Source organism: Aurantimonas sp. A2-1-M11, from assembly GCF_036549475.1.
Lineage (GTDB): Bacteria > Pseudomonadota > Alphaproteobacteria > Rhizobiales > Rhizobiaceae > Aurantimonas.
In genome coordinates, this window is sequence record NZ_JAZHLI010000003.1 from 1 (window position 1) to 114,415 (window position 114,415).

100 protein-coding genes and 2 pseudogenes (1 of these 102 cut by a window edge) are annotated in these 114,415 nt (G+C 66.2%); 40 read left to right on the plus strand and 62 right to left on the minus strand.

Translation table 11 applies throughout. The features are described from left to right. Positions 1 to 205 precede the first annotated feature (205 nt). From VQ042_RS01865 to VQ042_RS01875, 3 genes are all read left to right on the plus strand, one after another. Positions 206 to 862 (plus strand): phosphoribosyltransferase, encoded by a 657-nt coding sequence (locus VQ042_RS01865; RefSeq protein ID WP_331814853.1) that lies wholly within the window; start codon positions 206 to 208, stop codon positions 860 to 862. A 211-nt stretch (positions 863 to 1,073) separates the two neighbouring features. Then, on the plus strand, positions 1,074 to 1,910 hold the full coding sequence (locus VQ042_RS01870; protein ID WP_331814855.1) for a universal stress protein: 837 nt from the start codon (positions 1,074 to 1,076) through the stop codon (positions 1,908 to 1,910). Between the two features lie 86 nt (positions 1,911 to 1,996). Beyond that, complete coding sequence (locus VQ042_RS01875; RefSeq protein WP_331814857.1) at positions 1,997 to 3,400, plus strand: MgtC/SapB family protein; 1,404 nt, start codon at positions 1,997 to 1,999, stop codon at positions 3,398 to 3,400. A gap of 220 nt (positions 3,401 to 3,620) precedes the next feature. Here the strand turns inward: VQ042_RS01875 and VQ042_RS01880 are convergent, their stop codons facing one another. The 3 genes from VQ042_RS01880 to VQ042_RS01890 form a co-directional block, all read right to left on the minus strand. Beyond that, complete coding sequence (locus tag VQ042_RS01880; RefSeq protein WP_331814859.1) at positions 3,621 to 5,258, minus strand: MBL fold metallo-hydrolase; 1,638 nt, start codon at positions 5,256 to 5,258, stop codon at positions 3,621 to 3,623. Between the two features lie 14 nt (positions 5,259 to 5,272). Then, positions 5,273 to 7,228, minus strand: coding sequence for an ATP-dependent zinc metalloprotease FtsH (ftsH, locus tag VQ042_RS01885; protein ID WP_331814862.1), 1,956 nt, complete (start codon positions 7,226 to 7,228; stop codon positions 5,273 to 5,275). A gap of 157 nt (positions 7,229 to 7,385) precedes the next feature. Then, the gene (locus VQ042_RS01890) at positions 7,386 to 7,925 is read right to left on the minus strand and encodes an Hsp20/alpha crystallin family protein (RefSeq protein ID WP_331814864.1); all 540 of its coding nucleotides are present in this window, start codon (positions 7,923 to 7,925) and stop codon (positions 7,386 to 7,388) included. A gap of 381 nt (positions 7,926 to 8,306) precedes the next feature. On the opposite strand from VQ042_RS01890, the gene VQ042_RS01895 reads away from it, so the two are divergent. Then, a complete protein-coding gene (locus VQ042_RS01895; protein ID WP_442880007.1) occupies positions 8,307 to 9,287 on the plus strand; it encodes a zinc-dependent alcohol dehydrogenase family protein in 981 nt (326 codons plus the stop codon). Positions 9,288 to 9,315: 28 nt separating this feature from the next. Here VQ042_RS01895 and VQ042_RS01900 read toward each other — a convergent pair whose 3' ends face one another. From VQ042_RS01900 to VQ042_RS01920, 5 genes are all read right to left on the minus strand, one after another. Next, positions 9,316 to 9,990, minus strand: a complete 675-nt coding sequence (locus VQ042_RS01900) for a hypothetical protein (protein WP_331814867.1) — start codon at positions 9,988 to 9,990, stop codon at positions 9,316 to 9,318. Positions 9,991 to 10,120: 130 nt separating this feature from the next. After that, entirely contained in the window at positions 10,121 to 10,696 is a 576-nt protein-coding gene (locus VQ042_RS01905) for a Spy/CpxP family protein refolding chaperone (RefSeq protein ID WP_331814869.1), read from the minus strand. Positions 10,697 to 10,926: 230 nt separating this feature from the next. Continuing rightward, the gene (locus VQ042_RS01910; protein ID WP_331814871.1) at positions 10,927 to 12,633 is read right to left on the minus strand and encodes an HAD-IIB family hydrolase; all 1,707 of its coding nucleotides are present in this window, start codon (positions 12,631 to 12,633) and stop codon (positions 10,927 to 10,929) included. Between the two features lie 92 nt (positions 12,634 to 12,725). Further along, positions 12,726 to 13,433 carry a helix-turn-helix domain-containing protein gene (locus tag VQ042_RS01915; protein ID WP_331814873.1) on the minus strand — a complete coding sequence of 236 codons (708 nt, stop codon included), beginning with the start codon at positions 13,431 to 13,433 and terminating at the stop codon, positions 12,726 to 12,728. A gap of 125 nt (positions 13,434 to 13,558) precedes the next feature. Next, positions 13,559 to 15,055, minus strand: a complete 1,497-nt coding sequence (locus VQ042_RS01920) for a PAS domain S-box protein (RefSeq protein WP_331814875.1) — start codon at positions 15,053 to 15,055, stop codon at positions 13,559 to 13,561. 389 nt (positions 15,056 to 15,444) lie between these two features. Between VQ042_RS01920 and VQ042_RS01925 the strand changes: the two genes are divergently transcribed. The 5 genes from VQ042_RS01925 (at position 15,445) to VQ042_RS01945 (ending at position 18,476) form a co-directional block, all read left to right on the plus strand. Further along, entirely contained in the window at positions 15,445 to 15,675 is a 231-nt protein-coding gene (locus VQ042_RS01925) for a YgaP family membrane protein (RefSeq protein WP_331814877.1), read from the plus strand. Between the two features lie 96 nt (positions 15,676 to 15,771). After that, positions 15,772 to 16,482: an ABC transporter ATP-binding protein gene (locus VQ042_RS01930; protein ID WP_331814879.1), complete on the plus strand. Its 711-nt coding sequence runs from the start codon at positions 15,772 to 15,774 to the stop codon at positions 16,480 to 16,482. Beyond that, positions 16,479 to 17,483 carry an ABC transporter permease gene (locus VQ042_RS01935; protein ID WP_331814881.1) on the plus strand — a complete coding sequence of 335 codons (1,005 nt, stop codon included), beginning with the start codon at positions 16,479 to 16,481 and terminating at the stop codon, positions 17,481 to 17,483. Before VQ042_RS01930 ends, VQ042_RS01935 begins: the two co-directional genes overlap by 4 nt. A 12-nt stretch (positions 17,484 to 17,495) precedes the next feature. Next, on the plus strand, positions 17,496 to 18,257 hold the full coding sequence (locus VQ042_RS01940; protein WP_331814884.1) for an ABC transporter permease: 762 nt from the start codon (positions 17,496 to 17,498) through the stop codon (positions 18,255 to 18,257). A gap of 72 nt (positions 18,258 to 18,329) precedes the next feature. Further along, on the plus strand, positions 18,330 to 18,476 hold the full coding sequence (locus tag VQ042_RS01945) for a hypothetical protein (protein WP_331814886.1): 147 nt from the start codon (positions 18,330 to 18,332) through the stop codon (positions 18,474 to 18,476). 173 nt (positions 18,477 to 18,649) lie between these two features. Here the strand turns inward: VQ042_RS01945 and VQ042_RS01950 are convergent, their stop codons facing one another. The 3 genes from VQ042_RS01950 to VQ042_RS01960 all read right to left on the minus strand — a co-directional run bounded on the left by VQ042_RS01950 (position 18,650) and on the right by VQ042_RS01960 (position 22,691). Beyond that, a complete protein-coding gene (locus VQ042_RS01950) occupies positions 18,650 to 19,891 on the minus strand; it encodes a cyclopropane-fatty-acyl-phospholipid synthase family protein (protein WP_331815170.1) in 1,242 nt (413 codons plus the stop codon). Between the two features lie 145 nt (positions 19,892 to 20,036). After that, complete coding sequence (gene fabF / locus VQ042_RS01955) at positions 20,037 to 21,317, minus strand: beta-ketoacyl-ACP synthase II (RefSeq protein ID WP_331815174.1); 1,281 nt, start codon at positions 21,315 to 21,317, stop codon at positions 20,037 to 20,039. A 510-nt stretch (positions 21,318 to 21,827) separates the two neighbouring features. Beyond that, the gene (locus VQ042_RS01960; RefSeq protein WP_331814888.1) at positions 21,828 to 22,691 is read right to left on the minus strand and encodes a universal stress protein; all 864 of its coding nucleotides are present in this window, start codon (positions 22,689 to 22,691) and stop codon (positions 21,828 to 21,830) included. Between the two features lie 153 nt (positions 22,692 to 22,844). On the opposite strand from VQ042_RS01960, the gene VQ042_RS01965 reads away from it, so the two are divergent. The 4 genes from VQ042_RS01965 to VQ042_RS01980 all read left to right on the plus strand — a co-directional run bounded on the left by VQ042_RS01965 (position 22,845) and on the right by VQ042_RS01980 (position 27,908). Continuing rightward, positions 22,845 to 23,078: a helix-turn-helix domain-containing protein gene (locus VQ042_RS01965; protein WP_331814890.1), complete on the plus strand. Its 234-nt coding sequence runs from the start codon at positions 22,845 to 22,847 to the stop codon at positions 23,076 to 23,078. Beyond that, complete coding sequence (locus VQ042_RS01970) at positions 23,075 to 24,805, plus strand: cation:proton antiporter (RefSeq protein ID WP_331814892.1); 1,731 nt, start codon at positions 23,075 to 23,077, stop codon at positions 24,803 to 24,805. The genes VQ042_RS01965 and VQ042_RS01970 overlap by 4 nt, the downstream gene beginning before the upstream one ends. A 46-nt stretch (positions 24,806 to 24,851) precedes the next feature. Next, positions 24,852 to 27,584: an HAD-IC family P-type ATPase gene (locus tag VQ042_RS01975; protein WP_331814894.1), complete on the plus strand. Its 2,733-nt coding sequence runs from the start codon at positions 24,852 to 24,854 to the stop codon at positions 27,582 to 27,584. 69 nt (positions 27,585 to 27,653) lie between these two features. Further along, on the plus strand, positions 27,654 to 27,908 hold the full coding sequence (locus VQ042_RS01980) for a hypothetical protein (protein ID WP_331814896.1): 255 nt from the start codon (positions 27,654 to 27,656) through the stop codon (positions 27,906 to 27,908). Positions 27,909 to 27,952: 44 nt separating this feature from the next. Here VQ042_RS01980 and VQ042_RS01985 read toward each other — a convergent pair whose 3' ends face one another. Then, positions 27,953 to 29,353, minus strand: a complete 1,401-nt coding sequence (locus VQ042_RS01985) for a TrkH family potassium uptake protein (RefSeq protein ID WP_331814898.1) — start codon at positions 29,351 to 29,353, stop codon at positions 27,953 to 27,955. A gap of 298 nt (positions 29,354 to 29,651) precedes the next feature. Here VQ042_RS01985 and VQ042_RS01990 point away from each other — a divergent pair, with 298 nt between their 5' ends. The 3 genes from VQ042_RS01990 to VQ042_RS02000 all read left to right on the plus strand — a co-directional run bounded on the left by VQ042_RS01990 (position 29,652) and on the right by VQ042_RS02000 (position 30,729). Beyond that, a complete protein-coding gene (locus tag VQ042_RS01990; protein ID WP_331814900.1) occupies positions 29,652 to 29,834 on the plus strand; it encodes a hypothetical protein in 183 nt (60 codons plus the stop codon). 138 nt (positions 29,835 to 29,972) lie between these two features. Beyond that, positions 29,973 to 30,191: a hypothetical protein gene (locus VQ042_RS01995; RefSeq protein WP_331814902.1), complete on the plus strand. Its 219-nt coding sequence runs from the start codon at positions 29,973 to 29,975 to the stop codon at positions 30,189 to 30,191. Positions 30,192 to 30,306: 115 nt separating this feature from the next. After that, entirely contained in the window at positions 30,307 to 30,729 is a 423-nt protein-coding gene (locus VQ042_RS02000) for a DUF4864 domain-containing protein (RefSeq protein ID WP_331814904.1), read from the plus strand. A 27-nt stretch (positions 30,730 to 30,756) separates the two neighbouring features. Here VQ042_RS02000 and tgt read toward each other — a convergent pair whose 3' ends face one another. From tgt to coaD, 5 genes are all read right to left on the minus strand, one after another. After that, a complete protein-coding gene (tgt, locus tag VQ042_RS02005; RefSeq protein WP_331814906.1) occupies positions 30,757 to 31,890 on the minus strand; it encodes a tRNA guanosine(34) transglycosylase Tgt in 1,134 nt (377 codons plus the stop codon). Next, positions 31,887 to 32,978, minus strand: coding sequence for a tRNA preQ1(34) S-adenosylmethionine ribosyltransferase-isomerase QueA (gene queA / locus VQ042_RS02010; protein ID WP_331814907.1), 1,092 nt, complete (start codon positions 32,976 to 32,978; stop codon positions 31,887 to 31,889). The genes tgt and queA overlap by 4 nt, the downstream gene beginning before the upstream one ends. A gap of 110 nt (positions 32,979 to 33,088) precedes the next feature. Next, complete coding sequence (locus tag VQ042_RS02015; RefSeq protein WP_331814908.1) at positions 33,089 to 33,559, minus strand: peptidylprolyl isomerase; 471 nt, start codon at positions 33,557 to 33,559, stop codon at positions 33,089 to 33,091. 123 nt (positions 33,560 to 33,682) lie between these two features. Then, positions 33,683 to 34,240 (minus strand): peptidylprolyl isomerase, encoded by a 558-nt coding sequence (locus tag VQ042_RS02020; protein ID WP_331814909.1) that lies wholly within the window; start codon positions 34,238 to 34,240, stop codon positions 33,683 to 33,685. Between the two features lie 37 nt (positions 34,241 to 34,277). Beyond that, positions 34,278 to 34,760, minus strand: coding sequence for a pantetheine-phosphate adenylyltransferase (gene coaD, locus VQ042_RS02025; RefSeq protein ID WP_331815177.1), 483 nt, complete (start codon positions 34,758 to 34,760; stop codon positions 34,278 to 34,280). Between the two features lie 161 nt (positions 34,761 to 34,921). On the opposite strand from coaD, the gene VQ042_RS02030 reads away from it, so the two are divergent. Next, positions 34,922 to 35,050, plus strand: coding sequence for a hypothetical protein (locus VQ042_RS02030; protein ID WP_331814910.1), 129 nt, complete (start codon positions 34,922 to 34,924; stop codon positions 35,048 to 35,050). A gap of 125 nt (positions 35,051 to 35,175) precedes the next feature. Here VQ042_RS02030 and gyrA read toward each other — a convergent pair whose 3' ends face one another. Further along, a complete protein-coding gene (gyrA, locus tag VQ042_RS02035) occupies positions 35,176 to 37,935 on the minus strand; it encodes a DNA gyrase subunit A (RefSeq protein ID WP_442880009.1) in 2,760 nt (919 codons plus the stop codon). Between the two features lie 348 nt (positions 37,936 to 38,283). On the opposite strand from gyrA, the gene VQ042_RS02040 reads away from it, so the two are divergent. Continuing rightward, complete coding sequence (locus tag VQ042_RS02040) at positions 38,284 to 38,931, plus strand: MarC family protein (RefSeq protein WP_331814913.1); 648 nt, start codon at positions 38,284 to 38,286, stop codon at positions 38,929 to 38,931. A 159-nt stretch (positions 38,932 to 39,090) separates the two neighbouring features. Here VQ042_RS02040 and ssb read toward each other — a convergent pair whose 3' ends face one another. Next, on the minus strand, positions 39,091 to 39,609 hold the full coding sequence (gene ssb / locus VQ042_RS02045; RefSeq protein WP_331814914.1) for a single-stranded DNA-binding protein: 519 nt from the start codon (positions 39,607 to 39,609) through the stop codon (positions 39,091 to 39,093). A 291-nt stretch (positions 39,610 to 39,900) separates the two neighbouring features. Here ssb and uvrA point away from each other — a divergent pair, with 291 nt between their 5' ends. Together uvrA and VQ042_RS02055 are read left to right on the plus strand one after the other, a co-directional pair. After that, positions 39,901 to 42,783 carry an excinuclease ABC subunit UvrA gene (gene uvrA, locus VQ042_RS02050; RefSeq protein WP_331814915.1) on the plus strand — a complete coding sequence of 961 codons (2,883 nt, stop codon included), beginning with the start codon at positions 39,901 to 39,903 and terminating at the stop codon, positions 42,781 to 42,783. 29 nt (positions 42,784 to 42,812) lie between these two features. Next, entirely contained in the window at positions 42,813 to 43,619 is an 807-nt protein-coding gene (locus tag VQ042_RS02055; protein WP_331814916.1) for a DUF72 domain-containing protein, read from the plus strand. A 23-nt stretch (positions 43,620 to 43,642) separates the two neighbouring features. Here the strand turns inward: VQ042_RS02055 and VQ042_RS02060 are convergent, their stop codons facing one another. Continuing rightward, positions 43,643 to 45,178 carry an NAD(P)H-hydrate dehydratase gene (locus VQ042_RS02060; protein ID WP_331814918.1) on the minus strand — a complete coding sequence of 512 codons (1,536 nt, stop codon included), beginning with the start codon at positions 45,176 to 45,178 and terminating at the stop codon, positions 43,643 to 43,645. 288 nt (positions 45,179 to 45,466) lie between these two features. Here VQ042_RS02060 and VQ042_RS02065 point away from each other — a divergent pair, with 288 nt between their 5' ends. From VQ042_RS02065 to VQ042_RS02080, 4 genes are all read left to right on the plus strand, one after another. Further along, complete coding sequence (locus tag VQ042_RS02065) at positions 45,467 to 45,805, plus strand: P-II family nitrogen regulator (RefSeq protein ID WP_024350649.1); 339 nt, start codon at positions 45,467 to 45,469, stop codon at positions 45,803 to 45,805. 52 nt (positions 45,806 to 45,857) lie between these two features. Continuing rightward, entirely contained in the window at positions 45,858 to 47,267 is a 1,410-nt protein-coding gene (gene glnA, locus VQ042_RS02070; RefSeq protein WP_331814927.1) for a type I glutamate--ammonia ligase, read from the plus strand. 332 nt (positions 47,268 to 47,599) lie between these two features. Next, complete coding sequence (gene parE / locus VQ042_RS02075; RefSeq protein WP_331814929.1) at positions 47,600 to 49,624, plus strand: DNA topoisomerase IV subunit B; 2,025 nt, start codon at positions 47,600 to 47,602, stop codon at positions 49,622 to 49,624. Between the two features lie 50 nt (positions 49,625 to 49,674). After that, the gene (locus VQ042_RS02080) at positions 49,675 to 50,238 is read left to right on the plus strand and encodes a hypothetical protein (RefSeq protein ID WP_331814931.1); all 564 of its coding nucleotides are present in this window, start codon (positions 49,675 to 49,677) and stop codon (positions 50,236 to 50,238) included. Positions 50,239 to 50,247: 9 nt separating this feature from the next. On the opposite strand, the gene VQ042_RS02085 is transcribed toward VQ042_RS02080, so the two are convergent. Continuing rightward, positions 50,248 to 50,952: an alpha/beta fold hydrolase gene (locus VQ042_RS02085; RefSeq protein ID WP_331814934.1), complete on the minus strand. Its 705-nt coding sequence runs from the start codon at positions 50,950 to 50,952 to the stop codon at positions 50,248 to 50,250. Between the two features lie 88 nt (positions 50,953 to 51,040). Here VQ042_RS02085 and VQ042_RS02090 point away from each other — a divergent pair, with 88 nt between their 5' ends. After that, positions 51,041 to 52,651, plus strand: a complete 1,611-nt coding sequence (locus tag VQ042_RS02090; protein ID WP_442880008.1) for a DEAD/DEAH box helicase — start codon at positions 51,041 to 51,043, stop codon at positions 52,649 to 52,651. Between the two features lie 21 nt (positions 52,652 to 52,672). Here VQ042_RS02090 and hflX read toward each other — a convergent pair whose 3' ends face one another. From hflX to dusB, 8 genes are all read right to left on the minus strand, one after another. Then, complete coding sequence (gene hflX, locus VQ042_RS02095) at positions 52,673 to 54,061, minus strand: GTPase HflX (protein WP_331814939.1); 1,389 nt, start codon at positions 54,059 to 54,061, stop codon at positions 52,673 to 52,675. Further along, entirely contained in the window at positions 54,062 to 54,310 is a 249-nt protein-coding gene (hfq, locus tag VQ042_RS02100; RefSeq protein WP_024350643.1) for an RNA chaperone Hfq, read from the minus strand. It lies immediately after the preceding gene. A 298-nt stretch (positions 54,311 to 54,608) separates the two neighbouring features. After that, entirely contained in the window at positions 54,609 to 55,985 is a 1,377-nt protein-coding gene (trkA, locus tag VQ042_RS02105; protein WP_331814942.1) for a Trk system potassium transporter TrkA, read from the minus strand. A gap of 143 nt (positions 55,986 to 56,128) precedes the next feature. After that, the gene (ntrX, locus tag VQ042_RS02110) at positions 56,129 to 57,493 is read right to left on the minus strand and encodes a nitrogen assimilation response regulator NtrX (protein WP_331814944.1); all 1,365 of its coding nucleotides are present in this window, start codon (positions 57,491 to 57,493) and stop codon (positions 56,129 to 56,131) included. A 19-nt stretch (positions 57,494 to 57,512) separates the two neighbouring features. Then, a complete protein-coding gene (locus VQ042_RS02115; protein ID WP_331814946.1) occupies positions 57,513 to 59,732 on the minus strand; it encodes a sensor histidine kinase NtrY-like in 2,220 nt (739 codons plus the stop codon). 79 nt (positions 59,733 to 59,811) lie between these two features. Continuing rightward, positions 59,812 to 61,257, minus strand: a complete 1,446-nt coding sequence (gene ntrC / locus VQ042_RS02120; RefSeq protein ID WP_331814948.1) for a nitrogen regulation protein NR(I) — start codon at positions 61,255 to 61,257, stop codon at positions 59,812 to 59,814. A gap of 9 nt (positions 61,258 to 61,266) precedes the next feature. Further along, positions 61,267 to 62,409 carry a two-component system sensor histidine kinase NtrB gene (locus VQ042_RS02125; RefSeq protein ID WP_331814950.1) on the minus strand — a complete coding sequence of 381 codons (1,143 nt, stop codon included), beginning with the start codon at positions 62,407 to 62,409 and terminating at the stop codon, positions 61,267 to 61,269. A 3-nt stretch (positions 62,410 to 62,412) separates the two neighbouring features. Then, positions 62,413 to 63,426 (minus strand): tRNA dihydrouridine synthase DusB, encoded by a 1,014-nt coding sequence (dusB, locus tag VQ042_RS02130; protein WP_331814952.1) that lies wholly within the window; start codon positions 63,424 to 63,426, stop codon positions 62,413 to 62,415. Positions 63,427 to 63,618: 192 nt separating this feature from the next. Here dusB and VQ042_RS02135 point away from each other — a divergent pair, with 192 nt between their 5' ends. Together VQ042_RS02135 and VQ042_RS02140 are read left to right on the plus strand one after the other, a co-directional pair. Then, positions 63,619 to 64,809, plus strand: coding sequence for a bifunctional 2-C-methyl-D-erythritol 4-phosphate cytidylyltransferase/2-C-methyl-D-erythritol 2,4-cyclodiphosphate synthase (locus tag VQ042_RS02135; RefSeq protein ID WP_331814954.1), 1,191 nt, complete (start codon positions 63,619 to 63,621; stop codon positions 64,807 to 64,809). Next, positions 64,806 to 65,315 carry a CinA family protein gene (locus VQ042_RS02140; RefSeq protein ID WP_331814956.1) on the plus strand — a complete coding sequence of 170 codons (510 nt, stop codon included), beginning with the start codon at positions 64,806 to 64,808 and terminating at the stop codon, positions 65,313 to 65,315. The genes VQ042_RS02135 and VQ042_RS02140 overlap by 4 nt, the downstream gene beginning before the upstream one ends. Here the strand turns inward: VQ042_RS02140 and VQ042_RS02145 are convergent. The 10 genes from VQ042_RS02145 to VQ042_RS02190 form a co-directional block, all read right to left on the minus strand. Next, on the minus strand, positions 65,300 to 65,776 hold the full coding sequence (locus VQ042_RS02145) for a type II toxin-antitoxin system RatA family toxin (protein WP_331814958.1): 477 nt from the start codon (positions 65,774 to 65,776) through the stop codon (positions 65,300 to 65,302). The two genes, VQ042_RS02140 and VQ042_RS02145, sit on opposite strands and share 16 nt — an antisense overlap. 11 nt (positions 65,777 to 65,787) lie before the next feature. Continuing rightward, positions 65,788 to 66,762, minus strand: a complete 975-nt coding sequence (gene lipA, locus VQ042_RS02150) for a lipoyl synthase (RefSeq protein WP_331814960.1) — start codon at positions 66,760 to 66,762, stop codon at positions 65,788 to 65,790. Positions 66,763 to 66,831: 69 nt separating this feature from the next. Beyond that, entirely contained in the window at positions 66,832 to 67,086 is a 255-nt protein-coding gene (locus VQ042_RS02155) for a GlsB/YeaQ/YmgE family stress response membrane protein (protein ID WP_331814962.1), read from the minus strand. Positions 67,087 to 67,170: 84 nt separating this feature from the next. Continuing rightward, on the minus strand, positions 67,171 to 68,625 hold the full coding sequence (gene lpdA, locus VQ042_RS02160; protein ID WP_331814964.1) for a dihydrolipoyl dehydrogenase: 1,455 nt from the start codon (positions 68,623 to 68,625) through the stop codon (positions 67,171 to 67,173). A gap of 132 nt (positions 68,626 to 68,757) precedes the next feature. Beyond that, positions 68,758 to 69,405: an SGNH/GDSL hydrolase family protein gene (locus VQ042_RS02165; RefSeq protein ID WP_331814966.1), complete on the minus strand. Its 648-nt coding sequence runs from the start codon at positions 69,403 to 69,405 to the stop codon at positions 68,758 to 68,760. 4 nt (positions 69,406 to 69,409) lie between these two features. Beyond that, complete coding sequence (locus VQ042_RS02170; protein WP_331814968.1) at positions 69,410 to 70,816, minus strand: pyruvate dehydrogenase complex dihydrolipoamide acetyltransferase; 1,407 nt, start codon at positions 70,814 to 70,816, stop codon at positions 69,410 to 69,412. Positions 70,817 to 70,829: 13 nt separating this feature from the next. Beyond that, a complete protein-coding gene (locus tag VQ042_RS02175) occupies positions 70,830 to 71,306 on the minus strand; it encodes an SRPBCC family protein (protein ID WP_331814970.1) in 477 nt (158 codons plus the stop codon). A gap of 4 nt (positions 71,307 to 71,310) precedes the next feature. Next, on the minus strand, positions 71,311 to 72,765 hold the full coding sequence (locus VQ042_RS02180) for a pyruvate dehydrogenase complex E1 component subunit beta (RefSeq protein WP_331814972.1): 1,455 nt from the start codon (positions 72,763 to 72,765) through the stop codon (positions 71,311 to 71,313). 11 nt (positions 72,766 to 72,776) lie between these two features. Further along, complete coding sequence (gene pdhA / locus VQ042_RS02185) at positions 72,777 to 73,739, minus strand: pyruvate dehydrogenase (acetyl-transferring) E1 component subunit alpha (RefSeq protein ID WP_442880010.1); 963 nt, start codon at positions 73,737 to 73,739, stop codon at positions 72,777 to 72,779. A gap of 450 nt (positions 73,740 to 74,189) precedes the next feature. Further along, complete coding sequence (locus VQ042_RS02190; protein WP_331814976.1) at positions 74,190 to 74,498, minus strand: FtsB family cell division protein; 309 nt, start codon at positions 74,496 to 74,498, stop codon at positions 74,190 to 74,192. Positions 74,499 to 74,685: 187 nt separating this feature from the next. Here VQ042_RS02190 and VQ042_RS02195 point away from each other — a divergent pair, with 187 nt between their 5' ends. Continuing rightward, positions 74,686 to 75,663, plus strand: coding sequence for a formate/nitrite transporter family protein (locus VQ042_RS02195; RefSeq protein WP_331814979.1), 978 nt, complete (start codon positions 74,686 to 74,688; stop codon positions 75,661 to 75,663). Positions 75,664 to 75,898: 235 nt separating this feature from the next. Here the strand turns inward: VQ042_RS02195 and eno are convergent, their stop codons facing one another. From eno to tpiA, 6 genes and pseudogenes are all read right to left on the minus strand, one after another. Then, entirely contained in the window at positions 75,899 to 77,179 is a 1,281-nt protein-coding gene (eno, locus tag VQ042_RS02200) for a phosphopyruvate hydratase (RefSeq protein WP_331814981.1), read from the minus strand. 125 nt (positions 77,180 to 77,304) lie between these two features. After that, entirely contained in the window at positions 77,305 to 78,141 is an 837-nt protein-coding gene (kdsA, locus tag VQ042_RS02205) for a 3-deoxy-8-phosphooctulonate synthase (protein ID WP_331814983.1), read from the minus strand. After that, entirely contained in the window at positions 78,138 to 79,004 is an 867-nt protein-coding gene (locus tag VQ042_RS02210; protein WP_331815181.1) for a VOC family protein, read from the minus strand. Before VQ042_RS02210 ends, kdsA begins: the two co-directional genes overlap by 4 nt. Positions 79,005 to 79,084: 80 nt before the next feature. Beyond that, a complete protein-coding gene (locus VQ042_RS02215; protein ID WP_331814986.1) occupies positions 79,085 to 80,713 on the minus strand; it encodes a CTP synthase in 1,629 nt (542 codons plus the stop codon). Between the two features lie 326 nt (positions 80,714 to 81,039). Continuing rightward, positions 81,040 to 81,516 (minus strand): annotated as a pseudogene (gene secG / locus VQ042_RS02220) (preprotein translocase subunit SecG); the annotation flags it as partial. A 116-nt stretch (positions 81,517 to 81,632) separates the two neighbouring features. Beyond that, positions 81,633 to 82,388, minus strand: coding sequence for a triose-phosphate isomerase (gene tpiA / locus VQ042_RS02225; protein WP_331814990.1), 756 nt, complete (start codon positions 82,386 to 82,388; stop codon positions 81,633 to 81,635). Positions 82,389 to 82,564: 176 nt separating this feature from the next. On the opposite strand from tpiA, the gene VQ042_RS02230 reads away from it, so the two are divergent. Genes VQ042_RS02230 through lexA form a run of 6 tightly spaced genes read left to right on the plus strand, consistent with a single transcriptional unit; the run spans position 82,565 to position 88,795 of the window. Beyond that, positions 82,565 to 84,454, plus strand: coding sequence for a peptidyl-prolyl cis-trans isomerase (locus VQ042_RS02230; RefSeq protein ID WP_331814992.1), 1,890 nt, complete (start codon positions 82,565 to 82,567; stop codon positions 84,452 to 84,454). Further along, positions 84,451 to 85,482 (plus strand): anthranilate phosphoribosyltransferase, encoded by a 1,032-nt coding sequence (gene trpD, locus VQ042_RS02235; protein ID WP_331814995.1) that lies wholly within the window; start codon positions 84,451 to 84,453, stop codon positions 85,480 to 85,482. Before VQ042_RS02230 ends, trpD begins: the two co-directional genes overlap by 4 nt. Next, positions 85,479 to 86,294, plus strand: coding sequence for an indole-3-glycerol phosphate synthase TrpC (trpC, locus tag VQ042_RS02240; protein WP_331814997.1), 816 nt, complete (start codon positions 85,479 to 85,481; stop codon positions 86,292 to 86,294). Before trpD ends, trpC begins: the two co-directional genes overlap by 4 nt. Then, positions 86,291 to 86,791 (plus strand): cyclic pyranopterin monophosphate synthase MoaC, encoded by a 501-nt coding sequence (moaC, locus tag VQ042_RS02245; RefSeq protein ID WP_331814999.1) that lies wholly within the window; start codon positions 86,291 to 86,293, stop codon positions 86,789 to 86,791. The genes trpC and moaC overlap by 4 nt, the downstream gene beginning before the upstream one ends. After that, entirely contained in the window at positions 86,788 to 88,032 is a 1,245-nt protein-coding gene (locus VQ042_RS02250; RefSeq protein WP_331815001.1) for a molybdopterin molybdotransferase MoeA, read from the plus strand. Before moaC ends, VQ042_RS02250 begins: the two co-directional genes overlap by 4 nt. 43 nt (positions 88,033 to 88,075) lie before the next feature. Continuing rightward, the gene (gene lexA, locus VQ042_RS02255; RefSeq protein ID WP_331815004.1) at positions 88,076 to 88,795 is read left to right on the plus strand and encodes a transcriptional repressor LexA; all 720 of its coding nucleotides are present in this window, start codon (positions 88,076 to 88,078) and stop codon (positions 88,793 to 88,795) included. 96 nt (positions 88,796 to 88,891) lie between these two features. On the opposite strand, the gene VQ042_RS02260 is transcribed toward lexA, so the two are convergent. Both VQ042_RS02260 and VQ042_RS25905 read right to left on the minus strand, forming a co-directional pair. Then, entirely contained in the window at positions 88,892 to 90,736 is a 1,845-nt protein-coding gene (locus VQ042_RS02260) for a ComEC/Rec2 family competence protein (RefSeq protein WP_331815006.1), read from the minus strand. Between the two features lies 1 nt (position 90,737). Then, a pseudogene (locus tag VQ042_RS25905) lies at positions 90,738 to 91,310 on the minus strand (hypothetical protein); the annotation flags it as partial. 113 nt (positions 91,311 to 91,423) lie between these two features. On the opposite strand from VQ042_RS25905, the gene gltX reads away from it, so the two are divergent. Both gltX and gltA read left to right on the plus strand, forming a co-directional pair. Next, positions 91,424 to 92,845, plus strand: coding sequence for a glutamate--tRNA ligase (gltX, locus tag VQ042_RS02270; protein WP_331815012.1), 1,422 nt, complete (start codon positions 91,424 to 91,426; stop codon positions 92,843 to 92,845). Positions 92,846 to 92,990: 145 nt separating this feature from the next. Further along, positions 92,991 to 94,283 (plus strand): citrate synthase, encoded by a 1,293-nt coding sequence (gltA, locus tag VQ042_RS02275; protein WP_331815015.1) that lies wholly within the window; start codon positions 92,991 to 92,993, stop codon positions 94,281 to 94,283. 54 nt (positions 94,284 to 94,337) lie between these two features. Here the strand turns inward: gltA and lpxB are convergent, their stop codons facing one another. From lpxB to VQ042_RS02345, 14 genes are all read right to left on the minus strand, one after another. Next, positions 94,338 to 95,513, minus strand: coding sequence for a lipid-A-disaccharide synthase (lpxB, locus tag VQ042_RS02280; protein WP_331815018.1), 1,176 nt, complete (start codon positions 95,511 to 95,513; stop codon positions 94,338 to 94,340). Next, on the minus strand, positions 95,510 to 96,412 hold the full coding sequence (locus VQ042_RS02285; protein WP_331815020.1) for an LpxI family protein: 903 nt from the start codon (positions 96,410 to 96,412) through the stop codon (positions 95,510 to 95,512). Before VQ042_RS02285 ends, lpxB begins: the two co-directional genes overlap by 4 nt. Positions 96,413 to 96,414: 2 nt before the next feature. Continuing rightward, entirely contained in the window at positions 96,415 to 97,221 is an 807-nt protein-coding gene (gene lpxA / locus VQ042_RS02290; protein ID WP_331815023.1) for an acyl-ACP--UDP-N-acetylglucosamine O-acyltransferase, read from the minus strand. Positions 97,222 to 97,223: 2 nt separating this feature from the next. Beyond that, positions 97,224 to 97,694 carry a 3-hydroxyacyl-ACP dehydratase FabZ gene (fabZ, locus tag VQ042_RS02295; RefSeq protein ID WP_331815026.1) on the minus strand — a complete coding sequence of 157 codons (471 nt, stop codon included), beginning with the start codon at positions 97,692 to 97,694 and terminating at the stop codon, positions 97,224 to 97,226. Then, on the minus strand, positions 97,687 to 98,745 hold the full coding sequence (gene lpxD / locus VQ042_RS02300) for a UDP-3-O-(3-hydroxymyristoyl)glucosamine N-acyltransferase (RefSeq protein WP_331815029.1): 1,059 nt from the start codon (positions 98,743 to 98,745) through the stop codon (positions 97,687 to 97,689). The genes fabZ and lpxD overlap by 8 nt, the downstream gene beginning before the upstream one ends. 42 nt (positions 98,746 to 98,787) lie before the next feature. Next, on the minus strand, positions 98,788 to 101,256 hold the full coding sequence (bamA, locus tag VQ042_RS02305) for an outer membrane protein assembly factor BamA (protein WP_331815033.1): 2,469 nt from the start codon (positions 101,254 to 101,256) through the stop codon (positions 98,788 to 98,790). Positions 101,257 to 101,460: 204 nt separating this feature from the next. Continuing rightward, entirely contained in the window at positions 101,461 to 102,600 is a 1,140-nt protein-coding gene (gene rseP / locus VQ042_RS02310) for an RIP metalloprotease RseP (protein WP_331815036.1), read from the minus strand. Positions 102,601 to 102,796: 196 nt separating this feature from the next. Continuing rightward, complete coding sequence (locus VQ042_RS02315) at positions 102,797 to 103,648, minus strand: phosphatidate cytidylyltransferase (protein WP_331815039.1); 852 nt, start codon at positions 103,646 to 103,648, stop codon at positions 102,797 to 102,799. Positions 103,649 to 103,652: 4 nt separating this feature from the next. Continuing rightward, a complete protein-coding gene (locus tag VQ042_RS02320) occupies positions 103,653 to 104,339 on the minus strand; it encodes an isoprenyl transferase (protein WP_442880011.1) in 687 nt (228 codons plus the stop codon). Positions 104,340 to 104,427: 88 nt separating this feature from the next. Next, positions 104,428 to 104,985 (minus strand): ribosome recycling factor, encoded by a 558-nt coding sequence (frr, locus tag VQ042_RS02325; RefSeq protein ID WP_331815044.1) that lies wholly within the window; start codon positions 104,983 to 104,985, stop codon positions 104,428 to 104,430. Between the two features lie 37 nt (positions 104,986 to 105,022). Beyond that, positions 105,023 to 105,742 (minus strand): UMP kinase, encoded by a 720-nt coding sequence (gene pyrH / locus VQ042_RS02330; protein WP_331815046.1) that lies wholly within the window; start codon positions 105,740 to 105,742, stop codon positions 105,023 to 105,025. Positions 105,743 to 105,994: 252 nt separating this feature from the next. After that, entirely contained in the window at positions 105,995 to 106,921 is a 927-nt protein-coding gene (tsf, locus tag VQ042_RS02335) for a translation elongation factor Ts (protein ID WP_331815048.1), read from the minus strand. Between the two features lie 142 nt (positions 106,922 to 107,063). Then, entirely contained in the window at positions 107,064 to 107,948 is an 885-nt protein-coding gene (gene rpsB / locus VQ042_RS02340; RefSeq protein ID WP_331815050.1) for a 30S ribosomal protein S2, read from the minus strand. Positions 107,949 to 108,159: 211 nt separating this feature from the next. Then, on the minus strand, positions 108,160 to 109,092 hold the full coding sequence (locus VQ042_RS02345) for an EipB family protein (protein ID WP_331815052.1): 933 nt from the start codon (positions 109,090 to 109,092) through the stop codon (positions 108,160 to 108,162). A gap of 134 nt (positions 109,093 to 109,226) precedes the next feature. On the opposite strand from VQ042_RS02345, the gene VQ042_RS02350 reads away from it, so the two are divergent. The 4 genes from VQ042_RS02350 (at position 109,227) to VQ042_RS02365 (ending at position 112,254) form a co-directional block, all read left to right on the plus strand. Further along, positions 109,227 to 109,694, plus strand: coding sequence for a RidA family protein (locus VQ042_RS02350; RefSeq protein WP_331815054.1), 468 nt, complete (start codon positions 109,227 to 109,229; stop codon positions 109,692 to 109,694). 1 nt (position 109,695) lies between these two features. Beyond that, positions 109,696 to 110,424, plus strand: coding sequence for a glycerophosphodiester phosphodiesterase family protein (locus tag VQ042_RS02355; protein ID WP_331815056.1), 729 nt, complete (start codon positions 109,696 to 109,698; stop codon positions 110,422 to 110,424). A 38-nt stretch (positions 110,425 to 110,462) separates the two neighbouring features. Then, positions 110,463 to 111,692: a GNAT family N-acetyltransferase gene (locus VQ042_RS02360; protein ID WP_331815058.1), complete on the plus strand. Its 1,230-nt coding sequence runs from the start codon at positions 110,463 to 110,465 to the stop codon at positions 111,690 to 111,692. Between the two features lie 139 nt (positions 111,693 to 111,831). Then, complete coding sequence (locus tag VQ042_RS02365) at positions 111,832 to 112,254, plus strand: HIT family protein (RefSeq protein ID WP_331815060.1); 423 nt, start codon at positions 111,832 to 111,834, stop codon at positions 112,252 to 112,254. A gap of 145 nt (positions 112,255 to 112,399) precedes the next feature. Here VQ042_RS02365 and clpA read toward each other — a convergent pair whose 3' ends face one another. Next, positions 112,400 to 114,415, minus strand: partial view of an ATP-dependent Clp protease ATP-binding subunit ClpA gene (clpA, locus tag VQ042_RS02370; protein ID WP_331815063.1) — the 3' portion only. The gene runs 444 nt beyond the window's last position; only the last 2,016 of its 2,460 coding nucleotides appear in the window; its start codon lies beyond the right edge, outside the window — the gene reads right to left on this strand; its stop codon occupies positions 112,400 to 112,402.

Here is a 114,415-nt window from a genome sequence, read left to right on the forward strand (position 1 = left end):
TCATGCAGAAGGACGGCTCAAAGGAATCCTTGAAGGGGAAATTCCAAAGGGCAGGCTGGGACAACGCATTCCTCTCTCGCCTGCTCAGCCTGTTCTGAAATGCGATTGCCCTGTCCGCCGGTGCGATCCCTCTTGACAAGGCTCAATGCGCACCGGGGCCCGTTCGGTGATGGTCGACCCAACCTAACGCCTCGGAAGCAACAGGATGCCGTTTCGCGATCGCACCGAAGCCGGGAGAAGTCTGGCGAATGCATTGGCAGCGTATCGCCATCAGGACACGATCGTGCTGGCGATGCCACGCGGTGGCGTTCCGGTGGGGCGGGAGATCGCGCTCGCATTGCAGGCGCCGCTCGACCTGATCATGGTCCGCAAGATCGGTGTCCCCTTCCAGCCGGAGCTCGCCATGGGTGCTGTGGCCGAAGGGGAAGAAGCGCTGGTGGAGCGTAATGACAGTGTCATTCGCGCGGCGCGGATCGGGCCGGCCGAGTTCGATCGGGTTCTCAAGATGGAGATCCGCGAACTCGAAAGACGACGACGGACGTATCGCGGCGACCGGCCTCGTGCAGCGATTGCAAACAAGGTCGCGATCGTTGTCGATGACGGCCTGGCGACGGGTGCGAGTGCACGCGTGGCGCTCGAGGCGGTGCGGCGCTCCAATCCCGCCCGTCTCGTTCTCGCCGTCCCGGTCGCAGCGGCCGACCCATTGCAGGAGATCCGCTCCTATGCGGACGAGGTGGTCTGCCTGGAGCAGCACGAACCCTTCCATGCCATCGGCGCCTATTACGACGACTTCCGGCAAGTCTCCGACCAGCACGTGATGGAGGTGTTGGCCGAGACTGCCGCCCCCCAACATCGGACGTAGCCGGAGATTGCGGCAGCGGCGGAGCGACAGGGACGAACCGGCAAACCATGTGACAGCGCCACCTGCAACAGCAGGAGCGTCGAGCGGCGCTCACCCGTCGACGACTGCCGTTGTATTGATCCAGCGCAAGACACTTCCACCCCAACGCTCGTAGATTGCGTCGAAAAGCGGGGCAGACCGGCTGCTCCCGCGTCATTTGCGGGGTATGGAGATGCGCTTCAGGACGGTGCTAAGCGTCATCAGCGCAGACAGCTCGGATCGCGATATCCAGGCCGCGCTTCGGGTATGCGAACAGAATAACTCCCACCTTTCGGTTCTTCTCCTCGGTACCGAACCGCCGCCGCCGATCGAGGAGTTCGCTGTCATCGCGCACGGCTGGGTGGAGGAGCGTGAGGCAGCGGCGACCGCACTTCGCGAACGCGCGCATGCTGTACGGAGCATCCTCGCAGGGCGCGACCTGTCCTCCGATCTCGACAGTCGCCTCGTCGAACAGGCTGCGAATGTGGCGGAGATCGGACGTCACGCCCTGTATGCCGACCTCGTTTTCATCGGTCCCGAGCTCTCGCAATCGAGCTTGCCTCTGAAGTCCGCAGTGCTGAAGGGCGCCTTGTTCGAAGCCGAGCGACCGGTGCTCATCGCGGCAAACAAGGGCGAAGCGACACTGCAACCCAAGCGGATACTTCTGGCTTGGTCCTCACATCCAGAGGCGGCACGGGCGGTGCGAGAGGGTATCGAGATACTCGCCGCAGCCGAGGCCGTCCACGTCACGCTTGTCGACCCGCAGGCAACCGAATGGGCGAACGGCCCGGAGCCCGGCGCAGAGATCGGCACCTATCTCGCCCGCCACGGCGCCAGGGTGACCGTCGACAGGCTTCCGAGCGGCGGAAATCCGGTGGCCGACGTCCTGCGTCAGCACGCGACGGATATCGATGCGGACATGATCATGATGGGCGCTTACGGCCACTCCAGGCTGGTCGAATGGGCGTTCGGCGGAGTGACCCGCTCCATGATCGACAAACCCGCAATCTCCCTGTTCCTAGGGCGATAGGTCCGACGTGGCGCCACCCTCTGCGGTGGCGCGCGTCTTGTTCCCCGGATCCCGACCGGCGTGCGAAACGAGAGTCCGGATCAACAATGGCGTCCCTCTCCGGCCGCCGATGGGAAAGGAAGCCTGATCGGCGCAATGCCGACCCGCCGCCGCAAACCTTTCCGCGTCGGGTGCGATGGTGCGCCCGTGAAGAGAACACTCGGGGTCCGAATACGGAGCGATCTGCGACCTGGAACATGAACGATATTGACCTCCTCAGCCGGCTCGGCGTCGCGCTCTCCATCGGTCTGCTGGTCGGGCTGGAGCGCGGTTGGCAGACGCGAGATGAAACCAGCCACCGGCGCGCTGCCGGCCTGCGGACCTTCGCTCTCTCCGGGCTGCTCGGCGGAGTCTGCGGCGCCATCGCGGCCGCCACCACCGCACCACTTCTGATCGGTTTCGCATTCCTCGGCTACACGGCGGCCTTCACCGCCTTTCACTGGCTCGAAGCTCGGGCAACCGGCAACCTCTCGGTCACCACCCTTGTCTCCGGCCTTCTGACATTTCTCCTCGGCGCTTTTGTCATCGAGGGCTCGGTGTCGGCGGCGGTCGCGGCAGCCGTCGCCATGACGCTTTTGCTTGCGCTCCGTGACCCGCTGCACCGCTGGGTGGGAATGTTGAGCTGGATCGAGATCCGCGCAGTCCTCACGCTTCTGGCGATGACGTTTCTGCTGCTGCCCGTCCTGCCGGACCAGCCAATCGATCCATGGAATACGATAAACCCGTCCCGGATTTGGATGATCGCGATCTTCGTCGCGATGCTCTCTTTCGGCGGTTATGTGGCTGTCCGCGCCTTCGGAGACAGAATTGGAGTTCTCGTGGCCGCGGTCGCCGGTGGTATGGCCTCATCAACCGCGACCACCGTCACCCTCGCCCGACTGGGTCGCGAGCGACCGCAGGCGGCATTCCTCCTGTCGGCGGGAATCCTTGCGTCGGGAACCGTCATGATCGTGCGCGTCGGTATCCTGGCTACGGTTCTCTATCAGCCGCTCGCCCTTGCGTTGATGCCGACGCTCACAGCAATGGGGCTGGTTCTAGCTTCGTGCAGCACGCTGTTGTTCGTCCGAACAGGCACGACCGCCAATCCCACCCTCTCGCTCACGAACCCGCTGCAGCTCGCGTCCGCGATCAAGATGGCGGCGTTCATCGCGATGGTCATGACGGCAAGTGTCTTGCTGCGGCGGTTCTTCGGCGATACGGGCCTGCTGTCGCTCGCCGCGGTTTCCGGTCTGGCGGACGTGGATGCGATCACCGTCTCCATGGCCGAACTCGCCCGGAACTCGGAGGCCCGCGACACGGCGGCGCTGGCGATCACGCTTGCGGTCTGCGTCAATACCGCGGTCAAGGCCCTGCTCGCCGCATGGTTCGGACGCCGACCGGTCGGCATTCCCGTTCTGGCAGCAACCGTTCTCACCATCTGTGCGGGAGCCCTCGCCTTCATCGCCCTCTAGGTGTCGGGGCACGTCGCCCGCAACGGAAGCAGGCATGGCCAGAACACGACCGAATGGATGCGCACCTCGGCGATCGTTTCATCGGCGCCGGCGGCTCCGGCAGACGGCCCAGCCTTCCCCGGTCGAGAATGCATTGCATGCCGCAAACCGAACGCGAGGAAGCGAGACAGATGGTTGAATCATTTGCAACATCTGCCGCCAAGGTAACGTCCGCTACGGCCTACCCGTCGCCGTCCCGCAATGCGCGGCGAAGCTTGCGGATCAACACGTCCCGTGCCTTGTCGCCGGCCGCGGCCTCCAGGCGCTCGTTGATGTCGAGGAGGAGTCCGGACACGTCGTTGTGCCAGTCGCGGTGCCCCGGCTGTGCCGGATCGATGCGGGCGTCTGGCGCCGATGAAACCGGAAGGGCAGCCCGCTCCGTCAGCCTGAACGCCGCGTCCAGTTGCGGAATGACGATCCGCTCCGCCGGGATCACGCCCTTCAACCGCTCCCTCATCCCGTCGATTGCCTCGACTTCCCCATGGACGAGAAAGACACCCGCGGCCACGGGGCAGCGCTCCGAGACCCATTCCCGGAGCTCCGGCCCGTCGGCATGGCCCGAATAGAGGTCGATCGCCTGGATCTTCGCACGCACGATGATCTCGTCGCCCTGGATGCGGACCGTCGGCGCGCCATCGCGCAGGATGCGCCCCAGAGTCCCCTGGGCCTGGAAGCCCACGAACAGCACCGTTGCCTGCGGACGCCAGAGCCAGTTTCTCAGGCGATGACGTATCCGGCCCGCCTCGCACATGCCGCTCGCGGCGATGACGATGTGGAAGCCCTTCAGATTGTCGAGCGCCTTGCTCTCTTCCGCGGACTCGGTGAAGCGGATGTTCGGCGAGCCCAGAGCCCGGGAGAGGACCTCTCCGTTATCCAGTGCCTTCGCGTGACGGGCGAAGACGTTCGTGGCACGGCTTGCAAGCGGCGAATCGATGATGACCGGGATTGGCGGAAGCTCGCCGCTCTCGATCAGGATCTGCAGATCGACGAGCAGTTCCTGGGTTCGTTCCACCGCGAAGGACGGGATCAGCAGCGCGCCGGCGGGATCCATCGCCGCGTCCACAGCCTCCCGCAGCATGCGGCGACGATCGGCTTCCGTCGCGCCCTCCCGGTCACGGTCGCCATAGGTGCTTTCGCAGATGACGTAGTCGAAGCCGGCGGGGGCCGAGGGATCGGCCTGCAGCAGCTTGTGTTCCGGGCCGATGTCGCCAGAAAACAGGAGACGCAGCGGCCGATCGCCCGGTGCGGGACACTCGATTTCGATGGAGGCAGATCCGAGCAGGTGTCCGGCGTTCCAGTAGCGCGCACGGATCCCACCGGTGACGGTGAACCAGTCGCCGAGCGCGATCGTAAGAAAGCGACCCAGACAGTGCGCGACATCGGCCCCGTCGTAGATCGGCACGACCGTGCGGCGGCCACGACGCTTGTTGCGCCGGTTCAGATGGGCGACCTCCGTGCTCTGGATGTAGGCGGAATCTGGGAGCATCACGCTGCACAGATCCTGCGTCGCGCGGGTTGCGAAGATCGAACCGGCGAAGCCCTCCTTCGTCAGCTTGGGAAGCAGTCCGGAATGGTCGATATGGGCATGCGTCAGAAGAACCGCGTCGATGCCGTTTGGATCGAAGGGAAACGCCCGGTAGTTCAATTCCTTCTCGGCCTTCGAGCCCTGGAACAGACCGCAGTCGATTAGGATCCGCGTGCCGTCCGCCTCGAGTTCGTAGCACGAACCGGTAACGGCTCGCGCCGCGCCGTGGAAGCGCAGAACAGGCTCCGCCGGCGTTGCACGACCCCGACTGCCCGAGGCTGGATGGTCTTCCATGGGGCGAACCTCCTTCAGGATTGCGGGTCGGGGATGGAGGTCGTGTCGGGCGGCATCGAGCGCCGTTTCATCGCATCCGTCGCAGGGTCCATGCGGACGGGGGTGGCACCTGTCGCCGGACCGGCAGTGCGTTGAGCGCCGGGGCTCCTCGCAACAGCCGGCCGCAATGGTGCGAAGTCGTCCGCCAGTAGCGTCTCGCGGTCCAGAAGCAGGTGCGCACCCTCTTCGAGATCCGAGCGGTGTGCAATCAGGATGCTCCTGGCGCGAGCATCGGCCTGCTCGATCCAGTCGCGCACGGCAATGTCGATCTCGCGCCCGGTCGCGTCAGACGCCTCGAACGACTTGTCGGTCGGACTGGCGAGAAACGTCTGCACTGTGCGGGTGTAGGTGCGCTGGCCGAGTCCTTCGTGCATGCCGTATTTGATCGCCATTTCCGTGGCCATGTCGGTCGCCCGCTGCAGGTCGTCCGCGGCCCCCGTGGAAATGTCGCCGTCGAAGATCAGGTGCTCGGCGGCGCGGCCGCCCATCAGAACGGCCAGGCGGTTCTTCAGTTCGCTCGCGGCCAGCACGAAGCGGTCTTCCGTCGGCCGCTGCATCGTGAAACCGAGGGCGCCGACGCCACGCGGGATGATCGAGACCTTCTGGACCGGGTCGACCCCGGAGAGATTGGCCGCGACCAGTGCGTGTCCCATTTCGTGATAGGCGACGCGGCGTCGTTCGGCCGGACTCAGGATGCGGCTCTTCTTCTCCGAGCCCGCGACGATGCGCTCGATCGCGGCGGTGAAATCGCGAAACTCCACCGCGTCCGCATCGCGCCGGGTCGCGGCAATGGCCGCCTCGTTGACCAGATTGGCCAGGTCGGCGCCGGTAAATCCCGTTGTCAACGCGGCGATGGCCTGCAGATCGAGATTGCTGGCGAGGGTGATCTTGCGGACATGGACCTGGAGTATGGCCAGCCGCCCTGACTGGTCAGGCCTGTCGACGACCACCTGCCGGTCGAAGCGCCCTGCCCGCAGCAGCGCGGGGTCGAGGATTTCCGGCCGGTTGGTGGCGGCAAGCAGGATGATGCCGACGCTTGGATCGAAGCCGTCGAGCTCGGCGAGAAGCTGGTTGAGGGTCTGCTCCTTCTCGTCGACGCCGCCGATGTTCCCGCTGGCGCGGCTGCGGCCGAGCGCATCGAGTTCGTCGATGAAGATGATCGACGGCGCGGCCTTGCGCGCCTGTTCGAACAGGTCCCTGACCCGCGCGGCGCCGACGCCGACGAACATTTCGACGAATTCCGAGCCGGAGATCGAGAAGAACGGCACCCCGGCCTCGCCGGCCACGGCGCGCGCCAGCAGCGTCTTGCCGGTGCCCGGTGGTCCGACGAGCAGGATGCCCTTGGGCACGTGGGCGCCAAGGCGGCCATATGTGTCCGCGTCCTTCAGAAAGGAAACGACCTCCTGCAGTTCCGCCTTCGCTTCGTCGACGCCGGCGACATTGGCGAAGGTGACCTTGGTGTCCTTTTCCACATAGACCTTGGCCCGCGACTTGCCGATCGACATCAGCCCGCCTCCGAAGCCCTGGCCACCGGCCATCCGTCGGAACAGGTAGACCCAGATCGCATAGAAGACGAAGATCGGCAGGACCCAGGAAAGGAGCGTTGCTACGGCGCCGCCGGACGCCAACCCCCTGACCGCCACGCCATGCGCCTGCAGCCGCTCGGCGATCGCGGGCTCCACCCGGGTGGTGACGAAGCTCAAGTTGCCGCTGGGCAGCGGAGATTTCAACGTACCCTCGATCCGGTCTTCCCCGACAGTCACTTCGGCGACCTTGTTTTCGGTGACAAGCTGGTCGAACTGGCTGTACGGGATCTGCTCGACCTGCGCACCGTCCTGCCAAGCCCACTGCAGCAGCAGGACGGCGAAAAGGGCACCCAGTATGTACAGCATCGTCACATCGTGCGTGCGGTTCGACGAAGTGTCGGCCATGGGTATTCCCTTGTGATGACGGTGCCGCCGGCCGGTCGCGAAGAGTTCGGTGCCGGCTCGGAAGGGACGCCGCGCTCTCCGGATGCGGGGGGCGACTGCGAGGTGGCAGGTGCCGCACTGCCTCAGCAGCGGCGGCACCTGTCGTTCATGATGGCGATCAGGCTGGCTTGACGTCGATCTTCTTTTCCTCGGCCCGCGCTTCAGTTGTCTTCGGAAGCCGGACGGTCAGGACGCCCTTGGCGAAATTTGCGTCGATTTTCTCACGATCGACACCCTGCGGCACGGGGAACGACCGCATGAAGGAGCCGAAGCGGCGCTCGGACTGGTAGTAGTCCTTGCCGCGCTCCTCCTTCTCCTCCTTCTTCTCGCCCTTGATGGTCAGCATGCCGTTGGCGAGCTTGACCTCGACATCCTTCTCGTCGAGCCCCGGCAGTTCCGCCGTGATCTCGTACTCACCGTCCTTCTCGGCGACGTCGACTGCCGGCATGCCGCCACCGAAAACGGTTTCGCGCGGCCAGCCGAAGTCGAAGCTCGGGCGGGTCAGATCGCCGCGGGACCGACCGGCGTCGAATGCGTCGAACAGGCGGTCCATCTCGTTGCGCATTGTCTCGAAGGGCGACCAGTGACGTCCGCCGGTGGGCGCCGGTGCCGGCGCGGTCTCGTTCTTGACCGGAAGCTTGGTGGCTGAATCACTCATGATGCATTCCTCCTGTCAGAAGAGCCTGACGACGCAGCCCGCGGTCAGGCCGGGGTTGATGAACGCTGCGCGGGCTTTCGACCCGTTCCGACCGCGGCAACGCGGCCCTTCGCGACGATCGTGCGAAGCGTTCATCGTGGGATCAGACTGCGATCGGAACAGCCGGACATTGATCCCGATCAACCGCCATCAGGCGGACTGGCAAGATCGCATCCCCGTGCTGCCCGGACAGCCGACGGCGCCTTGTGCGAGATCAAACGCGCCTGCCGGGCCGCATGGCAGCGTATGATGGAATTCTCCTCGGCCGTATCCGATATCGTGAATGTCTGGCCGGGTTCATCCTGCGCACGACGACAGATCATCATTCGCGGAGGCTCGCTCGTGAAAGTCATGACACTCCACGCGATCGGGCAGACGCTGCAGCTCGAGAACCGTCCCGATCCGATCCCCGGCGATGGCGAGATCCGGGTGCGCGTCGAAGCTTGCGCGGTTTGCCGAACCGATCTGCATGTGGTCGACGGGGACCTGCCCCACCCGAAGCTGCCGATCGTGCCGGGCCACGAGATTGTCGGGATCGTCGACGCGCAGGGGAGCGGAGTGCGCGAACCGAGGGTGGGCGCCCGCGTCGGCGTACCGTGGCTCGGTCACACCTGCGGCCGATGCCGCTACTGTCTGGAGGGGCGTGAGAACCTTTGTGACCGGCCGCTGTTCACGGGCTATACCCGCGACGGCGGCTTCGCGACCCATGTCATCGCCGACGCCCGTTTCGCCTTCGCCATGCCCGGCTTCGCCGATCCAGTCGCCGCTGCGCCGCTGATGTGTGCCGGGCTGATCGGCTGGCGGTCACTTCGGACCGCCGGCGATGCCAGGCGGATCGGCCTGTATGGCTTCGGCGCCGCTGCTCACATCGTCGCGCAGGTCTGCCGTTGGCAGGGCCGTTCGGTCTTCGCGTTCACGCGCCCGGGGGACGAGGAAGCCGGCGCACATGCGCTATCGCTCGGCTGTGCGTGGGCCGGCGGATCGGATGAGGCTCCGCCGGAGGAACTGGATGCGGCGATCATCTTCGCCCCGGTCGGCGATCTGGTGCCCGCCGCGCTGAAGGCCGTGCGCAAAGGTGGCCGTGTGGTCTGCGGCGGCATCCATATGAGCGACATCCCGCAATTCCCCTACCGTCTCCTGTGGGAAGAGCGGAGCATCGTGTCGGTTGCCAACCTGACGCGCAACGATGCCACCGAGTTCCTGGCCATCGCGCCAATGGCGGGAGTCAGAACGACGACCACCACCTATCCGCTGACGGCGGCGAACGAAGCCCTGGCGGATCTTCGGGCCGGCCGGTTCCAGGGTGCCGCGGTCCTCGTGTGAAACGCGTGATGCGCCCAGGACGGACTGCTCAGTGCGGCCCGCCCGCCGTGCCCGGATTGAAGGACGGCGCGTCGCTTGCCGGAAAGGATTCGCGCCCCGCCTCGTCCAGCATGTCATCGATCCGGCGCTTCATCTCGGCGGCCTCTCGTGCCGCGACCGTCAGATCGTGAACGTGAACGTCCTCGCCGCCATTGCGCCGCATGATGTCGGTCGCCCGGCGCTCGTGATCCGCGTCGCGGGCATGGACCCACAGCAGCAATCCTCCGGCGGCAAGCTGTTCCTCAATGCGCTGCGAATACTCGCGCTCGATCGTCCGGTCGAACACACTGCCAAGCGAGCCAGCGATGTAGCCGGAAACCGTGGCGGCAGCGATCGCCGCAGCGAGCGTGCCGCCGGAGGCCAGCATGGCCCCGGCCGCGGCGACGGCACCGACATAGATGAGGATGCCCGCGACCATGCCTTCCGCATCGCCGACATCCTCCCTCGACACATAGGCGACGACCGGGACGGACGGGTTGTCCTCCAGGTCGCGCACCGACCTGTAACGATGGCCGAGTTGCTGTTCGACGGCCGCACGACTGGCGAGAAGGCTGAGTTCGGCCCGGTCGAACCCACCGCCGAGCAGGTCGTCGATCGCCGCCTGGAATTGCCTCCGGTCGTGGAACACGCCCACTGCCTCACGGACCGGCGTCACTTCGTTCATCGCAAGACCTCCTCGATAGCCGGAGCCACCCCAACATCGGTCCGGAAATCGAATTCGACTTTCGGAAAGCACGATGTGTCGGTTCAATGTGTCGGAGCGTCCTTATGCGACCTGTCGGACGCACGGCACCCTAACGGCGCATCATGCCGGGCCCGAAACCGCCGCCCCGGCCTCCGCCCATTCCCATGCCCATGCCCATCGCCGGCAGGATGATCTCGTCCGCGACCGTCTTCTGCTCGTCATCGAGCTTGCCGTAGAGCGCGTCGACCGCGGCACTCACCTGCTTGACCTGCTCGAGCCGCGCTTCGAGATGGCTCTGCTGATATGCCAGCCGTTCGGGCAAGGGCTTGTTCAGGAAGGAGCCGTCCTCGACCTCGTCCATCATCGCGCGCATCATGTCGTTGTGGGTCTCGGCCGTCGAGCGGACGGTCGACGCCAGCCCCTCCCAGGCCGGCAACTGATCGTCGGTGATCTTCAGTTCCGTCTTGAGGAACGCCAGCCGCCCGTCGACGCGATCGAGCATGGCACCCGGGCCATATCCGGTCATCGGGCTGCCCATGGCCCCCCATCCGCCTCGCATCATCTGGTTCATGCCCCAGTGGGGCCACCAGCCGTCATCGTCCCGGTCCTGAGCCACCGCCGGCACCGCCACCGCGGTGGCGAGCGCTGCGGCAAGACATGCCGTCCGCCATGTGAAACGCGCCATGATCCATCCTCCCAAAGAACAAGTTCGTCGTGCACTCTCAACCTCACGGTTGAGACCGGCCTTGATCCCGATCAATGTCGCCGGCCAGATCGGATTTGGCCGGACGCACGGCATCCCGTCGGCAACCGTCCTGCACCCACAACCTTGCAGGCCAAGATGCGCAGCGTCGCGAACGGCTGGCGGAAGAACGCGGCGCATGGCCATGTCCTGGTGAAGGGCAGCGCGCCGCGTCACTCCGCCGGCGCCGCGTAGCGCCGCCAGATGGCCTTGCGGATGCGCCGGCGGCTTTCCTGCGGCGGCAGGGTCCGGTCGTCCTCGACTCGCTCGGCCTCCAGCGCCAGGTCCTCGTCCCGGATCACGTGCCGGAACCAGGCGGAATAGTCTCCGGCGCGCAGATGGTGCTCCCAGATCCGGTCATCGACCTCGGCCGCGATATCGACGAAACGATAGAGGTTCCTCGCGGGGCGGTTCAGCGCCTTGTGCGCGCCACAGAAGTAGAAGCTGCGATCCGCGCCGACATCGCCGACTGCATATTTGCCGCGGTGGCGTCTATGCGTCTGGAGCGGCGGTGCGACCTTGATGCAGGCCGGTGGATCGGCGGAACCCGGCTTCCAGTAGAGCACCTCGTCGGGTCCGCAGGCGGAAGGTCGATCCGGCACGTCCACCTTGAGGACCTTGGCCAGGCGGGCCAGCATGTCGCGCTCCGGATCGCCGACCAGGAGAACCACCTCGATCCGGCGCAGGATTTCGGGCGCCAGGGCGTGGGGATAGGCGGTGACAAGAATGGACGCCGGGGTCTCCGGCAGCACCTGCGACATCGTCTCGTCGGCATCCGCCGGCAGCACCTCATGAGCCTCGTCGATCAGCAGCCAATGGGGACGCCCGGTCCGCGAGCGCAGGCGCGCGATCTGCGCCAGGATTTCCGACACCAGCATCCGCCGTTCGCGCAGTTGCAGCGCCTGTATGTTGACGACGAGACTGACCGCATCGTCCCGCAGGAGCTTCAGCGCCTCGGCCGCCGGCGGCGGCGAGCGCAAGGTGCCAATGAACACCGCATGGTCCAGGTCGATGTAGTCGCCTTCCGGGTCGACGACGCAGAATTCGAACTGCCGCTCGGCCATGCGCTCCGTCAACGCCGTGGCGAGACTGGATTTGCCGATGCCCGACGCGCCCGCGATCAGCACGCAGCCGGCGGACGGCGCGAGGATGATGTCGGCTGCGTGCCGGTCGGTGCCCAGCAGGATCCCGCGCCGGCGGATCGGCGCAAGAGCCGCGTCCTCCGCGAGGATCCGGTCGACCAGTTCGACGACGCCGGCGCCGTGGTCCGATGCCAGATTGACATCCGCCGCCTCCTTGACCGATGGGACGGCATTGGAGACGGCAGCGCCGCAGCCACTCGCAGCCAGCAAGGCATGGTCGTTCTCGGCATCGCCGACGGCGACCACGTTGTGGGCCGACAGTTCCAGTTCCCGGAGTGCGGCCGCGAGCCCCGACGCCTTGTTGACCCCGGGCGGCAGGATCATGATCGCGCCCTTGTTGAAGACGATCTGCAGTTCCAGCCCGAGTTCGCGTATGGCTTCGAGGACTGCGCCCTGATGCGGCTCCCAGGTCGCGACGATGCCACGCCCGACGGAGATGGGCCCCACTCCGCGCTGGCGAAGCCTCTGCACGAAACGCGCGGGCGGTGGCAGCGCCAGCACCTGCTCCAGCCCCGTCCGGGGATCGAAGAGAAGCGCGCCGTTTTCCGCGACGACCCGGTCGAACATCGCGGTCTCCGGAAAGATCCGGACCAGATCGGGCAATTCGCGCCCGGTGACGAGGATCAGTCGCCGGCCGGAATCCCGCAGCCGCCTCAGCGCCTCGCAGGTCTCGGCCGTGACGACGCCGTCATGCGCCAGTGTGCCGTCATAATCGGTGGCGAGCGCGAGAAAGTACAAGGCGGCTCCTGGGACATGTCTGGCGGGCGTCCATTCGCCACGTTGCAGGCGGATGGTCCGGATATCTGACAGCCCCCGGCATCGTCGTGGTATCAGTCGTTGAGCGAGGCGAGCGCGGTACGGTTGCGCAGCACCACGTGGCGAGCCGACGGGAGAGCGATCAGCCGGTCACGCTCGAACTGCGACAAGGTCCGCGAGACGGTCTCGATGGTCAAGCCGAGATAATCGGCGATGTCCTGGCGGGTCATGGCAAGGTCGACGATCGTGTTGTCGACTTCCGTCCGCGCCATCTCCAGAAGGAAGGCGGCCAGCCTCTGTGCGGCCCCGCGGCGACCGAGCAGCAACGAATGGTGCTGCGCCCGCTCCAGGCACCGCATGGCATAGGAGAAGACCTGCGGCGCCATCGGCTCGCCGTGGCTGCCCGGCCCCTGCAGGCCGCGCCAACGATAGGCGATGACGGCGCAATCGGTGACGGCCTCGGCCGACAGTGTGTGCTCGGCAGACATTTCCAGCCCGAAGATTTCACCGGCGGCGTGGAAACCGTCGATCTGGCGCCGGCCGTCGCTGAGGAACTTGCAGGTGCGCACGACGCCGCTGACGACCTTGTAGAAGAACCGGACGTCATCGCCGTCCGCGTAGATCTCACTGTCGTGGGCATAGTTTCGGACTGTCCCGGTCAGGGCGACCCCGGTCCCATCGCCGCGTCCAGGCGTCGATTCCACCGTGCGTGGGGAGCTGCGTAAGCCAGCCTCATGGGCCGGAAATGCAGGGGCACACACTGTCGCGAGAGACGTCGTCATGGGAAGCTCCACCGTGCCGGGAAAGGTCTCTTTCGAGACTATTCGCGCACCACCGCAGGCGATATGCGGTTTGTCCCTCAGGGATATTACGTAGAGGAATTCTGCAAGACCGGCTTCGAGCCGGATCAGGGTGCCACCCCAGCCTCCTGCCCCAGTGGCAGCTCTATCCGGCACGACACCCCGCTCGGCTCATAGCTGATGTTCACTACAGCCCCGCTGAGGGTCAGGACGCGCTCGATCAGCGTGCTGCCGAAGCCCCGCCGGACGGGCTCTTCCACGGTAGGCCCGCCGCTTTCGACCCACTCGATCAGGACCTGCCGTCGGCCATCGCGCACGCCGAGATGCCAACCCAGATGCACGCGGCCCTCGGATATGCTCAGTGCACCGTATTTCACGGCGTTCGTGCCAAGTTCGTGAAGGACGAGACCGAGCGTGATGCCGATGCCGGGCTCCAGCGCGACATGCGGCCCGGTCATGGTGATCGCCGCGTTGTCCGGATAGCCGTAGGCCTGCAGTTCGGCGCTCGCCAGTTCAGCGAGTGACGCGCCTGCCCAGCCGCTGTCCAGAAGCAGGCGGTGCGTCTGCGCGACTGCTCCGACCCGCTGCCTGAGCACGCGCTTGTAGTCTTCCACCGACATCGTCGTTCCGCTCATGGAGATGATCGAATTGATCAGCGTGAGCATGTTCTTCATGCGATGGTTCAACTCGGAAGTCACGAGTTGGCGCAATTCGTCGGACTTCCGGCGCTCGGTGATATCGAAGGTGACGCCCACGACGGTTCGGGCCTGGCCGTCTTCATCGAACAGGACCTCGCCCTTGACCAGGACCCAGCCGAGCGAGCCATCCGGATGGGTGACCTGCAGTTCGATCTCGAACTCCCCTCCCTTCCCCACTGCCTTGGCGAGCGCGTTCGCAAGAGGCATGAGATCGTCCCGCTGAAGGTCCCTCATCGCCATGATGCGCCCTGGCTGCAGCGCCCAGAGCCGCCGGGTGATCGGATCGGCATGAAGACTGCCGCTCCCAAGCCGCCACTCCCAGCTTCCCATGCGGCCGGCTTTCAGCGTCAGCCGCAGGCGTCGTCCGGTTTCCTCCAGTTCACGAGTGCGACGCGCCCACGCCGCTTCGCGCTGTCTGCGGACGGTCACGTCGCGGATGACCGCGGTCAGGATCGGCGCTTCGCCGACGATCTCGCGTGACAGGGTCGCCTCGAGCGGAAATTCTTCGCCGTTCTTGCGCAGTCCGCTGACAGCTCTCCGGTGCCCCATCAACCGGGTCCCGGAGGGGGGGTCGCGAGCAAATCTCTCGACGTCCTGCCCATGCGTGTGCCGGAACCTTTCCGGCAGCAGCATGTCGATCCGGTTGCCGACCACCTCGCCGGCCGCATACCCGAAGATTTCTTCGGCAGCGCGGTTGAACACCACGACCCGGCCTGCGGCATCCGTGCTGATGATGCCATCGCCGACCAGGTTCAGGATATCGGATGCGGAGGGCGAAAACCTGACGGTCTGCGTGTCCGGACCATCAGAAAGCGATCCGGCGGCCCCCGCTGCCGGCAATTTGGAAACTGGCGTTTCGGCCGAACCGCGCGCCAACGGATCGAGCGTCTGCGTATGAATGACCATGTCGCTTCGCTCCCCATTTCAAAGTCCGGATCCGCGCCGCAGCGCAGCTCCACTGACGCCTGCAAGTCCGATCGACCCTCCCTGCGCACGGCATTTGGCATGGACCACGCGAACCGCTCTCATGCACCGGCCCGACCTGGCAAACCGGAAGCGAGCCGAGTCGGCGACAACGCAGCCGGCCGCCGGAGAACGTTGACGCCGCTGAACTCAACCCGGGTTCGACGTGCGTGGACGAATTGTCCACGCCTCGCCAGTTGCGGGCATCCGCAGCGTAACCCTGAACGCAGCCTGTGGGTTGATCGAGATCAATGAGACTTGGCGGGGTCGGAGGATGATCCGGAGTGAACCGCCCGGCGCGCAAATTCGCCGGCCACTCGAAGGAAGCTCACATGGCCCTCTTCCGCACCGCGAATGTCGGCACCTCGGATCGCGTCATTCGCATCGTTCTGGCCGCGATCGCCGCGATTGCGGCCTATGCCTATCTGGCTGCCCCCTGGTCGTATCTCGCCTATGCGGTAGCCCTGATCCTCTTGGTCACCGCTGTCGTCCGGTTCTGCCCGGCCTATGCGCTCTTCGGTGCCAGCACCTGTGGATCACCTCGCTCGCCCCACGCGCGCTAGGCGCCCAAAGCGCCCTTTAATTGTCGAGGCGGCGCCATGACGGAGCTCGGTGGCAGGCCAAGGCATGCAGCCGAGTCCGGTGCTGGTGTTGACCCCATGTCCCATGACCCGGTGTTCGTCATGCACGACGTCACGAAGGTCTACCGGACCGGCGGCGCCGAGGTGTGGGCCCTGCGTGGGGTCAGTGCCGAACTTGCCGCCGGCGAGGTGGTGGTCATGCTTGGCCCTTCCGGGTCGGGCAAGTCGACGCTCCTCAACATCATGGGCGGGCTCGACCGGGTGAGCGGCGGCCGCGTCAGCTTCCAGGGCAAGGACCTGACCGACGCGAGCGACCGTGACCTGACCCTCTACCGGCGCAACCATGTCGGCTTCGTCTTCCAGTTCTACAATCTCGTTCCCAGCCTGACCGCGCGCGAGAACGTCGCGCTGGTGACCGAGATCGCACGCAATCCCATGACCCCGTCCGAGGCGCTGGAACTCGTCGGGCTGACCGCGCGCCAGGATCATTTCCCCGCGCAATTGTCGGGCGGCGAACAGCAGCGCGTCGCCATCGCCCGGGCGATCGCCAAGCAGCCAGAGGTGCTGCTGTGCGACGAACCCACCGGCGCGCTGGACTCCGGGACCGGCATCATGGTGCTCGAGGCGCTGACGACGATCAACCGGACGCTCGGCACGACCACCGCCATCATCACCCACAACGCCGGAATCCAGGCAATCGCGCACCGCGTCTTCCAGTTCGTCGACGGGAGGATCGAGAGCACGCACGGCAACGAGACGCGCCTAGCCCCCAGCCAGGTGACCTGGTGAGCGCGCTCGACCGCAAGCTCCTGCGCGATCTCACCCGTCTCTGGGCGCAGAGCCTGGCGGTCGCCCTGGTCATGGCCTGCGGCGTCATGACGATCATCATCGCCGTCGGTGCGCACCAGTCCCTGCTCTTGACGCGCGAAGCCTATTACGAGCGCTACCGCTTCGCCCATGTGGTGGCGGAAGCCAACCGTGCGCCGTTGTCTCTCGGCATGGCGATTTCGCAGATCCCGGGCGTCGCGGCCTTCGAGATGCGGATCAGCCGCCGGGTGCTGCTCGACCTGCCGCAGATGCGCGAGCCGGCATCCGGTCAGGTGATCTCGCTTACCCCCCGCCGAGAACCGCAGGTCAATCGCCTGCTCGTGCGCCGGGGCAGGCTGCCCGAGGCCGGCCGCGCCGCCGAAGTCGCCGTCAACGAGGACTTTGCCAAGGCGCACGAACTGCGGATCGGCGACAGTTTTTCGGCGATCCTCAACGGGCGCAAGGAGCGGGTGCGGATCACCGGGACCGTCCTGTCCCCAGAGTTCATCTATACGATCGGGCCCGGCGACATGGTGCCCGACCCGCGCCGCTTCGCCATCCTGTACATGTCCGAGGACGTGCTGGCTCCGGTGTTCGACCGCAAGGACTCGTTCAACAATCTGGTGTTGCGGCTGATGCCCGGCGCCAGCGAGCCGGCGGTGCTGATGGCGGTCGACCGGCTGCTCGAACCTTATGGTGGCATGGCAGCCTACGGTCGCAAGCATCAGATGTCGCACGCATTTCTCGATGCCGAGCTGATCCAGCTGGCAGCCATGGCGCGGATCATCCCGCCGATCTTTCTTTTCGTTTCCGCCTTCCTCATCAACATCGTGCTGACACGGCTGGTGGCGCTCGAGCGCGAACAGATCGGCCTGTTGAAGGCCCTCGGCTATCTCGACCGCACGATCGCCTGGCACTACGCCAAGCTGGTCATCGCCATCTCGGCGGTCGGCATCGCGATCGGCGCCGGGGCGGGAACCTAGCTCGGGCGCGGGATGGCCCGCCTCTATGGCGAGTTCTTCTCCTTCCCCTTCCTGGTGTTCCAGTCGAGCCCCGGCCTCTACGTGATCGCCGCGGGCGTCTCACTGGCCGCGGCGCTGGCCGGCGCGATGAAGGCGCTCCTGTCCGTCCTGGCGCTCGATCCTGCGGTGTCGATGCGCCCTCCGGCGCCGGCGCGCTTCGGCCGGTCGGGTCTGGCCCGTCTCGGACTGTCGCGGCTGTTCTCCAAGCTCACCATCATGGCGTTCCGTCAGCTCCTGCACCAGCCCGTCCGGGCGGCGCTGACGTGCCTGGGGATCGCCCTCGGCGTCGGGCTGCTGGTCACGGCGCTGTTCACCCGTGACTCGGTCGATTTCATGGTCGAGACCGTCTTCTACCGGGCCGACCGGCAGCATGCGAGCATTGCCTTCGGCGAGACGGCGCAGCCCTCCGTCATGTCGGCGGTACGCCATCTTCCCGGCGTCCTTGCCTCCGAGCCGTTTCTCAACGTGCCGGTCATCCTCAGCAAGGGCAACCAGTCCCGGCGCCTCGCCATCACCGGGAAACCACCCGCAACCACGCTGTCGCGGGTGCTCGATGCCGAATTCGATCCCATGGTCCTGCCATCCGAAGGCGTCGTCATTTCCGAACGCGTCGCAAAGGTTCTCGGCCTGACACGGGGCGAAACGGCGAATGTGGAGGTTCTCACCGGACGGCGCATTGCGACGACCGTGCGGATCAGCGCCGTCATCCAGAGCTTCCTGGGACTAATAAGGTAGGCAGACGTATTGACTCGCCCAAGCTTCCAACCAAGAATACGGGTTTGACTTGCTATGCTCCGGAGAACCGCCATGGACAGGTTCATCGTTGATGCGAACATCGCGCGTTTCGAAACACGTCTGGCTTGCGAGACTGATCCTTCCCGCAGAGACACACTCATGCGGCTGATCGCCGAGGAAAAAGAGCGCCTCAATGCTCTTCTGACGAGGAACGGCTAATTCGTTCCAGCGCTGATCGACGAAGGCCCGGTGCAGGGGTGGCCGAATTCCGGCACTCGTGGTGCGTTCGATAAGCACCAGAATCGTGGGCTGTCGCCAGAATAGCGAAACGTCTCAACCGCCGCTCTGTCGTCCGCGATTGCAGCCGCGAAACGCCGGGACACGGGCTGGCGCTAGACCGACAGTCCGACTCCGTCGCGGGCATCAATGGACTGGTAAGCCCGCGTCACGTCCGAGATATAGTCGCGGCTGATCGGCACCCCGTCGCGTTCGCGGCCGATCTGGATCTGAACGACGTTACCCGAACCGTACATGAAGACGCACTCGCATGCCGAGAGATAGAACTCCCACATCCGGGCGAATCGCTCATCGTAGAGCTTCACCACCTCCGCACGGTTTGCGGCAAACCGACGCCGCCATTCCCGCAGCGTGAACCCGTAGTGCTTCCGCCATACCTCAACGTCGAGGACCCACAGGCCGGAGAGTTCGATCGCCGCGGTGATTTCCGAAAGCGACGGGCTGTAGCCGCCCGGAAAGATGTACTTGCGGATAAACGGCCCGGTAATGCCCGGCGGCGACTTGGTGCTGATCGAGTGGATCAGTGCGACGCCATTGGGCAGCAACCGGTCCCGTACCGTTCGAAAATACTCGGCGAGATGATGCGCGCCGACATGCTCGAGCATGCCGACGGACACGATCCGATCGAACTTCTCGTCGATCTCGCGATAGTCCCGGACCTCGAACCGAACGCGATCGGCGAGGCCCATCGCCTGCGCACGGGCCGTGGCGACCCTCGCCTGGTCCGGTGATAACGTAACGCCCAGCACCTCGACCCCGGCCACCCGAGCCATGTAGAGCGCAAGCCCACCCCAGCCGCAGCCGATGTCGAGGACGCGCTGACCCTCGGCGAGATTCAGTTTTGCGGTCACATGGCGCATCTTCGCGGTCTGGGCCTCTTCCAGCGTCTCGTCGCCGGTCGGGAAATAGGCGCAGGAGTATTGCGTGGCGTCGTCCAGAAACAGTCGGTACAGCGCGTCGCCCAGCTGGTAGTGGTGCTTGACGTTGGCTCGGGAGCGAGAGACCGGGTTGTGCTGGTGAAGACGCTTGGCGCGCCGCGCCACCGCACGCCAGAACGCCTGCCCGGCACTGAGATCGAAACTGCGCTTGTTGGCGAAGAAGACTTCGAGAAAGTCGTGGACGTCGCCCTCTTCGACAGTGAGCGCCCCGTCCATGTAGGCCTCGGCCGCTTTCAGTTCGGGATTGAAGGCGATCTTCCAGTCATAGGCCGGATCGTTGATGCGGATCGTCGCCACCGGGCCGGGCTCCGTCCCGCCGAACGTCTCCACCTCATTGCGCGGTCCTATGACCGTAAGGCGCCCCTTGCGAACGGCTCTTCGCAACAACAGCGGGAGAATCTTCATCCACCGACTCCCGTAATGCCGCTGCCGGCGAGTAGAGTGCTATGGATATATAAATGTTTGACCGATGCCGTTGGCAACAGGATGCACCTCCACGATGATGCGTTTGCTCACGGTAGCGGCATCCGGTGGATCCGGGCTCTCACTCGTTCATCCACCGCTTCAGGACAATCGAGGCGTTGACGCCGCCGAAGCCGAACGCGTTGGACAGTGCGATCCGGGCGTCGGCCGGGCGCGTCGTCGGGCCGATCAGATCGAGCCCATCGGCCATTTCGTCGGGGTCCGTGAGGTTCAGGTTGGGAGGAAGACGGCCGTCCCTCAACGCCAGGAGCGTGACGATGGCTTCGAACACACCGGCCGCCCCCAGGAGATGGCCGCTGGCGGACTTGGTTGACGAGATCGCAGGCCTATTGTTCGTCCCGAACACCGCCTTGATGGCTGCAAGCTCGCTGGCGTCGCCGATTTGCGTCGAGGTCGCGTGTGCGTTGATGTAGTCGACGTCCTCCGGCGGCAGGCGCGCCATGGCCAGGGCCAGGCGCATGGCTCGCTGGGCACCGTCGCCGTCGGACCGCGCGGCGGTGGGGTGATGCGCGTCTGCCGTGGTCGCATAGCCGATGAGTTCGCCGAGCGGCATCGCCCCGCGATCGCGGGCGTGCTCGAGGCTTTCCAGGACGACCATGCCGGCGCCTTCTCCCATCACGAAGCCGTCCCGGGCGCGATCGAAAGGCCGCGAGGCGAGCTCGGGGCGGTCGTTGAACCCTGTCGACAAGGCCCGAGCGGCACCGAAACTGCCGAGCGTCACACGATTGATGCAGGCCTCGGCGCCGCCGCAGACGACGACGTCGGCTTCCCCGCTCCGGATCAGTCGCATCCCGTCGCCGATAGCCTGGACACTGGCGGCGCAGGCCGTCACCGGAGCCCCCAACGGCCCCTTGAACCCATACTGGATCGAGATCTGGCCGGCGGCGAGATTGACGAGAAAGGATGACACCGTGAACGGCGACAGACGCCTCGCCCCCCGAGTCTGAACCGTCGTCACAGCATCCAGCATGCTGTGAAATCCGCCGATGCCCGATGCCACGATGGTTGCGGTGCGATTCTTGCCGCGTTCGTCCGGACACCAATTCGCTTGAGCGATCGCCTGACGAGCGGCCTCGAGCGCGAAGTGGATGAACCGATCCATCTTCTTGCGTTCCTTGAACGGGACCAATCCCTCGATGTCGAAGCCAGACGCATCCTCCGCTCGGTTCGGCACGACCGCAGCGATCTTCGATGCGACGTCAGGCACAGCCGCGTCAGGGAGACGACGGATGCCGGATTGCTGGGACACGAGGCGTTCCCAGGCCTGCTCCGCGCCAACGCCCAGGGGCGAGACGACCCCCATGCCGGTGACGACGATACGTTTCGGATTTTCGGAAAACATGAGCACACCCGAGTGGCGGACCGCGGGCGAGCGATCCACCATCGTATCCGGAGGAAAAATCGGCGGAAGGCGACGCGCTTCCGCGGCCCCGCCCTCATAGAGCAAGCCGGCCGCTTTGGCACCCGCGATTGCCGTCCAGAAGGGAGACGCCAATAGCGTCCTCGCGCCCGCGCCCCCAAGCATCCGGATTTCCTCGACCTGTGCATCGCCCTCACCGGCCGGGTGCCTCTGGCAGGACCCTTTCTCGACGCAGAACGACGCGCCAGCCTGGTACCACTGTCGCCGCAAGGACAGGAGATCGGCGGACAGCAAGGCGTTGCGATCGCGGCCACCCATGCCGCGCTCGATCCGCAGGAGCTGTGAGTAGAGTCGACGTCGCCGGCCTTCAAAGCCGCGACCTCGGCGACGCGCAGTCCTGCGCATAGACGACCGACAGGGCCGCCTGATGCCTCAGGCAGACCGTTGCGCCCAGCAGGCGCCGCACGTTGTTCGGGTGCGCCGCCCAAGTGTTCACACGTTGAGCAACGGTGGTATGGCAAGGACATCAACTGGGGCGTTCCGAAGCACCTGTTCCGTAACGCTGCCGAGGAGCAATTTTCCGATTCCAGTCCGTCCGTAGGTTGAAAGCACGATCAGGTCGGCGCGTTCTGCTCGCGTCGTCTCCAGGATCTCGTACGGGGCCGGGGACGCTTCGTAGCGGACCAATGGTGAAACTCCGCCGAGCTTTATATTTTCCAGAAAATCTGAAAGCAGACGCGATGCGTTCTTCTTCTCCTCAGAACGATGGAATTCCCGCTCATCCTTCGCCAGGGAATGGTTGAAGGCCAGCCGCAGTGCCGGCGCATCGAAGACATAGAGCAATGTCGTCTGCGCGCCGTCGGACAAGCGGAGTCTGGGATATCGCTGAAGTGCGTTCCCGGAACCCTCCGACAGATCGGTCGTCAGCATGATGTGGTGGTAGGATCCCACTGGGGGAGCGTTGACCATCAGCACGGGGCATTGAACCGAGCGGATCGTGCGCTCGGCCGTGGTGCCGACGAACACGTCGAGCAGAGCCTTGCGTCGATGCCGGCCGATGACGAGGATGTCCGGTGCCTCCTCCTCGGCGGCGCGCGCAATGCCGGCGAAGGGATCGGCCAGCACGACACGGGTCTCGCAGTCGACCGCATCGACAGTCTGTACCGTCGTCCGCAATTCCCGAAGCAGCGCGGAAGCCGCGTCGCGCTCGCTGTCGACGATGCGCTTCGGCTGGTCGTCATCCACGACATGGACGATCGACAGCGAGGCGCTGAACTGACGCGCAAGCAACGTCGCGCGCCGGAGCGCACGATCCGACCGCTCGGAGAAGTCCGTGGCCAGCAAGATCTTCTTCATCCGGTGTCCTCGGTCGCGGCGCCCATGGTGGCCTCCCATTCAGCCATGCCGGCTCACTCAAACATGGCAGAACGACACTGCGTTTGATCGAAATCATCGGGACCGTGCCGGACTCCGGTATTCTCCGTCAAACGGCACCAACCAGGCGTTCCCATGACACGCGATCAGTATCAGACGGTGAAGGAAATCGCCGATTGCCTGAAGGTCAGCGAAACGACGGTCCGCGGCTGGATCAAGGGTGGAGAACTGCGCGCGATCGAGATCGGCAAGGGGTGGCGCATCCCCGACCGCGACCCCGACACGTTTCTCTGCAGCCATGCGACCCCCTCGCGAGTGGTCCCCGGATCCGATCACGGTTCTGAAACCGGTCGCGAGAGAGGCGCATGAGCGACGTCGTGGGTCATTCGCCCTTCGCCGAGGTCGCGGTTCTTCTCGTCATGGCCGCGGCCATCGGCCTGTTCGGCATCATGCTGCGGCAGCCGCTCATCGTCAGCTTCATTGCCGTCGGCATGATCGCGGGGCCGTCGGCTCTCGATGTCGTGCGATCGGACGAGCAGATCAGCCTTTTGTCGGAGCTCGGCATCGCCGTGCTCCTGTTCCTGGTCGGCATCAAGCTCGACGTGAAGCTCATCCGCTCTCTCGGCGCGGTATCGCTCCTGACAGGGCTCGGCCAAGTCGCCTTCACCTCGATCTTCGGATACATCATCGGCCTTGCCCTCGGCCTCGGTCACGTCACGAGCCTTTACGTCGCCGTGGCGCTGACGTTCTCCTCGACGATCATCATCGTGAAGCTTCTGTCGGACAAGCGCGAGATCGACAGCCTGCACGGGCAGATCGCGCTCGGCTTCCTGATCGTGCAGGATCTCGTCGTCGTGCTGGCGATGATCGTGCTGTCGGCCATCGGCATCGGTGCGGCGACGGAAGCCGGCGGCCATGGCGGCGGGTCGGTCTTCTCGGTGCTCGCGTCGGGCCTCGCCATGGTGGCGCTTGTGGTGCTGTTCGTGCGCTACATCGCCAATCCGCTGACCGAGCGCCTTGCCCGTGCGCCCGAACTGCTGGTGATCTTCGCGATCGCGATGGCGGCCATATTTGCAGCCATTGGCGACCTGGTCGGTCTGGGCAAGGAGGTAGGCGGTCTGCTGGCCGGCGTTGCGCTCGCCTCGACACCCTATCGCGAAACCATAGCGGCCCGGCTCGCGCCCCTGCGCGACTTCCTGCTCCTCTTCTTCTTCATCGCGCTCGGCTCGACGCTGGATCTATCGCTGCTTGGCACACATGTCACCGGCGCCATCGTCTTCTCGGCCTTCGTGCTCGTCGGCAATCCGTTGATCGTGCTCGCGATCATGGGGGCGCTGGGTTATCGAAAGCGGACGGGCTTCCTCGCCGGTCTGACCGTCGCACAGATCAGCGAGTTCTCCCTGATCTTCGTGGCGATGGGTGTCGCGCTCGGGCATGTGCAGGAGGACGCGCTCGGCCTCGTCACCATGGTGGGCCTCGTGACCATCGCGGCCTCCACCTACATGATCACCTACTCGCACCAGCTCTATGCGGTCTTCGAGCCCGCCCTGGGCGTCTTAGAGCGCAGGGGCACCCCACGCGAGCCCACGGGGGCCGGGGTCCATCACGAGGACGGATACAAGGTCCTCGTCTTCGGGCTCGGGCGCTTCGGCACGGCTATCGGGCTGCGGCTGCAGAAGCGCGGGGTCCGTGTGCTGGGGACGGACTTCAATCCGCTGGCCGTGCGGCGCTGGCGCAAGCTGGGTCTTGATGCGCGGTTCGGCGACGCGACAGATCCGGAGTTCGTCGCCGAACTGCCCCTGGCCCATGCCGAATGGGTCGTCTCCACGGTGCCGATCCTTCCACCGGGGCTCAGCCACGAGGACACGCGCAGCACGCTGATCCAGTTGATCCGCACCTCCGGCTTCCGTGGCCGGATTGCCGTTGCGTCGCACCACCCGCGGGACACCGAGGAGTTGTTCGCCTCCGGCGCGGACCTTGTGCTGGAGCCGTTCCAGGATGCGGCCGACCGCGCGGTCGACCTGCTCTGCGGTGCACCGGAGGAAGAACGCACCGAGATCCCCTCCATCGAGACGGAAGTTCGGCAGGCGCCCTGACCGGTTGGCTTCCCATCCTTCAGAAAGACAAGGCGGCGAGAGACACATGCAGGCAGATCGAGACGATAACGCCAGTCACGCACACGCCTTGCCGGTGGCTGAGGTGTTGCGAGAGCTCGCGGCAGAGGCCGGCGGATTGAGCGTGCAGGAGGCGGTGCGCCGGCTGGCTGCGCACGGACCGAACCAGTTGCCCGAGCCGCCAAAGCGCAGCCCGGTCCTGCGGTTTCTGTCGCATTTCCGCAATGTGCTGATTTATGTACTTCTCGCCGCGGCGGTCGTCACTGCGGCGCTCGCTCACTGGGTGGACACGGGCGTGATCCTCGCCGTTGTCATCGTCAACGCGGTCATCGGCTTCCTGCAGGAAGGACGGGCCGAGGAGGCGATGGAGGCGATCCGCGGGATGCTGGCGCCGCGCACCGCAGTATTGCGCGACGGGCGCCGGGTCAGCGTCGACGCTGCCGAACTGGCGCCCGGCGACATCGTCCTGATCGAGGCGGGCGACCGGGTACCGGCCGATCTGCGGTTGATCGCGGCACGCGGATTGAAGGCCGAGGAGGCGATCCTGACGGGCGAGTCCGTGCCCGTCGACAAGGGCACGGCCCCGGTGAGCGAGGACGCCGCCCTCGGCGACCGGACGTCGATGCTCTTCTCGGGGACGCTGATCGCCGCCGGTGCCGGGCGCGGTGTGGTCGCCGCCACCGGGCCGGACACCCAGATCGGCCGGATCAGCGGGATGCTCGCCCGTGTCGAGACGCTGACGACCCCGCTCGTCGTCCAGATGGACCGCTTCGCCCGCTGGCTGACCGTCTTCATCCTGATCCTGGCCGGAGCACTTCTGGCCTACGGTTATTTCGTCGGCCACCTGCCGTTCTCCGAGCTCTTCATGGCCGTGGTCGGGCTCTCCGTCGCCGCGATCCCCGAAGGGCTTCCGGCGGTGCTGACAATCACGCTCGCTGTCGGCGTGCAGGCCATGGCCCGGCGCAACGCCATCGTCCGCCGCCTACCCGCGATCGAGACGCTGGGCTCGGTCTCCGTGATCTGCTCGGACAAGACCGGGACTCTCACCCGCAACGAGATGATCGCGGCTTCACTGGCCGCGTCAGAGCATGTCTATTCCGTGGGTGGCAGCGGCTACGCCCCCGAAGGGGCCGTGCGCTGGTGCGACGCCGATGCCCACCCAGATGAGCATGCCGTTCTGATGGAATTCGCACGCGCCGCCGGGCTGTGTAACGACGCGGTGCTGCACGCCGCAGAGGACGGATGGCGCGTGGAGGGAGACCCGATGGAGGGCGCCCTGATCGCGCTCGCCGGCAAGATCACCCGCGCCGGCCCCGAACCCTTCCGCGCATGGAGCCGCAAGGATGTGATCCCCTTCGACGCCGCACATCGATATATGGCCACGCTACATCATGACCGCGAGGGGCACGGCTTCATCCACGTCAAGGGCGCGCCCGAGGCGGTGCTGGCGCTCTGCGCAGACCAGCGCGCCGGCGACGGCGCGACGGAACCACTCGACGCCCACCACTGGCAGCAAACGGTGGAGGAACTCGCCGGCGAGGGGCAACGGGTGATTGCGGTCGCTGCGCGGGCCGTCGCGCCAGAGCAAGCGTCCCTGACCAGCACCGATATCGACGGACAGCTCACCCTGATCGGCCTGATCGGCCTGATCGACCCGCCGCGCGCCGAGGCGATTGCGGCGGTGGCCGAATGTCACGCCGCCGGAATCCGGGTGAAGATGATCACCGGCGACCATGCGGCGACCGCGCGCGCCATCGCCGGCATGATCGGGCTGAAGAACCACGACCGTGTTCTGACCGGCGCGGATCTGGACATGATGGACGACACGGTCCTCGCCGACGCGGCCGTGGAGACGGACATTTTCGCGCGCACCTCGCCGGCGCACAAGCTGCGCCTCGTCACCGCCCTGCAATCCCGCGGACTGACCGTCGCCATGACCGGGGATGGGGTGAACGATGCGCCCGCGCTCAAGCGCGCCGACGCGGGGATCGCCATGGGCCAGAAGGGCAGCGAAGCCGCGAAGGAAGCCGCCGAATTCGTCCTGGCCGACGACAATTTCGCCTCCATCGCCGCCGCCGTGCGCGAGGGACGCACCGTCTACGACAACATCAAGAAGGTGATCAGTTGGACCCTGCCCACCAATGGAGGCGAGGCGATGACCATCGTGCTGGCGCTCGCGATCGGCACTGCGCTGCCGATCACACCGGTACAGATTCTCTGGACCAACATGATCACCGCGGTCACGCTTGGGATCGCGCTTGCGTTCGAGCCGGCAGAGGCCAGCACAATGCGCCGCCCGCCGCGCCCGCGCGGAGAGCCGCTGCTCGATGGTCACCTGCTCTGGCACATTGTGCTGGTGTCCGTGCTGTTTCTTGCGGGAATTTACGGCGTCTTTCTGTACGCACTCGACCGAGGCTATCCGGAGGCCCAGGCACAGACCATGGCGCTCAACACCTTGGTAGTGTTGAAAATCTTCCACCTGTTCTTCATTCGGAACATCCACGGCACCTCGCTCTCGTGGGCGGCGGTGAAGGGCACGCCCGTGGTCTGGATCTGCGTGATCACGGTAACACTGGCGCAGTTCGGCATCACATATCTGCCGCCGCTGCAGATCGCCTTCGGCACGCAAAGCGTGCCCCTCCTCGACGGCCTGCTCATCGTCGCCATCGGCGCCGTCTTCTTCGCGCTGATCGAGACGGAAAAGCAGATGCGTCTGGCCTTCCGCCACCCACTCTCCGAACGCAGCAGCCTGAATAGATGATCACGTCGATGCGGCCAGAAGGCTATTGGTCCGCTACCGGCCCGTTCCCGCAATCAGCAAGGAATCCCCATGTCCGCCAGCAAGCTCTTCATCGTGCAGCAATTCGTCAAGCAGGGTCGCCGCCTCGCCAACGGGCAGACCATGCAGTTCAAGACCGCCGAGGAGGCGCGTCTGCGGGCCGACCGCGACGGTGCGCGGCTGGGCAACGTCGTGGGCGTCGTCGCGGTGGAGCAGACCGTGGATGTCGAGACCGGCGAGGTCCTGGAAGAGCCGGTGGTTCTCGTGCGCCACGGCGAGGTGCCGGCGGAAGTCGCCGGAGACTAGCTGCGCATTCGCCTCACGCGGGCGTCGGCGACACGCCCCCGCGCTCAATCCCTCCAGACGGAGGGAAACAGCAGGATCAGCACCGTCACCAGTTCGAGGCGACCGAGCAGCATGTTGATCGAGAGGATCCACAGCGCGGGATCGGGCAGGCTGCCGAAATTGCCGGCCGGGCCGATGATCTGGCCGAAGGCCGGGCCGACATTGGAAACCGTCGCCAGCGAGCCGGTGAAGGCGGTGGTGAGGTCCAGCCCGCACATGGACAGGGCCACGGTGCCGGTCAGCAGCGTCCCGAAGAACAGGAAGAAGAAGATCGTGACGGTCTGCAGCACGTCGTCCGAGATGATCTGGTTGCCGTAGCGCAGGCGCTGCACTGCATGGGGCCGCACAAGACGACGCAGGCTGGAGCGCACCAGTAAAAACAGGATGACCAGCCGGTTGGCCTTCACGCCGCCCGAGGTCGACCCGGCGCAGCCGCCGATGAACATGGCCATGAAGATGATGCCGATCGCCGCATTCGACCAGAGGGTGTAATCCTCCGATGCGTAGCCGGTGGTCGTGATCACCGAGACGAGATTGAAGGTCGACGACACCAGCGCCTCGCCGAAGGGCGTGTCGTTGATGACGCGCCGACTGGCGGCGAGCGTCAGGCTCAACACCGCGCAGATGACCAGGAACACGACGATCTGCGGATCGCGCCAACGCTGGAATCGGCGCGGCAGGAAGGCGCGGATGTAGATGACGAAGGGCAGCGCGCCGAGGATCATGAAGATCGTCCCGGCGATCAGGACCGCGTCGCTGTCGAAATAGCCCATCGACGCGTCATGGGTCGAAAAGCCCCCGGTGGCGACCGTCGTCATGGCATGGTTGACCGCGTCGAAGGCGCTCATCCCCAGCATGACATAGGTCGTCATGCAGGCGATCGTCAGGACCATATACGCGCCGAGCAGTCCTGCTGCGAGCTGGCTGACCCGCGGCAGCACCTTGTCCGAGCGATCGGAGTTTTCCATCTGGAACAGCGTCAGGCCGCCAACGCCCAGCGACGGCAGGATCAGGATCGCCATCCCAATGATGCCGATGCCGCCCATCCACTGCATCAGCGAGCGCCACATCAGCAGTCCGCGCGGCAGGACGTCCAGGCCGGATATTACCGTGCCGCCCGTCGTGGTGAGCCCCGACATCGCCTCGAAAAAGGCGGCGGCAAACGTCAGGTTCAGCGACGAGAAATACAGCGGCAGCGATGCGACGGCAGGCGCGAAGACCCAGATCGTCGTGACCAGCAGGAAGCCGTATCGCCGGCTCAGCCGGGTCTGCCGGCTTGTTCGGGTCGCGGTCGCCACAAGACTGCAGAACGCACCGACCAGGAAGGCCGAGCCAACGAACACCTGCCAGTCGTCGTTCTCGTCGGCGAGATCGACGAGGGCCGGCACGAGCATTGCAGCCGCCACAGCCAGCCCGAAGATCGCCGCGACATGGAAGATGGACTGAAGAATGCGGCTCCCCCAAGCAGCTTGCGGCCATCCGATCCGGCTGCCGACCGATTAGATGGTCTATCCAAGCCGCCGGGATTGAGCAATCGGGCGACGGACGCGAGCCCTCGCATCCCGTTCGGGGCTGGCACGCTGCATCTCCGTCCGATGGCGAACGGTTCCGCCGAGCTGTTCCAGACGCGCCGCGGCACCGCGCCCCCTTGCTTCTGCCGCCACAAAAGCCGAAACCAGCCTATTCCCAAAAAGGACAGAACCCATGGCGTTGCCACGCATGACCGCCGAGAGCCGCGCGCTGCTCGTCCAGCTGAAACGCGAGCCGGTCGACCTCCCCGCAACCGGTCTCATCCCGGACCTCAAGCAACTCGGCTTCATCGAGCATCGTGACGCCAAATGGCGCCCGACGCGCACCGGCAAGGACTATCTGAAGGCCAAGCGCTGACGGTCATCCCGTCACGGGGGCGCGCCCGACCGGGACTCCCCGTGACGGGCACCCCGTGGCGCGCCGTTCCCGCCCGCCGGACACAGGCCTCTTCCGGTGACGACTTGTCTTGGCGCGCGCAGAACGCATCTAGGAATCATGACCCTCGAGACTGACACTCCCGAAGTCCACGCGATCCTCGAACGGATCCGGACGTCTGTGGACGCACTGAACGATGCGCTCGGCGAGGCTGAGACCGCTGGCCTGCGCATCGATGTCAGGCTGACGGAGACGCCCCCGACCAGGATCGTCGCGGCGCTGGCTGCGTATGAGGAAGGCCGCCGTCCCTGCGACCTCAACTCGGCCAACGACGGCTGAGCGATCGCGGCGTGCCGCAAGGACGCCTGTCGTGCCTCACGCGAAGTTGCGCCGTGCGCGCTTTCCTCCGCCCTCGTCCCGGCCGATCCTGTCGGCCTGACGAAAGGAGCGCGCGATGCGACGATTCACGATCTGGGCCGCTGCGGCGGCCATTGCCCTGGCCATGAGCGCCGGGCCGGCGGCGGCCGACGACGCCAGCGACATTCGCTCCGTGATCGGTGCCCAGCTCGATGCGTTCCGTGCCGGTGACGGCGCCACGGCCTATTCCCACGCGGCGCCGAACGTGCGGGCGATCTTCCCCTCGCCGCAATCCTTCATGGAAATGGTCCGGCAGGGCTACGATCCGGTCTACCGGGCCGAGAGCGCCGTGTTCGGCGATTTGCGACCCGAGGGTCCGGGCTTTTTTCGCCAGGAGGTGAACCTCACCGATTCGCGCGGACGGAGCTGGATCGCGAGCTACACGCTAGAGCGACAGCCCGACGGCACGATGAAGATCACCGGCTGCACGATCCGCAAGGGTGACGATCTGGCGGTCTGAGCTTGTCGGCCGAGAACGCGTCGGCAATCAGCCGCAAGGCGGCAGATCGCCCCGCGCCCAGCCGGCTTTGGTGTTCGCGGCGAAGTCGTCGAAACCGCCCGCCTCGATCGCGGCGCGCATGCCAGCCATCAGCGCCTGGTAATAGGCGAGATTATTCCAGGTCAGCAGCATGGCGGCCAGCGCCTCGTTGGAGCGCACGAGGTGATGCAGATAGGCCCTCGAATAGTCGCGCGAGGCCGGGCAATCGGATTCCGCATCCAGCGGTCGCGGATCGTCGGCATGGCGCGCGTTCTTCAGATTGACCTTGCCGAAACGGGTATAGGCAAGGCCGTGGCGGCCGGCCCGGGTCGGCATGACGCAGTCGAACATGTCGATGCCCCGCGCCACCGACTGCAAAATGTCGTCGGGCGTCCCGACGCCCATGAGATAGCGCGGCTTTTCGGTCGGCATCACCGGCAGCGTTTCGTCGATCGTCGCCAGCATGACGTCCTGCGGCTCGCCGACGGCCAAGCCCCCGACCGCGTATCCCTTCAGGTCCATCGCCGCCAGGCGTTCGGCCGAACGGATGCGCAGGTCGATGACGTCGCCGCCCTGCACGATGCCGAACATCGCCTTGCCGGGCTGGTCGCCGAAGGCGGTCGCCGAGCGCTCGGCCCAGCGCAGCGACATTTCCATCGCCCGCTCGATCTCGGCCCGCTCGGCCGGCAGGCGAATGCACTCATCGAACTGCATCTGGATGTCGGAATCCAGCAGGCCCTGGATCTCGATCGAGCGTTCCGGGGTGAGTTCGTGCCGCGAGCCGTCGATATGCGAGCGAAAGCGCACGCCGCTCTCGTCGAGTTCGCGCAGGCTGGCCAGCGACATCACCTGGAAACCGCCGGAATCGGTCAGGATCGGATGCGGCCAGCGGGTGAAATCGTGCAGGCCGCCCAGCCGGGCGACGCGCTCGGCACCGGGGCGCAGCATCAGATGGTAGACGTTGCCCAGGATGATGTCGGAGCCGAGCGCCCGCACCTGGTCGAGATACATCGCCTTGACCGTTCCGGCGGTGCCGACCGGCATGAAGGCGGGCGTGCGCACCTCGCCGCGCGGCATCGTGATGCTGCCGCGGCGTGCCTTGCCGTCGGTTGCGAGGAGCCCGAACTGGAAGGTCTCGCTCATCGGTCTGCCCGGTCGATGAGGCAGGCATCGCCATAGGAATAGAAGCGGTAGCCGCTTCGGATGGCATGCTCGTAGGCAGATTTCATCGTGTCGATCCCGCTGAACGCGCTGACCAGCATGAACAGGGTCGAACGCGGCAGGTGAAAATTCGTCATCAGGCGGTCCACGGCACGGAAGCGGTAGCCCGGCGTGATGAAGATGTCCGTCGGCCCGGCAAAGGGTCGGATGGTGCCGTCCGCGTCCGCCGCGCTCTCCAGGAGCCGCAGCGAGGTGGTGCCGACAGCAACGATGCGTCGCCCCGCGCGCCGCGCGGCATTCAGCCGTTCGGCCGTCTCCGGCGCGATGCGGCCGATCTCGCTGTGCATGCGGTGCTCGGCCGTATCCTCGGCCTTGACCGGCAGGAACGTCCCGGCCCCGACGTGCAGCGTCAGATACTCGGTGACGATGTCGCGCGCGGCGAAGCGTTCGAACAGCCGGGGCGTGAAATGCAGGCCCGCTGTCGGCGCGGCGACGGCGCCGTCCTCGCGGGCATAGACGGTCTGGTAGTCGGTGCGGTCCTGGGCGTCGTCGGGACGCTTGGAGGCGATGTAGGGCGGCAGCGGAATGTGCCCGACGGCGGCGATCGCCTCGTCGAGCACCGGGCCCGAGACATCGAAGCGCAGCAACGCCTCGCCGCCCTCGCCGCGGGTCTCCACGGTCGCTTCCAGCGTGCCAGCGAGACAGGCATTGCCGCCATGGCCGAAGACGATGCGGTCGCCGACCCTGACGCGCTTGCCAGGCCGCACGAAGGCCAGCCAGCGATCCTGGGCTTCGCGCAAATGAAGCGTGGCGGCGATCTGGGCCACGCCCTCGCCGTCGATGGCGCCCGGCCGCCGGCGCAGCCCTTCGAGCTGCGCCGGGATGACGCGGGTGTCGTTGAAGACCAGGACGTCGCCCGGACTTAGCAGCGACGGCAGGTCGCCGACACTATGGTCGGTAAGCCGTCCTGCCGGATCGACCCCGAGCAGGCGCGCGCTCTCGCGCGGAGAGACCGGCCGGAGCGCGATACGCTCCGGCGGCAGCTCGAAATCGAACAGGTCGACGCGCATTCCCGGTCTCGTGGCTCAGCAACGGTCCGAAAATCGGAACCGATTCTCGGACAGCGCGATGCAGTGGTTCTCAGAGTCGGTGCGTCCTGTCGGACGCAGGGTGCTCCAGCCTAGAGGTCGGCCGCGACGCGCATGGTGGTGATGGAGTCGGGATCCTGGACGGGCTCGCCCTTCTTAATCTGGTCGACGTTGTCCATGCCCTCGATGACTTCGCCCCAGACGCTGTACTGGCGGTCGAGCCACGGCGCACGGTCGAAGCAGATGTAGAACTGCGAGTTGGCCGAGTTCGGATTGGCCGTACGGGCGGCAGAGACCGTACCGCGCTTGTGCGGCTCGGCGGAGAACTCGGCGCGCAGGTCCGGCTTGTCGGAGCCGCCGGCGCCGGTGCCCGTCGGGTCGCCGGTCTGGGCCATGAAGCCGTCGATGACGCGGTGGAACACGACGCCGTCATAGAAGCCTTCGCGAGCCAGTTCCTTGACCCGCGCCACGTGGTTCGGTGCCAGATCAGGCCGCAGCTTGATGACCACGCGGCCCTTCGTCGTCTCGAGGACCAGCGTGTCTTCCGGATTGTCGTACGCCATCTCGTTCTCCTTCTATGCAAACATGCAAACAGGCGGCTCCGATCACCGGAACCGCCATCCCTGCCCTTCCTTGGGCGGATTCGCCGGTCGGCACAAGCCTCGGGCGAACTGCAGACGCTCCGCTCAGCCCGCGGTGTCGCCGACGGTGACCTTCACCATCGCGTCGGGATCGGTGACCGAGCCGTTCTGTGCCGGGTCGCCCTTCTTGATCGCATCGACAATTTCCATGCCGGACACGACGTCGCCGACCACGGTGTACTGGCCGTCGAGGAAGTCGCCGTCGGCGAGCATGATGAAGAACTGCGAATTAGCCGAGTTGGGGTCCTGCGAGCGGGCCATGCCGACGGTGCCGCGGTCGAAGGTCTCGTCGGAGAATTCGGCCTTCAGGTCCGGCTCCTCCGAGCCGCCCATGCCGGTCCCCGTCGGATCGCCGGTCTGCGCCATGAAGCCGTCGATGACGCGGTGGAACACGACGCCGTCATAGAAGCCATCCTCGGCCAGCGCCTTGATCCGCTCGACATGGTTGGGCGCAAGGTCCGGGCGCAGCTGAATGCCGATGTCGCCGTTTTTCGTCGTGATGACCAGCGTGTTGTCGGGGTCTGACGACTGTGCGGCGGCAGGCATGGCGATGGCGGTGGCGGCCAGCGTTGCGGCCAGTCCCAGAGATGCGAAAATCTTCATGTCGGATCCACTTCAGCTCTTGTACCTGCGCGGCGCGTCAGGCGGTCTTTCCTCGTATCGCCTCGGCGACATTGGCAGGAACGAACGCGCTCACGTCCCCTCCCATCCGCGCGATCTGACGGACCAATGTGGCGGTTATGGGCCTCGTCGCCGGCGAAGCGGGAAAGAACACGGTGGTCACGTCGGGGCGCATCACGCCGTTCATGCCCGACATCTGCATCTCGTAGTCGAGGTCGGACCCGTCGCGCAGGCCGCGCACGATCACGGACGCTTCGGCAGCGACAGCCGCATCGACTGCCAATTGGTCGAAGGCCACGACGCGCAGGCCCGCGCCCGATGCGCCGCCTGCGCAATCGGCGATCAGCCGGGCCCGCTCCTCGAAGCTGAACATCGGAACCTTGCCCGGATGCACGCCGATCCCCACCACGATGTCGTCGAACACCGCCATCGCCTGCTTCAGGATGTCGAGATGGCCGTTGGTCATCGGGTCGAAGGACCCTGGGTAGAAGGCGCATGTCATGTCGTCGAATTCCCCCTCGCCGACGGCGCCGGTGATGCCGGTCGCCGCCTTGCCGATGAACGTTTGATGAACCGTGCCTTCCGCCATCGTTCAGCCCGGTGCAGCTAGATGGAACGAATTGCAACGCCGACCGTTGTCAAGCGGAATAATGGAGAAACTCGATGCTGGTCTTCGCCCTGTCCATCGCCATGGTCGTCACCCTCGCGACCGCCACCGCGATCACGCTGCACAACGAAACCCAGGCGCAACGCATCCGCGCCACCTCAAACCGCACGCGCACCATGCGCTGAGCCAGGACGCTCTGGGCCGCAGGCGAAACCTCGCTCGCGCCCGGCATTCGGTGATCAATGTAAAAAGGACTGCCGCAACGAGGTTGCGGCAGTCCTTTTTTGTGGCCGATACACGTTCGCGGACATCATTCCTGCGGCGGCAGATCACCCTCGTCCGGGGCCGGCGCGTCGGGTGCAGAACCGCCAGTGTCGCCGGTTCCGCCGTCATCCCCGGTGGTGTCGGCTTCGGCTTCGCCTGCCTCGTCCGCCCCCTGGTCGGGAATGCGTTCGACCGAAACGACGCGCTCGCCATCGGCCGTCTTGAAGATGGTCACGCCGCGCGTCGCGCGCCCGGCTGTCCGGATGCCTTCCACCGGCACGCGGATCAGCTGGCCGCGGTCGGTGACCAGCAGGATCTGGTCGCCGCTCTCCACCGGGAAGCCGGCCATGAGCTGGCCGATTTCCGCCGCCCGGCTCGTATCGGTGGCCCGAATGCCCTTGCCGCCGCGGCCGATCACCCGGAACTCGTAGGACGACGAGCGCTTGCCATAGCCGAACTCGCTGACCGTGAGGATCATCTCCTCGGCGGCGCTCAGATAAGCATAGCGCTCCTGATCGATCGCGACATCGCCCTCGATCTCTTCTTCGGCCGACGGCTCGGCTGTCAGGTCGGCATCGGACGCGCCTTCCACGGCGCGCCGCATCTTCAGATAAGAAACGCGTTCCGCCGGGGTCGCATCCACATGCCGCAGGATGGCCATGGAGATGACCCGGTCACCCTCGCCCAGCGAGATGCCCCGCACGCCGACGGAATTGCGGCCGGCAAAGACGCGCACGTCGTTTGCCTGAAAGCGGATGCACTGGCCGGAGGCTGCGGTCAGAAGGACGTCGTCGTCCTCCGAGCACGTCGCGACGGCGAGGATCTCGTCGCCGTCCTCGTCCAGCTTCATGGCAATCTTGCCGTTGCGGTTGACCTGCACGAAGTCGGACAGCTTGTTCCGGCGCACCGTGCCCCGGGTCGTGGCGAACATCACGTTCAGCTCCGCGGCCGCATCCGGGTCGCTCGGCAGCGGCAGGATTGAGGTGATCCGCTCGCCCTTTTCCAGCGGCAGCATGTTGATCAGCGCCTTGCCGCGGGACTGCGGAGAAGCCAGTGGCAAGCGCCAGACCTTTTCCTTGTAGACGATGCCGCGAGAGGAGAAGAACAGCACCGGCGTATGGGTGTTGGCGACGAACAGCCGGGTGACCGAATCTTCGTCGTTCTTCAGCGACATGCCGGCACGGCCCTTGCCGCCCCGGCGCTGCGAGCGATAGGTCGCCAGCGGCACGCGCTTGATGTAGCCGCCATGGCTGACGGTGACGACCATGTCCTCGCGCGGGATCAGGTCCTCGTCGTCCATGTCCGCCGCGCCCTCGGAGAGCTCGGTGCGGCGCGGCGTCGCGAATTCGTCGCGAACCGCGATCAGTTCTTCCTTGATGATCTCGCGGACGCGCACCCGCGACGACAGGATCTCCAGATATTCCCGGATCTCCTCGCCGATCTTGTTCAGCTCGTCGCCGATCTCGTCGCGGCCGAGCGCCGTCAGGCGCTGCAGCCGCAGGTCGAGGATCGCCCGCGCCTGCGCCTCGGACAGGCGATAGGTGCCGTCCTCGGTGATGCGGTGCCGCGGGTCGTCGATCAGCCGGATCAGCGGCGCCACGTCCTTGGCGTCCCAGGCCCGCGTCATCAGCTGCTCGCGGGCGGTCGCCGGATCGGGCGCGGACCGGATCAGCTTGATCACCTCGTCGATATTGGCGACGGCGATGGCGAGGCCGACGAGAACGTGGGCCCGTTCTCGCGCCTTGCGAAGCAGGTACTTGGTGCGCCGGTTGACCACTTCCTCGCGGAACGAGATGAACGCCGCCAGCATCTCCGGCAGCGTCAGCTGCTCGGGGCGGCCGCCATTCAGCGCCACCATGTTGGCGCCGAAGGTCGTCTGCAGCGGGGTGAAGCGGTAGAGCTGGTTGAGGATGACGTCGGACGACGCATCGCGCTTCAGCTCGATGACCACGCGGTAGCCGTCGCGGTCACTCTCGTCGCGGATGTCGGAAATCCCCTCGATCCGCTTGTCGCGGACGAGATCGGCCATCTTCTCGATCATCGTCGACTTGTTGACCTGGAACGGCACCTCGGTGACGACGATCGCCTCCCGGTCACCGCGCATCGGTTCGACATGCGCCTTGCCGCGCATCAGGATCGAGCCGCGGCCGGTCGAATAGGCCGACAGGATGCCGGCACGTCCCAGGACGATGGCGCCGGTCGGAAAGTCCGGTCCGGGTATGAACGCCATGAGTTCTTCCAGCGTGATCGCCGGATTGTCGATCATCGCCACGCAGCCGTCGACGATCTCGCCAAGATTGTGCGGCGGGATGTTGGTCGCCATGCCGACGGCGATGCCGCCGGAGCCGTTGACCAGGAGGTTCGGGAACCGTGCCGGCAGGACGACCGGCTCCTGCTCGCGGCCGTCGTAATTGTCCTGGAAGTTGACGGTTTCCTTGTCGATGTCGGCGAGCAGCGCCTCGGACACCTTGTAGAGGCGGGTTTCCGTATAGCGCATCGCCGCCGGCGGATCGCCGTCGATCGAGCCGAAATTGCCCTGCCCCTCGATGAGCGGCACGCGCAGCGACCAGTCCTGGGCCATGCGCACCAGGGCGTCGTAGATCGAGGAATCGCCGTGCGGATGGTATTTGCCCATCACCTCACCGATCACACCGGCCGACTTGCGGTAGGGGCGATTGAAGGTGAGGCCCATGCCATGCATGGCGTAGAGGATGCGCCGGTGCACCGGCTTCAGTCCGTCGCGCACGTCGGGAAGCGCGCGGCTGACGATCACGCTCATGGCGTAATCGAGATAGCTGCGCTGCATTTCCTCGATGATCGAGATGGATTCGATACCGGTGGGGCGCTCCGGCGGCGTCGTGATGTCGTCTTCGGCCAAGACTGTGTCCCGATTGACTCAAAATTCGTGTTCTGCCTATAGCCCGAACAGTCCGCAGGAGCAATTCCGAGCCGCTTTTGCGCAGCCTCGAAACGCCTGCCTTTCCAGACGCTTACGCGCTATCCAAAAGAAAGCGCCGGGACGGCTTGGCGCCAGGGCCTCAAAACGCGCCACGATGGCGGGAATCACCCGATCGGTGGTTTTGCCGGTGCCGCCCTTTGACCGGCTGCGTGCACCTGTTACCGATGGCGCAGGCTTCACCGGATCGCGGAACCGATGTTCGATCTCCTCCTGTCGGGTTTCGTCACCCTCTTCGTCATCATCGACCCGCTCGGGCTCGTGCCGCTGTTCCTGGCGGTGACGCCGGGTCTCGACGCGCCGGAGCGGCGGCGCATCGCGTTGCGGGCCTGCGTCATCGCCTTCGCGATCCTGGCGGTCTTCGCCCTGTTCGGCCTCGCCATCCTGCAGACCCTGGGCATCTCCCTCGGTGCGTTTCGCGTCGCCGGCGGCCTGTTCCTGTTCTGGATCGGCTTCGAACTGGTCTTCGAGAAGCGCAAGGAGCGCCATGAGCGCAGCGCCAACCGCGCCGTGGACGACCCCGAGGCCGCCGACGTCGCCGCCTTCCCCCTGGCGATCCCGCTGATCGCCGGTCCCGGCGCGATCTCCGCCGTGATCCTCCTGTCAGGTTCGCTGCCCAGCCTTGGCGGGCAGGCCGCGCTCGTCGCCGTCATCTTCACGGCCCTCGCCGTGAACTTCGCCTTCCTTGCCCTTGCCCACCGGGTCGACCGGTTTCTGGGCGTGACCGGCCGCGCGGTGATCTCGCGCCTTCTCGGCGTGCTGCTCGCCGCCCTGGCGGTGCAGTTCGTGGCCGATGGCGCTGCCGAACTCGTCTCCACCACCCAGCGCGGCGCCGCCCTGGGCTGAGGTCGCTGACATTAGGCACCGTGGCCTGCGGGCAGCCGGCGCCAGGGCCCGCAGACCGTTTCATCGACCGAGCGTCCGTTCGAAGCCCGCGACGGCCGAAACGCAAAAGGGCACCCGGCCGTCGCCGGATGCCCTTTCAGGTCGCGTCGCGAAGACCGATCAGAACGGGATTTCGTCGTCGAGGTCGCGGGACGAACCGCCACCGCCACCGCCGTAATTGCGATCGTCGCCGCCGGAGCTGCCCCCGCCCTGCTCGATCCGGCCACCGCCGCCACCGCTGCCGCTGCCGCGATCGTAGCCGCCGCCGCCTCCACCGCCGCCTTCGCTGCGGCCGTCGAGCATCTGCAGCTCGCCGCGGAATTTCTGCAGGACGACTTCGGTCGTGTACCGCTTCTGGCCCGACTGGTCTTCCCAGCTGCGGGTCTGCAGCGCGCCTTCGATATAGATCTTCGAGCCCTTCTTCAGGAACTGCTCGGCCACCTTCACGAGGTTCTCGTTGAAGATCACGACGTTGTGCCACTCGGTGCGCTCGCGGCGCTCGCCCGACTGGCGATCGCGCCAGGATTCGGAGGTCGCGATCCGCAGATTGACGACGGCATCGCCGGAATTCAGGCGGCGGATCTCGGGATCGGCCCCGAGATTGCCCACCAGAATGACCTTGTTGACACTGCCTGCCATGACGAAACTCCAATTCTGAAAATCGGCGCGACCCTATCCGACCGCTTCGCCGGGCGAAAGCGGCCCCGTACACCTGTCCACCATGTTGTCAGCGCGGCTGGTGACGCCGCACCCCGTTCCCGCCACCGCTCCGGCCCCGACGGACTGCCCCGCCACCGGGCTTGATGGGAACAAAAAAAGAACATCATCTGGCCGGAGTCAAGCAGAACGGTTCGGCCTCCGCCTTGGAAGAATGGTGCGGCGAACCTAAGTAGGGTCCGTTTCCCACCCGCAAGGACTGCATTTCGCGTCATGGCCGAACTCAAGACGATCTCCATTCGCGGCGCGCGCGAACACAATCTCAAGAATGTCGATCTGGAGATCCCGCGGGACCGGCTGATCGTGATGACCGGCCTGTCGGGGTCGGGAAAATCCTCCCTCGCCTTCGACACGATCTACGCCGAAGGCCAGCGCCGCTATGTCGAGAGTCTGTCCGCCTATGCGCGGCAGTTCCTCGAGATGATGCAGAAGCCGGACGTCGACCAGATCGACGGGCTGTCGCCGGCCATCTCGATCGAACAGAAGACCACGTCCAAGAATCCGCGCTCGACCGTCGGCACTGTCACCGAGATCTACGACTATCTGCGCCTGCTCTTTGCCCGTGTCGGCGTGCCCTACTCGCCGGCCACGGGCCTTCCGATCGAGAGCCAGACCGTCAGTCAGATGGTCGACCGGGTGATGGCGCTGGAGGAAGGCACGCGGCTCTATCTGCTGGCGCCGATCGTGCGTGGCCGCAAGGGTGAGTATCGCAAGGAGCTGGCCGAACTCCAGAAGAAAGGCTTCCAGCGGGTGCGCATCGACGGCGAGTTCTACGACATCGCCGACGCACCGGCTCTCGACAAGAAGTACAAGCACGACATCGACGTGGTGGTCGACCGCATCGTGGTGCGCGACGATCTGTCGGCGCGGCTGGCCGATTCCATCGAGACCGCGCTCGGCTTGGCCGAGGGCCTGGCGATCGCCGAGTTCGCCGATGGCGTCGACGAGAACGGCCATGCCAGGCAGCTCGTCTTTTCCGAGAAGTTCGCCTGCCCGGTCTCCGGTTTCACCATTCCCGAGATCGAGCCGCGCCTGTTCTCCTTCAACAATCCCTTCGGTGCCTGCCCGCGCTGCGACGGCATCGGCTCGCAGCAGGCGGTCGACCCCAAGCTGGTCGTCCCGAACGATGCGCTGACGCTGAAAGGCGGCGCCATCGCGCCCTGGGCGAAGTCCTCGTCTCCCTATTACGGCCAAACCCTCGATGCCCTCGGGCGGCAATATGGCTTCAAGCAGACCGATCGCTGGTCCGACCTGCCGGAGGAGGCGCGAAACGCCATTCTCCACGGCACCGGCAAGCAGAAGATCGAATTCCGCTACAATGACGGCCTGCGGTCCTACAAGACGACCAAGGTCTTCGAAGGCGTCGTCACCAATCTGGCGCGCCGCTGGAAGGAGACGGAATCGGCCTGGATGCGCGAGGAGATCGAGCGCTTCATGTCCGCCACGCCCTGCCCGGCCTGCAACGGCTATCGGCTGAAGCCCGAGGCGCTGGCAGTGAAGATCGCCGGTTGCCATGTCGGCGAGATTACCGAGCAGTCGATCCGCGCTGCCGCCGGCTGGTTCGAGGCGCTGCCGGCAAAGCTGACCGACAAGCAGAACGAGATCGCCGTGCGCATTCTCAAGGAAATCCGCGAGCGGCTGCGCTTCCTCAACGATGTCGGGCTCGATTATCTGACCCTGTCGCGGGCCTCCGGCACCCTGTCGGGCGGCGAGAGCCAGCGCATCCGGCTGGCATCGCAGATCGGCTCCGGCCTCACCGGCGTCCTCTATGTCCTCGACGAGCCGTCGATCGGCCTGCACCAGCGCGACAATGCCCGGCTCCTGGAAACGCTCAAGCACCTGCGCAACATCGGCAACACTGTGATCGTGGTGGAGCATGACGAGGACGCGATCCTGACCGCCGACTACGTGGTCGACATCGGCCCGGCAGCAGGCATCCATGGCGGCGAGATCATCGCGTCCGGCACCCCCGGCGAGGTCATGGCCAATCCGCGCTCGCTGACCGGGCGCTACCTGTCCGGCGATCTCGGCGTGCCGGTCCCCGAAAAGCGCCGCAAGCCCGTGAAAGGCAAGCAACTGAAGGTCGTCGGGGCCCGCGGCAACAACCTGAAGAACGTCTCCGCCGAGATTCCGCTGGGGCTGTTCTCCTGCGTCACCGGCGTCTCGGGCGGCGGCAAGTCCACCTTCCTGATCGAAACGCTCTACAAGGCGGCGTCGCGGCGCATTTCCAACGGCCGCGACATTCCGGCCGAGCACGACCGGGTCGAGGGGCTGGAGCATCTCGACAAGGTCATCGACATCGACCAGTCACCGATCGGCCGCACGCCGCGCTCGAATCCGGCGACCTACACCGGCGCCTTCACGCCGATCCGCGACTGGTTCGCCGGCCTGCCCGAGTCCAAGGCCCGCGGCTACCAGCCCGGCCGCTTCTCGTTCAACGTCAAGGGCGGTCGCTGCGAGGCCTGCCAGGGCGACGGCGTCATCAAGATCGAGATGCATTTCCTGCCGGATGTCTACGTTACCTGCGACGTCTGCCACGGCAAGCGCTACAATCGCGAGACGCTGGAGGTCACCTTCAAGGAGAAGTCGATCGCCGATGTCCTCGACATGACGGTCGAGGAAGGGGTCGACTTCTTCGCCGCCGTGCCGGTGGTGCGCGACAAGCTGGCGACGCTGAAGGAGGTCGGGCTCGGCTACATCAAGGTCGGCCAGCAGGCGACCACGCTCTCGGGCGGCGAGGCGCAGCGCGTCAAGCTGGCCAAGGAGCTGTCGCGCAAGGCGACCGGCCGCACGCTCTACATCCTCGACGAGCCGACGACCGGGCTGCATTTCCACGATGTCGCCAAGCTTCTGGAAGTGCTGCACGACCTCGTGGACCGCGGCAACACCATCGTCGTCATCGAGCACAATCTCGAGGTCATAAAGACCGCCGACTGGGTCGTCGACATCGGCCCCGAAGGCGGCGACGGCGGCGGCGAGATCGTCGCCACCGGCACGCCTGAAGACGTCGTGAAGGTCGAGCGGTCCTACACCGGGCACTTCCTGAAGGAACTGCTGGAGCGCCGCCCGGGCATCAAGCGCGAGGCCGCGGAGTAGCGCGGGCCGCCGCAAGGGGGAGAAGCGACATGGCAGAGAGCGGCGCGATCCGCACAGGCATCGGCGGCTGGACCTTCGAGCCCTGGGAGGGAAGCTTCTATCCCGCCGATTTGCCGAAGAAGCGGCAGCTCGAATATGCCGCCTCGAAGCTGACGACGATCGAGGTCAACGGCACCTTCTATCGCAGCCAGAAGCCGGAGACCTTCGCCAAATGGGCGAACGAGGCGCCGGAGGGGTTCGTCTTCTCGCTGAAGGCGCCGCGCTATGGGGTGAACCGCAAGGTGCTGGCCGAGGGCGGCGAATCCATCCAGCGCTTCGTCGAATCCGGGATCGCCGAACTCGGCGACAAGCTTGGGCCGCTGCTCTGGCAGTTGGCGGGAGCAAAGCAGTTCGACCCGGATGACTTCGGTGCCTTCCTGAAGCTGCTGCCGACCAGTGCCGGGGGCATCGCGCTGCGCAACGTCGTGGAGCTGCGCCACGAGAGCTTCGCCTGCCCGCAGGCGGTGCAATTGTGCCGGAAGGCTGGTGTCGCCATCGTCTATGCCGAAAGCGCCGACTATCCCGAGATCGCCGACGTCACCACGGACTTCGTCTATGCCCGGCTGCAGAAGGGCAACGCCGAGATCGCGACCGGCTATGCCGCCGATGCGCTCGATCGCTGGGCAGGACGCGCCAGGCAATGGGCGGCGGGCGAGCAGCCGGAGGACTTGCCCCGGCACGATCCCGAGACGTCCGCCCCAGCCCAGCCGCGCGACGTCTTCGTCTATTTCATCCGCGAAGGAAAAGTGCGTGCGCCGCAGGCCGCCATGGCGTTGCAGGAGCGCCTGCGGGACTGACGGCCGTAAACTCCTTCGCTGGCTTATCGGCTGGGGCTGGCGCCCCCGGCCGCCAACTCGGCATGGGCCTTCGGCAGCATGTCCGGCAGGTCCTCTGCGATGAGGCCCGGCCCGAAATGCTCGGCGGCGCGGCCATGCATCCACACGCCGGCGCAGGCCGCCTCGAAGGTCGGCGTGCCCTGCGCCAGTTGCGCTGCCACGATGCCGGCCAGGACATCGCCGCTGCCCGCCGTCGCCAGCCAGGGCGTGCCGTTGGCGTTGATCGCAGCGCGTCCCCCGGGTGTCGCGATGACGGTATCGCGCCCCTTCAGGATGACCACCGCATTGGCTCGGATCGCCGCCGCCTGTGCCCGGTCGAGCTTCGATAGCGTCTCGTCAGCGGCGATGTCGGGAAACAGGCGCCGAAACTCGCCCGCATGCGGGGTCAGGACCAGCGGCGTCTCGCCGTCGCCTCCGGCCTTGCAAGCCGCCGCGTACAATGCCTCCGGATCGTCCTGAAACGCGGTAATGCCGTCGGCGTCCAGGACCAGTCGTCGGCCCGCCGCCAGCACCATCGTTGAATAGGCGCGGGCCTTGTCGCCGACCCCGAACCCCGGGCCAAGCACGAAGGCGTTGGTCCGTCCGTCCTCCAGAAGCGCGGCGAGATCATCGGCATCGTTGCAGCGCTTCAGCATGATCGCGGTGAGATGGGCGGCATGGGCCAGCAGCGCCGAACCGGGCGCGTAGACGGTGACCAGTCCCGCGCCGCCCCGCAGCGCCGCCATTGCGGCCAGGCGCGCCGCCCCCGTCTGTGTCGCGCCACCCGAGAAGACCACGGCATGGCCACGGTCGTATTTGTGTCCGGCATCGCCAGGGCAGGCCATCCTGTCTCGGAAGAGTGCCGGCCCGTTGGCGAAGACCCGCGGCGCGATCGTGTCCAGCACGGACGCCGGGATGCCGATATCGGCGACGACCGTGCGACCGCAGGCGCCGCGGCCAGGCTCCAGGAGATGGCCCGGCTTCTGCCGGAAGAACGTCACCGTGAGATCGGCGGCGATCGCCGTGCCGAGTTGGGCGCCGCTCGCCCCGCTGATGCCCGACGGCAGGTCGATGGCGACGACCGGCAGGCCCGATGCGTTCACCGCTTCGATCGCCGCAGCCGCCTGCCCTTCCACGGCGCGCGCCAGTCCGGCGCCGAACAGGCCGTCGACGATCAGGTCGAAGCCGGTCGTGGTGAACTCGTCCAGGGGCCGCGCCGGTCCGTGATAGGCGTTCGCAGCCAGCGCGGCGTCTCCGGTCAGATGGTCCGGCGCGACGAGGAAGAACAGCGTCGCTTCGCGCCCCCTCTCCGCCAGGAGACGCGCCACGGCATAGCCATCGCCGCCGTTGTTGCCAGGTCCCGCCAGGACCGCGATGCGGCGCCCCGATGCATAGGCTGCGAGGAGCGCCGACGTGACGGCCCCGGCAGCCCGCTCCATCAGCACGATTCCCGGCAGACCACCGGCGATCGTCAGTCGGTCGGCCTCTCCCATCTGCCGGGAATCGAGCAGCGCCCGTTCGTTTGCACCATCATTCGCCATAGCAATGCCTACTAAATGCACATATCGACCAGAGAGTGTGCAGCCGACGTGACATGACAGACGCCCTCGTGTAGCCGTTTGAGGAAAAATGGAGCGGTTTCACCCGGCTGGGCTCCGATGATCGCATGGCCGGAACACGCCGATAACGGAAATTTCCGCTTTTCCGTCCGTTCCGGTGGACTATTTCGAACCATTCACCGTAGGAAGGCCTCTTTGGCACGCCACCTGCTACTGCGGGGACGACGGGCCGGCGGCCCGTGACGGGGACAACGTCGAGAAGGAATGTCGATGAAGAAGGTTGAGGCCATCATCAAGCCCTTCAAGCTGGATGAGGTGAAGGAGGCCCTGCAGGAGGTGGGGCTTCAGGGCATCACCGTCACCGAGGCCAAGGGATTCGGACGGCAGAAGGGTCATACCGAACTCTACCGCGGAGCCGAATACGTCGTCGACTTCCTGCCGAAGGTGAAGGTTGAGATCGTCCTTGCGGACGAGACCGTCGCCGCCGCCGTCGAAGCCATTCGCAAGGCGGCCCAGACCGGCCGCATTGGCGATGGCAAGATCTTCGTCTCCAACATCGAGGAAGCGATCCGCATCCGCACCGGCGAAGCCGGCACCGACGCGATCTGATCCAGCCGCTTCCCGCACCCAGTCTCAGAGTTCGATAATAGGAAGGACCGCCATGACGAGCGCCAATGACATCCTGAAGCAGGTCAAGGACAACGACGTAAAATTCGTCGACCTGCGCTTCACCGATCCCAAGGGCAAGTCCCAGCACGTGACCATGGATGTCACGCTGGTCGACGAGGACCTGTTCTCCGAGGGCACGATGTTCGACGGGTCGTCGATCGCCGGCTGGAAGGCGATCAACGAGTCCGACATGGTGCTCATGCCCGATCCCGAGACGGCCTACATGGACCCGTTCTTCGCCCAGTCGACCATGGCAATCGTCTGCGACATCCTCGATCCGATCTCCGGCGAGGCCTACAACCGCGATCCGCGCTCGACCGCGAAGAAGGCCGAAGCCTATCTGACCCAGTCGGGCACCGGCGACACGGCGTTCTTCGGCCCCGAGGCAGAATTCTTCGTCTTCGACGACGTCCGCTACAAGGCCGATCCGTACAACACCGGCTTCAAGCTGGATTCGACCGAGCTGCCGTCCAACGACGACGCCGAATACGAGACCGGCAACCTCGGCCATCGTCCGCGCGTCAAGGGCGGCTATTTCCCGGTTCCCCCGATCGATTCCTGCCAGGACATGCGTTCGGAAATGCTCACCGTCATGGCCGAGATGGGCGTCGCGGTCGAGAAGCATCACCATGAGGTCGCCGCGGCCCAGCACGAGCTTGGCATTAAGTTCGACACGCTGACCCGCAACGCCGACAAGATGCAGATCTACAAGTACGTCATCCACCAGGTGGCGAACGCATATGGCAAGACGGCGACCTTCATGCCGAAGCCGGTGTTTGGCGACAACGGCTCGGGCATGCACGTGCACCAGTCGATCTGGAAGGGCGGCAAGCCGACCTTCGCGGGCGACGAATATGCGGGCCTGTCGGAAAGCGCGCTGTTCTACATCGGCGGCATCATCAAGCATGCCAAGGCGCTGAACGCCTTCACCAACCCGTCGACCAACTCCTTCAAGCGTCTGGTCCCGGGCTACGAGGCGCCGGTCCTGCTCGCCTATTCGGCGCGCAACCGCTCGGCATCCTGCCGCATCCCGTTCGGCCAGTCGCCGAAGGCCAAGCGCGTCGAGGTCCGCTTCCCGGATCCGACCGCGAACCCGTACCTCGCCTTCGCGGCGATGCTGATGGCCGGCCTCGACGGCATCAAGAACAAGATCCATCCGGGCGCTGCCATGGACAAGGATCTGTACGACCTGCCGCCGGAAGAGCTGAAGGAAATCCCGACGGTCTGCCGCTCGCTGCGCGAGGCGATGGAGAGCCTGGATGCCGACCGCGACTTCCTGAAGGCCGGCGGCGTCTTCGACGACGACCAGATCGACGCCTTCATCGACCTGAAGATGGCCGAGGTGCTGCGCTTCGAAATGACGCCGCATCCGGTCGAGTTCGACATGTACTACTCGGTCTGATGGCCGCGGGTCGCCGGCGCTTGGCGGCGACCACGACAATCAGGAAACGGAAAGGGGGTGCCGGCGGCGCCCCCTTTTTCGTACGGCCGTCTGAAGCTCGCGGCGGCGTCGGCAGAATCACCAATGCGCTTGCCACCACGACGTGCGCGATGAGCCACCCCGCCGGGGTGGAAGCCGTGGATAAAGGGCCCCAATCGGCGCTTTCCCCTCCCCTGGAGGGGACGGGCGCTTGAAGAACATTTCGTGAAAGTATAGGCATTCGGCATGGTTTACGAGCGCTTGCCCCAAACGACGCGTGTCATGCGGCATTCCGCCAGGGAGTTCGCCGCGCGATGAGCGACGATCTGTTTTCCGGCAATGCCGCGCGCCAGCCGCGAGCGCCGAAGCCCGGCGTCAAGCCGCGCCCTGCTGCCAATCTGCAGGAGCCGTCCGAATACACCGCGGCGGACATCGAAGTCCTGGAGGGGCTCGAGCCTGTCCGCCGTCGTCCCGGCATGTATATCGGCGGCACCGACGAAAAGGCGCTGCATCATCTCTTCGCCGAGGTCATCGACAATTCGATGGACGAGGCGACGGCGGGACATGCCAATTTCATCGAGGTCGCGCTGGAAGCCGACGGCACCCTGTCGGTCGCCGACAATGGCCGCGGCATCCCCGTCGACCCGCATCCCAAATACCGCAACAAGTCCGCCCTCGAAGTCATCATGACGACGCTCCATGCGGGCGGCAAGTTCGACTCCAAGGTCTACGAGACCTCCGGCGGCCTGCACGGCGTCGGCGTCTCGGTGGTCAACGCCTTGTCCGAGACCCTCGAGGTCGAGGTTGCGCGCAACCGCAGGCTTTACCGGCAGACCTATTCGCGCGGCCATGCCCAGACCGGGCTGGAAGAGATCGGCGACGTCCAGAACCGCCGCGGCACGCGCATCCGGTTCCGCCCCGATCCGGAGATCTTCGGCGCCGGTGCGCGCTTCCGCCCCGAACGGCTTCTAGCGATGGCCCGCTCCAAGGCGTATCTGTTCGGCGGCGTCGAGATCCGCTGGGCCTGCGACCCCTCGCTCCTGCCGATCGATGGCAGCGTCCCGTCCCGCGATACCTTCCACTTTCCGGGCGGGCTGAAGGACTATCTCGACGGCACGCTGGACAAGACCGGCCGTGTCACGTCCCAGATCTTCGCCGGGCGCACCGAGAAGGTCTCCGGCCACGGGGCGGTCGAATGGGCGGTGAGCTGGACCGCCGATGACGGCTTCGTCCGCTCCTATTGCAACACCATTCCGACGCCGGAAGGCGGCACGCATGAGGCCGGTCTGCGCTCGGTGCTGCTGCGCGGCCTCAAGGCCTTCGCCGAGGTCTCGGGCAACAAGCGCGCCGCGGTCATCACCGGCGACGACATCATGCTGACGGCCTCGGCGATGCTATCGATCTTCATCCGCGAGCCGGAATTCGTCGGCCAGACCAAGGACCGGCTGGCCACGGCCGAAGCGCAGCGCATCGTCGAACAGTCGATGCGCGACTCCTTCGACATCTGGCTCGCCTCCTCGCCCCAGGACGCGGCCCGGCTGATCGACTGGGTGGTCGAGCGCGCCGACGAGCGGCTGCGTCGCCGCCAGGAGAAGGAAGTCAGCCGCAAGAGCGCGACCCGCAAATTGCGGCTGCCGGGCAAGCTGGCCGATTGCTCGCAGAGCGGTTCGGCCAATGCCGAGATCTTCATCGTCGAAGGCGATTCCGCCGGTGGCTCGGCCAAGCAGGCGCGGGACCGCAAGGTCCAGGCGATCCTGCCGCTGCGCGGCAAGATCCTGAACGTCGCCTCCGCGGGGCGCGAGAAATTCGGCGCCAACCAGCAGCTGGCCGATCTCATCCAGGCGCTGGGCTGCGGCACGCGTTCGAAATACCGGGAAGAGGACCTGCGCTACGAGCGCGTGATCATCATGACCGACGCCGATGTCGACGGCGCCCACATCGCCTCGCTGCTGATCACCTTCTTCTACCAGGAGATGCCGGAGCTGATCCGCGGCGGCCATCTCTTCCTCGCCGTACCGCCGCTCTACAAGCTGACCCAGGGCGGCAAGACGGCCTATGCACGCGACGACGCCGATCGCGAGCGCCTGATTGCCCGCGACTTCAAGGGCCGCGGCAAGGTCGAGATCTCGCGCTTCAAGGGCCTGGGCGAGATGCTGCCGGCGCAGCTGAAGGAAACCACCATGGATCCGCGCAAGCGCACGCTCCTGCGCGTCCACATGGACGAGACGCCCGAGGCCGGCACATCCGGCGCGGTCAACGCGCTGATGGGCAACAAGCCGGAAGCACGGTTCCGATTCCTGCAGGATCGCGCCGCCTTCGTTCAGGATCTGGACATCTGACGGGCACGCCCCGTAAGACATCGGACAGTACCGGCACAGGGAGTCCGAAGATGGTCATTCGTTCCAGCATCACATTGACCGGCGTCGGCCTAGCCGCCCTCGTCTTGGCGCAGAGCGCAGCTCTCGCCCAGGCGACGGACGCTGCGCCGGCTGCCGATCCCGCCGCCGCACAGCAGGTTCCCGCCGAGACTCCGGCGGCCGAAGCCGCCCCGGCGTCTGATTCCGCTCCGGCAGCTGCTGCCGCGGCCGAAACGCTGTCGCCCCTGATCGAAGACGTGCAGATCGTCGGCCCCTGGTCGGACGGCACGGTCCAGGGCGTCTGGCGGACGGTCATGGTGCAGTCCCTTGCGGACGAGACCGACTATCATTTCTTCGTCCAGCAGCTTGAGGGCAGCGGCACGGACATGCAATTGCGCTCCAGCACCGAGATCAAGGAAATCAACCAGATCGATGGCGCGATCGTGGGCTATCGTGCGGACGAGCCCAGCGAGAACGAACCCAACAGCCTGTCGCTGTTCTTCGACCTGCTGCCGGCTGATGGCGAGATCGCCGAAACCTACGAGCTGCATTTCTTCCCGGACCAGCCCTACGTCTTCGGGCCGGCCACCAACTGAGCCGAGCGCTCAGTCGGCGGGCGGCAGGGAAAGGCCACGCAGCAGGATCGCGTTCGCGCGATCCGGGGCTTCCATCGTAACCATGTGACCGACATCCGGCAGCATCTCGAGCTTCGCGCCGGGAATGGCCTCGGCCATCTCGCGCGAACGCTCCGGCGCGATGATGGCATCCGCGGTCCCCGCAACGATCGTCACCGGCACGTCGATCCGGGACAGGATTCCGCTCTGATTGGCCCGGCCGATGATCGCCTCCTGCTGACGCACGAAACCGTCGAAACCGATGGACAGGGCCATTGCGACGATTCGCTGCCTCAGGCTGTCATTGGCCGTCCCCGGCGCCAGCAAGCGTCCGGCAAGTTGCCGCGCCACGGCCTCGATCCCGTGCTCCTGCCCGAAGGCGATCAGCCTGCGACGCGCTGCGATCTGCTCGGGCGTGTCGTTCCGATGGCTCGTCGCCATCAGCACCACCGCCTTCACCCGCCCGGGCGCCTGACGGATCACCTCCAGGGCGACGTAACCGCCCATGGAGAGGCCGCAAAGGGCAAACTCGTCCGGCGCGTCGGCGAGCAGCCGCTCGGCCATGCCGGTGATCGTCGCATCCTGCGAAGTGTCGGCAATCGAGACGTTCCGCCCGGACAAGGCGGAGATCTGGTCGCGAAAAAGATCATCGGTGCACAGCAGCCCCGGTATCATGACAATTGATGCGAAATTCACTATTTCTGCCCTGTAAATCGCGTCGAACCGCCCCATCTAGCGTGTAACGGTTGACTCGCGCCGGCGCGCGCCCTATCGCCCCCATGATATGGGCTTTCAATCGCTACCGAACGCAACCTCCCATCTATCCAAGAGAACTGCTAGCTTGAAACTCTTTTCCGAACTCGGCCTGAGCGCCAAGGTTCTGGCAGCCGTGCAGGCAGCCGGATACAATGAACCGACGCCGATTCAGGAACAGGCCATTCCGCATGCGCTCCAGCGCCGGGATGTTCTGGGAATTGCGCAGACGGGAACCGGCAAGACCGCATCCTTCGTCCTGCCCATGCTGACCATGCTCGAGAAAGGGCGCGCGCGCGCGCGGATGCCGCGCACGCTGATCATCGAGCCGACGCGCGAGCTTGCCGCGCAGGTCGAGGAATCCTTCACCCGCTACGGTCTCGACCAGAAGCTCAATGTCGCGCTGCTGATCGGTGGTGTGTCCTTCGCCGATCAGGATCGCAAGATCGATCGCGGCGCCGATGTCCTCATCGCCACGCCGGGTCGTCTGCTGGACCATTTCGAGCGCGGCAAGCTGCTGATGACCGCTGTCGAGGTCCTCGTCATCGACGAAGCCGACCGCATGCTGGACATGGGCTTCATCCCGGACATCGAGCGCATCTGCAAGCTGCTGCCGGTGACCCGGCAGACGCTGTTCTTCTCGGCGACCATGCCGCCGGAGATCACCCGGCTGACGGAACAGTTCCTGCAGAACCCGGTCCGCGTCGAGGTCGCCAAGCCGGCTTCGGCCGCGCTGACCGTGACGCAGCGCATGGTCGCGACCAAGAAGGACGATTTCGAAAAGCGCGAGACGCTGCGCCGGATTCTCCGCGACCAGACAGACCTGACCAACGCCATCATCTTCTGCAACCGCAAGCGTGACGTGGCAACGCTGTTCCGCTCGCTGGAGCGCCATGGCTTTTCTGCCGGCGCGCTGCATGGCGACATGGATCAGACGTCGCGCACCGCAATGCTGCAGGGTTTCCGCGACAACAAGATCCAGTTGCTGGTCGCCTCCGACGTCGCGGCCCGCGGCCTCGACATCCCGGCCGTCAGCCATGTCTTCAATTTCGACGTGCCGATCCATGCCGAGGATTACGTCCACCGCATTGGCCGCACCGGCCGGGCCGGACGGTCGGGCCAGGCCTTCACCCTGGTGACCAAGGCCGACAAGAAGCATGTCGACGCGATCGAGAAACTGATCGGCACGCAGGTCGAGTGGCTCGGCGAGCCGCTCAACGCCGTCAGCGACGACGAGACCAGCGAGAAGCCGGCCCGTCGCAGCGGCAGCGGCCGCCGCACGCCGTCGACCCGGCGTCGCGGGTCCGCAGCCGCTGAGGATCAGGCGGTCGAGACGACGGCGCCCGAGCAGGCTCCCGTGGCCGAGCCTGCAGTGGTGCGCGCCGAATCCGGCGAACTCGATGTCCCCGTCGAGGCGATCACCCGGGACATGTCCGCCGACGTCATCGATGAGGATCCGGCGCCCAGCCAGAAGCCGAGCCGCAACCGCGCTGCGTCCAGTGAACGCGCCCGCCCGGCTTCGCCGCGCGCGCGTGGTGCCAAGCCGGCCGCTCCGCGTGGCCGAAACGACGATGGCGGCAAGTCGCCCGTCGGGTTCGGCGACGACATCCCGGCCTTCATGCTGATCGGGACCGGCACCTGACGGTGCCGGCCTGACGACCTCTCAGACCTGAATCGAAACGCCGGATGTGTGTTCACTCATCCGGCGTAATTCTGTCCGGGCCTGCTTGGTGATGTCCATGGTCAGCGACACGGCCCCGTCTTCGCGGTCGTCCCGCTCGGTCACCGTGGCGTTCTCGTAGATCCACGGCACGAAGCCCATGGCGTCCGGCGCGAGGTCCACGGTCATCGAGACCGTGCCGCCGCCGATACGCCGTTCCACATCGACCAGCAGCGCTTCGACGCCCACGCCCGTGACGGCCGAGACCAGATGTACGGCGTCGGGATCGGGCAGGCTCTCGCGCATGGTGGTCAGATGCTGGACACCGGCCTCGTCCAGAAGGTCGACCTTGTTCCAGATCTCGACGACATGGTCGCTGTCGTCCACGTCGATATCCAGGTCGCGCAGGATCTTCCGCACATCCTCGGCCTGCGCCAGCGTGTCCGGGTCGGCCACGTCGCGCACATGCAGCACGATGTCGGCCTCGATCACCTCTTCCAGCGTCGCCCGGAAGGCGGCGACCAGATGCGTCGGCAGGTCCGACACGAAGCCCACCGTGTCCGAGAACAGGATCTCCGTGCCGTGGGGCAGCGTCGTGCGGCGAAGCGTCGGATCCAGCGTCGCAAAGAGGAGGTCCTGCGCCATGACGTCGGCACCGGTCAGGCGATTGAACAGTGTCGACTTGCCGGCATTGGTGTAGCCGACGAGGGCGACCACCGGATGCGGCGCCTTCTTGCGCTGGGCACGATGGAGCTGCCGGGTTCGCCGGACCTGCTCGAGGTCCTTCTCCAGCCGCTTGATCTTTTCCTGCAGCTGCCGACGATCAGATTCGATCTGCGTCTCGCCCGGACCGCCGAGGAAGCCGGCGCCGCCCCGCTGGCGCTCCAGATGGGTCCAGCTCCGCACGAGCCGGCCACGCTGGTAGTTCAGATGCGCCAGCTCGACCTGCAGGCGGCCTTCCTTGGTGCGCGCGCGTTCGCCGAAGATCTCGAGAATGAGCCCGGTCCGGTCCAGGACCTTGACGTTCAGCTCCTTTTCCAGATTGCGCTGCTGCACCGGCGTGAGCGGATGGTCGAACACCACCAGCCCGATCTCCTCGCCGGCGACGACGCCCTTCATCTCCTCGACCTTGCCGGTGCCGATCAGCGTGGCCGGACGCGGCCGCTGCCCGCTGACGACGCCGCTGGCAACGATGTCGAGCCCGATGGCCGCGGCAAGGCCCATCGCCTCGGCCAGGCGCGCCTCGTGGCTGCGGCGCGGCGCGTCGGCGATGCCCGACGCGTCGTCCTGCACCGGATATTGCTTGAACACCGGCACGTAGACGGCCGCCCGTGTCGGAACGGTCTTGTGTTCGATCGGGCCCCGCGGACCGGTTTCTCTATGTTCGGCCAATCAGTCTTTCCTGTCTTCGTCGCTGCCATCGTACATGTGCACGGGCTGGGACGGCATGATGGTGGAGATGGCGTGCTTGTAGACCAGTTGGGAATGCCCGTCGCGACGCAACAGCACGCAGAAATTGTCGAAGGATGTGACGACGCCGGTCAGCTTGACGCCGTTGACCAGAAAGATGGTCAGCGAGATCTTCTGCTTGCGGACGGTGTTGAGGAAGAGGTCCTGGAGGTTCTGCGTGCGTTCGGCCATATGGTCCTTGTCCTGTTCTTATTGGCGTCGGCTGGGACCGGTTGGTGCCGGTCGGTCCGCGCATTGTCTCGCACCCGTTGGTCGGGCGATACGGCTTCGTCGATCTGACAGGTCTCGCCGCCGGACCTGTCCGTCTATGCTCGCCCGCGATCAACGCCGGCGAAACCCGATGTTTTGCCGCAAGGAAAGCTCCCTTCGGACATGACACCGGCATGGGCTGGACATCAAGCATGTGCAGGCCTCCCTGCCGACATTTATGTCGGCGTGGCGACGAGCAACAGAGGTTGGAAAGCGCGGATCAGAAGAATTCGAGGCTGACCCGGAAGAGCTGCTCCACATGGCGCACCGCACCGGCAGCAGCAAAGATCACGACACGGTCTTTGGCCTTAATCTTGGTCTGGCCGCTGGGCTGCACGAACTGGCCGTCGCGATAGATCGCGCCGACGCGCAGGTCGGGTGGCAAATCCAGCTCGCGCAGCGGCGTGCCGACCAGCGGCGAGGTTTCGAGCGCTTCGGCCTCGATCGCTTCCGCCAGGCCGTTCTGGATGGAGTGAACAGCCCGGATCCGGCCGCGACGCACATGCTGAAGGACCCGCGAGATCGTCACCGAGCGCGGGTTGATGAAGGCGTCGATGCCCAGCGTGCGGGTGAAGGTCTGGTAGTCGGGGTCGTTGAGAAGCGCCAGATTCCCCTTGCAGCCCAGCCGCTTGGCCATGACGCTGGACAGGATGTTGACCTTGTCGTCGTTGGTCAGCGCGACCAGGAGGTCGGCCTCGGCGATGTCGGCCTCGTTGAGGATGGTCTGGTCGAGCCCGCTGCCATGCAGGACGATCGTCCGCTTCAGGCTGTCGGCGATCGTCACCGCCCGCTCGTGCTTGGTCTCCAGCACGCGGATCTTGGCGCCCAGATTGCGCTTTTCCATCTCATGGGCGACGTAGAAGCCGATATTGCCGCCGCCGACGATCACGATGCGACCGGCCTCGGGCTCCTCGTGGCCGAACAGGCCGAGGGTGCGCTTCACATGGCTGCGCTCGGCGACGACATAGGCGATGTCGCCCGCCACCATCTGGTCCGAGGACGTCGGCACGAAGAGCTGGTCGCTGCGCAGGATGCCGACCACCGTCGCCTTCAGATCCGGGAAGAGCTCGGTGAGCTGGGCGAGCGGCGTATCGACCACCGGGCAGTCGTCCCGGCATTCGATCGCCACCATGGCGATCGTGTCGTTGGCGAAACGCACGACGTCCATCGCGCCGGGCAGCGCAATGCGGCGCAGCGCCATCTCGCCGACCTCGACCTCGGGCGAGATGATGACGTCGATCGGCATGTTGTCGGTGGAGAACAGGTTCTGCCAGTGGGACTTCAGATAGCTCTGCGAGCGGATGCGCGCGATCTTGGTCGGCACGTTGAACAGCGAATGGGCCACCTGGCAGGCGACCATGTTGACCTCGTCATGCAGGGTCACGGCGATGATCATGTCCGCCTGCTCGGCCCCGGCCTCGGCCAGAACATCCGGATGGGCGCCATGGCCGACGAAGCCGCGCGCGTCCAGATTGTCGCGAATCGCCTGGACCAGCGACCGCGACGTGTCGATCACCGAGACGTCGTTGCGCTCGGACGCCAGCCGTTCGGCAATGCCGTATCCGACCTGGCCTGCACCACAGATCACGACTCTCATCGGTTCCGCCCTTCAAACGCCGCACCGCTCACGAGCCGCGTTCCTAATGCTTCGCGCGCAAGAGCGCAAAGCCTCGCCGCGCCCGGGCTGCCGCGACAGGCGAGCGGGTCCTTAGCGGGCACGCAGGTTGATGCCGTTGCCGCTCAGATGCCAAGCGATTTCAGCTTGCGATGGAGGGCCGAGCGCTCCATGCCGACGAATTCCGCGGTTCGCGAGATATTGCCGCCGAAGCGGTTGATCTGCGCGACGAGATATTCCTTCTCGAAAACCTCGCGCGCATCGCGCAAAGGCAGGGCCAGGATCTGGCCGTCCGACTGGCTCGGCGTCTGTGGCAGCATCTCGCCGACCTCGCGCGGCAGCATGTCGGCCGAGATGGTCGTCTCGGCATCGCCCTCGCGCGACAGGATCATCAGCCGCTCGACATTGTTGCGCAGCTGCCGGACATTGCCCGGCCATTCGCTGGATTGCAGCACGGCCATCGCCTCGGGGCTGATCGCCCGCGGCTTGATGCCCGTCTGCTCGCTGATCTGCTTCATGAAGGCCTCGATCAGCGTCGGAATGTCCTGGCGCCTGTCGGCGAGCGGCGGTACCTGCACGGGCACCACGGCAAGACGGTGATACAGATCCTCGCGGAAGGCGCCTTCGGCGATCATGGATTCCAGGTTCTGCGCCGTGGATGAGATGATGCGCACATCGACCTTGACCCGCTTCGACCCGCCGACCCGCTCGAAGGTCTGTTCGGTCAGGACACGCAGGATCTTGTTCTGGGTCTCGCGCGGCATGTCCCCGACCTCGTCGAGGAACAGGATGCCGCCATGGGCCTCCTCGAGCGCGCCGACCTTGCGCTCGACGCCGGGTGGCGCCTCGGTGCCGAAGAGCTCGACCTCCATGCGGTCGGGCGTGATCGCCGCCGCGTTCAGGGCCACGAAGGGTCCGTTCGCGCGGCTGGAGCCCGCATGGATCGCGCGTGCGACCATCTCCTTGCCGGAGCCCGACGCGCCGAGGATCATCACCCGGCTGTTGGTCGGCGCGACGCGCTCGATCAGCGTGCGCAACTGGTTCATCGGATGTGACTTGCCGATCAGCTCGGCGAAGTCTGACGACCGCCGGCGCAGTTCGGACACCTCGCGCTTGAGCTTGGAATTCTCCAGCGCGCGTTCGGCGACGAGGATCAGGCGGTCGGCCTTGAACGGCTTTTCGATATAGTCGTAGGCGCCGCGCCGGATGGCCGAGACCGCGGTCTCGATGTTGCCGTGGCCCGAGATCATGACCACAGGCACCTCCGGATGCTGCGCCTTGATGGCGTCGAGCAGGTCGAGGCCGTCCAGCCGGCTGCCCTGCAGCCAGATGTCCAGGAAGACGAGCCGGGGAACACGCTCGGCGATCGACTGCAAGGCGGCGTCGGAGCCCCCTGCGGTTCGCGTCTCGTGTCCCTCGTCCTCGAGGATCCCCGCCACCAGTTCACGGATGTCGGCTTCGTCGTCGACGACCAGAATGTCCGATGCCATCGATCTCACCAATCCTTTCTCATGTCCCGTCAGTCTCCCCCGCCTCGGCGGTCGCAAAGCCTTCTGCCGGCAGGGTGATGCGCACCAGCGCCCCGTGCGGCTGATCGGGAGCGTCGTCGAGTTCGATCGTTCCGCCGTGTTCCTCGATGATCTTGCGCACGATCGCGAGGCCCAGTCCCGTCCCCTTCTCGCGCGTTGTCATGTAGGGCTCCAGCAGCCGATCTCGATCCTCCTGGGGAAAGCCCCGGCCGTTGTCGCTGATCTCGACCAGATGCCATTGCGCGCCCGGCACGGCCCGGATCCGGATCTGGCCATCGGCGATCTCCGAATTTTCCAGCGATTCCACAGCGTTCTTCACCAGATTCCCGAAGGCCTGGGAGAGCAAACGGATATCGAACGAGCCCAGCAACGGTTCGTCGGATATGTCTGCCACGAATGAAATGCCGTGATCTCCCATCTCACGCATGAACACTGCTTCACGCAACGCTTCACGCAGGTCCTTCGGTTCCAACCGCGGCTTCGGCATCCGCGCGAAGGTCGAGAATTCGTCGACCATCCGGCCGATGTCTGAGACCTGACGCACGATGGTCTCGATGCAGCGATCGAACACCTCGCGGTCGTCCTCGACGCGCTTGCCGTAGCGCCGCCGGATGCGCTCGGCCGAGAGCTGGATCGGCGTCAGCGGGTTCTTGATCTCGTGGGCGATGCGCCGCGCCACGTCGGCCCATGCGGAAGACCGTTGCGCATCAACGAGGTCGGTGATGTCGTCGATGGTCACGACGCTGGAGCGCGCGCCCTCGCTCTCCTCGGAGGAGGTGATCCGGATTGCCAGCGTGCGCTCGCGATCTCGGATGCGCAGCTTCACCTGTTCCTGGAACTCGGGCCGCGAGGAGACGGTGGCGGCCTCGAAAACCTTGCCGATGGCCGGGAAGACCGCGACCAGCGGGCGGCCGACGATCTCTTGCGCATCGACATGCAGAATCCGCTCGGCCGACGGGTTGAGCATCGAGACCGATCCGTCACGCTCGACCCCGATCACGCCGACGGTCACGCCGGACAGCACCGCCTCTGTGAAGCGCCGGCGCTCGTCGATGACGTCCTTGGCGTGGACCAGCTCCGAGCGCTGGCTGCGCAGTTGGAGGATCATGTTGTTGAAGGTGTTGGAGAGCGACCCGACATCGCCGTCGGATGCGCGCACCGGCACCGAGACGGCGAGATTGCCGCCGGAGACCTCGTCAGCCGCTCCCATCAGCAGCCGGATCGGCCGGACCAGCCGGTCGGCGACGCCGATCCCCGTCCAGATCGCCGACAGCAGCACGATCAGCATGATGCCCAGATAGAGCAGCGCGAAGGCCACCTGCAGGCCGAAGCGATTGGCCTGCAGGCTGGAATACTCGGCCGAACGCTCCTCCATCAGACGCAGCGCGTCCAGCACCTCCGGATCGACGGCACGCACGGTGTAGAGATAGCTCTCGGGCAATTGCCGCAGCTTGATGATCGCACCGACGAGATTGGTGACGCCCGGCGGAATGAACACCAGATTGCCGTCCTCGGCCCGCTCAAGGGCATCGGCGGGCGGCACCGGCAAGGGACGCTCCACGTCCACCTCGGCCCGCAGGAACGGCGTGCCGTCGCTTCGCAGGATCTGTGCCCCGAGCAACGAGCGCCCCTTGGCCTGATCGGTCATCAGGTTCTGGAAACCGTTGCGGTCGAGGTCGAAGAGCCGTCGCTGCTGGTCCAGATCGTAGGCCATCGACAGGGTCGAGCCCTGCAGGTTGCGGGCGTTCTCGTTGACATAGGCACGGGCGACGCTGATCGACGATTCCACGATCGTGCGGGTGCGGATCTCGAACCAGCGGTCCAGACCCAGATCGAGCGTGACGCCGGCGACGATCGCCACGAGGAGCGCCGGCAGCGCCGCGACGATCGAGAACAGAACGACGATGCGCACATGCAGGCGGGAGGCCGCCCTGCCCTGTCGCCGCGCCCGGACCATGCGCAGCACCTCGCGCCCGATCAGGACGCATAGCAGCGCCACGAAAGCGCCGTTCACGATGGTCGCGATGGTGACGATCGTGTCTGTCGGCGGGATCGGCGTCAGCCCCATCAGGACGACGAAGGAAATCGCGCCGGTGACCAGCGCGCCCACGACCGCGATCAGGCCAGGCACCAGCATGAAGCGGCGCCGTTCCATCAGGAACGGCACCTCGCGTTCGCTCTGGTGTGGGGTCAGGGTCATGGATCGCAGCAATCGAACATCACGTGGCCACAATGCAACGGATTGTGGCCATAGTGCAACGAGGCTGCAAATTCATCGCTCAGCGGATCGAACGGATCACCGAAATGTCGAGGTCGCGGATCTTCTTGCGCAGCGTGTTGCGGTTGACGCCGAGAAGATCGGCGGCCTTCACCTGGTTGCCGCGGGTGGCTGCCAGTGCCGCCGCGATCAGCGGATATTCCACCTCGCGCAGGATCCGGCCGTGCAGCCCCGGCGGCGGCAGATCGTCCCCGAAGGACGCGAAATAGTCCGACAGATAGCGTTCGACCGCGGCGCTGAGGTCGATGGGCTTGCCGCCGTCTGCCTCGAGGCCCGGCGCGCGCGCCACGTCGTTGGACAATTCGTGTTCGACGAGTTCGGCCGAGATCTCGTCCTGGGGATAGAGCGCCGACAGGCGGCGAACGAGGTTTTCCAGTTCGCGCACATTGCCCGGCCAGGGATAGCGGCGCATCACGTCGAGCGCACCCTGGCTCAGCATCTTGCGCGGCAGTCCCTGCTTCTCCGCTTCGGTGAAGAAGTGCCGGGCCAGATCGGCCAGATCCTCGATGCGCTCGCGCAACGGCGGCAGGCGCAGGGGCACGACGTTCAGCCGATAGAACAGATCCTCGCGGAACATGCCGCGGGCGATGAGCTGACGCAGATCCTTGTTCGTCGCCGCCACGATCCGCACGTCGGTGGCGATCGGCGTGCGTCCGCCGACGACCGTGTATTCGCCCTGCTGCAGGACGCGCAGCAGCCGGGTCTGGGCCTCCATCGGCATGTCGCCGATCTCGTCGAGAAACAGCGTGCCGCCTTCGGCCTGTTCGAAGCGGCCACTGGTGCGCGCCTGGGCGCCGGTGAAGGCGCCCTTCTCATGGCCGAACAGCTCCGATTCGATCAGCTCGCGCGGGATCGCCGCCATGTTGATGGCCACGAACGGCCCTTTGCGCCGGCGCCCGTAATCGTGCAGCGCCCGCGCGACCAGTTCCTTGCCGGTGCCCGACTCGCCGGTGATCGTCACCGTCAGGTCGGTCTGCATCATGCGGGCGAGCGCCCGGTAGATGTCCTGCATCGCCGGCGAGCGGCCGACCAGCGGCATGGAATCGTGCAGATCGTCCGCCGCGTCCTGGCGACGGCTGTCCTTCGGCTCCGACAGGGCGCGCCGGACGATGGCGACGAGCTCGGTCAGGTCGAAGGGCTTGGGAATGTAGTCGTAGGCGCCCTTCTCCGACGCCTTGATGGCGGTCATGAAGGTGTTCTGCGCACTCATCACGATGACCGGCAGGTCGGGACGCGAGTTCTTGATCTTCGGCAGGGTGTCGAAGGCATTGCCGTCGGGCATCAGCACGTCGGTGATGACCAGATCGCCCTCACCCGCCGCGATCCAGCGCCACAACGTGGCGATGTTCGAGGTGACCCGCACTTCGAAGCCGGCCCGCATCAGCGCCTGGGAGACGACCGTCCGGATCGCGGAATCATCGTCGGCAACGAGAATCTGCATGCTCATTCCAAATCCTCAGACTTCCGTGGCCGTGGGGGTCTCGTGCGACACCGGCTCCACCATCTCGCGCCAGGCCGGCATGAGGATGCGGAACGACGTGTGGCCTTCATGGGATTCACATTCGATGACGCCGCCATGGTCGCCGACGATCTTCGCGACGAGGGCCAGGCCGAGCCCCGAGCCGCTGGGCTTGGTCGTCACGAAGGGGTCGAAGATGTTCTCGCGTATGTCGTCGGGAATGCCGTCGCCATTGTCCTCGACGGTGAATTCCAGCGGCAGCGTCACGCGATCGCGGGTCCCGGGCACCGACAGCCGGACACCCGGCTTGAACGCGGTGATCAGGCGGATTTCGCCATTCTCCCGGTCGCCCACCGCCTCGGCGGCGTTCTTCACCAGATTGAGGAAGATCTGCACGAGCTGGTCGCGATTGGCGAAGACGGGCGGCAGGGACGGATCGTAGAGCTCGGTGATCTTGATCCGCCGGGCGACGCCCGAGCGCGCCAGCGTCTTCACGTGTTCTAGCACCGAATGGATGTTCACGGCCGACCGCTCGATCGGCCGCTGGTCGGAAAACACTTCCATCCGGTCGACGAGCTTGACGATCCGGTCGCTCTCTTCCTGGATCAGGCGCGTGAGGCTGCGATCCTCGTCGCTTGCGGAGGTCGCCAGCAGCTGGGCGGCGCCCTTGATCCCGGACAGCGGATTGCGAATCTCGTGGGCCAGCATCGCGGCAAGCCCGGTCACCGACCTTGCGGCCGAGCGATGGGTCAGCTGCCGGTCCATCTTCTCGGCGATCGAGCGCAGCTGGATCATCACCACGACGAGGTCGGGATCGTCCGGCAGGTTCGACACATACAGATCGACCAGGCGTTCACCGCCGAGCCGCGGCGACGACACGTCCACGCGGTACTCGCTGATCCGCCCCTGCTGCTCGCGCACCTGATCGATCAGGGCGAAGAGCGGGCTGTCGGCCGGTACGAAATCCTGCAGCCGCCGCTTGGCGAGATACGCCATTCCGGCGGAGAAGAACTGCTCGGCATCGGAATTGGCGAAGCGGAACCGGCCGCTGCGGTCGATGACGACCACCGGATGCGGCAGGGCGTTGAGGATCCCCGTCTGTGTGGTCGCAAGATCCGGGGGGATCGCTTGATCGTTCATGGCTCAGGCTGCTTCCTGCAGGGAGGGCGATGCGAGGTTCGGCTCGACGTCCAGAAGGCGCGTATCGGCGAGAAGCCGCCGCAAGAGGGTGAGAACCGTCTTCGGGTCCTGACCCGACATCACCGCCAGCCGGTCTGCCTTGGGCACGGGGCCGAAGGCATGGGCAAAGCGGTCGAGATACCAGCCCAGATGCTTGCGGGCGTGGCGGACGCCGGTGCGGCTGCCGTAATGGTCAAGCATTGCCTCGTAATGTTCGGCGACGAAATCGCCCAGCGATTGCCGTGCGAGATGGTCGGCCCCGATTGCGCCGGCCATCAGTCCCGGCAGCCAGGGGCGGCCCTGCGCCCCGCGGCCTATCATCACCGCGTCGGCGCCGCTCTGGGACAGCATCGATGCCAGCTGCCCGCCCGCGACGAGGTCGCCATTGGCGACGAGCGGCACCGAGACCGCCTCCCGAACGGCGGCGATCGCCTGCCAGTCGGCCTCGCCCTCGTAGAAGTCGCTGCGCGTGCGCCCGTGCACCGTGATCATGGCGACACCCGCCGCCTGCGCCGCCGCCGCTAGCTCGGGAGCGTTCATTGACTGACGATCCCAGCCGAGCCGCATCTTCAGCGTGACCGGCACGCTGCCGGCGCCGGCCACCGTCGCCTCGACGATCCGCAGCGCCAGTTCCGGTTCGCGCATGAGCGCCGAGCCGGACAGGCCGCCAACCACCTTCTTGGCCGGGCACCCCATGTTGATGTCGATGACGTCCGTGCCCGAATCTGCCAGTTGCGCGGCGGCCCGCCCCATCCAGGCCGGATCGCGACCGGCCAGTTGCACGACGTGCAGGCCGGGGCCATCCCGCATGGCTCGCAAGGCGCTCTCGTCGCAGCCTTTCACGAACTCGCCGCTGGCGACCATCTCCGACACGACCATGCCGGCGCCGAATCGCCGCGCGAGGCGGCGGAACGGCACGTCGGAAATCCCCGACAGCGGTGCGAGCAGCACATGATTGCCCAGAACGTGGTTCCCCAAGCGCAGCGGCGTGCGAACAACGGGAAGGGCCGGAGCGCGATCGCCCAATGTTTGAGCGCTTGCGGGATGTGTCGTTTCTTGCATCATTTCGCTGTAACTTATCCGGGCATGCACAAAAGACAAGCATGTGCCTTGCATAGCTGCTTCCCTCTATGGTTCACGCAGGCGATGGAAACGTGACGGGAACGGGCTATGAAGCGGAGCGTGGCTGCGGTCATCGTGGCGGCAGGGCGCGGCGAACGGGCGGGTCTGTCCAGCCAGGGCCCCAAACAGTACCGTTTGCTCGCCGGACGGGCCGTCATCGCGCATACGATCCGCATCTTCCTGCAGCATCCCGCCATCGACCGGGTCGTCCTCGTCATCCACAGGGATGATCGTGAACTTCTGAGCGCAGCACTCGGCAAGGACCTCGATCAGGTCCAGATCACCCTCGGAGGCGCGACTCGCCAGGATTCGGTCCGCCGCGGTCTCGCGGGCCTCGCCGATGCCGCCCCCGACCTCGTGCTGATTCACGATGCCGTCCGCCCCTTTGCCGATGCGGCCCTGATCGACCGCACCCTGGCGGCCATCGACGATGCAGCAGGCGCGATCCCCGCCATCGCAGTTCCCGATACGCTGAAGAAGGCCGGCCCCGACGGGCAGATCGAAGCGACGGTCGACCGCCGCGCGCTCCATGCCGCGCAGACGCCGCAGGGCTTTCCCTTCATCGCGATCCTCGATGCCCATGAGGCGGCCGCCGCGTCCGGACGCGATGACTTCACCGACGACTCCTCGATTGCCGAATGGGCGGGGCTTGCCGTGCGCCTGGTCGAGGGTCTCGCGGAGAACGTGAAACTGACGACGGCTCGTGATATCGCGCTGGCGGACGAGCGGATGCGGGGAATGCGACCGATGATCGATGTCAGGACAGGCAATGGCTACGACGTGCACCGTCTCGTCGCCGGCGACCACGTCACCCTGTGCGGCATCGCCATTCCCCACGACCAGGCGCTGGACGGCCATTCCGATGCCGATGTCGGCCTGCACGCCCTCACCGATGCGCTGCTGGCGACCTGCGGAGCCGGCGACATCGGGGATCATTTCCCACCGAGCGACCCGCAATGGCGCGGCGCGCCGTCCCGCATCTTCGTGGAGAAAGCGGTCGAGATCGTGCGCGCCAGGGGCGGACGGATCATGAATGCCGACATTTCGCTGATCTGCGAGGCGCCGAAGATCGCCCCGCATCGCGCCGCCATGCGCGCAGCGATCGCCGACATGATCGGGCTCGACGCCGCACGGGTGTCGGTCAAGGCGACGACCAACGAGACCATCGGCTTTGTCGGCCGCCGCGAGGGCATCGCCGCGATCGCGACGGCGAGCGTGTCCTATGGAGAGGGCTTGTGAGCGCAGGGGCAGCGGCGATCGCAGACAGGGCCCGGGCGGTGATCACCGCCTATGCCGAGGCGCAGCTCACCGTCGCGACCGCCGAATCGTGCACCGGCGGCATGATCGCGGCGGCGCTGACGGACATCGCCGGCTCGTCCGCCGTGTTCGACCGGGGCTATGTCACCTATTCCAATGCCGCCAAGATCGACATGATCGGAGTGGATGCGGCGACGCTCGCCGCCCACGGGGCGGTGTCCGAAGCGGTTGCACGGCAGATGGCCGAAGGGGCTCGCGATGCCTCCTGGGCCAGCGTCGCCGTCTCCGTGACAGGGATTGCCGGGCCGGGCGGCGGAAGCCCCGACAAGCCGGTCGGACTGGTCCATTTCGCTTGTGCCGGGCCGCATCCCACACGTCACAGGGAATGCCGCTTCGGGCCGCTGAGCCGGGCAGAGATCCGTACTGCCAGCGTTCAGGTGGCTCTGGACATGCTGCTCGACGCGTTGCGCGTTCAACCCGCCGTCTGAGCGTTCCCTGCCGCGTCGCCGTAGATCACGTCGGCCCGCGCCTCGAAGGCCTCGGCAAAACGGCGGAAGGCGTAGTCGAACATCGACCCCATCAGAAGCCCCAGGGTGCGGCTCTTGAACTCGTATTCGATGTCGAACTTCACGTCGCAGGCCGCGTCGCCCGCGGGCACGAAGTCCCAGCGATTGTCCAGATAGCGGAACGGTCCCTCGACATATTTGACGTCGATCCGGCGTTCCTCGGGCTTCAGCATGACCTTTGTGGAGAAGGTCTCGCGAACCATCTTGTAGGCGACGGTCATGTCGGCAACGAGCAGCGTCTTGCCATCCCGTTCCCGGCGCGACCGGACGATCAGCTGCTGGCACAGCGGCAGGAATTCCGGGTATCGCTCGACATCGGCGACAAGCGCGAACATCTCGTCGGCGGAGTGGTGCACACGGCGCGTGGTCTGGAAATGAGCCATGGGAAACGCTGTCAGGCGGCCGTGCGGCGGGCCAGTCGAGCCGCCTTCAGCCGTTCGAAATCCTCGCCGGCATGATGCGAGGAACGCGTCAGCGGGCTGGACGAGACCACGAGGAAGCCCTTGGCCAAGGCCACGGTCTCGAAAGACTGGAACTCCTCCGGCGTTACGAAACGCAACACCGCATGGTGCTTCTTGGTCGGCTGCAGGTACTGGCCGATGGTCAGGAAGTCGACATCAGCGGTACGCAGATCGTCCATGAGCTGCAGCACCTCGTTCCGCTCCTCGCCCAGCCCGACCATGATGCCGGATTTGGTGAAGATCGTCGGATCAAGTTCCTTCACCCGCTGCAGAAGCCGGATCGAGTGGAAGTACCGGGCGCCCGGGCGCACCGTGAGGTACTTCGACGGCACCGTTTCGAGATTGTGGTTGAAGACGTCCGGCTTGGCCGCAACGACCGTTTCCAGCGCCTCCGGCTTGCGCAGGAAGTCCGGCGTCAGGATTTCAACCGTGGTGCCAGGCGCTGCCGCGCGGATGGCCCGAATGGTCTCGACGAAATGCTGGGCGCCACCATCGGCCAGGTCGTCGCGGTCGACGGAGGTGATGACCACATGGTTGAGGCCCATTGCCGCCACGGCGCGGCCAACGCTCGCCGGCTCGCTCGGGTCGAGCGGATTGGGCATGCCCGTCGCCACGTTGCAGAAGGCGCAGGCGCGGGTGCAGATCCCGCCCATGATCATGAAGGTCGCGTGCTTCTTCTCCCAGCAACCCCCGATATTGGGGCAGCCGGCCTCTTCGCACACGGTGATGAGGTTGTTGGTGCGCGCGATCTCGCGCGTCTCCTGATAGCCCTTCGAGACCGGCGCCTTGACGCGCAGCCAGTCCGGCTTGCGCAGGCTCGTCGCCTGGTCCGGACGGTGGGCTTTTTCGGGATGCCGCGGTCGAGGCTTGGCCTCGACCGCAAGACGGTTATCGAGCACGGTGACCATGGGCTTCAATTAAGCTCCCGAGCGCGGCAGTGCAATCGTTGCGGCGCGGTCATCGTGCATGACCGGTGCCTAGCGCCGGAACAACCGGACGATGAATATCAGCAGGCAGGCGCCCACGAACCCGACGATCAGATATTCCCAAGAGAAGGTGGCGCTCGCACCAGAGCCTAGCCCGGTCAACCGGAGGATGAGGCTCAGGACGATGGCGCCCACAACGCCGAGAATGATGTTCATGAGAACGCCCATGTCGCTCTTCATGACTTTTTCTGCCAGCCAGCCTGCAATGCCACCGACGATGATGGCTGCGAGAAAACTTCCGATCATGCGCTGAAACTCCGTTTCGCGTTTGGTATGGTCGGCTGATAGCTAGCGCAGGCACCCGACAGGCAAGAGCTTGCCCGTGCGATTCTACGTGTGGATGACGCGTCCATAGGCATCCAGAACGCTCTCGTGCATCGTTTCCGAGAGGGTGGGATGCGGGAACACGGTGTGCATGAGTTCGGCCTCGGTCGTCTCCAGCCCCATCGCGATGACGAACCCCTGGATCAGCTCCGTGACTTCCGCCCCGACCATATGCGCGCCGAGCAGCTCGCCCGTCTTGGCGTCGAACACGGTCTTGACCAGACCCTCCGGCTCGCCGAGCGCGATGGCCTTGCCATTGCCCTTGAAGTTGAAGCGGCCGACCTTGACTTCGCGCCCGGCCTCCTTGGCCTTCGCCTCCGTCAGGCCGACGCTGGCGACCTGCGGCTGGCAGTAGGTGCAGCCGGGGATCTCGGTCTTCTTCATCGGATGGACATCGAGGCCCTTGATCTTCTCGACGCAGATCGAGCCCTCGTGCTCGGCCTTGTGGGCGAGCATCGGGGGTCCGGCCACATCGCCGATGGCATAGATGCCCTCGACATTGGTGCGGCCGTAGCCGTCGACCTTGACGATCCCGCGCTCGATTGCGACGCCGGCCTCCTCGAGACCCAGCCCTTCGGTGTTGCCCTGGACGCCGACCGCAGAGATCAGCCGTTCGGCCGTCAACGTCTGGGACTTGCCATCCTTGGTCTCGACGGTGACGGTGACCCCGTCGCCCCCCTTCTCGACCTTGGCGACCTTGGCGTCGGTGAGGATCTTCAGGCCCTGCTTCTCGAACTGCTTGCGCGCGACCGCGGCGATCTCGGCATCTTCCACCGGCATGATCTGCGGCAGCAGCTCGACCACCGTCACCTCGGCGCCCATGGTGCGATAGAAAGAGGCGAACTCGATGCCGATCGCGCCGGAGCCCATGACGATGAGGCTCTTCGGCATCGCCTTCGGCTTCATCGCCTCGAAATAGGTCCAGATGCGGTCGCCGTCCGGCTCGATGCCCGGCAACACCCGGGGGCGCGCGCCAGTTGCGACGATGACGTACTTGGCCTTGTAGCTGCCCTCCCCGAGCACACCCTTCGGCACCGGGTTCTGCGGCTCGACCACCGGCTTCTTCATCTTGCCGACGGACACCTCGACCGGACCGCCCTTGCCGGCCTTGGTGATCTTCGCCTCGCCCCAGATGACGTCGATCTTGTTCTTCTTCATCAGGTAGCCGACGCCGCCATTGAGCTGCGCCGAGACGCCGCGCGAGCGCTTGACCACCGCCTCCATGTCGAATTCGGGCTTGGCGATCGTCAGGCCGTAGGCCGCGGCATTCTCTGCGTAGTGGAAAATTTCGGCCGAGCGCAGCAGCGCCTTGGTCGGGATGCAGCCCCAGTTGAGGCAGATGCCGCCGAGATGCTCGCGCTCCACCACGGCGGTCTTGAAGCCGAGCTGGGCGGCGCGGATCGCCGCGACATAGCCGCCGGGCCCGCCGCCGATGATGAGGATGTCGTAGGTGTCAGCCATGGGGGATCTCCTGGGACGCCGAAACTTCGTTGGCCGGGGAAGCGACTGCGGAGCCGCCCCGCCTTCCGGCCACAACAGGTGCGTAGGCCGCCGTCTGCCGAGCGCCGGACGCGGGGCAGCACGGCGACCGGATCATGCCGTATCGCCGAGCAACGCCTCGACCGGCGCGATCAGCGCCTCGCCGAGCGCCCGCGTGTGCTCCGCCGACAGGTGGATGCCGTCGAGCGGGGTGGTCTCGCAGACTTCCGAGGCGTCGAAAATCGCGCAGCCGTATTCCTCCGCGACCTTGGTGCAAGCGGAGCGGAAATGCTGCGATTCCTCGACCGCGTGCCCGAAGAGCAGCGCGAAATCCGGCTCGGTGGTCGTGGTGAACATGGGCGGCGCCACGATCAGGATCTTCGGCGCCGCGTAGCCCCGCTGGTAGGGATAGGTCAGGATGATCTCGACCAGCCGCTCCAGCCCCTGGCGGGACTCGAACACGCGGCCACCGCCGGTGTGGCGCTTGAGATCGTTGGTGCCGAGCATCAGGATGACGAGGTCGAGCGGCTGGTGGGCGCCAAGAGCGGTCGGCAGCGTCTTCGCCCCGTTCCGCTCGGCCATCACCATCTGGTCGTCGAAGACCGTCGTCCGCCCGTTCAGCGCATCGGTGATGACCACCACGTCGTCGCCCAGCGCCCTGGCCAGGACATTCGGCCAGCGGCTGTCGAAGTCATGGCGCTGGCCCGTTTCCGAATTGTAGCCCCAGGTGAGCGAGTCGCCAAAGCACAGGACGGTCTTCATCGCCCTACACCAGCATCGACATCGGGTTTTCGATCAGCTGCTTGAACGCCACCGCCAGTTCCGCGCCCAGGGCCCCGTCCACGGCCCGGTGGTCGGTCGACAGGGTCACGCTCATCACCGTCGCGACGGTCACGGCGCCATTCTTGACCACCGCGCGCTGCTCGCCGGCACCGACCGCCAGGATCGTGGCATGGGGCGGGTTGATCACGGCGGCGAAGTCCTTGATGCCGAACATGCCAAGATTGGACACGGCGGTGGTGCCGCCCTGGTATTCCTCGGGCTTGAGCTTGCGGGACCGGGCCCGCTTGGCGAGGTCCTTCATCTCGTTCGAGATCGCCGACAGGGTCTTCTCCTCGGCGCGGCGGATGATCGGCGTGATCAGGCCACCCTCGATCGACACCGCAACGCCGACATCGGCGTGCTTGTGCTGGAGCATCGCCGATTCGGTCCAGGACACGTTGGCGGAAGGTACCGCCTTCAGCGCCAGCGCCATGGCCTTGATGATCATGTCGTTGACCGACAGCTTGTAGGCCGGCTTGTCGCCCGCGTCGGTCTTGATCATCGGCGACGCCTCGTTGAGCTGCTTGCGCAGCGCCAGGAGCGCGTCGAGCTCGCAATCGAGCGTCAGGTAGAAATGCGGGATCGTCGACTTGGCCTCGACGAGACGCTTGGCGATGGTCTTGCGCATCCCGTCATGCGGGATCTTTTCGTAGGAGCCTTCCTGGAACAGCTTCAGGATCGACTCGTCGCTCGCCGCCTTGGCCATCGGCGCAGCGGCAGCCGGTGCCGCCTCGCCCTTCGCGGCCGGCGCGTCAGCGCCCTTGCGCGCGCTGCCGGTGGCCTGCGCGCTCTCGATGTCGGCTTTCACGATGCGGCCATGCGGGCCGGAGCCCTTGACGGCACTCAGCTCGACGCCGGCGTCCCTGGCCAGACGGCGTGCGAGCGGCGAGGCGAACAGCCGTTCCCCCGTATCGCTCTTGGCCGGTGCGGAGCCTGCGCTCGCCGCATCGGATGCGGGGCGGCTGTCGCCGCGCTGGGATGCATCCTTCGCGTCGGCTTCGGAAACGGTCACCGCGGCGTCGACCTTGGGATCGGCGACCATCACGCCATCCTTGCCATCGGAGGCCTTGTCCGTTCCGCCGCCCTTGGCGGCGTCCTCGACGCTTTCGCCCTCGGCCGCCAGGATGGCGATGACGTCGTTGACCTTCACCCCCTCGGTGCCGGCGGCGACGACGATCTTGGCGACCTTGCCCTCGTCCACGGCCTCCACTTCCATGGTCGCCTTGTCGGTCTCGATCTCGGCGATGATGTCGCCGGCCGAGACCGTGTCGCCTTCGGCCACCAGCCACTTGGCGAGGTTGCCCTCCTCCATCGTCGGCGAGAGCGCGGGCATCGTCACATTGATGGGCATCCGGAACGTCTCCTCAATGGCCCTTGCGCCGGGCGTCATGTTCGCGTGCGTGGTCGGTCAGCCTCGACAGGTGATGCGACCAGCCATTCCTGTGGTCGAGCAGCAGCGCCGCGCGATCCGCTTCCGGCGCAGCCTGCCAGCCCTGATGTTCGATCGTCACCCGCGTGCCGTCACGCAGGGGCTCCAGCGACACCGACACGACCGTGTCGAACGTCCATTCGTCGTCGGCCCAGACCATCACCAGGCCGCGCGGCGGGTGAAAGGCGGTGACCTGCGCCCGGGTTACGTGCTCGACGCCGTCGGCATCGGTCCATGGCTCGACGAAGCGGCCGTCGAGCTTCGGCTCGAACTCCAGACTGTCGCGCCACCAGGAGCGGAAGCAGGCGGGCTCGGTCAGGCACTCCCAGACCGCGTCGGGCGAGGCGTCGACATCCTGGACCAGGACGACACCGCCTTCGTCATTCGCCGCCCGCGCCGTGCCGCTCGCCATGGTGTCAGTCCCGATAGGTCACGGCCTTGACCGCATCGATCACTTCCTTGACCGACGGCAGCGCCAGCTTTTCCAGATTGGCCGCATAGGGCATCGGGACATCCTTGCCGCAGACCTTGAGGACCGGTGCATCCAGATAATCGAAGGCGCGGACCATCAGCTCGGAGGCGATATGTCCGCCGATCGAGCCCTGCGGCCAGCCTTCCTCCACCGTGACGCAGCGATTGGTCTTCTTGACCGACCGCACCACCGTCTCGATGTCCATGGGACGGATGGTCCTCAGATCGATGACCTCGGCGTCGATGCCTTCCGAAGCCAGTTCCTCGGCCGCCTTCACGGCATAGGTCATGCCGATGCCGAAGGACACGATGGTGACGTCCTTGCCCTTGCGGTGGATGCGGGCCTTGCCGATCGGCACGGTCCAGTCGTCGATGGCCGGAACATCGAAGCTCTGGCCGTAGAGGATCTCGTTTTCCAGGAAGACGACCGGATTGGGATCGCGGATCGCCGATTTCAGCAGGCCCTTGGCGTCGGCCGCCGTGTAGGGCTGCACGACCTTCAGGCCGGGAACGTGGCTGTACCAGGCGGCATAGTCCTGGCTGTGCTGGGCGGCCACGCGCGCCGCCGCGCCGTTGGGACCACGGAACACGATCGGGCAGCCCATCTGTCCGCCGGCCATGTACAGCGTCTTGGCCGCCGAATTGATGATCTGGTCGATCGCCTGCATCGCGAAGTTGAAGGTCATGAACTCGACGATCGGCCGCAGGCCGCCGAAGGCCGCGCCGACGCCGAGGCCGGCAAAGCCGTGCTCGGTGATCGGCGTATCGACGATCCGGCGCGCGCCGAACTCGGCAAGCAGCCCCTGCGTGATCTTGTAGGCACCTTCATACTCGGCGACTTCCTCGCCCATGACGAAGACCGTGTCGTCGCGGCGCAGTTCCTCGGCCATGGCGCTGCGCAGCGCTTCGCGGACCGTGGTCGCCACCATCTCGGTGCCGTCCGGGATTTCCTGGCCGAACGCGCCGACATCGTCCTCGGGCTCAGGATGGACCTTGCCCTCGGCCGGAACGCGGCGCGTCTCGATATCACCATTACCAGCGTTGCCGGACGGCGCCGCGGTTTCCGTCTCGGACGGCTGCGGCGCGGTCTTCGCGGCCGAGTCGTCGGCAGATGTCGCAGCTGTTGCCGCGCCCTCTTCCAGCGCGTCCTCGTCCTCGCCCTCGGCGAGAAGCAACGCGATCGGGGTATTGACCCGCACGCCCTCGGTGCCGGCCTGAACCAGGATCTTGCCCAGCTTGCCCTCGTCGACGGCCTCGACTTCCATCGTCGCCTTGTCGGTCTCGATCTCGGCGATCACATCGCCCGGCGCGACGGTGTCGCCTTCCTGCTTGATCCATTTGGAGAGGTTGCCCTCCTCCATGGTCGGGGACAGGGCAGGCATCAGGATTTGAATCGGCATGTCGGTCCCCCTTACTCGCCCGCCTGCGGAAGCTCATCCGCATAGATGTCGGTCCAGAGCTCGGAGACGTCCGGCTCAGGGTCGTTCTGAGCGAAATCCGCCGAGTCGGCGACGATCTCGCGGACCTTCTTGTCGATGTCCTTGACGTCGTCCTCGGACATGCCCTGCTCTTCCATGAGCCGGCGCTTGACCTGTTCGATGGGATCGGATTCCGACCGCATCTTCTGGACCTCGTCGCGGGTGCGGTATTTCGCCGGGTCGGACATGGAATGCCCGCGATAGCGATAGGTCATCATCTCGAGGATGATCGGTCCCTCGCCGGCTCGGCAATGCTCGGCGGCCAGGTCGCCTGCCGCCTTGACCGCGCGCACATCCATGCCGTCGACCTGAATGCCGGGAATCTTGAAGGACAGGCCGCGATGGGCGAAATTCGTCTCCGCCGATGCCCGGTTCACCGAGGTGCCCATGGCGTAGCGGTTGTTCTCGATCACGTAGATAACCGGCAGCTTCCACAGCGAGGCCATGTTGAAGCTCTCGTAGACCTGCCCCTGATTGGCGGCGCCGTCACCGAAATAGGTGATCGAGATGGCATCGTTGCCCTTGTAGCGGTTGGAGAAGGCCAGCCCGGTACCGATCGGCACCTGCGCCCCGACGATGCCGTGCCCGCCGAAGAATTTCTTCTCCTTCGAGAACATGTGCATCGAGCCGCCCTTGCCCTTGGAATAGCCCGAGCGACGGCCGGTGAGTTCGGCCATGACGCCGCGGGCTTCCATGCCGGTCGCCAGCATGTGGCCGTGGTCGCGATAACCGGTGACGACTTCGTCGCCTTCCTTCATTGCCATCTGCATGCCGACGACAACGGCTTCCTGGCCGATATAGAGGTGACAGAAACCGCCGATGAAGCCCATGCCGTAGAGCTGGCCGGCCTTCTCCTCGAAGCGGCGGATGAGGAGCATGTCGCGATAGGCGCGCATTTCCTCTTCCTTCGAGAACTTTGCGGGCTGGGGCGGGTCGAAATGCTCCAGCGTCTTGACGATCTCGGCGGACGAATCCGCCGACGTGATTGCGCCATCGCCGGTAGGCCCAGCGGCCTTCTTCGATGCGGGTGTCTTGCTCTGCCTGGCCGCCAACGCTGCCTCCGGGTCTTGATCCGCCAATTCGCGGCTACAATTCACCCCGAGTATAGATGGTCCCACCCCGCCATCAAGCGACCGACGGTGGTTTAATCAGTATTCGGTTTAGTTGCTGCGACGCAGCAAATTGAACCGGAATTGCGTTTAAACTCGTCGGCCGTGTGCGTTGGCGTGCCCGATCCCCTGCAGCTCGTGCTGGCACGATTCTCACTCGCCCCGCCAAACAACTGACGCTGCTGAATAAATCCCCTGCCGCGGCTTCAACGCACGGGTCACGCATGACCACGCTGTCTAGCGCAGTATCACGATCTCTTCCGGCGTCGTCACGTTCAGAGCACGGCGTGCTCGCTCGTCGATCATGTCCCGCTCCAGCGTTCCGTCATGCAGCAACTGCACGCGGCGCTCCAGGCGCTCGCGTTTCACCGTCAGCTCGTCGAGGCGGGCGCTCTTGACCGCGAGGTCGCGCGACAATTCGGCCTTGGCCTCGATCCCGTATTTGCCGCTGTGGGCGTGGATGGCGAAATACGCGAGAAAACTCGCGGTGATGGCCGGCACAATCAGTCCGGCAATCCGGTTCTGGCGTTTCTGGATGGTGCGCATCGGGCCCTCCTTTCCGGTGCTTTTCGCACGTCCCGCTTAAGGCTGCGTAAACCACGGCGCCTCGTCGACGCGGGACGGACCCGAGGCGAATCTGTCCGCCGGCCAAGCAGCGGCCTTCCGCAACCGCGCCGCGGCGCTAGATCGACGGCACCGGCGCGATATCCGCAGCCCCATCGAGGACAATCACATGGCACGGAGCGAAGACGACGCCGAAGCGGATCGCCACGAGGAAGAACAAGAGGCGATGCGCATGACCGACCCGGAGGAGAACCTCCACAACGCTCCGTCGGAGGGCGAGACCCTGTCGGATTTCTTCGCCTTCGAGGAGATCTTTGCCCGCGTGCTGTCCACTGCCGACGACGAACTGAACGCCTCGAGCCGCTATCTCTTCTGGAGCGGCCTGGGGGCCGGTGGCGCGCTCGGGCTGACCTTCCTCGCCCGCGTGGTGTTCACCGAGGCCGGCGGCGAGGAGACCCCCGGCCTCCTCGGCAACCTGCTCTATCCGGTCGGTTTCCTGATCATCGTCCTCGGCCGTTACCAACTCTTCACCGAGAACACCCTGACGCCGGTGGTCCTGGTGCTCACCAAGCTCGCCAGCCTGCGCAACCTGCTGCGCCTGTGGGGCGTGGTCCTGCTCGCCAACATGATCGGTGCGGTCGGGGCCGCCGGCCTGCTGGCCTATTTCGACGTCATGGCTCCCGAACGGCTGGCTCTGGCCATCGAGATGAGCCGGGAAGCCTACGAAACCGACTGGTTCTCGCTGTTCTCCAAGGGCGTCATCGCCGGCTGGATCGTCGCGGCGATGGTCTGGCTCGTGCATGGCGGACGCGACACCGTGTCCAAGATCCTGTTCGTCTGGCTGCTGATGTATTTCGTCGGGGTCGGCGGCTTCTTCCACGTCATCACCTCGTCGGTGGAGGTCTTCTTTCTCAGTTTCCGCCTGGAGGAGGTCGCGTTCCTGCCGCTGCTGCCGAACTTCGTCCTGCCCGTCCTGCTCGGCAACACGATCGGCGGCGTGACCTTCGTGGCGGTACTGAACTACGCGCAATTCGCCGCCCACGAGGATTCGGCCCTGTTCGAGCGCTATGGCGACCGCCTGTCCTGGCGGGAATGGATGCTCGGCGCCAAGGGTCGCAAGCCCGGGGAGCGTGCCAAGCTTGCCTGACACGGGCGGGTGGAGGGTGGCCGCCCGCTCACCCGCCGGGGCTGTCAGGCCGGACCCGCGATCTCGTTTGGGAACACCGCCCCTGGTGTGCCGGCTCGGCTTCGACGTTCCGGCGGACGAGAGGCTCGACCAGCGCGGCAACGGACCGGACGGCCACGAAAAAAGGGCGCCCGCGGAAGCCGGCGCCCTTCGTCGTGTTCAGAGTCTTGCCTGTCCTACTGACAGAAATCGTATGTCAGCCGCGCGAACGCAGGACCGAGCGGCCGGCATAGACCGCCTGGTCGCCCAGCTCCTCTTCGATCCGCAGCAACTGGTTGTACTTGGCAAGTCGGTCCGAGCGCGCCAGCGAGCCGGTCTTGATCTGTCCGCAATTCGTCGCGACGGCCAGATCGGCGATGGTCGAATCCTCGGTCTCGCCGGAGCGATGCGACATCACCGCCGTGTAGCCAGCCCGATGCGCGACCGAGACGGCGTCGAGCGTTTCCGACAGGGTGCCGATCTGGTTGACCTTCACCAGGATGGAATTGGCGACCCCCTTCTTGATGCCTTCGCGGAGGCGTTCGGAATTGGTGACGAAGAGATCGTCGCCGACCAGTTGGACCTTCGACCCGATATTGTCGGTCAGTGCCTTCCATCCATCCCAGTCGTCCTCGGCCATACCGTCTTCGATCGAGATGATCGGGTAGGCCGAGGCGAGTTCGCCGTAGTAGGCGGCCATGTCGGCGGGCGAGAGCTTCCGCCCCTCGCCTTCGAGATCATAGACGCCGCCCTTGAAAAACTCTGTCGAGGCCGGGTCGAGCGCGATGAAGATGTCCTCGCCCGGGGCGTAGCCGGCCTTCTCGATCGCCTTCATCACGAAGTCGAGGGCTTCCTTGGCCGAACCGAGATTGGGGGCGAAGCCGCCCTCGTCGCCGACATTGGTGTTGTGGCCGGCATCCTTCAGCATCGTCTTCAGCGTGTGGAAGACCTCCGCGCCCATCTGCAGCGCATCGGAAAAGCGCTCGGCGCCCACCGGCATGATCATGAATTCCTGGAAGTCGATCGGGTTGTCGGCATGGGCGCCGCCATTGATGATGTTCATCATCGGCACCGGCAGGACATGCGCCGATGCGCCGCCGACGTAGCGATAGAGCGGCAGCGCCGCCGCATCGGCCGCGGCCTTCGCCACCGCCAGGGAAACGCCGAGAATGGCGTTGGCGCCCAGCCGGCTCTTGTTGGCGGTGCCGTCGAGGTCGCGCATGGCGGCGTCGATGCGGATCTGGTCCTCGGCCTCGTAGCCGCCGATCGCCTCCAGGATCTCGCCATTGACCGCGGCGACCGCCTTCTGCACGCCCTTGCCCATGTAGCGGCTGCCGCCGTCGCGCAGCTCCACGGCCTCGTGGGCGCCGGTCGAGGCGCCGGACGGGACCGCTGCGCGGGCTAGCGTGCCGTCTTCGAGAATGACGTCGACCTCGACCGTCGGATTGCCCCGGCTGTCGAGAATTTCGCGTCCGATGATGTCGATGATGGCGGTCATGCGGCGTGTCTCCAAGCGTGGTGTTCGCCAGCCTTCTAGACTAGGCGTGTGACGGATTGAACCGATTCTCGCGGAAGTCGGCAAAGCCCCGGGTCGGACGCCCGCCACAGCGGGCGATGGCGGCGTCAGGCGAAGGACTTCGCGACCGCGTCCAGCGCCTGCAGGCGCTTCAGGAGTTCCGGCATCTGCGCCAGTGGCACCATGTTCGGGCCGTCCGAGGGCGCGTTGTCGGGATCCTCGTGGGTCTCGATGAACAGGCCGGCGACACCGACTGCCACGGCCGCCCGCGACAGCGTCTCCACGAAGCGCCGGTCGCCGCCCGACGAGCCGCCCTGCCCGCCCGGCTGCTGCACCGAATGGGTCGCGTCGAAGACCACCGGCGCGCCCATCCCGGCCATGATCGGCAGCGCGCGGAAATCCGACACCAGCGTGTTGTAGCCGAAGGAGGCGCCGCGCTCGGTCAGGAGCACGTTGGGATTGCCGCTGTCGGTCACCTTTGTCAGGACGTTGTTCATGTCCCAGGGTGCCAGGAACTGCCCCTTCTTGATGTTGACCACCCGCCCGGTCCCGGCCGCGGCGATCAGAAGGTCAGTTTGCCGGCAAAGAAAAGCCGGGATCTGCAGGATGTCGCAGACCAGGCCCGCTTCGCGGCACTGTTCCTCGGTGTGCACGTCGGTCAGCACGGGCAGGTCGAAGGTCCGCGCGACCTCCTCGAAGACCGGCAGCGCGTCGGCCAGACCGATGCCGCGCTTGCCCGTAAGGCTCGTGCGGTTGGCCTTGTCGAAGCTGGCCTTGAAGACGTAGCCGATGCCTAGATCGTCGGTGATCCGCTTCATCGTCTCGGCGACCATCATCGCATGATCGCGGCTTTCCATCTGGCACGGACCGGCGATCAGCGCGAAGGGTCGGGAATTGTCGAACACGGCCTTGCGGGCCGCGACGCTGCCGTTCGGCGCTGTCATGGGTATGTCTCCTCGAAGGCTATGAAGGGGCTGCCGTCCGCACCGAGCGGCACGACGATTCGCCCGTCGGTGTCCGTTGCGGCGAGCGGGCCGAGCGCTGCCCGCGTGCGGGCGATATAGGCGACGGACAGAACGATACCGGCAAAGCAGAGTTCGGCGCCGGTGACGGCCATTCCATAGCGCGATGCCGCATGGGCAGCCGGGAGGATTTCCAGTTCGGCAGTCCCGAAGGCCAGGCGCTCGATGCCGTCGGTGCCCTGGCCGATGGTCTCACCCGCCGCAGCTTCCAGAAGCTGCCGTGCGTCGCTGGGCATGTCGCCGGCAAGGACGATCCGCGCGAGGCCCTCGGCGCCATTGGCGTGGCGTGTCAGCACCGACCGATCCGGCGCGCTCACATGCAGCTTCTGGCAGAAGAACAGCGTGCCGGCAAAGCCCGGCAGGGTGCGGGCGAATGTCAGGCGGAACGACAATTCGTCGGCCGTGCCGTCGTCGCGGCGGAAGGGCCGTGCGAACTCGACCAGGCCCAAATCGGCAAGGCCCTGCGCGGCGAGCCTCTCCCGGTCTCCGGTCGCGTCGGGCGATTGCAGGGCCAGCGCGGAGATGGCGGGCAGCGGATAGGCGGACCGGAGCGCGGCATCGCGCGCCACGAAGAGATTGCCGTCGGCCAGCGCCCGCGCCTGCGCATCGCGATCGACCACGGCAAGCGGTTCCAGATAGATGCCGTCGGCGAAGAACACGCAGGCATTGCCCGTCCCGAACGGATGAGCGGCGTCCGGCGCCACGGTGAAGCCGAGGGCGGCCAGGCGCTGCCTCGCAGCGGCAAGGTCGGCAAAGGGCAGGACGAGGTGATCGATCGCGCGCATGGTCACGGCCTATTCGATCTCCCCCAGCAATGCCAGATGTCCGGCGCATGGCCGCGGCAGGCGGCCAGTTCGACCCGGCGCTAGACCAGTCTCGAGCGTTCCACCGCGGCGGCGATGAAGGAGGCGAACAGCGGATGCGGCTCGAAGGGCCGTGACTTCAGCTCGGGGTGGTACTGCACGCCGATGAACCAGGGATGGTCCGCGAGTTCGATCGTCTCCGGCAGCAGCCCGTCGGGCGACATGCCGGCGAAGCTCATGCCGACGGCCTCCAGCGGCTCGCGATAGGCACGGTTGACCTCGTAGCGGTGGCGATGGCGTTCCTCGATGGCGGTGCCACCGTAGATCTCGGCGATCTTCGAGCCTTCCTTGAGGCTCGCGGCATAGGATCCCAGCCGCATCGTGCCGCCGAGGTCGCCCTTCTTGGCGCGCTGCTCCAGCTCGTTGCCCTTTAGCCATTCGGTCATCAGGCCGACGACGGCTTCCCCGGGATCGCCGAACTCGGTGGACCCGGCGTTCTCGATGCCGGCCAGCGAGCGGGCCGCCTCGATCACCGCCATCTGCATGCCGAAGCAGATGCCGAAATACGGCACGTTGCGCTCGCGGGCGAATTTCGCGGCGAGGATCTTGCCCTCGGACCCGCGCTCGCCGAAGCCGCCCGGCACGAGAATGCCGTTCACCCGCTCCAGATACGGCGTCGGGTCTTCCTGCTCGAAGACCTCCGATTCGATCCAGTCGAGCTTGACGCGCACCTTGTTGGCGATGCCGCCATGCTGCAGCGCCTCGATCAGCGATTTGTAGGCGTCCTTGAGGCCCGTATACTTGCCGACGATGGCGATGGTCACCTCGCCCTCCGGATGGCGGATGCCGTCGGTCACCTGGTGCCAGAGCTGCAGCTGCGGCTTGGGCGCCGGGTCTATGCCGAAGGCGGCCAGCACTTCGGTGTCGAGGCCTTCGTGGTGATAGGCGATCGGCACGTCGTAGATCGTGGCCACGTCCAGTGCCTGGATGACCGCCGTCTCGCGCACGTTGCAGAACAGGCTCATCTTGCGCCGCTCCTCGGCCGGGATCTGCCGGTCGGCGCGCACGAGAAGAATGTCCGGCTGGATGCCGATGGCGCGCAGTTCGCGCACCGAATGCTGGGTGGGCTTGGTCTTCAGCTCGCCCGCCGTCGGGATGTACGGCATCAGCGTCAGATGGACGTAGATCGCCCCGCCGCGCGGCAGGTCGTTGCCGAGCTGGCGGATCGCCTCGAAAAACGGCAGCGCCTCGATGTCGCCGACCGTGCCGCCGATCTCGCAGAGCACGAAGTCGAAGTCCTCGTTGCCGTCGAGGACGAATTCCTTGATGGCGTCGGTGACGTGGGGAATGACCTGGACCGTTGCGCCGAGATAGTCGCCGCGGCGCTCCTTGGCGATGATCCCCTGGTAGATCCGCCCGGTGGTGATGTTGTCCATCCGGTTGGCCGAGCGTCCGGTGAACCGCTCGTAATGGCCCAGGTCCAGATCGGTCTCGGCACCGTCGTCAGTGACGAAGACCTCGCCGTGCTGGGTCGGGCTCATCGTGCCGGGATCGACGTTGAGGTAGGGATCGAGTTTCCGCAGCCGCACGCGGTAGCCGCGTGCCTGCAGGAGAGCACCGAGAGCGGCCGATGCAATGCCCTTGCCAAGAGAAGAGACCACGCCGCCAGTGATGAAGATATATCGCGCCATGGGCCTTCCCGATATCGCGGCGGAGGTGATTCCGCCAGTCACTTTTTACGCAAACGAAAAACCGGCGGGGCACCCGAAGGGGCCCCGCCGGCGAAGCTCGGACGGCAGATTGCGTGTTATTGCCTGTTCAGCGGGGTGCCGGTCTCGTCCGCGGGGCGTTCCGTGCCCGCCGCGGGCGCCTCGACGGGCGGAACGGTCGGCGTGTCTTCAACGGCTGGCGAATCCTCGGCCGGGTTGGCCGGGATTTCCTCGCCCTCTGCCGGGGCCTCGACCTCTGCCGGGCCAACGTCGGCTTCAGGCACGATCGTCGCATCCGCTGCCGGCTCGGCCGGGACCGGTGCCGGAGTGGTCTCGGTCGCCGGGGCTGCCGGTGCGCTCTCGGGCAGCGACGGAGCGGCGCTCGGCGCATCGGCAGCTGCCGGGGCGGCGTCGTTCGCCGCGGGGCCTGCCGCCGGTGCCTGCTGCTCGGGAAGACCGCCCAGCTGATCCAGCAGGCTGCCGCCCTGATCGCCGTCACCCACCGGGGCGCTCTGGCCGCTCTGGTTGACCGGCAGGCGATCGAGGATGTCGGTCGGCTGCGCGCCATAGCGGGCAAGGACACCCAGCGACAGCGAGGTGATGAAGAACGCCGCGGCCAGGATGCCGGTCGTGCGAGTCAGCGCATTGGCGGCTCCACGCGCCGACATCATGCCACCGCCGCCACCGCCAATGCCCAGCGCGCCGCCTTCGGAGCGCTGCAGCAGGACGACGACGACCAGCGTCACGACGATCATCAAGTGGATGATGATGAGAATGGTTTCCATGGGACTTTCGCAACGCGTCTATTCGAGGATTGCGCGCCTTCTACAGAAGCGCCGCCCGCTTTCCAACCGTATTCGGCAATTGCGGGCGATCGGGCCCGCACTTCGCAGCGTTTTGGTCAGGCCGTCGGCGATGCCTGGCATATCGCGACGAAGTCCGACGCCTTCAAGCTCGCGCCTCCGACCAGGGCCCCGTCGACATTGTCGATCGCCAGGAATTCGGCTGCGTTCGCCGGCTTCACCGAACCACCGTAGAGAATCCGCACGCCGTCAGCGGCATCGCCGAAGCGATCGACGAGGCGCCTGCGAATGAAGGCGTGGATGTCGCGCACGTCGTCCGCCGTAGGGGTCTTGCCGGTGCCGATGGCCCAGACGGGCTCGTAGGCCACCACCACCTGATCACCATCCACATCGTCCGGCAGCGAACCGGCCAGCTGCCGATCCAGCACGTCCGTCGTGGCATCGGCGTCGCGCTCGGCCTCCGTCTCGCCGATGCAGATCACCGCGATCAGCCCGGCACGCATCGCCGCCTCGGCCTTGGCGCGGACGAGTTCGTCGCTTTCGCCGTGATCGGCGCGCCGCTCGGAATGGCCGACGATCACATAGCGGGCACCGACATCCTTGAGCATCGTCGCTGCGATGTCGCCGGTGTGGGCGCCACTGTCGGCCGGATGGCAATCCTGCCCGCCGACCGCGGCGACATCGCCCAGAATGCCGAAACTCGCCGACAGCATGGTGGCCGGCGGGCAGATCAGGATATCGCGGCCCTCGTTCAGACCGTTGCGGCCGGCATCGGCGATGGCCTGAAGCTCCGCCAGGTCCCTGAGCTGCCCGTTCATCTTCCAGTTTCCGGCTATCAGCGGCCTCGGTGCCATCGTGTTCTCCCATCTTTGTCAGGCGCCCACGGCCCGGCGCGGACCTTACGCATGAAAGGGCGTAAATCAATCGTGCGTGTCGCTTGCGTCGGACCTGTACGGTTTCCTAAAAGGCACACAACAGAATGCCCTCGGTCGTCTCGCTCGGCGACCCGTGGGGCGAACGGGAGACCATCATGCTCAACACGCTCCGCGGCAGCATCTCCGGCTGGACGGCCAAAATCCTGCTCGGCCTGCTGGTCCTCAGCTTCGCGGTCTGGGGTATCGGCGACGTGTTCCGCGGCAGCGTGGCAAATGCCGTGCTGACCGCCGGCGAGACCGAAGTCTCGCTGCAGGACTATGCCCTGGCCTACAACCGCGCCGAATCCCGGCTCGCCAGCCAGATCGGCCGCCAGCCGACGGCCGAGGAAGCCGAGATGTTCGGCATCAGCCAGTCGGTCATCAGCCAGCTCGTCGCGGGCGCAGTCCTGGACGAACAGGGCCGCCGCATCGATCTCGGCCTGTCGCAGGATCGCCTGGCCCAGGTCATTGCGGAGGATCCGACATTTCAGGACGCCTCGGGGAATTTCTCGCGGGCCCAGTTCCAGAACGCCCTCTACAACGCCCGGATCAGCGAGACCGACTACATTCGCGGCCAGGAGAACCAGGCGGTGCGCAGCCAGATCGTCGATGCCGTTTCCGAGGGCATCGTCATTCCCGACGCCTTCGCCACGGCGCTCGGCCTCTATAATGGCGAGCGACGCACCGTCGAATATATGACGCTGACGCCTGCCGTCATCCCGTCGGTCGCCGACCCGTCCGAAGAAGTTCTCGCAAGCTATTTCGCGGAGAATACGCAGCGCTACGCCGCTCCCGAATATCGCTCCGTCTCCTTCGCCGTCCTGACGCCGGAAGCGCTGGCCGATCCGTCGACGATCACAGACGAGGCGGTCGCGGAGGATTACGAGCAGTACAAGGATCGGTACACGACACCCGAGCAGCGCCGCGTGCAGCAGATCGCCTTTCCCGACGAGGCGGCGGCGACCGAGGCCAAGGCGAAGCTCGATGGCGGGGCCAGCTTCGAAGACGTCGCCAGGGATGCGGGACGCAGCCCGGCCGACATCGATCTGGGCCTCGTCAGCCGCGCGCAGATCCCGGACGCCACCGTGGCCGACGCCGCCTTCGGCCTGGCCGAAGGCGAGACGTCCGACGTGGTCAACGGAGCCTTCGGGCCGGTGCTGCTGCGGGTCGCGGAGATCCAGCCAGGTGCGGTGCAGCCGCTCGAAGAGGTGTCCGACGAGATCCGTTCGGCCCTGGCGCTGGTCGCTGCGAACGATACGGCCAATTCCGCCTACAACGCATTCGAGGACGCACGTGCCGGTGGCGCCACCTTCGCCGAGGCAGCGCAGAGCGCCGGCGTCACGGTCCAGACGATCCCGGCGGTCGACCGCGAGGGCAACGGACCGGACGGCCAGCCCGTCCCCGAACAACCTTCGGCGCAGGAATTCCTGCCCGGCGTGTTCGAGACCGAGCCGGGCATGGACAATGTGCCGATCAACTTCCAGTCCAACGGCTATGTCTTCTACGACGTCATCAGCATCGATCCCGCCCGCGACCGCACGCTCGACGAGGTGCGCGACCGGGTGATCGCCGACTGGAAGGCCGCCGAGACCGATCGCCTGCTCGCCGAGCGCGCCGCGCAGATGAAGAGCGAACTGGAAGCCGGGCAGAGCATCGCCGAAGTTGCCGCGGCAGCCGGTGTCGAGGCCCGTACCGCTGCGTCGATCTCCCGTCAGTCCGGCGCGTCCGAGCTCGGCCAGGCCGGCGTGAACGCCGCCTTCTCCGGTGGCCCCGGCACGGTCGCCACCGCCGCCGGGCGCGAGGCGGGCTCGCAGGTCGTCCTTCGGGTCAGCGAGGTTGCGCCGCCGGCAGATCCCGCCTCCAGTGTCGCGGCCAACGAGCGCAGCCAGATGACCGGCATGCTGGAGAACGACGTTCTGGAGAGCTACGTGTCCCTCCTGCAGAACGACACCCCCATCGCGGTCCATCCGGCCGGTATCGAGCGGGCAAAGGCACTGATCCGTTGAGCCAGAGCCTCAAACCCTTCCTTGCCAAGGTCGCCGCCGGCGAGAGCCTGGACCGCGACGAGGCCAAGGCCGCGTTTTCGGTGATGATGTCCGGCGAGGCGACACCGTCGCAGATCGGCGGCTTCCTGATGGCGTTGCGGGTGCGCGGCGAGACCGTCGAGGAAATGGCGGGCGCCGTCGACGTCCTGCGGGCCAACATGCTGCGGGTCGAGGCCCCTGCGGAGGCCGTTGACATCGTCGGCACCGGCGGCGATCACGCAGGCACGCTGAACGTGTCGACCTGTTCGGCCTTCGTGCTGGCCGGCTGCGGCCTCGTCGTTGCCAAGCACGGCAATCGCGCTCTGTCGTCCAAGTCGGGCGCCGCCGACGTCCTGATGGCGCTCGGCGTCAATGTCGACCTGAAGCCCGAGGCCATCTCGCGCGCCCTCGGCGATGCCGGCATCTGCTTCATGTTCGCGCCGACCCACCACGCCGCCATGCGGTTCGTCGGCCCGAGCCGCGTCGAACTCGGTACCCGCACGATCTTCAACCTGCTCGGACCGATGTCCAACCCGGCATGCGTCCGCAAGCTGCTGCTCGGCTCGTTCTCGCGCGACTGGCTCGTGCCGATGGCCGAGACGCTGCGGGCACTGGGCACCGAATCCGCATGGCTGGTCCATGGCGACGGGCTGGACGAGATGACCGTCTGCGGCACCACCGAAGTGGCGGCGCTGGAAAATGGCGAGATCCGCCAGTTCGCCATCGAGCCGGAGGATGTGGGCCTGCGCCGCTGGCCGCTGGCCGACATCAAGGGCGGCGACGCGGCCACCAACGCCGCAGCGCTGCGGGCCGTGCTCGACGGCGCCGACAATGCCTATCGCGAGATCGTACTGCTGAATGCCGCCGGCGCGCTGGTCATGTCCGGCCATGCGGGCGACCTGCGCGACGGAATCGTCAAGTCCGCCGATGCCATCGACAGCGGCCGTGCCCGCGCGGCCCTGGAACGACTGGCCGCCGTCACCCAGATGATTGCCGCGGAGACGAAATGAGCGACATCCTGCAGCGGATCGAGGCCTACAAGCGCGACGAGATCACCGCCGCCAAGCAGCGCGTCTCGCAGGCCGATCTCGAAGCGCAGTTCGCTGCCGTCGAGCCGCCGCGCGGCTTCACTGCCGCGATAACGGCGCGCCATCGCGGCTCCGGCCTGGCCCTGATCGCCGAGGTGAAGAAGGCGAGCCCATCCAAGGGGCTGATCCGCGCCGATTTCGACCCGCCGGCGCTCGCCGCCGCCTATGAGCGCGGCGGTGCCGCCTGTCTCAGCGTTCTGACCGACAAACCGTCGTTCCTGGGCGATCCGGCCTTCCTCACGACGGCCCGCGCGGCGACGAAGCTGCCGGCGCTGCGCAAGGATTTTCTCTATGATACGTATCAGGTGGCCGAGGCCCGCGCCTGGGGCGCCGATGCGATCCTGATCATCATGGCGGCGGTGGACGACGCGCTGGCCCGTGATCTGGAAGCGGCGGCCATGGCCTACGGCATGGACGTCCTGGTCGAGGTCCATGACGAGGCCGAGACCGAGCGGGCCCTCGCCCTTGCCACGCCGCTGCTGGGCATCAACAACCGGAACCTGCGCACCTTCGAGACCTCGCTGGAAACCTCCGAGCGGCTCGCCGCGCTGGTCCCGGACGATCGCATCCTCGTCGGCGAAAGCGGTATCTTCACCCATGACGACTGCCTGCGCCTCGCGGGCCACGGCATCCGCACCTTCCTCGTCGGCGAAAGCCTGATGCGCCAGGACGATGTCGAGGCGGCCACCCGCGCCCTCCTGGGCGGGTCACCTGCTGCGCCGGTGCCGGCATGAGCGAATCCCGCGATGCCGCCCTGACGCATCTCGACTCGACCGGTGCCGCGTCGATGGTCGATGTCGGCGACAAGCAGCAGACCGTGCGCGTCGCCGAGGCCGAGGGCCTCGTGATGATGCAGCCGGCGACTCTCGAACTGATCCTGGCAGGCGAAGCCAAGAAGGGCGACGTCATCGGCATTGCTCGTGTCGCCGGCATCATGGCCGCCAAGAAGACCCATGAGCTGATCCCGCTGTGCCATCCGCTGATGCTCGAGAAGATCGGCGTCGAGATCGTTGCCGAACCGGCGCTGCCCGGCCTCAGGGTGACGGCCACGGCGCGCGTTGGCGGCAAGACGGGCGTCGAGATGGAAGCACTGACGGCCGTCTCGGTCGCCTGTCTCACCATCTACGACATGGCCAAGGCCGTCGATCGATCGATGACGATCAGCGGCATCCGCCTCTTGGCCAAATCCGGCGGCCGCTCCGGCGACTGGTCCGCGGGCGCATCCTCATGAGCCTGATCCCCGTCGAGGAGGCCTATCGTCTCCTCGTCGAGGACGCCCTGCCCCTGGTGCACACCGAGACATTGCCCCTGCGCGACGCGTCGGGACGCATCCTGGCCGCCGACACCGGCTCGCTGCGCACCCAGCCCGGCTTCGACGCATCGGCCATGGACGGCTATGCGGTCCGCGCCGCCGATATCGGCGGGAACGGAGCCCCTTTCCGGCCACTGCGCCTCGTCGGCGAAGCGGCCGCCGGCCATGCCTATGACGGCACGCTGCAACCTGGCGAAACCATCCGCATCTCCACCGGCGCGCCGGTTCCACCGGGCGCCGATGCCATCCTCATCCAGGAAAATGCCGACCGCGAGAGCGGCACCGTCACCGCCACGACGCCGGTCGTCGTCGGCCAGCACATCCGTCCTGCCGGGATAGACTTTGCCGAAGGCACGCCGCTCCTGTCCGCCGGCACGGTGCTGACACCCGGCGCGATCGCCCTGGCGGCCAGCGGCGGCCATCCGGACCTCTGCGTCCGCGCCCGGCCGAAAGTGGCGATCCTGGCCACAGGCGACGAACTCGTCTTGCCCGGCGAAGCCATCGGCCCCTCGCAAATCGTCGCGTCCAACACCTTCGGCGTGGCCGCGCTCGTGCGCGAGGCCGGCGGCGTGCCGCTCAATTGCGGGATCTCGCCCGACCGGGAATCGGCCATCGACGCGCAGCTGGCCAAGGCGCTGGCCGACGGCGCCGACATCTTCGTCACCATCGGCGGCGCCTCGGTCGGCGACCACGACCTCGTCGGCAAGGTCTTCGCCGCCCGCGGCGTCTCGCTGGATTTCTGGAAGGTGGCGATGCGCCCCGGCAAGCCCTTGATGGCTGGCAGGCTCGGCGACATGCGCGTCGTCGGCCTGCCCGGAAATCCCGCTTCCTCGATGGTCGCGGCGACGCTGTTCCTTGCGCCACTGGTCCGTCGCCTCGCGGGCCGCCCGGACAGGCCCCTCCGACGCCGGGGGATCCTCGCTGCGCCGATGCCGGAAAACGGCGACCGCACGGATTTCGTTCGCGCCCGGATCAAGCCGGACGACGCTGGCCCGCCCCGGATCGTGCCGCTGCCGCGGCAGGATTCGTCGTTGTTGTCGATCTATGCCGCCGCCGATGCCCTGCTGGTTCGCCCCGTCGGCGCGGCACCCGCGCAAATCGGCGATCCGTGCGACTATGTCCCCCTGACGGCGCTGGAGCCACTTGCAGAACACAACTAGAACAGATAGGTTTGTTCAGGTTTTGTTTTGAGGAGTCGCCCGGATGCTGACGCGCAAACAGCACGATCTTCTGGTGTTCGTGAACGATCGGGTGCGCGAGACCGGCGTGCCCCCGTCCTTCGACGAAATGAAGGATGCGCTGGACCTGCGGTCCAAATCCGGCATCCATCGCCTGATCACCGCGCTCGAGGAGCGGGGCTTCATCCGCCGCCTGCCCAACCGGGCCCGGGCGCTCGAGATCCTGAAACTGCCGGAATCGATCCAGGGCAACCGCCCGGCTCCGGTCGGACGCACCGGCTTCAAGCCGAGCGTCATCGAAGGCAGCCGCGATACGGGCCGCCCCGCGGCGGCCACCCAGGCGCAACCGGCCAGGGCAGCCGCATCGACGTCGATCCCCGTCATGGGCCGTATCGCCGCCGGCGTGCCGATCTCGGCCATCCAGCACAACACCCATTCCATCGTCGTGCCGCCGGACATGCTGGGCAGCGGCGAGCATTACGCCCTCGAGGTGAAGGGCGACTCAATGATCGAGGCCGGCATTCTCGACGGCGACACGGTGGTCATCCGCCGCGGTGAGACCGCAACGCCGGGCGAGATCGTGGTCGCACTGGTCGACGACGAGGAAGCGACGCTGAAGCGGTTTCGCCGGCGCGGTGACACGATCGCGCTGGAAGCGGCGAATCCCGCCTACGAGACGCGGATCTTCGGGCCCGACCGCGTCAAGGTGCAGGGCAAGCTGGTCGGGCTCATCCGTCGCTACTGATCGGGCTTCGCCGGCAGGTGCTGTTCGCAAAGGCCCGGTTCAGCGTTTTCGGTCAGGTGCGCGTCGAAGCGCCTGACGCGGACTTTCGACCGGCCGTTATTCGGCATCTGCCGCGCGAGCGGCGTCCGGATTCGGGGCCGGTCCGGCGGGCGGCGTCTGCATGTTCGCGGCGGTGCCCGGCGCCTCCCGCCGCGGCGGAGCTTGCGCTGCTGGCGGCTCGGCATCCGGTGCGGCCGGCTTGCGCCAGTATTCGGGCCAGGGCGCCAGGCGATGGGCTTTCCACCGCGTCGGCGGATCCTCGATGGCCTGCACGACCACGGGTCGGCCGGTCGCCGCATCCCGGCTGATGGCCAGCGAGCCACTGTGCCGCAGGGTGCGCAGCGTCACCAGAATGGCGCCCGAACGACATGCACTAAGGCGGATCGCCCGCGAGACGATCGCCACATCCCCTTCGTCGCAGGCGTCACCCGTCCGGGCGTAATCCTCCGTCCAGATCACCCACAATCCGCTGCGGGTCGCAAAACGGCAATATTCAGCTGCGCAATCGGCCGGAACCGTCGGGCGCTGCCGGTCGGCCGAGGCAGCCCGCGGCGCGCGGGCCTCGAAAGCCCGCTCCCATTGGTCGGCGACGAAGGCGCTGGGGCGTGCCCTCAGGAAGGCGAGCGCGCCGTTTTCGTCCAACGTCGCGACCTCCTTGCCGTCCTCGAAGAGCAAAAGCTCCGGTGGCGCGGTCCTGACGGGGGTCGCGAGCAGGCCGACAACCGCCAGCGGCACCGCAAACCAGCGCAACTGGCTGGCGAGACAGGACGCCGTCAGGATTGCGGCCGTCAGCGGGATCAGCCCCAGCGCGGTCATCCGCCCGATCGCCTGGTCCGGCAGCACGGCATAGACGTTGCGCGCGATCTCCAGCACAAGCCAGATGCCCGCGCCCATCGCCTGAAACGGCAGGGCATCGAGACCGAAGGGAACCAGCAGTGTCCCCACCAGGGCCAGCGGCATGATCCACAGGCTGAACAGCGGCATGGTCAGGAGATTGGCGACGAATCCGAAGACTGCCAGCCTGTGGAAATGATAGCCGGCATAGGGCGCCGTCGCCGTGCCGGCAAAGAGTGACGTGGCCGCGATCGCCGCGACCGCGACCGCGACGAGGATCTTTCCGCCCAGGCCCGGATCCACCTCACGGCCGCGACCGCGCGCCGCCCGCCATTGCGATAGGGCCGCATAACCGCCGATCAGGGCGACGGTTGCGGCGAAGCTCATCTGGAAGCTGGCGGTCATCACCGCGTGCGGGGCGATGAGAATCACGACGATGGCAGCGATCGAGACATTGCGGAGCGTCAGGGCGGGCCGGTCGAGGAGGACGGCCCCCAGCATGATCGCCAGCATGATGAAGGAGCGCTGCGTGGCGACGTTGGCGCCGGAGACCCCGAGATAGACTGTCGCGACAATCAGCGCGGCGACAGCGGCGATCTTCTTGGCCGGCACGCGCAGCGAGATGGCCGGCAGGAGCGACAGCGCCGCCCGCACAAGAAGCATGGCGAATCCCGCCACGATTGCCATGTGCATGCCGGAGATCGACAGGACATGGGCCAGGCCCGTGCCTCGCAGCCATTCGCGCGCATCCTCGGGGATGCCGGCCCGCTCGCCGGTGATGAGCGCCGCGGCGATCGCGCCTTCACGACCACCGATGACCTCATGGATGCGCTCGGTCAGGGCAAGACGCGTGTCGGTCTGCATCCGCCGGAGGCGGCCGACGAGGCCGGGCGCCGCATCGGGAACCGCGAGAGCCGCCGGTCGCGCCTCCGGCGGGCCGAGCGAATAGCCAAAGGCGCCGATGCCGTCGAAGAAGGGCGCGACAGCGAAATCGTAGGCACCGGGATAGGCCCGGTCCGGATGGTGGGCCGAGCCGCACGAGACCCCGATAGAGGCCGCCTGGCGCAATCGGATCGTGGCGGCTGCCGACGACGATTCGCGCGCGCTCCGGCGGCCGCGACAGGACCGGCCGTTCCGTCTCGGCAATATCGATCACATAGCGGTAGCGCCCGTTCTCGGTGCGCTCGCGGGACACCACATGACCGGCGATCCGTACGGTGGCCTGGCCCGAGATGATCGTCGTGTCGGTGCGTTGATATTCGCCGATGGCCAGCGCAGTCCCGACCAGCGTGAAGCCGGCGCAGATCAGGAACGGATGCAGCACCGGCTGGCCGACCGTCCGTGTGGCGAGGCCGAGCATCGCAATGGCGGCGGCAACGACGAGCCAGAGGCTCGGCGCCCATCCGCCCCCATGGACGACCGCAACGCCGATCATTAGCCCCAGCGGCACCAGGTGAAAGCCGGACCGGGCGCGTGTCTCGAGGGCGAGCTGGCCCTGCAGCCATTCCGCAAGCGCGTCACGCCAGGCCGTGTGCGGCGGCAGCCGGGGGCTCGCCGGCCATCGGGGGAGCATGGCGTGCGGAAAGGCTCGCCGCCGAATGGCCGCATCTGCGCCTGCGTCGCGGTCGGTGGCGCTCTCCATGCCCTCCGGTCCCGTCGGCTTGTCTCTCCCCTCGCCTATGGTACACAGCCGCCATGCGAAAGCGATCCATGCCGATCGCCCCGACCTTCCATCGTATCAATATCGGAGAGACCATGACGGACGCCGTGGTGACCCGCTTTGCCCCTTCGCCGACGGGCTTCCTGCACATCGGCGGCGCGCGCACGGCGCTGTTCAACTGGCTCTATGCCCGGGCAACGGGCGGCAAGATGCTGCTGCGGATCGAGGACACCGACAGGGCCCGCTCCACCGAGCCGGCGGTCAAGGCCATCATCGATGGCCTCGATTGGATGGGCCTGACCGCGGACGAGCCGCCGGTCTCCCAGTACGAGCGCGCGCCGCGCCACCGCGAGGTGGTCGAGGAGATGCTCGCCAAGGGCCAGGCCTATCGCTGCTACGCCAGCCAGGCCGAGCTCGAGGAGATGCGCGAGACCGCGCGGGCCGAGAAGCGCCCGCCCCGCTACGACGGCCGCTGGCGCGACCGCGACCCGTCCGAGGCGCCGGACGGCGTCAAGCCGGTGATCCGGCTGCGCGCGCCGCTGGACGGCGAGACGATCGTCCGTGACAAGGTCCAGGGCGACGTCCGCTTTCCCAACAAGGATCTGGACGATCTCGTCCTGCTGCGCTCGGACGGCAGCCCGACCTACATGCTGGCCGTGGTCGTCGACGACCACGACATGGGCGTGACCCACATCATTCGCGGCGACGACCATCTGACCAATGCCGGTCGCCAGACGCTGATCTACCAGGCGATGGGCTGGGAGGTGCCGGTGATGGCGCATATCCCGCTGATCCACGGGGCCGATGGGGCCAAGCTCTCCAAGCGCCACGGCGCGCTGGGGATCGAGGCCTATCAGGCAATGGGCTATCTGCCGGTGGCACTGCGCAACTACCTCGTGCGGCTGGGCTGGAGCCATGGCGATTCCGAGATCATCTCCACCGAGGAGATGATCGAATGGTTCGACCTGGCGGAGATCAACAAGGGTGCCGCGCGCTTCGACTTCGCCAAGCTGGAGGCGCTGAACGGCCACTGGATTCGCCGGAGCGAAGACGCGGAGCTGGTCGACATGCTGATGGCCGAGCGCGACGTGTTGTCCAATGGCGGCATCCTGAAGACGCGCACCGACGACGAGGTTCGCACCAAGCTGTCGGCCGCGATGCCCGGCCTGAAGGAACGCGCCAAGACGCTGGTCGAGCTGACCGAGAGCACGGCCTATCTCTTCGCCGACCGGCCCTTGCCGATCGCGGAGAAGGCCGAGGCGATTCTCGCCGATGGCGGTCGGTCCATCGTCGGCGCGCTCGCACAGCGTTTCGAGGCGGTGCCGGACTGGACGGCGGCGGATCTGGAAGCTGCCGTGCGCGCCTATGCCGAGGAAAACGACCTGAAGCTGGGCAAGGCTGCGCAACCACTGCGTGCGGCCCTCACCGGTCGCACTACGTCACCGGGCGTGTTCGACGTTCTGGCCGTTCTCGGCCGGGAGGAATCGCTGGCAAGGCTCGCCGACCAGTCTGCCTGATTGTTAGACGCGACTGTTGCGCCGCAACACATGGCGTGACCGGAAACTTGTCGGCTTCATGGCTTTGGAGTAGTCAGGCATCTGAACAATCTGTGTGCGCTGCAAGAGGTCCATGCCTGCGCGGCTATCATCGAAGGGAAAACGCATGACCGAACAGTCGGCGAAGCTCAAACTGGGTGAAAAGGATGCGGACCTGGCTGTTCGCAGCGGCAGCATCGGACCCGACGTGGTCGATGTCACCGCGCTGTACAAGCAGACCGGACTCTTCACCTACGACCCGGGTTTCTCGTCGACGGCGTCCTGCGAATCCAAGATCACCTATATCGATGGTGACGAGGGCGTGCTGCTCCACCGCGGCTACCCGATCGACCAGTTGGCCGAGCGCGGCGACTTCCTCGAGACCTGCTACCTGCTGCTCTACGGGGAACTGCCGACGACTCGCGAGAAGGACGACTTCGTCTATCGCGTGACCCGCCACACCATGGTTCACGAGCAGATGAGCCGGTTCTACACGGGCTTCCGCCGGGACGCGCATCCGATGGCCGTCATGGTGGGCTCGGTCGGCGCATTGTCGGCGTTCTATCACGACTCCACCGACATCGCCGATCCGCACCAGCGGATGGTGGCGAGCCTGCGGATGGTCGCCAAGATGCCGACCATCGCGGCGATGGCCTACAAGTACCATATCGGCCAGCCCTTCGTGTATCCGCGCAACGACCTGGCCTATGCCGAGAACTTCCTGCACATGTGCTTCGCGGTTCCGTGCGAGCCCTACCGGATCAACCCGGTGCTGGCGCGGGCGATGGACCGGATCTTCATCCTCCACGCCGATCACGAGCAGAACGCCTCGACGTCGACCGTTCGCCTCGCCGGCTCGTCGGGTGCCAACCCGTTTGCCTGCGTTGCCGCCGGCATTGCCTGCCTCTGGGGCCCCGCCCATGGCGGCGCCAACGAGGCCGCGCTCAACATGCTGATGGAGATCGGCACCAAGGACCGGATTCCCGAATTCATCGCGCGCGCCAAGGACAAGAACGACCCGTTCCGCCTGATGGGCTTCGGGCACCGCGTCTACAAGAACTACGATCCGCGCGCCAAGATCATGCAGAAGACCTGCCACGAGGTCCTCGACGAACTCGGCATCAAGGACGACCCACTGCTCGAAGTGGCGATGGAACTGGAGCGCATCGCCCTCACCGACGAGTATTTCATCGAGAAGAAGCTCTACCCGAATGTCGACTTCTATTCGGGCATCACGCTGAAGGCGCTGGGCTTCCCGACCACCATGTTCACCGTGCTCTTCGCTGTCGCGCGGACTGTCGGCTGGATCGCCCAGTGGAAGGAGATGATCGAGGACCCGCATCAGCGGATCGGTCGTCCCCGCCAGCTCTACACCGGCGCCGAGCTGCGCGACTACGTCGCCGTCGACCAGCGCGGCTGAACCGGCTTCGACCACGAGTGCAGGAATGGGAATCGAGCGCTGCGGCGCCCGTTTCTATGTGCGGAGAGACGATCCGCGGCGCGCGATGCAATCGCATACGATCGCCGCTGCGGCTTCGCCGGGCGCCTCGTCGATACGCATCATTTCCCGGATCTCGGCAAATCCCGCCCGCTGGGCGGCACGCTCCGGCGTTTGCGTCATCAGCCGTTCGAGCCGGCGGGCCAGCATGTCCGGCCGCACGAATTCGTGGAAATGCTCCGGCACCAGCGCATGGCCGACGATGAAGTTCGGCATTGCCGCGGTCCAGGCAGAGATCAGGTGGCGGAACTGGTAGGCGACGGGATCGAGCCTGTAGGCCAGCGCCATCGGCACGTCGGCCAGCGCCAGTTCGAGGGACACCGTTCCCGAGGCGGCCAGGGCGGCGTCGGCTTCGGCGAAGGCTGTCCATTTCGCCGCCTCACCCGTCACCACCGTGGGCCTGACCTCCCAGCCGGCGATTTTCTGTTCGATCAGGACGCGGTGCCGCTGGATCGCCGGGATGACGGCGGTCACGCCCGGCATCCGCTGGCGCAGGACGTCGAAAGTCCGGCCGAAATCGTCGATCAGCCGGTTGATCTCTCCGCGTCGCGAGCCCGGCAGGATCAGGAGTTTGGGCGGAACGGCCGGGCGCCGGCCAGACGCCGTGCGTTCCGGATCGGCGATCATCGCGGCCAGGTCCGGCACCCGCATCAGCGGATGGCCGACATAGGTGGACGGCGGCCCGCCCAGCCGCTGCATGGTGGCCGGCTCGAAGGGCAGGATGCAGATGGCGTGGTCCACATAGGCCCGCATCGCCGCCGCCCGTTCCTCCCGCCACGCCCAGACCGTCGGTGGGACGTAATTGACGATCGGCACGTCGGGCATCGCCTGGCGCACGCGCTTTGCCACGCGATGCGAGAAGGTCGGGCTGTCGATGATGACGAGGACGTCCGGGCGGGCGGAGATCACCGCGTTGGTGACCTGGGATAGCCGGCGTAGCAGTTGCGGCAACCGGGCCAGAATCGCGCCGATGCCGATGATCGAGAGCTCGTCGATGTCGAACAGGCTGTCGAGCCCCTCCGCCTGCATCCCCTCCCCGCCGAGGCCGACCAGTCGCAGGTCCTCACCAAGTTTCGGGCGGAGCGCACGGATCAGGTCGGCACCGATGCGATCCCCGGAGGCTTCCCCGACCACGAAGGCGATGGTCGTCATGGCCGGTTCCTCTCGCCGCCATTGTCCAGGGTCTCCTCCTGCGAATCGTCCAGGCCGACGATGGCGATGTCCTTGGCCTCCGCCGCCGCCAGCACGTCGTCGATGCCGAGTACGAGACTGCGCCCTGCGGTGATGCCGATGGCGCTGATCCCGGCGGCGGCCGCTTCGGCGATGGTCGCGTCGCCGATGCTCGGCAGGTCGAAGCGTTCGTCCTGGGTCGGCTTGACGATCTTCACCAGAACGCAGCGTTCGGAGCGGCCGATCCGGCCACGCGTCTTCAGGTCGGCAACCCGCAGCAGCATCTCGCGCGTGCCTTCGATCCCCTCCAGCGCGACGACGCGATCGGCGGAGGCCACCACCGCCTGTCCGATATCGAGCGCGCCGAGCCGATGGGCGGCCCGTGTAGCGAGGGTCAGCGCCTGCTCTTCGTCCCTGCCGGGAGCGCGCCGAGTGAGCGTCCCGCAAGGTGTCAGAAGGCTCGGCGCGATGTCCTGCACAGCGATCATCTCGAAGCCCTGCTTCTCCATGTAGCGCGACAATGCGCGCAGCAGCCGGTCGTCGCCGCCGCGCACGATCTTCAGCGCGGCCGGAAGCCGGATCAGGGTCTGGAAACTGGGAATGAGCGCCCGAAAGTCCGGGCGGTGGCTGACGGTGCCGCAAAACACCATGCGCCGGACGCCGCAGGACTTCATGTAGGCGATGGCGTCGCCGGTGCGGCCCCAGGCAAAGGCCCCGCCCTCGTAGCCCGACCAGTCGTCGGCCATGCCGTCGCCGATCCTCACCACCACCGGCCGCCAGCCCGAGCGACGCGCGGCCTCGGCCACCAGCCTCGGCAGCGATCCGCCCCCCGCCACCAGCCCGAGAGCATCGCCCGGCCGATCGGGAGCCAGTCCGGCCATCGTCAGCTCAGCTGGGTATGGCGCGGAAAGCACAAGGCGCGGTCGCCGCCCGAGCGGATGAAGCCCAGAAGATCCTGCACCAGCGGATCGTTCGGGAATTCCGCCTGGACCTCGTCCATGTTCTCCTTGAACGTCAGGTCGAACGAGAACAGCATACGGTAGGCGCGGCGCACATTGCGGATCGCCTCGCGATCGAAGCCCGCCCGCTTCATGCCGATGACATTGAGGCTCGACAGATAGGCGCGGTTGCCCAGCACCATGCCGAAGGGGATGACGTCGCCCTCTACCGCCGCAAGGCCGCCCACATAAGCATGGTGGCCGATGCGCGTGAACTGATGGATGCCAGAGCCGCCGGCGATCGTGGCATAGTCGCCGACCGTGCAGTGACCCGCGAGCATGACATTGTTGATCACCGTGACGTTGCGGCCGACGATGCAGTCATGGGCGACATGGGCGCCGGTGAAGAAGGCGCAATTGTCTCCGATCGTCGTTTCCGAGCGGCCCTGCACGGTGCCCGGGTTCATCGTGACGTGCTCGCGCACCAGACAGTCCCGCCCGATCACCAGCCGGGTATCCTCGCCGCGATATTTCAGATGCTGCGGAGCATGCCCGAGCGAGGCGAACGGCCAAATCTGGGCATTCTCGCCGATGACCGTATTCCCCCACAGGGCGACATGGGAGCGGAGCCGGCTGTTGGCGCCGAGCTGTACCTGCGGCCCGACATGGCAGAAGGGACCGATTTCGCAGCCGTCGCCAATCACCGCGCCGTCCTCGATGACGGCGCTGGGATGGATCTTCGTCTCGGCCATGTTCAGCTCTTCGGGCCGCGCGGCGACAGCATCGCGCTCACCTTGGCTTCGGCGACCTTGGTACCATCGACCTGGCCGACGCAGTCGAACTTCCAGATGCTGCCGCGCTTCTTGAACTGGGTCACATGATATTCGAGCCGGTCGCCAGGCACGACGGGCTTGCGGAACTTGGCGTCGTCGATGGTCATCAGATAGACGAGCTGCGGCGTATCGCCGTTGTTGGCGCGGATGCAGATGGCACCGGCGGTCTGGGCCATGCCCTCCAGAATCAGGACACCCGGCATGACCGGCGCCGACGGGAAATGTCCCTGGAAATGCGGCTCGTTCACCGAGACGTTCTTGATCCCGATCGCACTGCGATCCCCGTCGATATCGATGATCCGGTCGACCATCAGAAAGGGGTAGCGGTGGGGAAGAAGCTCCATGATCTCCAGGATATCGGCGCTTTCAAGAACCATCGCGTCGTCACTCATCTGTCTTCCTTGGAGAACGTCCCCGTTGCGCCAGCTCAGATAACGTCGTGATCTCGCGAAACCAGTCCCGGACGGGCTTGGCGGGCGTGCCGCCCCAGCGCGCGCCCCGCGGCACGTCGCCCGCCACCGACGACACGGCGGCGATTTGTGCCCCGTCCGCAATGGTCAGATGTCCGTTGATGCCGGTCTGTCCGCCGATCATGACGCCGTCCCCGAGCGTCGTACTGCCGGAGATACCAACCTGCGCGACGATGACGCAATGGCGCCCGATCCGCACGTTGTGGGCAATCTGCACCTGGTTGTCGACCTTGGTGCCCTCGCCGATCACCGTGTCCCGGACTCCGCCGCGATCGATCGTCGTATTGGCGCCGACCTCGACATCGTCCTGGATGATGACGCGGCCGATCTGGACAGCCTTGACCAGGCCGGTCGGACTGGCAGTGTAGCCGAAGCCGTCCTGGCCAATCCGCACACCCGGGTGAAGGATCACCCGGTCGCCGATCAGGGCATGGGTGAGCGTGACATTGGAGCCGATGCGGCAGTTGCGCCCGATGCGGCAGCCGGCGCCGATGACGGCGCCTGCCCCGACGATCGTTCCGCGACCGATCTCGACACCCGGACCGATCACCGCGAAGGCTTCCACCGTCACGTCACCTTCGAGGCGTGCATCGGCATGGATATCGGCCCGCGGCGACAGACCGGTCAAACCGGAGGCTGCCGTCGGCAGTACTGCGTCGGGAAAAAGCGCCCTGCCCGCAGCCGTGAAGGCGATGGCCGAATTTTCCGTCACAAGGGCGGGCATGCCCGCCGGCAGGAGCCTGACATTCTTGCGAGCGACGAGGATGCAGCCGGCTCGCGTTTCCGCGAGCTCCGCCCTGTAGCGCTTGCTGTCGAAGAAGGACAGATCCTGCGGCCCGGCCTCGGCCAGGGCCGCGACGCCGGTGATCAGCAAACCCGGATCGGTGCCCTCGCCGAGGCTTGCACCGATCAGGCTCGCAAGCTCCCCCAGGGTGAGACCGTCGCCGCGCGGAAAGAAGGTCGATTCATGCATCGGGACGGTCTGGGCCGGACGAGCCGGCCCCCAGTTGTTCGATCAGAAGCGCGACGAGAATCCGAAGGAGAATTCCTGCAGCTCGTCGAAGTCTTCCTTGGCCAGCGGATGCGCGTAGTTCACCCGCAGCGGGCCGAAGGGCGAGGCCCAGATCAGGCCGACACCGGCGGAAGCGCGCAGCGACGCATCCTCACCAATGACGCCCGGCTCGGAGTCGAACTCGCTGCCCCAGAGCGAACCGGCATCCGCGAAGACCGCGCCCCGGAAGCCGAGATCACGCGAAATGCCGGGGATCGGGAAAGTCGCCTCGGCCGATGCATTGGCATAGTTGGAGCCGCCGATCGACACGCCGTTCTGGCGCGGGCCGATGCCCTTGTAATCGAAGCCCCGAACGATGTCCTGGCCCTTGAAGAAATTGTCGAAGACCCGCAGGCCGTCGCCACCGAGAGTGGAAACGTTGCCGGCACCGCCGCTCAGCGAACCGATGACGTCGTACTCTTCGCTCAGGAGCTGGAAATACGTTGCCTTGCCGGTGGTCTTGATGAAGTTCGCATCACCACCGAGGCCAGCAAATTCCTGGCCGGCCTGGATGAAGAAGCCGTTGCGTGGGTCGTTGGCATTGTCGAGCGTGCTGTAGGTCAGCGTGTAGGAGACCGACGAGGTCAGATACGGGCTGTCGCAGATCGCCTCGTTGATGATCGGCGAGTCGGTGTAGGGCGGAGCCTCTGCCGCGTTGCCGTTCAGATCGACAATGGGGCTGCCTGCTGTCGCCAACGGATCGGCGTTGCCGCAGGTGCTCTCGAAAAGATTGCCGGACGTGTCGACGAGCCGCGAATTGGTGAACTGGTTGTAGGTCGTCCCGTTATCGTCGCCGAACTTTTCCTGCTTGATGTTGTAGGCGATCTGAGCCGTCAGATCCTCGGTGATGGGGGCTGCGAGGCGGATGTCGCCACCGGTGCGCTGGGAGTCGTAGTCACCCGAGCTGCTCTCGCTGTGATAGACGTCGAAGCCCACTGCCAGACGCCGACCGAGGAAATAAGGCTCGGTGAAGGACAGGCTGTAGTTCCGCGTATCGGCGCCGAAACCTGCCGAGACCTTGATGAACTGGCCCCGCCCCAGGAAGTTGCGCTCCGTGACGCCGATCTCGGCGACTGGACCCGAACTCTCGCCACCTGTCGTGTAGCCGCCGCCGAGCGACAGTTCGCCCGTAGCCTTCTCGACCACGTCGACGATGACGATGACGCGATCCGGCTCGCTGCCCGGCGCTGTCGAGACATCGACCTTCTCGAAATATTTCAGGTCTTCGAGGCGCTGCTTGGCGCGCTGTACGAGAACCTGGTTGAAGGCGTCGCCCTCCGACACGTCGAACTCGCGACGGATGACGTAGTCGCGGGTCTTGGTGTTGCCCCGGATCTCCAGACGCTCGACATAGGCCCGCGGGCCCTGGTCGATGACGTAGTCGATGGCGATCGTGCGGCTGGCAAAATCGCGGTCGCCGCGTGGGGTAACCTGCGCAAAGGCAAAGCCTGCATTGGCAAGGCTGTTGGTCAGGTTGACCAGCGTGTCCTCGACGTCCTTGGCACTGTAGACCTCGCCCGTCTGGGTCTCGATCTCGCCATAGAGCGACTCGGTGTCGACGCCGGCGACGGTGCTGTCGATGGTGACGTTGCCAAAGGTGTAACGCTCGCCTTCATCCACGGTGACCGTGATGAAATAGCTGTTCTGGCTCTCGTCCAGCTCGGCCACCGAGGACACGATGCGAAAGTCGGCATAGCCGCGGTTGTAGTAGAAGCGGCGCAGCGTCTCCTCGTCCGTGCGCAGCCGATCCGGATCGTAGATGTCATTGCGCTGGATGAAGCTGAGGATGCCGCTCTCGCGCAGCGCGATCACCTGCTTCAGGCGGCTATCGCCGAAGGCGTTGTTGCCGACGAAGCTGATGCTCTGGATCTTCGTCCGGTCGCCTTCCTGGATGTCATAGATGACGTTGACGCGGTTCTCGCCAATTTCCTGCGTGCGCACCGAGACGATCGCGTCGCTGCGGCCGATGCTGGTGTAGGCCGCCTGGATGGTCTCGACGTCGGCCTGCGTGGTCGCGCCGGAATAGGCTGCGCGCGGCTTTGTCTGGACGGCCGCTATCAGCTGCTCGTCCTTGATCTTGGAATTGCCCTGGAAGAGGACCTGATTGACGATCTGGTTCTCCTCCACCTGCACGACGAGGGTGCCGCCGGACTGGCTGATCCGGATGTCGGAGAAGAGGCCGGTGGAAAACAGCCGGCGGACGGCTTCGTCCTGATCCGCCTCGCTGACATTCTGTCCGGGCGAGATCTGCATGAAGCCGCGGACGGTATCGGCTTCGACCCGCCGATTGCCACGAACGTCGATGCGGTTGACGACTGCGGCTTCAGCGACCGTCACAGTGGCAATCTGGGCACTGAACGTCGCTGCCGCGAGAACCGTCGAGGAGAGCGCGACAGCCGAGACCGCGCGCATGATTTTCGTTCCAGCCCTCATTGGCCCAGCCACCTTTTCATCATTGTATCGAGACGCAGTGGGAGCAATGCGCACCGTTGCCTTGTACCGGCTTTCCGAGTCCGTTCAAGCAAACTGGTCCGAGTCCCTTTAGGAATCGGAAAAGCCGTTGCAACGTTGTCACGGACATCGTCGCTTTGGTTAACAATTTGCAAGTCCCCCAGTCCCCCGACCCGGCGGGCCTCGTCATACGAGACCCGAAATATCGTTCCAGAAGGCAAATACCATAAGCAGCATCACCAGTGCGAGCCCAATTCGGAAGCCGATCTCCTGCACCTGCTCGCTGAGCGGCCGACCGCGGATCGCCTCGAAGGCGTAGAACAGCAGATGTCCGCCGTCCAGCATGGGTATCGGCAAGAGGTTCAGAAGTCCGATGGAGACCGAAAGCAGTGCCGCCAGATTGAGCAGCGCGCCAAGTCCTATCGTCGAGACCTGGCTCGACACTTGCGCGATTCGGATCGGACCGCCGATCTGGTCGGCGCTCTGGCGGCCGGTGATCACCTCGCCCATGAAATCGACGGTGCGCGTGGTAACGAACCAGGTCTGCGAGACGCCGTAGGACAGCGCGCCAAGCGGCGACAGGCTCTCCACCCGGAACGACGACCCGTCATTGTTCGCCACCAGCCCGACGACGGGCACGGTGAACTCGTTGCCGAAGCCGTCCGTCTGCACCTCGTTGCGCGGCGTCACGGTCAGTTCGACCGGCGCGCCGTTGCGCTCGACCGTCATGAGGATCGGCGTATCGGCCCGCGAGGACACGTAACGCTGCAGGTCGGAGAAATAGCGAATCGTCTCGCCGTCGGCCGACAGCACCTTGTCGCCCGCCTGGAAGCCGGCTGCGGCGGCGGGCGAGTCCGCCCTCACCTCGGCCACGACCGGATCGCCGACCACGCGGCCCTCGACATAGGCGACACCGGCAAAGATGACGATCGCAAGGATGAAATTGGCAATGGGACCAGCCGCCACCGTCGCGGCCCGGCGGCCAACGCTCTTCGCCGGAAACGCGCCGCTTCGTTCGTCGGCCGACATGGCGTCCACGGCAGCGCGATCGGGAACCGAGGCCGCGTTCTCGTCGCCCAAAAACTTGACGTAACCGCCGAGCGGCACCGCGGCGAGCTTCCAGCGCGTGCCGCGTCGGTCGGTGAAGCCAATCAGCTCCGGTCCGAAACCGACCGAGAAGACCAGCGCCTTGATCCCGCACCAGCGCCCGACAAGGAAATGGCCGAGCTCATGGAAGAATACGATGATGGTCAGGACGAACAGGAACGGGACGATGTAGATGAGGCCTCCGCTCCAGATCTGGGCGAGCCCGACAGGCGATTCCATTCCGCACCCTTTCGCGCTCCATCATGGAGCGCCGATTCCGGCCCGACATCGCCATCCAACCGGAAAGGGGCCGTCCTGCAGATGTCGGGCAATTCAGCTCGCGGACGCATACCCCTGGCAGCGCCGCGAGATCTCTTCCATACCATTTGATGAACAAGTCGCAATGATGTCGGCGCAATCGCGCGGATCGGTGTGGTCAGAGGGCAAAAATGCCACGCGCAGGCTCGTCGAATCCGGCAATGGCAAGCCCCACTACCCACGTCACCGCCATTGCCACGATGAGCGCGTCGATACGGTCCATCAGCCCGCCATGGCCGGGAATGAGCCGACCGGAATCCTTCACGCCGAAGCGCCGCTTGATCCAGGATTCGAACAGATCACCCGCCTGGCCCACCACCGACAGGACGGCCGCCAGGACGATGATGAACACGCCCACGTCGCCGCTGACGAAATGCGCATAGACCGCGCCGAGAATCGTGCCGGCCAGGAGGCCGCCGGCGGCACCCGACCACGTCTTCTTCGGCGACACCGCCGGCAGGAGCTTGGGCCCACCAAATGTGCGACCGGTGAAATAGGCGAAAATGTCCGTCGACCACACGACGACGATGATGAAGCCCAGCGTGGCCAGGCCCGCTTCATCCGATCCCCTGAGCATGCCGGGCGCCAGCGCCGCGGCGCCCGCATAGAACAGTCCCCAGTGGACCCAGCGGGCGCTGCGTTCGTCCCGGTCCGTGGCGGCAATGAAGAGCATGGCAGCGACAATGACAGCGATCGCCAGGAGGCCGAGACTGAAGACCAGGGCGACGGCCGCCACGATCAGTGCCCCCCGGGCAAAATCGTAGATCGGCCGGATCCGCTTGGCGCGGGTCATGCGCGCCCATTCGTCGAAGACGATGATGCCGGTCAGCGCGCACAGGACGCGGAACGGCCATCCGCCGATCGCTGTCAGCACGATGACGATCAGGCCGAGGATCAGCGCCGAGATGACGCGCGACCGCAGGTCCGACCAGCTGCCTGCGACGAAGAACCGCCGGATCTCCAATCCCATCGGATCAGGAGGCGATTTCGCGCGACAACCCGCCGTAGCGGCGATCCCGGCTGAAATAGTCGGCGATGGCTTCCTCGAACGCCTTGCGGTCGAAATCGGGCCAGAGGCAGGGCAGGAAGACGAACTCCGAATAGGCGGCCTGCCACAGCAGGAAGTTGGACAGCCGCAACTCGCCGCTGGTGCGGATGATGAGATCGGGATCGGGAATGCCGGCGGTATCGAGATGCCTGTCGAGATATTCGGGCGTCAGGCCGTCGAGTTCGACTTCGCCCGCCGCGTATTTTTCGGCCACGCGGCGCATGGCCCGTGCCATCTCGTCGCGGCCGCCATAATTGAACGCGACGACGAGGGTCTGCTGCTGGTTGTCGCGCGTCAGGTTCTCGGCTTCCTCGAGCAGCGCGCGGATATCCGGCGTCAGGTTCTCGCGCTCGCCGATCACTCGGACGCGCACGCCCTCCTTGTGCAGCTCGGCGAGATCGCGGCGGATGAAGTGCTTGAGGAGGCTCATCAGCTCCTCCACTTCCGCCTCCGGCCGCCGCCAGTTCTCCGAGGAGAACGCGAAGAGGGTCAGATACTGGATGCCGAGCTCTCCGGCCGCGCGGACGGCCTCGCGCACGGCTTCCACGCCTCGCCGGTGCCCCATGCTGCGCGGCAGGCCCCGAGCATTCGCCCAGCGACCGTTGCCGTCCATGATGATGGCGACGTGTTGGAGATCCCGCACCGTATCAGCCCTTCCCTCGATCATACCGGACGGCACCAACGCCGCCGCTCATCATAGACTACACCTGCATGATTTCCGCTTCCTTCACGGAAAGCAGCGAGTCGATCTCGGAGATCGTCTCATCGGTCATTTTCTGGACGCGATCCGACTGCTGACGGCTGTCGTCCTGCCCGATGTCGCCGTCCTTTTCCATCTTCTTCAGGGTCTCCATGCCATCGCGCCGCACGTGCCGGACGGCGACCTTGGCGCTCTCGGCATACTGATGCGCCACCTTGACCAGTTCCTTGCGGCGCTGCTCGTTGAGCTCTGGCAGCGGGATGCGCAGCGTCGCGCCGTCGGTGATCGGGTTGAGGCCGAGGCTGCTTTCCCGGATGGCGCGTTCGACCTTGCCGACCATCTGCTTGTCCCAGACCGTCACCGTGACCATGCGCGGCTCGGGTACCGATACGTTGGCGACCTGGTTGATCGGCATCTGCGTCCCATAGGCGTCGACGGTGATTGGATCGAGCAGGCTCGGCGAGGCACGGCCGGTGCGAAGGCCCGTCAGGTCGCCCTTCAGGCTGGCGATCGCGCCATCCATGCGGCGCTTCAGTTCGTTCAGATCCATTTCGGCCATGATGTCCTCTTTCGGCTATGGACTGCGGCGGTCGCAGTTACTCGGTAACGATCGTCGCCCGTCCGCCACCGGACAGGATCTTGGCAAATTCGCCCTTCTCGTGGATCGAGAAGACGACGATCGGGATGTTGTTCTCCCGCGCGAGCGCAACGGCCGCAACGTCCATCACGGCGAGCCCTTTCTGCAGGACCTCGTTATGGGTCAGGCTGTCGTAGCGTACCGCTTCGGGATGAAACTTGGGGTCGGCGGAATAGATGCCGTCCACCTGGGTGCCCTTGAACAGGGCCGACGCGCCCATCTCGGCCGCGCGCAACGCACCGGCCGAGTCAGTCGTGAAGAACGGGTTGCCGGTTCCGCCGGCAAAGATCACCACACGACCGGCTGCCTGGTGCGCCAGCGCGCTGCGCTGGGAAAAACTCTCGCAGATTTCCGGCATTGCGATCGCTGACAGGACGATGGTGTCGACGCCCATCTTGATCAGCGACGTGCGCAAGGCGAGCGCGTTGATCACCGTGCCGAGCATGCCCATGTGGTCGCCGGTGACGCGGTCGCCGCCCTTGGAGGCCACCGCGACGCCCCGGAAGATGTTGCCGCCGCCCACCACAACCGAGACCTCGACGCCGAGCCGATGCGCCTCGACAATGTCGGAGGCGATGCGATCGGCCACCGCGACATCGATCCCGAAGCCCTGCGACCCCATCAAAGCTTCACCGGATACCTTCAGAAGGACCCGCGGGTATCGTATCTCGGACGCCATTGCTCACCTTGCCTGCGTCCGGCGCGTCCCCGCCAGGACAACCGCGCCCGGAAGCGAAGCCGCCCTGTAGCGGGCGAATGCGGACGACGCCACGCCGATCCGGCGGGCGCGTATGAAGATCTGGCGGCAGCACGCTTCGGCGAATACCTGCCACGCTGGGGGGATGCGATACAATAAGGGCGCCCGCTTGTGAAGCGGACGCCCCTGATCTGTCGGTCCAATTGCCGCCGGACGTTCTCCGGCAGGCCGGCCTTACTTCTTGCCGGCGGCCGCTGCGACCTCGGCGGCGAAGTCGCTCTCGTCCTTCTCGACGCCTTCGCCCAGCGCGAAGCGCACGAAGCCGACGATCTTGGCCGGCGCGCCGAAGCTGCCTTCGGCCTCGGCCAGCGCCTTCTCGACGGTCAGGTCCGGGTTGATCACGAAGCTCTGCTTGAGGAGGACGACCTCCTCGTAGAACTTGCGCAGGCGACCTTCGACCATCTTCTCGATGATGTTCTCCGGCTTGCCCGACTGGCGCGCCGAATCGGTGAAGATCGCCTTCTCGCGCTCGACGGTCGCCGGATCGATCTCGCCATCGGTCAGGGCCAGCGGGTTGGTCGCTGCGATGTGCATGGCGACCTGGCGGCCGAACTGTGCGAGCGCGGCCTTGTCACCGGTCGATTCCATCGCGACCAGCACGCCGAGCTTGCCGAGGCCGTCGACCACCTGATTGTGGATGTAGGTCGCCACGACGCCGTCATTGACGCTGAGCATGGCCGAGCGGCGCAGGGTCAGATTCTCGCCGATGGTGCCGATCCGGTCCTTGATCGTGTCGTTGACGCTCTTAGAGCCGCCCGGATAGGCAGCCGAACCGACCGCCTCGACGCTGCCGTCGGTCGTCAGCGCCACGTTGGCGACATCGCGCACGAGCGCCTGGAAGGCGTCGTTGCGGGCGACGAAGTCGGTCTCGGAATTGACCTCGACCAGGACGGCCTTGGTACCGTCCGACGCGGAACCGATCAGGCCCTCGGCGGCGGTGCGGCCGGACTTCTTGTCGGCCTTGGCGATGCCCTTGGCACGCAGCCAGTCGATCGCCTCTTCCATGTTGCCGTTGGTCTCGGACAGCGCGGTCTTGCAGTCCATCATGCCTGCGCCGGTCTTGTCGCGCAGTTCCTTCACCATCGAAGCGGTAATTGCCATTTTTGCCTCTTCAGAAATGATTGGGCGCACCAGCTCGGATGGAACGGGTGCGCCAGAATTGTGACGCCGCGATTACGGCACCGGAGACGGGCGCCGGCATCGGCCGGGTTCTGTCCCGGTCGATGCCGTCTGCCGCCTCGTCTCAGGCGGCGGGCGTGGTGGTCTCGGCCGAAGCCTCGGCTGCCGGAGCTTCGGCAGCGACTTCCTCGGTGGCCGGCGCGTCGGCAGACGCTGCCTCGGCAGGCGCCTCGGTGGCGGCTTCGGCTGCGGGGGCGGCCTCGACGACCTCTTCCACCGGAGCCTCTTCCATCGCGCCGATGTCCATGCCGGAATCGCCCTGCTGGCGTGCGATGCCGTCGACAGCCGCGCGGGCGATCAGGTCGCAATACAGCGTGATGGCGCGGGCCGCGTCGTCATTGCCCGGGATCGGGTAGTCGATCGGTGCGGGATCGCAGTTCGAATCGACGACGGCGACGATCGGGATGTGCAGGCGCTTGGCTTCCTCGATCGCGATCGACTCCTTGTTGGTGTCGATGATGAAGATCATGTCCGGCACGCCGCCCATGTCCTTGATGCCGCCGAGCGCCCGGTCGAGCTTGTCGCGCTCGCGCTGCAGCGTCAGGCGCTCCTTCTTGGTGAAGCCCTGGGCTTCGCCGGCCAGCATCTCGTCGAGCTTGCGCAGGCGCTGGATCGAGTTGGAGATGGTCTTCCAGTTCGTCAGCATGCCGCCGAGCCAGCGGGCATTGACGTAATACTGGGCCGAGCGATTGGCCGCGTCAGCGACGATGTCGGACGCCTGGCGCTTGGTGCCGACGAACAGCACGCGGCCGCCACGGGCCACGGTGTCGGAGACCGCCTGCAGCGCACGGTGCAGCAGCGGCACGGTCTGGCCGAGATCCAGGATATGGATGTTGTTGCGCGCCCCGAAGATGTAGGACGCCATTTTCGGGTTCCAGCGATGCGTCTGGTGGCCGAAATGCACGCCTGCTTCGAGCAGCTGGCGCATGGAATAGTCTGGCAGAGCCATTCGTTTGTTTCCTTTACCGGTTGAGCCTCCACGGAAAAGAAGCGGCCGGATGCCGCCACCGGTGGATCGCGGCGTCGGGACAAGCCCGCTCGTCGAAACCCGAGTTCCGTGTGTGGAATGGATGCGCCGATACACCAAAAGCCCGAAGGAGGCAACATGGCACGGCGTCGGGGTGGCATGTGGGGATTGCGGATGGGCCGTGCCAGCCCCGTCAGGGGCAGTCGGGCGCGGCCTTCAGGTCGAGACTGGCCAGGCCGCCGGCCAGCCGGTAGCCATCGAATGTCAGAACCAGATCGTCGGAGACACCGTTTTCGTACAGCGTGTACGCTGTCTGGAAGACCGGCAGGCCGTCGGCATCGCTGTCGCTGTCATAAAAGGATTCGCTGACCCGCCACGACCGGAGGCCCTCCAGCTGACTGGCCGGTGACGGTTCGGCAGCCGTCTCCGTGATCTCCGCCGCGTCCCGGTCGCCGCCATCCTCGTCGTCCGTCATGCTCTCGCCGGCACTCTCCCCGACCGCCGGCGCGGAGCCTTCCGTTGCCGGCGCGCCCTCCCCGGTCTCACCTCCCGCTTCCGACAAGGTTGGCGTGGGCGCGGGACCGATGATCGCCGTGGTGGTGAGCTGCTTCTCCGGCGTGGGGTCGCCGTCATAGAGCCGCGACTGGACGATCCGTTCGCCGGCCGCTGCGCGCTCGATGAGCGTCAGCGTATGCTGCATCGGAAAAGCGGACAGCGGCACGCTGACCGAGCGGCTCTCCGGCTCGACCAGCGCCACATGGGTCTGTTGTCCGTCATTGACCGCAGTGCCCCGCACCATCTGCTGCACGGCGCCGTCGACCAGTGTCCGCGTCTCGAATTCCAGCGTCCCGTCCGCCCGGTTTTCCAGGGTTTGGGTCTGCTGGTCGGTGACGACCAGCTCCTGCTCCTGCTGGAACCGCGCCACGAAGCGATACTCGATATCGAAGCTGTCGCAATCGGGTCGTGTGATCTCCACCGCGATCCGCCCCTGCGCATCGACCAGATCGCCGCTGCCGTCCATCGCCAGATCGTAGGACGCGCGGTGCGGCGCGATCGTCGCGGCAGCCGCCACCGTCGGGACGACGACGAGACCGATCGCGAGATGGGCAACAACATTGGAGCGCATGGAGGACGATCTTTCGCTGGGTCGGCGGATGGGCTACGCCTCGGCGGAACGGCGCGCCATTATGGCTTCGGCCTGTCGGAAGATACAGGATCTCCGCGGCGCTCCTATCCGTCGAGCTGAAGGAAGACAACAACATGGCCGATTCCATCGCAAGCCGCCTCGAAGCCGCCGGCGTCACCCTTCCCGAAGCCGCGGCCCCCGCCGCCAACTACGTGCCGAGCGTCGTCTATGGCGGCTTGCTGCAGACGTCGGGCCAGTTGCCCCTCGACGGCGGCAAGCTGGCCGTTTCGGGAAAGCTCGGCGCCGGCGTGTCGCTTGAGGAGGGCCAGAAGGCCGCGCGCCTGTGCGCCATCAACATCCTGGCGCAGGCGAAGTCGGCCGTCTCCGGCGACTGGAGCCGCCTGGGCCGTCTTCTCAAGCTGACCGTGTTCGTCGCCAGCGATGCCGGGTTCACCGAGCAGCACAAGGTGGCCAACGGCGCGTCGGACTTCCTGGTCGAGATTCTCGGCGACAACGGTCGCCATGCCCGCTCGGCGGTCGGCGTTCCGGCACTGCCAATGGATGCGGCGGTCGAGATCGAAGCGCTGTTCGAGGTCGCCTGACATGACCGCCTTCGATAGTGCGCTCGGCTGGCTGACGGCGCGCCCGATAGCCCATCGCGGTCTGCATGATGGCAATGTGGCGGTGCCGGAGAATTCCCTGCCCGCCGCCCTTGCCGCAATCGCGGCCGGCTACGCCATCGAATGCGACGTCCAGCTGTCGGCCGACGGCACGCCCTTCATCTTCCACGATCACACGCTTGCGCGACTGACTGGCCGCGACGCAGACTTCCGCGCCCTCGATGATGCTGCAATCGGCGAGTTGCGGCTCGCCGGCACCGAGGCGCACATCCCGACCGTCGCGGATTTCCTCGCGGCCATCGCCGGCCAGGTGCCGGTCGTAATGGAGCTGAAGGGCATTGGCCCCGACGAGGACGAGGACTATTTCGCGCGCCTGCATCCGATCCTCGCCGGTTACAGCGGGGATCTGGCGCTGATGTCCTTCGATCCGTGGCTGATCGACCAGATGCTCGCGGCGCGCCCCGGCCGGCCAATCGGACTGACGGCGACCGGCGCCGAACCGGCGGATTTCGCCGCACACAGGAGGGTGTATCAGCGCGGCTGCGACTTCTCTTCCTACGACATCCATCATCTGCCGAACCCGTTCACCGAATGGGTACGCGGCAACGGCGCGCCGTTGATCAGCTGGACCGTGCGCACGCAGGCCCAGATCCGCCACAGCCAGGCCCATTGCGACCAGATGACCTTCGAAGGCATTGCGCCGCAGCAATGATGCCTTGCGCTGATGGGGCACCCGCATAAATCTAGCGCATGACGAACAAGCCAGCCGACGCACCGACCGAGAGCGAGCAGAGTTTCACGATCCGGGTCGTCGACTCGCTCGGCGGGGTCGATGCGTCGCGCTGGGACGCGCTGGCCACCGAAACGAAGGAAGCCGAGATTGCTTCCGGCGGTACATCATCACCGGCGCCCAACCCCTTCGTAACGCACGCCTTTCTTTCGGCGCTGGAGGACAGCGGATGCGTCGGCGAAGCAGCCGGCTGGCTGCCCCAGCATCTGATCCTGGAAGACCCGCAGGGGGACCCGGTCGCCGCGGCCCCCGCCTATCTGAAATCCCACAGCCAGGGCGAATACGTCTTCGATCAGGGCTGGGCGGATGCGTTCGAGCGCGCCGGCGGCCGGTACTATCCGAAGCTGCAGATGTCGGTGCCCTTCACGCCGGCGACCGGTCCGCGCCTGCTCGTCGGCAGGGAACCGGGCGCATCGATACGGCGCCAGGCACTGGCCGAGGGCGCCAAGACCTATACGGCGCAGACCGGCATATCGTCGGCTCACGCCACCTTCCTGCGGCCCGAGGACCGGGACGTCTTGAACAATGCGGGTTGGCTGCACCGGACCGACCAGCAGTTCCACTTCCGCAATCGCGGCTACACCACCTATGACGAATTCCTGGAGACGCTGGCGTCGCGCAAGCGCAAGGCGCTGCGCAAGGAGCGCCGCGAGGCACTGGCCAACGACATCTCCATCGACTGGCTGACCGGGCGCGACCTGACGGAGGCGGCCTGGGACGCCTTCTACGCATTCTACATGGACACTGGCAGCCGCAAATGGGGCCGGCCCTATCTGAACCGCTGCTTCTTCAGCCTCGTCGGCGAGCGTATGACCGACCGGACCCTGCTCGTCATGGCGTCGCGCAACGGCCGCTACGTCGCCGGCGCGCTGAACTTCATCGGCGCGGACACCATCTACGGCCGCAACTGGGGCTGTATCGAGGACCACCCGTTCCTGCATTTCGAGGTCTGCTACCACCAGGCGATCGATTTCGCGATCGCGCGCGGGCTGGCCACCGTCGAGGCCGGTGCCCAGGGCCAGCACAAGCTGGCGCGCGGCTACGAGCCGGTGACCACCCATTCGGCCCACTGGATTTCCCATCCGGGCCTGCGCCGCGCCGTGGACGACTATCTCGACGCCGAACGCGCGGAGGTCGCCCATGTGAAGGACGTCCTGGCCGAACACACGCCGTACAAGAAGGGCGAATGACGCTGCAGGTCATGACTGGAGCGCGATGCGGAAGCGCGCACCAAGGGCGCTCCAGCCTTTTGAGTCCCCGCATCCGTCGACAATCGCCGCAATCTGCCTATCGTCCGGACTGATTCTGATACCGGAGGACGCGAGCACCATGAGCGGCTACGACGACACCAACATCTTCGCCAAGATCCTGCGCGGCGAAATTCCCAGCCAGAAGCTCTACGAGGACGATTCCGCGCTGGCGATCATGGACGTCATGCCCGAATCGAAGGGCCACTGCCTCGTCCTGCCAAAGGCGGCGTCCCGCAACATCCTCGATGTGGACGACCGGACGCTGTGCGACGTCATGCCGGTGGTCGCGAAGCTCGCGCGGGCGGTCAAGACGGCGTTCGATGCCGATGGGGTGCGGATCGCCCAGTTCAACGAGGCGGCGGGCGGGCAGACCGTCTTCCACCTGCATTTCCATGTCGTGCCCATCTATGCCGGCGTGCCGCTGAAGAAGCATACGGAGGGCATGGCCGATCCGGATATGCTCGCCGAGCAGGCTGCGCTGATCCGCGCCGCGCTCGGCTGAGCCGACGACGACAAAGAGAAGCGCCACGCGCGCCCCAGGCAACGCCCAGCGCTTTTCACATGTGTAGCAAATCGCCGGAACGTATCCTTTCACGCTCTGCACACGAAAAAGGGCCGCCCCGATGGGACGGCCCTGGATGTGTCGGTCAGCGCGACTTGCGCGGGACCTTGGGAACGGTCCCTGCCCGTTTGGCGGCCGCGGCGGAACTCGCTCCGCTCGCGCCACCGGTCGGCTCGTCGTCCTCGATGTCCGTGCCGTCCGGCGCCACCTTGGCGCGGCGCTTGGCAGCCGGCTTCTTCGGCTTCGGCGGGATCACGTCGGCGATGGCTTCCAGATGCAGCGTCTTGGAGCCGTCCTCGCCGTCCACGACCGTGACCTTCACGGTCCCGCCGTGCTTGAGCTTTCCGAAGAGCACCTCGTCGGCCAGCGGCTTCTTGATGTGCTCTTGGATCACCCTGCCCAGCGGCCGCGCGCCCATCGCCTCGTCATAGCCCTTGTCGGCGAGCCAGGTGATCGCATCCGGCGTCAGTTCGAACGTGACACCGCGCTCCGACAGCTGCGCTTCGAGCTGCATGACGAACTTCTGCACCACCTGGTGGATGACCGGCGTCGGCAGGGAGCCGAACGGGATCGTCGCATCGAGACGGTTGCGGAATTCCGGCGTGAACAGGCGGTTGATCGCCTCTTCGTCGGCGCCGCTGCGCTTGGAGTGACCGAAACCGATCGTCGCCTTGGCCATCTCCGACGCACCCGCATTGGTCGTCATGATCAGGATCACATTGCGGAAATCGATCTGCTTGCCGTTGTGATCGGTCAGCTTGCCGTGGTCCATCACCTGCAGGAGGATGTTGAACAGGTCCGGATGTGCCTTCTCGATCTCGTCCAGCAGCAGCACGCAATGGGGATGCTGGTCGACGCCGTCGGTCAGCAGGCCACCCTGGTCGAAGCCGACATAGCCCGGAGGCGCGCCGATCAGCCGCGAGACCGTGTGGCGCTCCATGTATTCCGACATGTCGAACCGCAGCAGCTCGACGCCGAGGGCCGACGCGAGCTGGCGCGCCACTTCGGTCTTGCCGACGCCCGTGGGGCCGGAGAACAGATAGGAGCCGATCGGCTTGTCCGGCTCGCGCAGTCCCGCCCGGGCCAGCTTGATCGCCGAGGACAGGCCCTCGATGGCCGCATCCTGGCCGTAGACGACCCGCTTGAGCTGCGCATCGAGATGCTCGAGCACCTCCGCGTCGTCCTTCGACACGGATTTCGGCGGAATTCGCGCCATGGTGGCGACGGTGGCCTCGATCTCCTTGACGCCGATCTGCTTCTTGCGCTTGCCGACGGCCAGCAGCATCTGCGACGCGCCGGTCTCGTCGATCACGTCGATCGCCTTGTCCGGCAGCTTGCGGTCGTTGATGTAGCGCGCCGACAGTTCCACCGCCGACTTGATCGCCTCGTTGGTGTATTTGACCCGGTGAAAATCCTCGAAATAGGGCTTCAGGCCCTTCAGGATCGACACGGCGTCGTCGATGGACGGCTCCTTGACGTCGATCTTCTGGAACCGGCGCACCAGCGCCCGGTCCTTCTCGAAGAACTGCCGGTACTCCTTGTAGGTGGTCGAGCCAATGCAGCGGATGGCGCCCGACGAGAGTGCCGGCTTCAAAAGGTTCGACGCGTCCATTGCGCCGCCCGACGTCGCGCCGGCGCCGATCACCGTATGGATCTCGTCGATGAACAGGACCGCGCCCGGATACTCCTCGAGCTCCTTGACGACCTGCTTCAGCCGCTCCTCGAAATCGCCGCGATAGCGGGTACCGGCAAGCAGCGTGCCCATGTCGAGCGAAAAGATGGTCGCGTCGGCCAGGACGTCCGGCACGTCGCCTTCGACGACCCGCTTGGCGAGGCCCTCGGCGATCGCCGTCTTGCCGACGCCCGGATCACCCACATACAGCGGGTTGTTCTTCGACCGGCGGCACAGCACCTGGATCGTGCGGTTGATCTCCTCGGCCCGCCCGATCAGCGGGTCGATCTTCCCGTTGCGCGCCTTCTCGTTGAGATTGCTGCAATAGGCGGTCAGCGCGTCCGGGGCGTTCTTGCGCTTGCCCTCATCATCCTGTCCCACTGTCGACTGCTCATCCTCGGCGCCGCGCAGCGGTCTGGTCTCGGAGGC

Excerpts from the sequence above, each read along its gene's own strand:
- VQ042_RS02115 (WP_331814946.1), bottom strand. The coding sequence starts at position 59,732 with ATGACCCTGACCCCACACCAGAGCGAACGCGAGGTGCCGTTCCTGATG.
- VQ042_RS02285 (WP_331815020.1), bottom strand. The coding sequence starts at position 96,412 with ATGGCCGGACTGGCTCCCGATCGGCCGGGCGATGCTCTCGGGCTGGTG.
- tgt (WP_331814906.1), bottom strand. The coding sequence starts at position 31,890 with ATGAGCGAGACCTTCCAGTTCGGGCTCCTCGCAACCGACGGCAAGGCA.
- gltX (WP_331815012.1), top strand. The coding sequence starts at position 91,424 with ATGACGGACGCCGTGGTGACCCGCTTTGCCCCTTCGCCGACGGGCTTC.
- VQ042_RS02190 (WP_331814976.1), bottom strand. The coding sequence starts at position 74,498 with ATGCGCACCATCCAGAAACGCCAGAACCGGATTGCCGGACTGATTGTG.
- VQ042_RS02345 (WP_331815052.1), bottom strand. The coding sequence starts at position 109,092 with ATGCGCTCCAATGTTGTTGCCCATCTCGCGATCGGTCTCGTCGTCGTC.
- lpxD (WP_331815029.1), bottom strand. The coding sequence starts at position 98,745 with ATGCATGAATCGACCTTCTTTCCGCGCGGCGACGGTCTCACCCTGGGG.
- VQ042_RS02090 (WP_442880008.1), top strand. The coding sequence starts at position 51,041 with ATGGGCTTTCAATCGCTACCGAACGCAACCTCCCATCTATCCAAGAGA.
- rpsB (WP_331815050.1), bottom strand. The coding sequence starts at position 107,948 with ATGGCTCTGCCAGACTATTCCATGCGCCAGCTGCTCGAAGCAGGCGTG.
- VQ042_RS02030 (WP_331814910.1), top strand. The coding sequence starts at position 34,922 with ATGCTGGTCTTCGCCCTGTCCATCGCCATGGTCGTCACCCTCGCGACC.
- VQ042_RS01880 (WP_331814859.1), bottom strand. The coding sequence starts at position 5,258 with ATGGAAGACCATCCAGCCTCGGGCAGTCGGGGTCGTGCAACGCCGGCG.
- VQ042_RS01990 (WP_331814900.1), top strand. The coding sequence starts at position 29,652 with ATGGCGTTGCCACGCATGACCGCCGAGAGCCGCGCGCTGCTCGTCCAG.
- moaC (WP_331814999.1), top strand. The coding sequence starts at position 86,291 with ATGAGCGAATCCCGCGATGCCGCCCTGACGCATCTCGACTCGACCGGT.
- VQ042_RS01900 (WP_331814867.1), bottom strand. The coding sequence starts at position 9,990 with ATGAACGAAGTGACGCCGGTCCGTGAGGCAGTGGGCGTGTTCCACGAC.
- VQ042_RS02165 (WP_331814966.1), bottom strand. The coding sequence starts at position 69,405 with ATGAAGACCGTCCTGTGCTTTGGCGACTCGCTCACCTGGGGCTACAAT.
- VQ042_RS01915 (WP_331814873.1), bottom strand. The coding sequence starts at position 13,433 with ATGACGACGTCTCTCGCGACAGTGTGTGCCCCTGCATTTCCGGCCCAT.
- VQ042_RS01965 (WP_331814890.1), top strand. The coding sequence starts at position 22,845 with ATGACACGCGATCAGTATCAGACGGTGAAGGAAATCGCCGATTGCCTG.
- lpxA (WP_331815023.1), bottom strand. The coding sequence starts at position 97,221 with ATGGCCGAGACGAAGATCCATCCCAGCGCCGTCATCGAGGACGGCGCG.
- pyrH (WP_331815046.1), bottom strand. The coding sequence starts at position 105,742 with ATGGCGTCCGAGATACGATACCCGCGGGTCCTTCTGAAGGTATCCGGT.
- parE (WP_331814929.1), top strand. The coding sequence starts at position 47,600 with ATGAGCGACGATCTGTTTTCCGGCAATGCCGCGCGCCAGCCGCGAGCG.
- VQ042_RS02230 (WP_331814992.1), top strand. The coding sequence starts at position 82,565 with ATGCTCAACACGCTCCGCGGCAGCATCTCCGGCTGGACGGCCAAAATC.
- frr (WP_331815044.1), bottom strand. The coding sequence starts at position 104,985 with ATGGCCGAAATGGATCTGAACGAACTGAAGCGCCGCATGGATGGCGCG.
- VQ042_RS02145 (WP_331814958.1), bottom strand. The coding sequence starts at position 65,776 with ATGGCTCATTTCCAGACCACGCGCCGTGTGCACCACTCCGCCGACGAG.
- trpC (WP_331814997.1), top strand. The coding sequence starts at position 85,479 with ATGAGCGACATCCTGCAGCGGATCGAGGCCTACAAGCGCGACGAGATC.
- VQ042_RS02360 (WP_331815058.1), top strand. The coding sequence starts at position 110,463 with ATGACGAACAAGCCAGCCGACGCACCGACCGAGAGCGAGCAGAGTTTC.
- VQ042_RS02210 (WP_331815181.1), bottom strand. The coding sequence starts at position 79,004 with ATGCGCGCGATCGATCACCTCGTCCTGCCCTTTGCCGACCTTGCCGCT.
- lipA (WP_331814960.1), bottom strand. The coding sequence starts at position 66,762 with ATGGTCACCGTGCTCGATAACCGTCTTGCGGTCGAGGCCAAGCCTCGA.
- VQ042_RS02195 (WP_331814979.1), top strand. The coding sequence starts at position 74,686 with ATGGCACGGAGCGAAGACGACGCCGAAGCGGATCGCCACGAGGAAGAA.
- VQ042_RS01975 (WP_331814894.1), top strand. The coding sequence starts at position 24,852 with ATGCAGGCAGATCGAGACGATAACGCCAGTCACGCACACGCCTTGCCG.
- VQ042_RS02060 (WP_331814918.1), bottom strand. The coding sequence starts at position 45,178 with ATGGCGAATGATGGTGCAAACGAACGGGCGCTGCTCGATTCCCGGCAG.
- VQ042_RS01970 (WP_331814892.1), top strand. The coding sequence starts at position 23,075 with ATGAGCGACGTCGTGGGTCATTCGCCCTTCGCCGAGGTCGCGGTTCTT.
- VQ042_RS01890 (WP_331814864.1), bottom strand. The coding sequence starts at position 7,925 with ATGAGTGATTCAGCCACCAAGCTTCCGGTCAAGAACGAGACCGCGCCG.
- bamA (WP_331815033.1), bottom strand. The coding sequence starts at position 101,256 with ATGAGGGCTGGAACGAAAATCATGCGCGCGGTCTCGGCTGTCGCGCTC.
- VQ042_RS02355 (WP_331815056.1), top strand. The coding sequence starts at position 109,696 with ATGACCGCCTTCGATAGTGCGCTCGGCTGGCTGACGGCGCGCCCGATA.
- VQ042_RS01865 (WP_331814853.1), top strand. The coding sequence starts at position 206 with ATGCCGTTTCGCGATCGCACCGAAGCCGGGAGAAGTCTGGCGAATGCA.
- kdsA (WP_331814983.1), bottom strand. The coding sequence starts at position 78,141 with ATGACAGCGCCGAACGGCAGCGTCGCGGCCCGCAAGGCCGTGTTCGAC.
- VQ042_RS01930 (WP_331814879.1), top strand. The coding sequence starts at position 15,772 with ATGTCCCATGACCCGGTGTTCGTCATGCACGACGTCACGAAGGTCTAC.
- VQ042_RS02180 (WP_331814972.1), bottom strand. The coding sequence starts at position 72,765 with ATGCCGATTCAAATCCTGATGCCTGCCCTGTCCCCGACCATGGAGGAG.
- tsf (WP_331815048.1), bottom strand. The coding sequence starts at position 106,921 with ATGGCAATTACCGCTTCGATGGTGAAGGAACTGCGCGACAAGACCGGC.
- trkA (WP_331814942.1), bottom strand. The coding sequence starts at position 55,985 with ATGAGAGTCGTGATCTGTGGTGCAGGCCAGGTCGGATACGGCATTGCC.
- fabF (WP_331815174.1), bottom strand. The coding sequence starts at position 21,317 with ATGTTTTCCGAAAATCCGAAACGTATCGTCGTCACCGGCATGGGGGTC.
- VQ042_RS02065 (WP_024350649.1), top strand. The coding sequence starts at position 45,467 with ATGAAGAAGGTTGAGGCCATCATCAAGCCCTTCAAGCTGGATGAGGTG.
- VQ042_RS02320 (WP_442880011.1), bottom strand. The coding sequence starts at position 104,339 with ATGGACGGCAACGGTCGCTGGGCGAATGCTCGGGGCCTGCCGCGCAGC.
- VQ042_RS02020 (WP_331814909.1), bottom strand. The coding sequence starts at position 34,240 with ATGAAGATTTTCGCATCTCTGGGACTGGCCGCAACGCTGGCCGCCACC.
- tpiA (WP_331814990.1), bottom strand. The coding sequence starts at position 82,388 with ATGGCACCGAGGCCGCTGATAGCCGGAAACTGGAAGATGAACGGGCAG.
- VQ042_RS01875 (WP_331814857.1), top strand. The coding sequence starts at position 1,997 with ATGGCGTCCCTCTCCGGCCGCCGATGGGAAAGGAAGCCTGATCGGCGC.
- ntrC (WP_331814948.1), bottom strand. The coding sequence starts at position 61,257 with ATGAGCATGCAGATTCTCGTTGCCGACGATGATTCCGCGATCCGGACG.
- VQ042_RS02215 (WP_331814986.1), bottom strand. The coding sequence starts at position 80,713 with ATGGCGCGATATATCTTCATCACTGGCGGCGTGGTCTCTTCTCTTGGC.
- rseP (WP_331815036.1), bottom strand. The coding sequence starts at position 102,600 with ATGGAATCGCCTGTCGGGCTCGCCCAGATCTGGAGCGGAGGCCTCATC.
- VQ042_RS01960 (WP_331814888.1), bottom strand. The coding sequence starts at position 22,691 with ATGAAGAAGATCTTGCTGGCCACGGACTTCTCCGAGCGGTCGGATCGT.
- fabZ (WP_331815026.1), bottom strand. The coding sequence starts at position 97,694 with ATGAGTGACGACGCGATGGTTCTTGAAAGCGCCGATATCCTGGAGATC.
- VQ042_RS01925 (WP_331814877.1), top strand. The coding sequence starts at position 15,445 with ATGGCCCTCTTCCGCACCGCGAATGTCGGCACCTCGGATCGCGTCATT.
- VQ042_RS02055 (WP_331814916.1), top strand. The coding sequence starts at position 42,813 with ATGGCAGAGAGCGGCGCGATCCGCACAGGCATCGGCGGCTGGACCTTC.
- ntrX (WP_331814944.1), bottom strand. The coding sequence starts at position 57,493 with ATGGCATCGGACATTCTGGTCGTCGACGACGAAGCCGACATCCGTGAA.
- VQ042_RS02365 (WP_331815060.1), top strand. The coding sequence starts at position 111,832 with ATGAGCGGCTACGACGACACCAACATCTTCGCCAAGATCCTGCGCGGC.
- hfq (WP_024350643.1), bottom strand. The coding sequence starts at position 54,310 with ATGGCCGAACGCACGCAGAACCTCCAGGACCTCTTCCTCAACACCGTC.
- VQ042_RS01940 (WP_331814884.1), top strand. The coding sequence starts at position 17,496 with ATGGCCCGCCTCTATGGCGAGTTCTTCTCCTTCCCCTTCCTGGTGTTC.
- VQ042_RS02125 (WP_331814950.1), bottom strand. The coding sequence starts at position 62,409 with ATGAACGATCAAGCGATCCCCCCGGATCTTGCGACCACACAGACGGGG.
- eno (WP_331814981.1), bottom strand. The coding sequence starts at position 77,179 with ATGACCGCCATCATCGACATCATCGGACGCGAAATTCTCGACAGCCGG.
- VQ042_RS01980 (WP_331814896.1), top strand. The coding sequence starts at position 27,654 with ATGTCCGCCAGCAAGCTCTTCATCGTGCAGCAATTCGTCAAGCAGGGT.
- VQ042_RS02170 (WP_331814968.1), bottom strand. The coding sequence starts at position 70,816 with ATGCCCATCAATGTGACGATGCCCGCGCTCTCGCCGACGATGGAGGAG.
- VQ042_RS02315 (WP_331815039.1), bottom strand. The coding sequence starts at position 103,648 with ATGGGATTGGAGATCCGGCGGTTCTTCGTCGCAGGCAGCTGGTCGGAC.
- VQ042_RS02040 (WP_331814913.1), top strand. The coding sequence starts at position 38,284 with ATGTTCGATCTCCTCCTGTCGGGTTTCGTCACCCTCTTCGTCATCATC.
- coaD (WP_331815177.1), bottom strand. The coding sequence starts at position 34,760 with ATGACATGCGCCTTCTACCCAGGGTCCTTCGACCCGATGACCAACGGC.
- VQ042_RS02135 (WP_331814954.1), top strand. The coding sequence starts at position 63,619 with ATGAAGCGGAGCGTGGCTGCGGTCATCGTGGCGGCAGGGCGCGGCGAA.
- VQ042_RS02350 (WP_331815054.1), top strand. The coding sequence starts at position 109,227 with ATGGCCGATTCCATCGCAAGCCGCCTCGAAGCCGCCGGCGTCACCCTT.
- VQ042_RS01995 (WP_331814902.1), top strand. The coding sequence starts at position 29,973 with ATGACCCTCGAGACTGACACTCCCGAAGTCCACGCGATCCTCGAACGG.
- lpdA (WP_331814964.1), bottom strand. The coding sequence starts at position 68,625 with ATGGCTGACACCTACGACATCCTCATCATCGGCGGCGGGCCCGGCGGC.
- ftsH (WP_331814862.1), bottom strand. The coding sequence starts at position 7,228 with ATGGCCGACACTTCGTCGAACCGCACGCACGATGTGACGATGCTGTAC.
- VQ042_RS02000 (WP_331814904.1), top strand. The coding sequence starts at position 30,307 with ATGCGACGATTCACGATCTGGGCCGCTGCGGCGGCCATTGCCCTGGCC.
- VQ042_RS02155 (WP_331814962.1), bottom strand. The coding sequence starts at position 67,086 with ATGATCGGAAGTTTTCTCGCAGCCATCATCGTCGGTGGCATTGCAGGC.
- VQ042_RS01905 (WP_331814869.1), bottom strand. The coding sequence starts at position 10,696 with ATGGCGCGTTTCACATGGCGGACGGCATGTCTTGCCGCAGCGCTCGCC.
- lpxB (WP_331815018.1), bottom strand. The coding sequence starts at position 95,513 with ATGACGACCATCGCCTTCGTGGTCGGGGAAGCCTCCGGGGATCGCATC.
- glnA (WP_331814927.1), top strand. The coding sequence starts at position 45,858 with ATGACGAGCGCCAATGACATCCTGAAGCAGGTCAAGGACAACGACGTA.
- VQ042_RS01920 (WP_331814875.1), bottom strand. The coding sequence starts at position 15,055 with ATGGTCATTCATACGCAGACGCTCGATCCGTTGGCGCGCGGTTCGGCC.
- VQ042_RS02250 (WP_331815001.1), top strand. The coding sequence starts at position 86,788 with ATGAGCCTGATCCCCGTCGAGGAGGCCTATCGTCTCCTCGTCGAGGAC.
- queA (WP_331814907.1), bottom strand. The coding sequence starts at position 32,978 with ATGCGCGTCGACCTGTTCGATTTCGAGCTGCCGCCGGAGCGTATCGCG.
- ssb (WP_331814914.1), bottom strand. The coding sequence starts at position 39,609 with ATGGCAGGCAGTGTCAACAAGGTCATTCTGGTGGGCAATCTCGGGGCC.
- VQ042_RS01945 (WP_331814886.1), top strand. The coding sequence starts at position 18,330 with ATGGACAGGTTCATCGTTGATGCGAACATCGCGCGTTTCGAAACACGT.
- gyrA (WP_442880009.1), bottom strand. The coding sequence starts at position 37,935 with ATGCAGCGCAGCTATCTCGATTACGCCATGAGCGTGATCGTCAGCCGC.
- VQ042_RS01870 (WP_331814855.1), top strand. The coding sequence starts at position 1,074 with ATGCGCTTCAGGACGGTGCTAAGCGTCATCAGCGCAGACAGCTCGGAT.
- VQ042_RS02080 (WP_331814931.1), top strand. The coding sequence starts at position 49,675 with ATGGTCATTCGTTCCAGCATCACATTGACCGGCGTCGGCCTAGCCGCC.
- VQ042_RS02175 (WP_331814970.1), bottom strand. The coding sequence starts at position 71,306 with ATGGCGAGCGGCACGGCGCGGGCGGCGAATGACGAAGGCGGTGTCGTC.
- pdhA (WP_442880010.1), bottom strand. The coding sequence starts at position 73,739 with ATGCGCGCCTATCGCGACATGCTCCTCATCCGCCGCTTCGAGGAGAAG.
- lexA (WP_331815004.1), top strand. The coding sequence starts at position 88,076 with ATGCTGACGCGCAAACAGCACGATCTTCTGGTGTTCGTGAACGATCGG.
- uvrA (WP_331814915.1), top strand. The coding sequence starts at position 39,901 with ATGGCCGAACTCAAGACGATCTCCATTCGCGGCGCGCGCGAACACAAT.
- VQ042_RS02015 (WP_331814908.1), bottom strand. The coding sequence starts at position 33,559 with ATGGCGTACGACAATCCGGAAGACACGCTGGTCCTCGAGACGACGAAG.
- gltA (WP_331815015.1), top strand. The coding sequence starts at position 92,991 with ATGACCGAACAGTCGGCGAAGCTCAAACTGGGTGAAAAGGATGCGGAC.